At 42.2% G+C, this 115,343-nt stretch carries 107 protein-coding genes and 7 tRNA genes (1 of these 114 running past the window's edge); 47 read left to right on the top strand and 67 right to left on the bottom strand.

All coding sequences use genetic code 11. The features are described 5' to 3' along the window. The first annotated feature begins 385 nt into the window (after nt 1-385). The 4 genes from thrS to rplT all read left to right on the top strand — a co-directional run bounded on the left by thrS (nt 386) and on the right by rplT (nt 3,597). On the top strand, nt 386-2,326 hold the full coding sequence (gene thrS, locus ACFOWS_RS18065) for a threonine--tRNA ligase (RefSeq protein ID WP_366590223.1): 1,941 nt from the start codon (nt 386-388) through the stop codon (nt 2,324-2,326). A gap of 36 nt (nt 2,327-2,362) precedes the next feature. Continuing rightward, nucleotides 2,363-2,914, top strand: a complete 552-nt coding sequence (infC, locus tag ACFOWS_RS18070) for a translation initiation factor IF-3 (protein ID WP_379768122.1) — start codon at nt 2,363-2,365, stop codon at nt 2,912-2,914. 50 nt (nt 2,915-2,964) lie between these two features. Continuing rightward, entirely contained in the window at nt 2,965-3,162 is a 198-nt protein-coding gene (gene rpmI, locus ACFOWS_RS18075; RefSeq protein ID WP_015754448.1) for a 50S ribosomal protein L35, read from the top strand. Between the two features lie 90 nt (nt 3,163-3,252). After that, entirely contained in the window at nt 3,253-3,597 is a 345-nt protein-coding gene (gene rplT / locus ACFOWS_RS18080; protein WP_036383285.1) for a 50S ribosomal protein L20, read from the top strand. 219 nt (nt 3,598-3,816) lie between these two features. Here rplT and ACFOWS_RS18085 read toward each other — a convergent pair whose 3' ends face one another. Beyond that, complete coding sequence (locus tag ACFOWS_RS18085) at nt 3,817-4,239, bottom strand: secondary thiamine-phosphate synthase enzyme YjbQ (RefSeq protein WP_379767736.1); 423 nt, start codon at nt 4,237-4,239, stop codon at nt 3,817-3,819. A 99-nt stretch (nt 4,240-4,338) separates the two neighbouring features. On the opposite strand from ACFOWS_RS18085, the gene ACFOWS_RS18090 reads away from it, so the two are divergent. Together ACFOWS_RS18090 and ACFOWS_RS18095 are read left to right on the top strand one after the other, a co-directional pair. Continuing rightward, nucleotides 4,339-5,130 (top strand): HAD family hydrolase, encoded by a 792-nt coding sequence (locus ACFOWS_RS18090; protein ID WP_379767739.1) that lies wholly within the window; start codon nt 4,339-4,341, stop codon nt 5,128-5,130. Between the two features lie 91 nt (nt 5,131-5,221). Beyond that, nucleotides 5,222-5,731, top strand: coding sequence for a YybH family protein (locus tag ACFOWS_RS18095; RefSeq protein WP_379767742.1), 510 nt, complete (start codon nt 5,222-5,224; stop codon nt 5,729-5,731). Nucleotides 5,732-5,736: 5 nt separating this feature from the next. Here the strand turns inward: ACFOWS_RS18095 and ACFOWS_RS18100 are convergent, their stop codons facing one another. The 5 genes from ACFOWS_RS18100 to tgt all read right to left on the bottom strand — a co-directional run bounded on the left by ACFOWS_RS18100 (nt 5,737) and on the right by tgt (nt 12,025). Next, nucleotides 5,737-7,014 (bottom strand): asparagine synthetase B, encoded by a 1,278-nt coding sequence (locus ACFOWS_RS18100; RefSeq protein WP_379767745.1) that lies wholly within the window; start codon nt 7,012-7,014, stop codon nt 5,737-5,739. 13 nt (nt 7,015-7,027) lie between these two features. Next, nucleotides 7,028-8,578 carry a replicative DNA helicase gene (dnaB, locus tag ACFOWS_RS18105; protein WP_379767748.1) on the bottom strand — a complete coding sequence of 517 codons (1,551 nt, stop codon included), beginning with the start codon at nt 8,576-8,578 and terminating at the stop codon, nt 7,028-7,030. A gap of 167 nt (nt 8,579-8,745) precedes the next feature. Then, the gene (locus tag ACFOWS_RS18110; protein WP_366590236.1) at nt 8,746-9,699 is read right to left on the bottom strand and encodes an acetyl-CoA carboxylase carboxyltransferase subunit alpha; all 954 of its coding nucleotides are present in this window, start codon (nt 9,697-9,699) and stop codon (nt 8,746-8,748) included. 113 nt (nt 9,700-9,812) lie between these two features. Continuing rightward, entirely contained in the window at nt 9,813-10,895 is a 1,083-nt protein-coding gene (locus ACFOWS_RS18115) for an LptF/LptG family permease (protein ID WP_379767752.1), read from the bottom strand. Further along, nucleotides 10,895-12,025 (bottom strand): tRNA guanosine(34) transglycosylase Tgt, encoded by a 1,131-nt coding sequence (tgt, locus tag ACFOWS_RS18120; protein ID WP_379767755.1) that lies wholly within the window; start codon nt 12,023-12,025, stop codon nt 10,895-10,897. Before tgt ends, ACFOWS_RS18115 begins: the two co-directional genes overlap by 1 nt. Nucleotides 12,026-12,182: 157 nt before the next feature. Here tgt and ACFOWS_RS18125 point away from each other — a divergent pair, with 157 nt between their 5' ends. From ACFOWS_RS18125 to ACFOWS_RS18135, 3 genes are read left to right on the top strand one after another with little or no spacing between them, the layout of a single operon-like run. After that, entirely contained in the window at nt 12,183-13,028 is an 846-nt protein-coding gene (locus tag ACFOWS_RS18125) for a transketolase (protein WP_379767758.1), read from the top strand. A gap of 18 nt (nt 13,029-13,046) precedes the next feature. Beyond that, nucleotides 13,047-14,000, top strand: a complete 954-nt coding sequence (locus tag ACFOWS_RS18130) for a transketolase family protein (RefSeq protein ID WP_366590245.1) — start codon at nt 13,047-13,049, stop codon at nt 13,998-14,000. A gap of 53 nt (nt 14,001-14,053) precedes the next feature. Continuing rightward, on the top strand, nt 14,054-14,665 hold the full coding sequence (locus tag ACFOWS_RS18135; RefSeq protein ID WP_379767762.1) for an outer membrane beta-barrel protein: 612 nt from the start codon (nt 14,054-14,056) through the stop codon (nt 14,663-14,665). A 71-nt stretch (nt 14,666-14,736) separates the two neighbouring features. Here the strand turns inward: ACFOWS_RS18135 and ACFOWS_RS18140 are convergent, their stop codons facing one another. Further along, nucleotides 14,737-15,741, bottom strand: coding sequence for an FKBP-type peptidyl-prolyl cis-trans isomerase (locus tag ACFOWS_RS18140; protein ID WP_379767765.1), 1,005 nt, complete (start codon nt 15,739-15,741; stop codon nt 14,737-14,739). Nucleotides 15,742-15,819: 78 nt separating this feature from the next. Between ACFOWS_RS18140 and ACFOWS_RS18145 the strand changes: the two genes are divergently transcribed. Together ACFOWS_RS18145 and ACFOWS_RS18150 are read left to right on the top strand one after the other, a co-directional pair. Next, nucleotides 15,820-16,191, top strand: a complete 372-nt coding sequence (locus ACFOWS_RS18145) for an RNA-binding S4 domain-containing protein (protein WP_379767768.1) — start codon at nt 15,820-15,822, stop codon at nt 16,189-16,191. A gap of 34 nt (nt 16,192-16,225) precedes the next feature. Beyond that, on the top strand, nt 16,226-16,723 hold the full coding sequence (locus ACFOWS_RS18150) for a phosphoribosyltransferase family protein (RefSeq protein ID WP_379767771.1): 498 nt from the start codon (nt 16,226-16,228) through the stop codon (nt 16,721-16,723). Here the strand turns inward: ACFOWS_RS18150 and ACFOWS_RS18155 are convergent. After that, entirely contained in the window at nt 16,715-17,230 is a 516-nt protein-coding gene (locus tag ACFOWS_RS18155) for a shikimate kinase (RefSeq protein WP_379767774.1), read from the bottom strand. The two genes, ACFOWS_RS18150 and ACFOWS_RS18155, sit on opposite strands and share 9 nt — an antisense overlap. A 117-nt stretch (nt 17,231-17,347) precedes the next feature. Here ACFOWS_RS18155 and ACFOWS_RS18160 point away from each other — a divergent pair. The 9 genes from ACFOWS_RS18160 to ACFOWS_RS18200 all read left to right on the top strand — a co-directional run bounded on the left by ACFOWS_RS18160 (nt 17,348) and on the right by ACFOWS_RS18200 (nt 25,918). Next, a tRNA-Lys gene (locus ACFOWS_RS18160) sits at nt 17,348-17,420 on the top strand. Between the two features lie 368 nt (nt 17,421-17,788). Further along, nucleotides 17,789-18,817, top strand: a complete 1,029-nt coding sequence (locus tag ACFOWS_RS18165) for an AI-2E family transporter (RefSeq protein WP_379767778.1) — start codon at nt 17,789-17,791, stop codon at nt 18,815-18,817. A gap of 150 nt (nt 18,818-18,967) precedes the next feature. Next, nucleotides 18,968-19,051, top strand: a tRNA-Leu gene (locus ACFOWS_RS18170). Nucleotides 19,052-19,236: 185 nt separating this feature from the next. Beyond that, nucleotides 19,237-20,319: a hypothetical protein gene (locus ACFOWS_RS18175; protein WP_379767781.1), complete on the top strand. Its 1,083-nt coding sequence runs from the start codon at nt 19,237-19,239 to the stop codon at nt 20,317-20,319. Nucleotides 20,320-20,425: 106 nt separating this feature from the next. Then, nucleotides 20,426-22,048, top strand: coding sequence for an alanine/glycine:cation symporter family protein (locus ACFOWS_RS18180; protein ID WP_379767784.1), 1,623 nt, complete (start codon nt 20,426-20,428; stop codon nt 22,046-22,048). A gap of 212 nt (nt 22,049-22,260) precedes the next feature. Beyond that, nucleotides 22,261-23,160, top strand: coding sequence for a MerR family transcriptional regulator (locus ACFOWS_RS18185; RefSeq protein ID WP_379767787.1), 900 nt, complete (start codon nt 22,261-22,263; stop codon nt 23,158-23,160). Between the two features lie 12 nt (nt 23,161-23,172). Next, on the top strand, nt 23,173-24,633 hold the full coding sequence (locus ACFOWS_RS18190; protein WP_379767790.1) for a phytoene desaturase family protein: 1,461 nt from the start codon (nt 23,173-23,175) through the stop codon (nt 24,631-24,633). Next, nucleotides 24,630-25,469, top strand: a complete 840-nt coding sequence (locus ACFOWS_RS18195) for a phytoene/squalene synthase family protein (RefSeq protein WP_366590596.1) — start codon at nt 24,630-24,632, stop codon at nt 25,467-25,469. Before ACFOWS_RS18190 ends, ACFOWS_RS18195 begins: the two co-directional genes overlap by 4 nt. Next, a complete protein-coding gene (locus ACFOWS_RS18200) occupies nt 25,469-25,918 on the top strand; it encodes a beta-carotene hydroxylase (RefSeq protein ID WP_379767793.1) in 450 nt (149 codons plus the stop codon). The genes ACFOWS_RS18195 and ACFOWS_RS18200 overlap by 1 nt, the downstream gene beginning before the upstream one ends. Nucleotides 25,919-25,920: 2 nt before the next feature. Here ACFOWS_RS18200 and ACFOWS_RS18205 read toward each other — a convergent pair whose 3' ends face one another. The 6 genes from ACFOWS_RS18205 to ACFOWS_RS18230 all read right to left on the bottom strand — a co-directional run bounded on the left by ACFOWS_RS18205 (nt 25,921) and on the right by ACFOWS_RS18230 (nt 32,719). Further along, nucleotides 25,921-26,481, bottom strand: a complete 561-nt coding sequence (locus ACFOWS_RS18205) for a TlpA family protein disulfide reductase (RefSeq protein ID WP_379767796.1) — start codon at nt 26,479-26,481, stop codon at nt 25,921-25,923. A 3-nt stretch (nt 26,482-26,484) separates the two neighbouring features. Beyond that, on the bottom strand, nt 26,485-27,045 hold the full coding sequence (locus ACFOWS_RS18210) for a TlpA family protein disulfide reductase (RefSeq protein WP_379767799.1): 561 nt from the start codon (nt 27,043-27,045) through the stop codon (nt 26,485-26,487). 80 nt (nt 27,046-27,125) lie between these two features. Then, a complete protein-coding gene (locus tag ACFOWS_RS18215) occupies nt 27,126-29,393 on the bottom strand; it encodes an aconitate hydratase (RefSeq protein ID WP_366590603.1) in 2,268 nt (755 codons plus the stop codon). 99 nt (nt 29,394-29,492) lie between these two features. After that, on the bottom strand, nt 29,493-30,446 hold the full coding sequence (locus ACFOWS_RS18220) for an AAA family ATPase (protein ID WP_366590605.1): 954 nt from the start codon (nt 30,444-30,446) through the stop codon (nt 29,493-29,495). 4 nt (nt 30,447-30,450) lie between these two features. Continuing rightward, a complete protein-coding gene (locus ACFOWS_RS18225) occupies nt 30,451-31,854 on the bottom strand; it encodes a peptidylprolyl isomerase (protein ID WP_366590610.1) in 1,404 nt (467 codons plus the stop codon). Then, nucleotides 31,844-32,719, bottom strand: coding sequence for a peptidyl-prolyl cis-trans isomerase (locus tag ACFOWS_RS18230; RefSeq protein ID WP_379767805.1), 876 nt, complete (start codon nt 32,717-32,719; stop codon nt 31,844-31,846). The genes ACFOWS_RS18225 and ACFOWS_RS18230 overlap by 11 nt, the downstream gene beginning before the upstream one ends. A gap of 116 nt (nt 32,720-32,835) precedes the next feature. On the opposite strand from ACFOWS_RS18230, the gene ACFOWS_RS18235 reads away from it, so the two are divergent. The 5 genes from ACFOWS_RS18235 to ACFOWS_RS18255 are packed head-to-tail and all read left to right on the top strand — an operon-like array spanning nt 32,836 to nt 36,123. Continuing rightward, a complete protein-coding gene (locus ACFOWS_RS18235) occupies nt 32,836-33,288 on the top strand; it encodes an SRPBCC family protein (RefSeq protein WP_379767808.1) in 453 nt (150 codons plus the stop codon). Nucleotides 33,289-33,292: 4 nt separating this feature from the next. Beyond that, a complete protein-coding gene (locus tag ACFOWS_RS18240; RefSeq protein ID WP_366590617.1) occupies nt 33,293-33,550 on the top strand; it encodes a hypothetical protein in 258 nt (85 codons plus the stop codon). A 10-nt stretch (nt 33,551-33,560) separates the two neighbouring features. Beyond that, nucleotides 33,561-34,694 (top strand): serine hydrolase, encoded by a 1,134-nt coding sequence (locus ACFOWS_RS18245; RefSeq protein ID WP_379767811.1) that lies wholly within the window; start codon nt 33,561-33,563, stop codon nt 34,692-34,694. Next, complete coding sequence (locus tag ACFOWS_RS18250; protein WP_379767814.1) at nt 34,691-35,200, top strand: SRPBCC family protein; 510 nt, start codon at nt 34,691-34,693, stop codon at nt 35,198-35,200. The genes ACFOWS_RS18245 and ACFOWS_RS18250 overlap by 4 nt, the downstream gene beginning before the upstream one ends. A 17-nt stretch (nt 35,201-35,217) precedes the next feature. Then, nucleotides 35,218-36,123 (top strand): SMP-30/gluconolactonase/LRE family protein, encoded by a 906-nt coding sequence (locus ACFOWS_RS18255; protein WP_379767817.1) that lies wholly within the window; start codon nt 35,218-35,220, stop codon nt 36,121-36,123. A gap of 21 nt (nt 36,124-36,144) precedes the next feature. Here ACFOWS_RS18255 and rimO read toward each other — a convergent pair whose 3' ends face one another. Next, complete coding sequence (gene rimO / locus ACFOWS_RS18260) at nt 36,145-37,458, bottom strand: 30S ribosomal protein S12 methylthiotransferase RimO (protein ID WP_379767820.1); 1,314 nt, start codon at nt 37,456-37,458, stop codon at nt 36,145-36,147. A 109-nt stretch (nt 37,459-37,567) separates the two neighbouring features. On the opposite strand from rimO, the gene ACFOWS_RS18265 reads away from it, so the two are divergent. The 4 genes from ACFOWS_RS18265 (at nt 37,568) to ACFOWS_RS18280 (ending at nt 40,321) form a co-directional block, all read left to right on the top strand. Beyond that, nucleotides 37,568-38,674, top strand: coding sequence for a hypothetical protein (locus tag ACFOWS_RS18265; protein ID WP_379767823.1), 1,107 nt, complete (start codon nt 37,568-37,570; stop codon nt 38,672-38,674). A gap of 154 nt (nt 38,675-38,828) precedes the next feature. Next, nucleotides 38,829-39,158, top strand: a complete 330-nt coding sequence (locus ACFOWS_RS18270; protein ID WP_379767826.1) for a hypothetical protein — start codon at nt 38,829-38,831, stop codon at nt 39,156-39,158. Between the two features lie 189 nt (nt 39,159-39,347). Continuing rightward, complete coding sequence (locus ACFOWS_RS18275; protein ID WP_379767828.1) at nt 39,348-39,845, top strand: hypothetical protein; 498 nt, start codon at nt 39,348-39,350, stop codon at nt 39,843-39,845. After that, nucleotides 39,842-40,321, top strand: a complete 480-nt coding sequence (locus ACFOWS_RS18280; RefSeq protein ID WP_379767831.1) for a hypothetical protein — start codon at nt 39,842-39,844, stop codon at nt 40,319-40,321. The genes ACFOWS_RS18275 and ACFOWS_RS18280 overlap by 4 nt, the downstream gene beginning before the upstream one ends. Before the next feature lie 29 nt (nt 40,322-40,350). Here ACFOWS_RS18280 and ftsY read toward each other — a convergent pair whose 3' ends face one another. The 10 genes from ftsY to recR form a co-directional block, all read right to left on the bottom strand. After that, entirely contained in the window at nt 40,351-41,310 is a 960-nt protein-coding gene (gene ftsY, locus ACFOWS_RS18285) for a signal recognition particle-docking protein FtsY (RefSeq protein ID WP_379767834.1), read from the bottom strand. Between the two features lie 144 nt (nt 41,311-41,454). After that, nucleotides 41,455-41,607 (bottom strand): DUF4295 domain-containing protein, encoded by a 153-nt coding sequence (locus ACFOWS_RS18290; RefSeq protein ID WP_379767837.1) that lies wholly within the window; start codon nt 41,605-41,607, stop codon nt 41,455-41,457. A gap of 35 nt (nt 41,608-41,642) precedes the next feature. Next, complete coding sequence (gene rpmG, locus ACFOWS_RS18295) at nt 41,643-41,825, bottom strand: 50S ribosomal protein L33 (RefSeq protein ID WP_036383212.1); 183 nt, start codon at nt 41,823-41,825, stop codon at nt 41,643-41,645. A gap of 27 nt (nt 41,826-41,852) precedes the next feature. Further along, nucleotides 41,853-42,080 carry a 50S ribosomal protein L28 gene (gene rpmB, locus ACFOWS_RS18300; protein WP_366590634.1) on the bottom strand — a complete coding sequence of 76 codons (228 nt, stop codon included), beginning with the start codon at nt 42,078-42,080 and terminating at the stop codon, nt 41,853-41,855. A gap of 74 nt (nt 42,081-42,154) precedes the next feature. Beyond that, nucleotides 42,155-43,402 (bottom strand): competence/damage-inducible protein A, encoded by a 1,248-nt coding sequence (locus ACFOWS_RS18305; RefSeq protein ID WP_379767841.1) that lies wholly within the window; start codon nt 43,400-43,402, stop codon nt 42,155-42,157. Further along, on the bottom strand, nt 43,403-43,741 hold the full coding sequence (locus ACFOWS_RS18310; protein WP_379767844.1) for an Hpt domain-containing protein: 339 nt from the start codon (nt 43,739-43,741) through the stop codon (nt 43,403-43,405). Then, nucleotides 43,741-44,352, bottom strand: coding sequence for a fumarylacetoacetate hydrolase family protein (locus ACFOWS_RS18315; protein ID WP_379767847.1), 612 nt, complete (start codon nt 44,350-44,352; stop codon nt 43,741-43,743). The genes ACFOWS_RS18310 and ACFOWS_RS18315 overlap by 1 nt, the downstream gene beginning before the upstream one ends. A 15-nt stretch (nt 44,353-44,367) precedes the next feature. Beyond that, nucleotides 44,368-45,144, bottom strand: a complete 777-nt coding sequence (locus ACFOWS_RS18320) for an exonuclease domain-containing protein (protein WP_379767850.1) — start codon at nt 45,142-45,144, stop codon at nt 44,368-44,370. 75 nt (nt 45,145-45,219) lie between these two features. Continuing rightward, complete coding sequence (locus ACFOWS_RS18325; RefSeq protein WP_379767853.1) at nt 45,220-46,581, bottom strand: dihydrolipoamide acetyltransferase family protein; 1,362 nt, start codon at nt 46,579-46,581, stop codon at nt 45,220-45,222. Nucleotides 46,582-46,675: 94 nt separating this feature from the next. Beyond that, nucleotides 46,676-47,296 (bottom strand): recombination mediator RecR, encoded by a 621-nt coding sequence (recR, locus tag ACFOWS_RS18330; RefSeq protein WP_379767856.1) that lies wholly within the window; start codon nt 47,294-47,296, stop codon nt 46,676-46,678. A gap of 76 nt (nt 47,297-47,372) precedes the next feature. On the opposite strand from recR, the gene ACFOWS_RS18335 reads away from it, so the two are divergent. Next, nucleotides 47,373-48,860, top strand: coding sequence for a sodium:solute symporter (locus ACFOWS_RS18335; RefSeq protein WP_379767859.1), 1,488 nt, complete (start codon nt 47,373-47,375; stop codon nt 48,858-48,860). On the opposite strand, the gene ACFOWS_RS18340 is transcribed toward ACFOWS_RS18335, so the two are convergent. Then, the gene (locus tag ACFOWS_RS18340) at nt 48,844-49,203 is read right to left on the bottom strand and encodes a CoA-binding protein (RefSeq protein WP_366590653.1); all 360 of its coding nucleotides are present in this window, start codon (nt 49,201-49,203) and stop codon (nt 48,844-48,846) included. The two genes, ACFOWS_RS18335 and ACFOWS_RS18340, sit on opposite strands and share 17 nt — an antisense overlap. A gap of 317 nt (nt 49,204-49,520) precedes the next feature. Between ACFOWS_RS18340 and ACFOWS_RS18345 the strand changes: the two genes are divergently transcribed. Beyond that, nucleotides 49,521-51,971 carry a TonB-dependent receptor domain-containing protein gene (locus ACFOWS_RS18345; RefSeq protein ID WP_379767862.1) on the top strand — a complete coding sequence of 817 codons (2,451 nt, stop codon included), beginning with the start codon at nt 49,521-49,523 and terminating at the stop codon, nt 51,969-51,971. 107 nt (nt 51,972-52,078) lie between these two features. On the opposite strand, the gene ACFOWS_RS18350 is transcribed toward ACFOWS_RS18345, so the two are convergent. Continuing rightward, nucleotides 52,079-53,092, bottom strand: coding sequence for a 3-oxoacyl-ACP synthase III family protein (locus ACFOWS_RS18350; RefSeq protein WP_379767865.1), 1,014 nt, complete (start codon nt 53,090-53,092; stop codon nt 52,079-52,081). Nucleotides 53,093-53,495: 403 nt separating this feature from the next. Between ACFOWS_RS18350 and htpG the strand changes: the two genes are divergently transcribed. From htpG to ACFOWS_RS18365, 3 genes are all read left to right on the top strand, one after another. Next, on the top strand, nt 53,496-55,382 hold the full coding sequence (htpG, locus tag ACFOWS_RS18355; RefSeq protein WP_379767868.1) for a molecular chaperone HtpG: 1,887 nt from the start codon (nt 53,496-53,498) through the stop codon (nt 55,380-55,382). A 63-nt stretch (nt 55,383-55,445) separates the two neighbouring features. Further along, a complete protein-coding gene (locus ACFOWS_RS18360) occupies nt 55,446-55,802 on the top strand; it encodes a DoxX family protein (protein WP_379767871.1) in 357 nt (118 codons plus the stop codon). A gap of 5 nt (nt 55,803-55,807) precedes the next feature. Next, complete coding sequence (locus tag ACFOWS_RS18365; RefSeq protein WP_379767874.1) at nt 55,808-56,440, top strand: MOSC domain-containing protein; 633 nt, start codon at nt 55,808-55,810, stop codon at nt 56,438-56,440. A 50-nt stretch (nt 56,441-56,490) separates the two neighbouring features. Here ACFOWS_RS18365 and ACFOWS_RS18370 read toward each other — a convergent pair whose 3' ends face one another. Continuing rightward, nucleotides 56,491-56,844, bottom strand: coding sequence for a hypothetical protein (locus tag ACFOWS_RS18370; RefSeq protein ID WP_366590665.1), 354 nt, complete (start codon nt 56,842-56,844; stop codon nt 56,491-56,493). A gap of 211 nt (nt 56,845-57,055) precedes the next feature. Here ACFOWS_RS18370 and ACFOWS_RS18375 point away from each other — a divergent pair, with 211 nt between their 5' ends. Then, the gene (locus ACFOWS_RS18375) at nt 57,056-57,925 is read left to right on the top strand and encodes an AraC family transcriptional regulator (protein WP_366590667.1); all 870 of its coding nucleotides are present in this window, start codon (nt 57,056-57,058) and stop codon (nt 57,923-57,925) included. Nucleotides 57,926-57,935: 10 nt separating this feature from the next. Here the strand turns inward: ACFOWS_RS18375 and ACFOWS_RS18380 are convergent, their stop codons facing one another. Further along, the gene (locus ACFOWS_RS18380; protein WP_379767878.1) at nt 57,936-58,703 is read right to left on the bottom strand and encodes a S1/P1 nuclease; all 768 of its coding nucleotides are present in this window, start codon (nt 58,701-58,703) and stop codon (nt 57,936-57,938) included. Between the two features lie 164 nt (nt 58,704-58,867). Here ACFOWS_RS18380 and ACFOWS_RS18385 point away from each other — a divergent pair, with 164 nt between their 5' ends. From ACFOWS_RS18385 to ACFOWS_RS18395, 3 genes are read left to right on the top strand one after another with little or no spacing between them, the layout of a single operon-like run. Further along, entirely contained in the window at nt 58,868-61,066 is a 2,199-nt protein-coding gene (locus tag ACFOWS_RS18385) for a DUF5916 domain-containing protein (RefSeq protein WP_379767881.1), read from the top strand. 59 nt (nt 61,067-61,125) lie between these two features. After that, nucleotides 61,126-62,388 (top strand): DUF819 family protein, encoded by a 1,263-nt coding sequence (locus ACFOWS_RS18390; RefSeq protein WP_379767884.1) that lies wholly within the window; start codon nt 61,126-61,128, stop codon nt 62,386-62,388. A 44-nt stretch (nt 62,389-62,432) separates the two neighbouring features. Beyond that, complete coding sequence (locus ACFOWS_RS18395) at nt 62,433-63,131, top strand: DUF4369 domain-containing protein (RefSeq protein ID WP_379767887.1); 699 nt, start codon at nt 62,433-62,435, stop codon at nt 63,129-63,131. On the opposite strand, the gene ACFOWS_RS18400 is transcribed toward ACFOWS_RS18395, so the two are convergent. From ACFOWS_RS18400 to ACFOWS_RS18445, 10 genes are all read right to left on the bottom strand, one after another. Beyond that, entirely contained in the window at nt 63,132-63,404 is a 273-nt protein-coding gene (locus ACFOWS_RS18400) for a hypothetical protein (protein ID WP_366590673.1), read from the bottom strand. Between the two features lie 25 nt (nt 63,405-63,429). Next, nucleotides 63,430-64,398, bottom strand: a complete 969-nt coding sequence (locus ACFOWS_RS18405; RefSeq protein WP_379767890.1) for a type I phosphomannose isomerase catalytic subunit — start codon at nt 64,396-64,398, stop codon at nt 63,430-63,432. A gap of 2 nt (nt 64,399-64,400) precedes the next feature. Next, nucleotides 64,401-64,808 (bottom strand): 6-pyruvoyl trahydropterin synthase family protein, encoded by a 408-nt coding sequence (locus ACFOWS_RS18410; RefSeq protein ID WP_379767893.1) that lies wholly within the window; start codon nt 64,806-64,808, stop codon nt 64,401-64,403. Further along, nucleotides 64,808-65,338, bottom strand: a complete 531-nt coding sequence (gene idi / locus ACFOWS_RS18415; protein ID WP_379767896.1) for an isopentenyl-diphosphate Delta-isomerase — start codon at nt 65,336-65,338, stop codon at nt 64,808-64,810. The genes ACFOWS_RS18410 and idi overlap by 1 nt, the downstream gene beginning before the upstream one ends. Nucleotides 65,339-65,395: 57 nt before the next feature. After that, the gene (locus ACFOWS_RS18420; protein WP_379767899.1) at nt 65,396-66,352 is read right to left on the bottom strand and encodes a PorP/SprF family type IX secretion system membrane protein; all 957 of its coding nucleotides are present in this window, start codon (nt 66,350-66,352) and stop codon (nt 65,396-65,398) included. A gap of 4 nt (nt 66,353-66,356) precedes the next feature. Next, a complete protein-coding gene (locus ACFOWS_RS18425) occupies nt 66,357-68,318 on the bottom strand; it encodes a T9SS type B sorting domain-containing protein (RefSeq protein WP_379767902.1) in 1,962 nt (653 codons plus the stop codon). Between the two features lie 83 nt (nt 68,319-68,401). Further along, nucleotides 68,402-76,006: a hypothetical protein gene (locus ACFOWS_RS18430; RefSeq protein ID WP_379767905.1), complete on the bottom strand. Its 7,605-nt coding sequence runs from the start codon at nt 76,004-76,006 to the stop codon at nt 68,402-68,404. Between the two features lie 508 nt (nt 76,007-76,514). Next, nucleotides 76,515-78,461 (bottom strand): OmpA family protein, encoded by a 1,947-nt coding sequence (locus tag ACFOWS_RS18435; protein ID WP_379767908.1) that lies wholly within the window; start codon nt 78,459-78,461, stop codon nt 76,515-76,517. Between the two features lie 11 nt (nt 78,462-78,472). Next, a complete protein-coding gene (locus ACFOWS_RS18440; protein WP_366588085.1) occupies nt 78,473-79,423 on the bottom strand; it encodes a PorP/SprF family type IX secretion system membrane protein in 951 nt (316 codons plus the stop codon). A 14-nt stretch (nt 79,424-79,437) separates the two neighbouring features. Then, nucleotides 79,438-82,878: a T9SS type B sorting domain-containing protein gene (locus ACFOWS_RS18445; protein WP_379767911.1), complete on the bottom strand. Its 3,441-nt coding sequence runs from the start codon at nt 82,876-82,878 to the stop codon at nt 79,438-79,440. A 398-nt stretch (nt 82,879-83,276) separates the two neighbouring features. On the opposite strand from ACFOWS_RS18445, the gene ACFOWS_RS18450 reads away from it, so the two are divergent. Beyond that, nucleotides 83,277-84,866 carry a peptide chain release factor 3 gene (locus ACFOWS_RS18450; protein WP_366585223.1) on the top strand — a complete coding sequence of 530 codons (1,590 nt, stop codon included), beginning with the start codon at nt 83,277-83,279 and terminating at the stop codon, nt 84,864-84,866. 151 nt (nt 84,867-85,017) lie between these two features. Next, nucleotides 85,018-85,449 (top strand): hypothetical protein, encoded by a 432-nt coding sequence (locus tag ACFOWS_RS18455; RefSeq protein WP_379767915.1) that lies wholly within the window; start codon nt 85,018-85,020, stop codon nt 85,447-85,449. Between the two features lie 40 nt (nt 85,450-85,489). On the opposite strand, the gene ACFOWS_RS18460 is transcribed toward ACFOWS_RS18455, so the two are convergent. The 28 genes from ACFOWS_RS18460 to ACFOWS_RS18595 form a co-directional block, all read right to left on the bottom strand. Then, the gene (locus ACFOWS_RS18460) at nt 85,490-85,801 is read right to left on the bottom strand and encodes a DUF3467 domain-containing protein (protein WP_379767918.1); all 312 of its coding nucleotides are present in this window, start codon (nt 85,799-85,801) and stop codon (nt 85,490-85,492) included. Between the two features lie 53 nt (nt 85,802-85,854). Then, complete coding sequence (gene rpoC / locus ACFOWS_RS18465) at nt 85,855-90,153, bottom strand: DNA-directed RNA polymerase subunit beta' (protein WP_379767921.1); 4,299 nt, start codon at nt 90,151-90,153, stop codon at nt 85,855-85,857. A 38-nt stretch (nt 90,154-90,191) separates the two neighbouring features. Beyond that, nucleotides 90,192-94,001, bottom strand: a complete 3,810-nt coding sequence (rpoB, locus tag ACFOWS_RS18470) for a DNA-directed RNA polymerase subunit beta (RefSeq protein ID WP_366584365.1) — start codon at nt 93,999-94,001, stop codon at nt 90,192-90,194. A gap of 130 nt (nt 94,002-94,131) precedes the next feature. Beyond that, nucleotides 94,132-94,515, bottom strand: a complete 384-nt coding sequence (rplL, locus tag ACFOWS_RS18475) for a 50S ribosomal protein L7/L12 (protein ID WP_116185641.1) — start codon at nt 94,513-94,515, stop codon at nt 94,132-94,134. Nucleotides 94,516-94,570: 55 nt separating this feature from the next. Then, entirely contained in the window at nt 94,571-95,089 is a 519-nt protein-coding gene (gene rplJ, locus ACFOWS_RS18480; RefSeq protein WP_366584367.1) for a 50S ribosomal protein L10, read from the bottom strand. Between the two features lie 25 nt (nt 95,090-95,114). Further along, on the bottom strand, nt 95,115-95,804 hold the full coding sequence (rplA, locus tag ACFOWS_RS18485) for a 50S ribosomal protein L1 (protein ID WP_379767926.1): 690 nt from the start codon (nt 95,802-95,804) through the stop codon (nt 95,115-95,117). A gap of 20 nt (nt 95,805-95,824) precedes the next feature. After that, nucleotides 95,825-96,262, bottom strand: coding sequence for a 50S ribosomal protein L11 (rplK, locus tag ACFOWS_RS18490; protein ID WP_366584371.1), 438 nt, complete (start codon nt 96,260-96,262; stop codon nt 95,825-95,827). A 138-nt stretch (nt 96,263-96,400) separates the two neighbouring features. Next, nucleotides 96,401-96,952, bottom strand: coding sequence for a transcription termination/antitermination protein NusG (gene nusG / locus ACFOWS_RS18495; protein WP_366584373.1), 552 nt, complete (start codon nt 96,950-96,952; stop codon nt 96,401-96,403). A gap of 7 nt (nt 96,953-96,959) precedes the next feature. Further along, a complete protein-coding gene (gene secE, locus ACFOWS_RS18500) occupies nt 96,960-97,148 on the bottom strand; it encodes a preprotein translocase subunit SecE (protein ID WP_366584375.1) in 189 nt (62 codons plus the stop codon). An 18-nt stretch (nt 97,149-97,166) separates the two neighbouring features. Further along, a tRNA-Trp gene (locus ACFOWS_RS18505) sits at nt 97,167-97,239 on the bottom strand. Between the two features lie 68 nt (nt 97,240-97,307). Continuing rightward, nucleotides 97,308-98,495, bottom strand: coding sequence for an elongation factor Tu (tuf, locus tag ACFOWS_RS18510; RefSeq protein ID WP_366584377.1), 1,188 nt, complete (start codon nt 98,493-98,495; stop codon nt 97,308-97,310). Between the two features lie 48 nt (nt 98,496-98,543). Then, nucleotides 98,544-98,615, bottom strand: a tRNA-Thr gene (locus tag ACFOWS_RS18515). A gap of 87 nt (nt 98,616-98,702) precedes the next feature. Continuing rightward, nucleotides 98,703-98,775, bottom strand: a tRNA-Gly gene (locus tag ACFOWS_RS18520). A 79-nt stretch (nt 98,776-98,854) separates the two neighbouring features. Beyond that, nucleotides 98,855-98,937: transfer RNA gene (locus tag ACFOWS_RS18525), tRNA-Tyr, on the bottom strand. 22 nt (nt 98,938-98,959) lie between these two features. Continuing rightward, nucleotides 98,960-99,033: transfer RNA gene (locus ACFOWS_RS18530), tRNA-Thr, on the bottom strand. A 101-nt stretch (nt 99,034-99,134) separates the two neighbouring features. Then, nucleotides 99,135-99,437 (bottom strand): ribosome hibernation-promoting factor, HPF/YfiA family, encoded by a 303-nt coding sequence (hpf, locus tag ACFOWS_RS18535; protein ID WP_366584379.1) that lies wholly within the window; start codon nt 99,435-99,437, stop codon nt 99,135-99,137. Between the two features lie 56 nt (nt 99,438-99,493). Further along, nucleotides 99,494-100,384: a tyrosine-type recombinase/integrase gene (locus ACFOWS_RS18540; RefSeq protein ID WP_379767933.1), complete on the bottom strand. Its 891-nt coding sequence runs from the start codon at nt 100,382-100,384 to the stop codon at nt 99,494-99,496. Nucleotides 100,385-100,484: 100 nt separating this feature from the next. Further along, the gene (gene rpsU / locus ACFOWS_RS18545) at nt 100,485-100,679 is read right to left on the bottom strand and encodes a 30S ribosomal protein S21 (protein ID WP_366584383.1); all 195 of its coding nucleotides are present in this window, start codon (nt 100,677-100,679) and stop codon (nt 100,485-100,487) included. 68 nt (nt 100,680-100,747) lie between these two features. After that, nucleotides 100,748-101,887: an acyl-CoA dehydrogenase family protein gene (locus tag ACFOWS_RS18550; RefSeq protein ID WP_379768125.1), complete on the bottom strand. Its 1,140-nt coding sequence runs from the start codon at nt 101,885-101,887 to the stop codon at nt 100,748-100,750. 35 nt (nt 101,888-101,922) lie between these two features. Continuing rightward, nucleotides 101,923-102,789: a ComEA family DNA-binding protein gene (locus ACFOWS_RS18555; RefSeq protein ID WP_379767936.1), complete on the bottom strand. Its 867-nt coding sequence runs from the start codon at nt 102,787-102,789 to the stop codon at nt 101,923-101,925. An 11-nt stretch (nt 102,790-102,800) separates the two neighbouring features. Next, nucleotides 102,801-104,873, bottom strand: coding sequence for an amino acid carrier protein (locus ACFOWS_RS18560; RefSeq protein ID WP_379767939.1), 2,073 nt, complete (start codon nt 104,871-104,873; stop codon nt 102,801-102,803). A gap of 77 nt (nt 104,874-104,950) precedes the next feature. Further along, complete coding sequence (locus ACFOWS_RS18565; RefSeq protein ID WP_366584389.1) at nt 104,951-105,958, bottom strand: potassium channel family protein; 1,008 nt, start codon at nt 105,956-105,958, stop codon at nt 104,951-104,953. Nucleotides 105,959-105,960: 2 nt separating this feature from the next. Further along, nucleotides 105,961-106,188: a PspC domain-containing protein gene (locus tag ACFOWS_RS18570; RefSeq protein WP_379767942.1), complete on the bottom strand. Its 228-nt coding sequence runs from the start codon at nt 106,186-106,188 to the stop codon at nt 105,961-105,963. Nucleotides 106,189-106,196: 8 nt separating this feature from the next. Continuing rightward, entirely contained in the window at nt 106,197-107,477 is a 1,281-nt protein-coding gene (locus tag ACFOWS_RS18575; RefSeq protein WP_379767945.1) for a DUF2851 family protein, read from the bottom strand. A gap of 21 nt (nt 107,478-107,498) precedes the next feature. Further along, nucleotides 107,499-108,008 (bottom strand): DinB family protein, encoded by a 510-nt coding sequence (locus ACFOWS_RS18580; RefSeq protein ID WP_379767948.1) that lies wholly within the window; start codon nt 108,006-108,008, stop codon nt 107,499-107,501. Nucleotides 108,009-108,011: 3 nt separating this feature from the next. Continuing rightward, the gene (locus tag ACFOWS_RS18585; protein ID WP_379767951.1) at nt 108,012-108,323 is read right to left on the bottom strand and encodes a rhodanese-like domain-containing protein; all 312 of its coding nucleotides are present in this window, start codon (nt 108,321-108,323) and stop codon (nt 108,012-108,014) included. 79 nt (nt 108,324-108,402) lie between these two features. Next, nucleotides 108,403-109,020 (bottom strand): thioredoxin family protein, encoded by a 618-nt coding sequence (locus ACFOWS_RS18590; RefSeq protein ID WP_379767954.1) that lies wholly within the window; start codon nt 109,018-109,020, stop codon nt 108,403-108,405. Between the two features lie 6 nt (nt 109,021-109,026). Beyond that, nucleotides 109,027-109,581: a redoxin domain-containing protein gene (locus ACFOWS_RS18595; RefSeq protein WP_379767957.1), complete on the bottom strand. Its 555-nt coding sequence runs from the start codon at nt 109,579-109,581 to the stop codon at nt 109,027-109,029. Between the two features lie 133 nt (nt 109,582-109,714). Between ACFOWS_RS18595 and ACFOWS_RS18600 the strand changes: the two genes are divergently transcribed. The 7 genes from ACFOWS_RS18600 to trpC all read left to right on the top strand — a co-directional run. Further along, complete coding sequence (locus ACFOWS_RS18600) at nt 109,715-110,161, top strand: MarR family winged helix-turn-helix transcriptional regulator (protein WP_366584401.1); 447 nt, start codon at nt 109,715-109,717, stop codon at nt 110,159-110,161. Nucleotides 110,162-110,168: 7 nt separating this feature from the next. Further along, nucleotides 110,169-110,801 carry an NAD(P)H-dependent oxidoreductase gene (locus ACFOWS_RS18605; protein WP_379767960.1) on the top strand — a complete coding sequence of 211 codons (633 nt, stop codon included), beginning with the start codon at nt 110,169-110,171 and terminating at the stop codon, nt 110,799-110,801. Between the two features lie 37 nt (nt 110,802-110,838). Beyond that, on the top strand, nt 110,839-111,411 hold the full coding sequence (locus ACFOWS_RS18610) for a YceI family protein (protein ID WP_366584405.1): 573 nt from the start codon (nt 110,839-110,841) through the stop codon (nt 111,409-111,411). Nucleotides 111,412-111,654: 243 nt separating this feature from the next. Further along, the gene (locus ACFOWS_RS18615; RefSeq protein ID WP_379767965.1) at nt 111,655-113,052 is read left to right on the top strand and encodes an anthranilate synthase component I family protein; all 1,398 of its coding nucleotides are present in this window, start codon (nt 111,655-111,657) and stop codon (nt 113,050-113,052) included. A gap of 2 nt (nt 113,053-113,054) precedes the next feature. Continuing rightward, complete coding sequence (locus ACFOWS_RS18620) at nt 113,055-113,624, top strand: anthranilate synthase component II (RefSeq protein ID WP_379767968.1); 570 nt, start codon at nt 113,055-113,057, stop codon at nt 113,622-113,624. Between the two features lie 70 nt (nt 113,625-113,694). After that, a complete protein-coding gene (gene trpD / locus ACFOWS_RS18625; protein WP_379767971.1) occupies nt 113,695-114,690 on the top strand; it encodes an anthranilate phosphoribosyltransferase in 996 nt (331 codons plus the stop codon). A gap of 84 nt (nt 114,691-114,774) precedes the next feature. After that, on the top strand, nt 114,775-115,343 hold the 5' portion of the coding sequence (gene trpC, locus ACFOWS_RS18630; protein ID WP_379767974.1) for an indole-3-glycerol phosphate synthase TrpC. 217 nt of this gene lie beyond the right edge of the window; the window shows 569 of its 786 coding nt (coding positions 1-569); it begins with the start codon at nt 114,775-114,777; the stop codon falls past the right edge of the window.

Genomic DNA, 115,343 nt, shown 5'->3' on the forward strand with positions numbered 1-115,343 from the left:
TTCTTCTCTTTAATAATTACGCTGTCTATTGCAATATGTATATGAACTTCTTCCTTAAATCCCCCAGAAAAAAAATTGGCCCTAAGACCAAAATCACTCCCGGAAAACACCCAGCCTTATCAGCTAAGCGGGTGCAAATATAGAGAGGTTTAAATGATACCGCAAAACAATTTTGAAAAAAAATTCAAAAAAAATACATTTTACTGATAATCAATGTTTTAAATATAATGAATACTATCATTTTATCAAAATCCAATCCAACAATTAATTCCTACTATTTGTAAACCGTTGATTAAAGCTTTCTTATCCAATTGAATCCTATATATATTGTAAGCATCAATTCAAGATACTATCTTTGCGCACCATTCAAAATTAAGGAGTGTACATGATTGATATCACATTGCCAGACGGCGCGGTAAAGAAAGTTTCTGAGGGAACTACACCAATTGAGATTGCAAAAAGTATAAGTGAAGGATTAGCCCGAAATGTAATTTCGGCCAAATTCAATGATACCACTGTGGAAACTGTAACACCCCTGACCGAAAATGGTACACTTACCTTATATACATGGAATGATAATGAGGGCAAAAAGGCATTTTGGCACTCCACATCGCACGTAGTGGCTCAAGCCTTGGAGGAATTGTATCCTGGAATTAAGCTTACCATAGGGCCCGCCATTGAAAACGGATTTTATTATGATGTGGATTTTGGCGAGCACACGGTATCGGAAAAAGATTTTCCTACGATTGAGAAAAAAGCATTGGAAATTGCCCGTGGCAAGCACGACTATAAAATGCGAAGTGTTTCCAAAGCGGATGCTCTTCAATATTATAAGGAACAACATAATCCATATAAGGTAGAGCTTATTGAAAATCTCGAAGACGGTACCATTACCTTTTGTGACCACAGTACTTTTACTGACTTGTGTCGTGGTGGGCATATTCCAAATACAGGTATCATAAAGGCCATTAAAATTCTCAGTGTGGCCGGAGCCTATTGGAGAGGCGATGAAAACAACAAACAATTGACCCGTGTCTATGGCATTTCTTTTCCTAAACAGAAAGAGCTTACCGAGTATCTTGAACTTTTGGAAGAGGCCAAGAAACGTGACCACAGAAAATTGGGCAAAGAACTGGAACTATTCACTTTTTCACAAAAAGTGGGTCAGGGTTTACCCTTATGGCTACCTAATGGAGCCGCGTTGCGTGAACGATTGGAGCAATTTTTAAAGAAAGCCCAAAAGAAGGCTGGTTATGAAATGGTGGTTACACCTCATATCGGCCAGAAAGAACTCTATGTAACTTCCGGGCATTATGCCAAATATGGAGAGGATAGCTTTCAACCAATACATACCCCAAAAGAGGATGAGGAGTTTTTGTTGAAACCAATGAACTGTCCGCACCACTGCGAAATTTATAATAGCCAACCGTTCAGCTATAAAGATCTACCGAAAAGGTATGCTGAATTTGGTACCGTATATCGCTATGAACAAAGTGGAGAGCTACATGGTTTGACGAGAGTTCGTGGTTTTACCCAAGATGATGCCCACATTTTCTGCACTACAGAGCAGTTGAACGATGAGTTTAAAAATGTAATTGACCTTACCTTATATGTACTCAATTCTCTGGGCTTCAACAATTTTACAGCTCAAGTCTCTGTTCGAGATCTTGAAAATCCTGAAAAATACATCGGCAACACGGATGATTGGGAAAAAGCGGAGCAGGCCATCATTAATGCAGCAGATGAAAAAGGGTTGAATTATGTGATTGAAACTGGTGAGGCAGCTTTTTATGGCCCTAAATTGGACTTTATGGTTAAGGATGCCCTTGGCCGTAACTGGCAATTGGGAACCATTCAGGTAGATTATAACCTACCAAAACGTTTTGACCTTACTTACAAAGGAAGTGATAACGAGCTTCACCGACCCGTAATGATTCACCGTGCCCCTTTTGGAAGTATGGAGCGCTTTGTGGCTTTATTGCTGGAGCATACAGGGGGGAACTTCCCTTTATGGTTGATTCCAACACAGGCTATTGTACTGCCCGTCAGTGAGAAACATGAAAAATATGCGGAAAAAGTTTTGAATTCACTGGAAAATCACGAAATTCGCGCGCTCATTGATAATAGGAATGAAACGGTTGGGAAAAAAATCCGTGAGGCTGAACTTAAAAAAATCCCATTCATGCTCATTGTTGGAGAGCAAGAAGAAGCATCGGAAACCATTTCAGTAAGACGACATGGTGGCGAGGATTTGGGCAGTTTACGCACAGAAGCTTTTTCCGACTTGGTATCTACTGAAATAAATAGTACCTTAAAGTCGTTCTAAAAAATTAAGTTTAATTAAAAAGTATACGTCATAGCAATACGAAGAAGATTTAAGCCCCAACCAAGGAGGGAAAATAAAAACCCTCACAATATCAATGAGAATATTAAAGCCCCTGAGGTAAGGCTGGTAGGGGACAATGTGGAAATGGGAGTTTATCCAATTTCCAAAGCCCGGGAAAAAGCCAGTGAACTGGAACTGGATTTGGTTGAAATTTCACCAAATGCAAGTCCACCTGTTTGTAAAATCATAGATTACAAAAAGTTTCTCTATGAACAAAAGAAACGGGACAAGGCATTAAAGGCCAAAGCAACCAAGGTTGTGGTAAAGGAAATACGGTTTGGACCGCAGACCGACGACCACGATTATGAGTTTAAAAAGCGCCATGCGGAAAAATTCTTGAAGGATGGTGCCAAACTCAAAGCCTATGTATTCTTTAAAGGACGATCTATCGTCTATAAAGACCAAGGTGAAATTTTGTTGCTGCGATTGGCCCAAGAATTGGAAGAGCTCGGGAAAGTTGAGCAAATGCCAAAATTGGAAGGGAAACGAATGACCATGTTCATCGCTCCCAAAACGAGCAAGAAATAAAAGATACTGAACGTTGTTCAGCATAATAAGCGGAGATAAATACTAGGAAAATGCCTAAGATGAAAACAAAATCCAGTGCCAAAAAGCGTTTTAAGCTTACAGGAACTGGTAAAATCAAGAGAAAGCACGCTTTTAAGAGTCACATTTTGACCAAGAAATCTAAAAAGCGTAAGCTTAAGTTGACCCATTCCACTTTGGTTCATCCAGCGGATGAGGACAACATCAAAGAACAATTACGTTTAAAATAATTGTTCAACCGGTACATTAATTATTAACCATGGAGTCGGGCCCAATAAAGTTCTCAATAATTGAGACGCCTGCTACAAAAAAATGACATTATGCCAAGATCAGTAAATTCAGTTGCTTCACGCGCTAGAAGAAAAAAAGTGATGAAGCAAGCCAAAGGTTACTTTGGAAGACGTAAAAACGTTTGGACAGTAGCCAAAAATGCGGTTGAAAAAGCAATGCTTTATGCTTACCGCGACAGAAGAAACAAAAAACGTACGTTCCGCTCACTTTGGATTACCCGTATCAACGCCGGTGCCAGAATGCACGGAATGTCTTACTCTCAATTTATGGGGAAAGTAAAATCCAATGGAATAGAATTGAACAGAAAAGTTCTTGCGGATTTGGCCATGAACCATCCCGATGCCTTTAAGGCCATCGTTGAGAAAGTAAAGTAAAAAATCAATATAAACTTACCCCGCTTATTTAGTTCCCGCCTTGTGCGGGATCTTTTATTTTAAAAATGAGCCAACCAAACTCTGACACGCCTGCCTGCCGCAGGGAGGAATTTCTCTAATAATCCCAAATTGACTGCTTTGTCATTTTGAGTGAAGCGAAAAATCTCAATCTTAACTCTTTCGTGTTCTCGACTGCGCTCGAACTGACAGATTAAAACATCATTGACCAAAGGCAGTAACTACCAGCTTTCTCCCCGAGGCGTGGTTTCTGTGCTCACAAAGATAAATGCCCTGCCATATGCCCAAGTTCAATCTTCCATTGGTAATTGGAATCTGGACCGAAGCGCCCATTAATGATGCCTTAATATGGGCTGGCATATCATCCGGACCTTCATAATTATGAATATAATACGGTGCATTTTCGGGCACCATTTTGTTAATATGACTTTCAAAATCGGTACGCACCGTTGGGTCGGCATTTTCATTGATGGTTAAACTGGCAGACGTATGTTTGATAAACACCTGCAGCATCCCGGTATTTATTTTTCGGATTTCAGGAAGAGCGTCCAAAATGGTATCTGTTATTAAATGAAATCCCCTGGAATAGGACCGTAATTGCAATTCTTTTTGGTAAAAATCCATATCGAAGTAAATCGTTGCGCTAAATTAATATAAACTTTACCAAAAGGGATTCTTCCATTCTCCGAATAAGAAATACCTTTGCAGCTTAATTTCTTGAAAATGGATTTATCACAGATCAAAATGGTGGTGACCGACATGGATGGGACCTTGTTAAATTCCAACCACGAGGTGAGCCCACGCTTTTTTGAAATTTTTGAAGAACTCAAGAAAAGGAATATCATTTTTGTGGCCGCCAGTGGAAGGCAATACAATAGCATGGTGGACAAATTGGATTCCATCAAGGATGACATTATTGTTATTGCCGAGAATGGCGCCTTAATCAAAAAACAAGACGATGTTCTGTTGACCACCCCAATTACCAAACAAGAGGTAGGTCGTATTCTAGAGGTGGTAAAGCCCCTCAAAAATGTGCATCCTGTTCTTTGTGGACAATACAATGCCTATGCCAATGATTCTTCTGATGAGTTTTTGACCATGCTTGCTGAATATTATTCAGAGTTTGATATTGTTAAAGACCAAACCTCTGTGGAGGCTGACGTCCTTAAAATAGCCATTTATCATTTTGAAGATTCCGAAAAGTATATCTACCCTTCTGTTAGGCATTTGGAGGATAATCTCAAAGTGAAGGTGTCCGGAGCCAATTGGGTGGATGTTTCCCACATAAATGCACATAAGGGCTATGCACTGCAAAAAGTCATGGACCAGTATCAAATTGCTGCAAATGAAGTTATGGTGTTTGGCGACTATAACAACGATTTGGAAATGATGCAACTCTCCAACTACAGTTTTGCCATGGCCAATGCACACCCCAACGTGAAAAAAGTGGCCAAATATGAAACCGTGAGCAATAACGATTTTGGTGTGGAACGGGTTTTGGAGAAACTTATCTGACCTTCTTTACGAATTGATTTTTTGTTTATTTTTAGGAATCAAGCACTTAGATAAAGTGTAGTCTTCCCCCATTAACTTTAAAATCAATCTTATGAAACGTTTAGGATGCTCCTTGGCAACTCTTTACCTTTTTATCAGCTGTAACACACAGAAAGCAGAAACCCCATTCAATTCTGAAGAAGCCAAAAGTAAAATCAATGAAAGTATTGCGGCTTGGGATAAGGGCTGGGAAACCAAAGATGTGGACCTTTCCGTAAAATATTATGCGGATGATACTGACTGGACCAATGCCTTTGGGGACAGGGTTCAGAGTAAGGAGGAATTACAACAACTGCTGGAAACCATCTTCGGACTCGATTTTGTTATGGCTGGGGAAAACGATTATGGTGAAAATGAAATAACCTTTCTGAACGACTCTATTGCTACGGCCAGATCATTGAACATCAGAAAAAATCAAAAGTGGCCGGATGGCTCCGAAATGGATGACCGACATATCAACCATCTGAGGTTATATAAAAATATAGATGGTGAATGGCTAATTATCAATCACATGATTAGCCAGGCCTGGCCCAAAAGAGGGGTCAAGGACACGGTGGAATAAAAAATCTAGGTCTTCTGTTTTTTCTTCCGCGCTGCAGGAAACAAAACATTGTTCAAAATCAAGCGATACCCGGGTGAAGTTGGATGAAGCTCCAACTCGGTTTTGGGGTCTCCTACCCTATGCTGATAGTCTTCAGGGTCATGGCCCCCGTAAAAGGTAAAGAACCCTTTTCCTTTGATTCCGTGAATATATCGCGCTTCTCCATTGATCTTATTTTCGCCCAAGACCATTACAGTGGGCTTCACCTCATTTCGTGTAAACGCTGTGGTCTGCCCCATAAACCCTTTTACCAAAGAAGTATGGTTTTGGGTCAACATGGTAGGTACAGGGTCCCATTTGGCCGAAAACTCCATCAACGAAAAATAATCGGATTCCTTAGGCACGTTACCACGTTTGTTGGTCATATCGATGGATGAAAACTCGTAGCGAAGGGGATTCCGGTCCAAGACGAAATTGGTAAATGCAAACGTATTTCCATAGTTCAGTTTACCTTGATAATTGGCATCGGAGGGATCACCATCGAACATAGGCTCACAGATATCTACATTCTCAGCTGCCAAAGCAATATCAAAACTATCGGTGGCCGAGCACATAGCAAACATAAAACCTCCTCCCACCACATAATTTCGGATTTTTAAGGCAACGGCCAGTTTTTCATCAGAAACTTTGGCGTAACCCAATTCTTGGGCCAAGTTTTCCGCCTGTTCTTTGGCTTCAATATACCAAGGCGCTGCACGGTAAGCACCGTAAAATCGTCCAAACTGACCTGTGAAATCTTCATGGTGCAAATGCAACCAATCATATAACGCCAGTTTATCACCCAACACCTCTTCGTCATAAACGGTGGTATAGGGAATCTCAGCATAGGTAAGCACCATAGTAACCGCATCATCCCACGGTGGGTTGTCTTTTGGTGAATACACAGCAATCTTTGGTGCTTTTTCCAAAATAACGGCATCTTGGTTTTGGGATGGACTGCTGATTTCATCCAAAATCTGCTCGGCTTTACTATCCGATAGTACTTCAAAAGAAACGCCACGAATTTGGCATTCTTTTCGGATAGCTTCGCCATCGGGCAACAAAAAGGAACCTCCCCGATAGTTCAACAGCCATTGTACTTTTTGTTGCTTGGTAAGAACCCAATAGGTAATTCCATACGCTTTTAAATGGTTTTCCTGACTTTCGGCATCCATGGGAATTAAGATGACAGAGGCGAAAGAGGAAAGAGAAAAGAGTAAGGAAATAAAAAACAAGAAACTTCTCGACTGTGCTCGAAGTGACATGAAGGTCGTTGCTTTAGAAAGGTACGTCGCTATCATCTGGGTCATCGTCATCACTGTTCATTGCGCTCCCAAAAGCTTCATCCGCATTGGGAAGATTTGGGGTTGCAAAGGGATTTTCTTCGTCCGCATTCATCTTCGATTGGAATTCGAATGGGGAGTCAAAGTCATCCAAGTTATCAAATTTACCCAGAGCGCCAACAAATTTTAACCTAATATTATCCAAACCACCATTACGGTGCTTGGCCACAATAAACTCGGCCTGACCTTGGGTGGGGGTGCGCTCTTCATCATCCCACTCGTCAATTTTGTAGTATTCCGGCCTGTAAATAAAGGAAACAATATCCGCATCTTGCTCAATAGCCCCAGATTCCCGCAAATCGGAAAGAATGGGACGCTTACTGCCTCCACGGGTCTCCACCGCCCTTGACAACTGGGACAGTGCTATTACGGGAACGTTCAATTCCTTGGCCAATGCCTTTAAGTTTCGGGATATGGTGGATATCTCTTGTTCACGGTTTCCGCCTTTTTGACTTCCGCCAGCGGTCATCAACTGTAAATAGTCAATGACAATGAGTTTTATTTTATGCTGCGACGCCAATCTCCTTGCCTTGGCCCTTAAATCGAAAATGGAAAGGGAAGGTGTATCATCAATGAACAAAGGTGCTTTCTCCAAAGCCTTTACTTTAACGTTCAACTGTTCCCATTCATGTTTTTCGAGCTTTCCAGTACGTAATTTTTCAGAGGAAAGGCCTGTTTCCGAAGAAATCAAACGCGTAATCAACTGAACGGAGGACATCTCCAAAGAGAAAAATGCCACCGGAATATCCGAGTTCACCGCAATATTCCGCGCCATGGAAAGGGTAAGGGCCGTTTTACCCATACCGGGACGGGCTGCCACGATGACCAAATCACTGGGCTGCCAGCCGGAGGTCAATTTATCCAACTTGTCAAAACCGGAAGGAATTCCACTCAACCCTTCCTTATTGGAAATTTCCTCAATCTTTTTCTTGGCTTGAATCACCAAATTTTGGGCGGTTTCTGCAGAACGTTTCAGATTTCCCTGCGTAACCTCGTACAATTTCGCTTCGGCATTATCCAAAAGGTCAAACACATCGGTGGAATCACTGTAGGCATCTTCAATAATCTCATTTGAAATCTTGATTAGACTACGTTGGATATATTTCTGGAGAATGATACGTGCATGGAACTCAATATGGGCCGAAGAGGCCACTTTTTGGGTGAGTTTTATCAAGTAAAAGTCCCCTCCTACGGCTTCTAGCCTTCCATCTTTCTTTAGTTGTGAGGAAACGGTTAATAAATCCACCGGCTCGGAGGATTCAAACAATTTAAAGATGGCTTCATAAATATATCGATGCGCATCTTTGTAAAAAACATCAGGATGTAGGATATCTATTACTTCATCCACACCTTTCTTATCAATCATCATCGCGCCTAGCACAACCTCCTCTAAATCAACTGATTGAGGTGGTATTTTTCCTTTCTCAAGGCTAATGAGGGTAGATTTCTCCACTCTATGACCGATGACTGGGCTAGGTTTGTCCATGAGTACGAAAGTAGCTAATTAACCTTTAGTTAACTTGAATAATAAAAGATGCGATTTCCACAGGTCTTCAACAATTAAAATGTTGACAACTTCAAATACCTGTTAATAACATAAAAAAAAGTGAGGATAAAACCTAATAAAAAAAGTTAACCTCTGAAAAACAAGAACTATCCGTTGAAAACACCCATATCGGAGTATTTATCCATGCGCGTTTTAACGAGTTCTTTTGGTGATAACTTTTTGAGCTCTTCGTAATGTGATGAAATTTTATTCTTGACGGTCTCGAACGTTTTTTCTCGGTTGGAATGCGCTCCTCCAAGAGGCTCCTTAACAATCTCGTCCACCAACTTTTGCTTTTTCATATCGGCTGCAGTCAGTTTAAGGGCTTCAGCTGCTTGCTCTTTATATTCCCAACTTCTCCACAATATGGACGAGCAGGATTCGGGTGAAATAACGGAATACCATGTATTTTCCAACATCAATACTTTATCTCCAACACCTATGCCTAAAGCACCGCCTGATGCACCTTCTCCAATAATCACAACAATGATAGGTACTTTTAAGCGGGTCATTTCCATAATATTCCTAGCAATGGCCTCACCTTGGCCTCTTTCTTCGGCTTCAATCCCAGGATATGCTCCGGGCGTGTCGATGAAACATACAACGGGAATTCCGAATTTCTCTGCAGACTTCATCAAGCGAAGGGCTTTCCGATATCCCTCAGGATTGGCCATACCAAAGTTTCGGTACTGACGGGTTTTGGTGTTGTAGCCTTTTTGCTGACCGATGAACATATAGCTCTGGTCTCCAATTTTGCCCAAGCCACCCACCATGGCCTTGTCATCTTTTACATTTCGGTCCCCGTGAAGCTCCAAAAATGTATCTCCGCAAATGGCCTTAATATAGTCCATGGTATACGGCCTATTGGGGTGCCTTGATAGTTGCACCCGCTGCCAAGCGGTCAAATTTTTATAGATATCCTTTCGGGTTTCTTCCAGCTTTTTTTCAATCTGGGAACAGGTTTCAGTGACATCAACATCACTTTCTTCCCCAATTACCATACATTTTTGAAGTTGGTCTTCAAGTTCTTTAATGGGAAGTTCAAATTCTAAATATTCCATTGGAAAATTGTTGTTTTCAAGAAATACAATGGGGACAAATATATGACATTATGTATTATTCACAGAAAATGCACAAGCCATTTAACATCAACAAGATAACAGTTTTAGGTGGGTTAACGTTTGGCTTTCATCAACATGTAGACGGCAAATACCCCGAAAATAAGATTGGGGATTATCACGGCCAACAAAGGTGAAAATCCAGATTGCTCCGCCAAGGTTCCAAAAACCTTATCAAAAAAGATATATACAAATGCAACGCCAATACCAAACGCCAAGTTGAGTCCCATACCTCCCCTTCGTTTTACCGAGGAAACCGCTACCGCAATTATGGTAAGAATAAAGGCAGCAATCGGTAGGGCCCATCTTTTGTATTTTACTAAAATATAGGCATTGATGTTGGAGGCCCCTTTTCGTTTTTGATCCTCAATAAAATCGTTCAGTTCGAACAGGTTTTTGGTCTCCGCCACATAGGAAACCGGGGTGAGATCTTCCAACTTAAAGGTGAACAGCGTATCCAGCCTGCGTTGGGTCTCAATTATCTCCACATTATTTTTAAGTTTCCGTTTGGAATAATTGGTCAATCGGTATATGCTATCCTTATCAATCCATCGAATATTACTCGCTGAAATTTTATAATCCAACTGCTTGATGGAATCAAAATGCTCATAGGTAAAGTTGTATCCTATCTTTCTATTGGGGTCAAAACTACTCACATAGAGATAATCATTTTCATTCAATTGATTGAATATGTTGTCCGTGACCCGGTCTTGTTTTCCCCGCTTAAAGTATTTGTATTCAAATTCATTGAATCCGATGCTGGCATGTGGAACGATGAACATTCCCATCATAAAAATAAGAATGGCCACCATAGTTGCTCCTATTAAATAAGGCCTCAAAAATCGTCCATAGGATACCCCTGAACTCAAAATGGCCACAATCTCAGTATTACTTGCCAATTTGGAGGTAAAAAATATGATGGATAAAAACAGGAAAACGGGAAGCAGTAAATTTCCAATGACCAATGTAAAATTACCGTAGAACACGATTACTTCGGCCAATGGGGCCTCATTGTCTATGATTTTCCCAATCTTTTCAGCCAAATTGGCCATAATCCCAATAGGTACAAAGAGCATGAGCATCCCCAAAAAGGTGACCAGATAGCGTTTTAAGATGTACTTATCAAGTATGGTCAGCATTACAATCGTTTATCCATTTGTTGCACCATTTGGGTTTTCCATTCCAAGAAATCCCCAGCTAAAATACGCTCTCTTGCCGTCCGAACCAACCAGAGGTAAAAACCGAGATTGTGAATGGTGGCAATTTGTTTGCCCAAATATTCGTTGGCAGCGAACAAATGCCTCAGATAAGCCTTGGAATATTCGGTATCCACAAAAGTGATTCCCATTTCATCAATGGGCGAAAAATCATCTTCCCACTTTTTGTTCTTTATATTGATGGTGCCGTGGGCGGTGAAAAGCATTCCATTTCGGGCGTTTCGGGTGGGCATTACGCAATCGAACATATCCACGCCCAATGCAATATTTTCCAATATATTAATAGGTGTACCCACACCCATGAGGTAACGGGGCTTGTCCTCTGGTAGAACATCACAGACCAACTCAGCCATTTCATACATTTCTTCGGCAGGTTCTCCTACGGAGAGACCGCCAATGGCATTACCTTCCGCACCAACGGAAGCAATATACTCCGCGGATTGTTTCCGTAAATCTTTATACGTGGAGCCTTGAACTATTGGGAAAAAGCTTTGGGAATACCCATATTTAAAAGGGAGGTCCTCCAAATGCGAAATACACCTATCCAACCACCTATGCGTTAAGTGCATGGAACGTTTGGCATAGTTGTAATCACAGGGATAGGGTGTGCATTCATCAAAGGCCATGATAATATCCGCGCCAATGGTACGCTGAATCTCCATAACGTTCTCTGGCGTAAAAAAGTGATGCGAACCATCAATATGCGACTTGAACTTGACCCCCTCCTCTTTGATTTTTCTATTGTTGGAAAGCGAATACACTTGATATCCCCCACTATCTGTCAATATATTGCGATCCCAACCCATAAACTTGTGCAGACCTCCGGCTTCTTCCAAAATGGAGGTTTTGGGCCGCAAGTACAAATGGTAGGTATTTCCCAAAATAATATCTGGGTCAATTTCATCCTTCAATTCGCGCTGATGCACCCCTTTTACAGAGGCCACAGTCCCCACGGGCATAAAAATTGGGGTTTGAATTGTACCATGGTCTGTAGTGATTTCCCCTGCCCTGGCCTTGCTCTTATTATCCTTTTGTAGTAAGCTAAACTTCAATGCTTCTATTTAAAACCGCAAATATAGCCAACTCAGCCCCGCTTTCCCTTAACAAAAAAATAAAGTTTAATCGGGGAAGTATTTTGTGAAAAATACATTTCTTCCTTGTTTACCCGACCTAATGCCTGTATTTTTGGTACCTCAAAATTAAATACTAATGCCAAACACAAAAGAATTACAAGACCTGGTCGTTCAGGTGAGAAGGGACATTTTACGAATGGTCCACAAGGTAAATTCAGGACATCCCGGAGGCTCTTTGGGATGTACCGAGTTTTTTGTCGCCCTATACAATGAAATCATGGATCTTAAGGAAGGATTTGACATGGATGGAAAAGGAGAAGACCTCTTTTTCTTGTCCAATGGACATATCTCACCCGTATTTTATAGTGTTTTGGCGCGAAGAGGATATTTCCCTATTGAGGAGCTCAACACCTTTAGATTGATTGACTCCCGTTTACAAGGACACCCTACCACCCATGAAGGTTTGCCCGGAGTGCGCGTGGCCTCTGGGTCTTTAGGACAAGGAATGTCGGTTGCCATTGGTGCCGCCTTGGCCAAAAAATTGAATGGGGATCATCACTTGGTGTTCAGTCTTCATGGTGATGGTGAACTTCAGGAAGGTCAGAACTGGGAGGCCATTATGTACGCCGCTGGAAACAAAGTGGACAATTTGATTGCCACAGTGGACCGCAACGGACAGCAAATTGATGGTGCAACAGAAGACGTACTTCCTTTGGGGGATGTAGCGGAAAAATTCAAGGCATTCGGATGGGATGTTATGGAAATTGAAGATGGAAATGATCTGGAACAGGTCATTGCTGGTCTTAAGGAAGCCAAAAGCAGAACTGGAAAAGGAAAGCCGGTCTGCATTGTTATGACTACTATGATGGGGAATGGTGTTGACTTTATGATGCACACCCATGCATGGCACGGTAAAGCACCCAACGACGAGCAGTTGGCCAACGCATTGGGCCAAAACCCAGAGACCTTAGGTGATTATTAATTCTAGAAGCAAAACAAAATGACAAAATATACTGATCAAGGAAAAAATGATACCCGAAGCGGTTACGGGGCCGGAATGACGGAATTGGGAAGAACCAACCCCAACGTGGTAGCACTTTGTGCCGATTTGGTAGGCTCTTTAAAAATTGAAACGTTTATTGAAGAAAATCCTGAGCGATTCTTTCAAACTGGGATTGCAGAGGCCAACATGATGGGTATAGCTGCAGGTTTAACGATTGGCGGAAAGATTCCTTTTGCCTCTACCTTCGCCAACTTTGCTACGGGAAGGGTATATGACCAAATTCGTCAGTCCATCGCCTATTCAGATAAAAATGTAAAAATCTGTGCTTCGCACGCTGGTCTTACTTTGGGTGAAGATGGGGCCACCCATCAGATTTTGGAAGATATCGGTTTAATGAAAATGCTTCCGGGCATGACCGTGATTAATCCTTGTGATTATAATCAGACCAAGGCTGCCACCATTGCCATTGCTGAACACCATGGTCCAGTTTATTTGCGTTTTGGTCGACCAAAAGTGGCCAACTTCACTCCTGTTGACCAAGAATTTGAGATTGGAAAGGCCTTAATGCTCAATGAAGGAACTGACGTAACCATTCTTGCCACCGGACATTTGGTATGGCAAGCACTGTTGGCTGCTGAAAGCTTGGAGAACCAAGGAATTTCAGCGGAAGTCATCAATATCCACACCATTAAACCTTTGGATGATAAAGCGATTTTGGATTCCGTGAAGAAAACAGGATGCGTGGTTACTGCCGAAGAGCACAATTATTTGGGAGGTCTTGGTGAGAGTGTTGCCCGGGTATTGGCAACCCATCATCCTACACCTCAAGAATTTGTGGCAACACAAGATACTTTTGGTGAAAGTGGTACTCCAGAACAGTTGATGGAGAAATACGGACTGAACAATAAAGCCATAGAAGCCGCCGTTTTAAAAGTGTTGAAACGAAAATAATTTTCGGTATCACTTTTGTGATATTCTTCATCAACCTTTTAAAATGAACACTTATGAAAAAAACACTTCTAGTTGCAGTGTTGGCCCTAATAGGGTCTGCTGCTATGGCCCAAAGCGGTTCTGGTTTTGGGATTAAAGCAGGTTTAAATTACAATAAGAACGGAGACCTTATTGGTTCTGTTGGAGACTCGGGCCAAGACATCGTTGAAGGCGCCGATGGCAAAACTGGATACCATGTTGGTTTTTGGGGAAAATTGGATTTTCCAAAAATTTACCTAAGACCTGAATTGGTCTACACCAAGACCAAGAGTTCCTATGATGTGGATGGAGACTCCCAAGATTATGATGTATCCAAGTTGGACCTGCCCGTCTTGTTAGGTGTAAAAATCGTGGGGCCTCTACATTTGTTTGCTGGTCCTGCTTTTCAATACACCTTAAAGAACGACCTTGAAAATGTGGAAATAGAGGACGTTGAAAATGAATTTACGGTAGGATTGAACGCTGGTGCGGGAGTAAACATCGGTAGACTTGGTTTTGACATTCGCTATGAGCGTGGATTCTCAGAAAACGAAGCCAACTTCATTGGAAACAATATTACCGATGTTTCAGGTAGGGTTGATTCCAGACCTTCCCAGGTCATCTTTTCATTGTCGTTAAAGCTATAATCAGAAATATAGTATAATAAAAAGGCCCGCTTGGATGAGCGGGCCTTTTTTATATTTTAAGACTACCTATTTTAATTATCTGGGTCTAGATAGTTAGGAATACCATCACCATCCGAATCGGGATATGGGAAAATAATTTCACCAGATTCATTGGTAATCTCACTGCGGGTAGAAATACCATCACCATCATCATCACCATCCTGAAAGTTAGCAAAACGTGTTGTCCTTAGCCTATCCTCCTCATCTTGATCCGTATTATCGTCATAGAGGTAGCCATTCCCATTGACATCTTCTTCAATGGATGGAATGCCATCATTATCATGATCAGTACGGTTCAAGGTAAATAAATCAATATTGAATAACAACGGACTATAGGAAGGAATCTGACCCTGAACAGAATTAAAATATCCCAAACCAGAAGGAAATAGTATCATACCCACGCCATATTCATCAACGCTAACAGTGCCATCACCATTTTCAATGGGCTCACCACCTGTTTTCAAGAAAGGGATTCCTTCGGCAAAGCCTCTAGCTCCTTGTGATAAATCCTGTAATCGAGCTAAATCGAACCAAACAGGGTTAAAAAAGGACCCATCAAATGTGGTGCCATCCAACAATCGCCCTTCATACCTAACATAAACGGAATCGGCTACCGTAGGGTAGGCTCCAATTGGAGGATTTGCTCCCATTTCATCCAACTCAGCAAAAGTGGGCCGTGCAGAAAGGTAATATAACACATGGGGTACATCTTCCTCTCTATCTATATTTAGTCCATGTTCACTGGTAGACACGGGAATGGTCACACTCCTTACCATATCAATGAGTGGTGTTTTTCCAGCATTGTCGCCCGCTATGGTATCTATTTTAATTTTGTAGTCAAAATCGGCTGGTGGCGATTGAAACTCTTCGTAATTATAGAAATGGGTCTGCAAAAATTCTTTTATTTCAGCATCATCTTCCGGACTTACTTCTGATAATGCCCTTGGCGGTGTACTGTCCACCCCGCCGTTGTCATCATTACTGCATGAAAAGAATATCAATGTTAAAAACAAAGAAACAATAATCCCGTACCTCATCAAGTGTGTCTTTTAGCTGCGCAAGATACAATTTTCCGTTATTTTTGCTCGGTGCATTAACAAAGATTTGCAGAGCTTATGCGGATAGACAAGTACCTTTGGTGTATTAGATATTACAAAACCCGAAACGTTGCTTCCACAGCCGTAAAAAAAGGACAGGTGAAGGTCAATGGAAGTGTTGTAAAGCCTTCTCGGGAAGTTTATCCTATGGATAAGGTGGTACTTCGGAAAAACCAGATTGAGTATGAGCTAACGGTTTTGGACCTTCCAGAAAGTAGGGTCGGTGCAAAATTGGTTGATATCTACCGAAAGGACACCACTCCAAAAGAAGCCTTTGAGCACAACGAGTTACTCAGCTTTGCCAAAACCCATTATAGAAAGAAAGGATTGGGGCGTCCCACCAAAAAAGACCGAAGGGACATTGATGATTATTTGGACGAATCTGAATGATCTGTTTTATATCTTTGATTCAATTATCCATTCCATGATGAACCGTATATTGACCCACAGCCAAATTCAACATATTGTTAGACGAATCGCCTATCAGATTTATGAGAGCAATGTTGACGGAAAAGAAATCATTGTAGCGGGTATAAATGGGGGCGGAATGAACTTCGCGAAAAAAATAGCGAATGTCTTAAAAGACATTACAGATGCAGACATTGTTCTTTGTAAAGTGGAAATGAACAAAAAGAACCCGTTGGAAAGTGGGGTCAGCACCTCTATCCCTGAAGAGGAATATATGGACAAGTCGGTAGTACTGGTAGACGATGTGCTCAACTCGGGCACTACGTTGATATATGGGGTACACCACTTTTTAAAGACTCCTATAAAGCAGTTGAAAACGGCAGTATTGGTCAACAGGAACCACAAAAAATTTCCGGTTAAAGCTGATTTCAAAGGGATTTCTCTTTCCACCTCGCTAAATGAGCATATAAAAGTTGAGTTTCAGCCCAAAAATGATGCAGTTTATTTAGAATAGCAATTGCTTTACCTCGGACACCACTGTTTCTAAATCCTTACCGTCACATTCCAACACATGTTTTGCCTCCACGTAGTACTGGCTTCGCTCAAAAAGATGTTTACCAATAAACTCGGGCAGGTCTTCGTTCTTGATGTTTTTCACCAAGGGACGATTCTCTTTTTCACCCTTAATCCGTTCCACCAAGGCAGGGATGGACAATTGCAAATAGATGGAGTGGTCGGATTTTTGCAAAATGGTCTCCATATTGTTCCCGTAACAGGGCGTTCCCCCTCCTGTGGAAAGCACCAAATCTTGGTATTTATCCAAAACTTCGGATAACATTTCATGCTCCAACTTTCGGAAAAAGATTTCCCCTTTTTCCGAAAAAATAGTTTTTATGGATTTTTTTTGTTGCTCCTCAATATATTCGTCCAAATCTAGAAACTGAAATCCTAACTCCCTGGCCAACAACTTCCCCACAGACGACTTTCCACTTGCCATATATCCTACCAAAACTACTCTCATATATTGATTTTAAAAGCGAATTTAAAAAAAGTCAAATTTATCATTAATTCACCTTGTAAAATAGATTATTGATGTTATATTTGCACCCGCTTAGCGCAACGCGCCGGCATTGAAAAAGACCTGGTAGCTCAGCTGGTAGAGCATCTCCCTTTTAAGGAGAGGGTCCTGGGTTCGAGCCCCAGCCAGGTCACATTTCTTAGCACAAAAACCCTGCAAAATTGCAGGGTTTTTCTTTTTACCATTCCCTTTTTGACGACTTGATGTAAAAAATAGAGGCCCTAATTAATGGGCCTCAGTACAATCAACTCATTCAAACAATCAAATCATAAAATTGAATTAAAGCTATTTTTCAAAGATTTTATCCCTTTAGATGGAATCCTGCATATGTATTTCCCAAACTCGTCAAACCAGCGAATATATTTCGTAAATGAATTCTTTTTTAAGTGGATAGGAGCAATACAATCGGTTCTGACTACCTATATTTCTTTTAAAATTTTCCATACCAAAAAAATTCATGTGGTACCCGACCATGGTCTACAAAACAAACAACAAACCGCAATGAAATCTATTCATCCCAATATCATAAGACAACTGTTTGTTCTTAGTATCATTGTATTGCTATTTACCTTAATATTCAAAGAGATAGCAGCCTATCTCCCCGGGGTACTCGGTGCACTTACATTTTACGTCATTTTTAAAAAACCTATGGCATGGCTCATCTCTCGTAATTGGCGATCATCTTTGGCAGCTGGAGCTTTAATGCTCACTTCATTCATAGTGATTCTTTTGCCAGTAATCGCAGTGATACTCATGTTGGGGTCAAAAATTAAGAAGGCCGTTGAGGGTCCACCCAAAATAATGGATGTCCTAAAAGGATACTTGCAAAAGATAAATGACTATACTGGTTTTGACCTCAGGTCCCGGTTTGACTTTCAAGCTGTATCAGAATGGGCTTCCAAAAACCTTGAAGGCTTTGCTGGAGGAACTTTTGCAACCGCCATTTCCATTGGAATTATGTATTTCTTGCTTTACTACATGCTTACCAACCGCAATAAAATAAAAGAATCCCTTTATGAATACCTTCCCATTGCCAATGAAAATCTTAAACAGATCGGACGTGAGGTCAAAGAAATGGTTTTGGCCAATGCTTTGGGAATACCCTTGGTTGCCTTGGCCCAAGGCTTGGTTGCTCTTATTGGTTTTTTCATCTTCGGGGTGAACAACCCTGTTTTTTGGGCCGTTATCGTGGCAGTAGGTTCTATGATCCCATTTGTTGGGAGTGCTTTGGGTACTATTCCCGTTTTTTTGATCATGCTCTCCCAAGGAAACACCTTTGCCGCATGGGGAGTTTTAATTTATGGTTTTGTAATCGTTGGGGCTACGGACAACCTTATACGCATGTACATATTGCAGCGTCTAGATAACGTACATCCGCTCATCACCCTTATCGGAATTTTAGTAGGTATACCGCTGTTTGGATTTATCGGGCTAATATTTGGTCCACTGCTGATAAGTCTTTTTCTATTGATTGTTAAAATCTATAAAAATGAATACGGAAATAAACTAAAATCTGATAGTACGCTGTAATAGCAATTAGAAAATCTTGGAAACCCAGTCCACATTTACAAAATGGAAACCCATTCTGAATACTAATTTTACCCATGCAATATTTGGACAAAACCCCTATATTTGTCGCCCCAAAGATTTTTGGCCGCTGTAGGTCAAAAAAATCATTAGGCCCACGTGGTGGAATTGGTAGACACGCTACCTTGAGGGGGTAGTGTTCGTAAGGACGTGCTGGTTCGACTCCAGTCGTGGGCACTCGAATCTCTTTTAACGTAATGTTTTAAGAGATTTTTTTTGTTTAAAAAGAGACCTTTTTTTTCTTTTCAAAGTTCCATAATCTCCCCTTTTTCGAAGTAGGAAGTATAATTTTCCAGCTTTTCCTATTTTTAACAATAATCAGACAATCTGGCGCATCAATGCTTGACCCAAAATACCAGAGTTTGCCAATTGCATCTTCCACCGAAATTTCAATGTTTTACGGTTGGTGGCAATTTTCGGTATGTCTTTTCGCATTTTTCTGCTTAATGGCCATCTGGTATCATATTGGAAAAAGGCAAAATGATTATGGTCCTGTATGGTTGGCAATTTCCATACTCTGCTGGGCCTTTTCTGGATTAGTGGAAATCGTATTTCTCGATAATGGTGAAGTCGGAGCACACTTTAAAGAAGGATTGCGGAGCATTCTTTCTTTAATGAACAGTCTTTTTATCCTAATGGCTTTACCTTGCTTCAAGTATTTGCCAAAACACTTTGACCCTGTCATAAAATCAAAGTTTTGGGCTTACATCGTAGGTATTCCATTTCTATTTGCCCTGTTGCCAACACTCCACAAAATGTTTTTAGCTCGCGAAGCATCGGTAATAAATGAACTGGATGTGTTCTACGCCTTGCTCACATTAATTTTTTTGGGATTTGTTCTTTGGGAATCCTTTAAAAAACGTAGGTTGCCATTACTGGGGTGGTTATCAACACTAACGGTAATCATTACTTTAATTGCTCAGATTTACAAGTTGTTGGATAACACCATCAACCTTTTGTTGTTCTCCGCCATTTTTAAAACTTCCTTGATCATGCTCTTTTTTGCTCTGGCACTTAGCTGGGTAAAAGAGCTCACGGAAACGCTAATACCCGAATCGCACAACCTCAAATTAACATTCCCATATGGCAAACAAGCTGTTAACATAAAAGGTTTTCCCGGATATGAGTCTAGAGTGGTTGAATTGACCCCAGCACTATACAAACTTTTAAGAACCTTTGCTGAGCGAAAACTTCATACTTCAGAAGGCTGGCTAGAAATTAAACCCAAGAATTTTGAAGCCTCCAAAAATTATGACATCAACGACCATAATGAGCTAAAGCGGCTGATAATAGCCCTGCTGGATGGGCTTTTTGGAAAAAGAAACTGGACCAAAGACAAACACCTCACACCCCTAAAAAACACCTTGTTCCAAATGTCGGAAAATAGAGAACGAAAAATTAGACTACTAATTCCAAAGTCAAACATATCTATTGATAATGAGTAAGTTAACCTAAATTTGTCAGTTTTCGGATTACTGACATTTTAAGATTTATTCCGACAATCACCAAAAAATCAAATCCTAAGATTGAAATTCCACATAAATTTTGATCATGGAGCAGCCACCATCATTCTTACAATCTTTTGTATCAAACCCACCTACATTGAACGCAGAAACTGCTAAAATGGGCTTGGATGAAAAAATCAATGATTTTTTTATGCCCTTTGCCGTTTGGTGGGAAAGTCTGATCCTATCAGAAATACCCATATTTGGCCATGGTATCCCTTTGGTTCTCATTATTCTCATATCAGGTGCACTCTTTTTCACCCTTTATTTTGGTTTTGTGAATGTTCGTCACTTTCCAACGGCCATACAAGTGGTTCGCGGTAAATATGACGATCTTGAAAGGCATGCCGCAAAGCTAAAACCTCAGGCATTTGAGGTTGATGGAGACCTTGTGGATACCATTAAAGATGAAGCCCATTTGGGCGAGGTCAACCATTTTCAGGCATTGGCCACCGCGGTATCGGGAACTGTGGGCTTGGGCAACATTGCCATGGTGGCCGTGGCCATTTCCATTGGCGGTCCAGGGGCCACGTTTTGGATGATTCTGGCTGGACTTCTGGGGATGTCCTCCAAATTTGTGGAATGCACCCTAGGTGTAAAATATCGCGATATTGACAAAGATGGGAATGTGTTTGGTGGTCCTATGTATTACTTGTCCAAGGGCCTAAAAGAGCAAGGGTTTGTTCGTCTGGGTAAATTTCTGGCATCTCTTTTTGCTATACTATGCGTAGGCGCTTCCTTTGGTGGGGGCAATGCGTTCCAGAGCAATCAAGCTGCAGCGCAAATCATCGAGCGTTTCGGACTTACCGGAGAGGCCTCAGGAAGCATCATCGGCCTAAGTTTTGCAATTTTGGCAGGCATTGTAATCATCGGAGGCATAAAACGTATCGCCAAAGTAACTGAAAAAGTAGTGCCATTTATGGCCATCCTATATGTGGGAGCCTCACTTTTCATCATCTTTTCCAAGCTTGAGTTTGTAGATGAAGCGCTAGCCCTAATAGTAAAAGAAGCCTTTACACCAAAAGCCACCATTGCAGGGGGCTTTGTTGGGGTGATTATTCAAGGATTTCGGAGAGCCGCCTTTTCCAATGAAGCAGGCGCTGGTTCGGCTGCCATAGCCCACTCCGCTGTAAATACAGCCTTTCCCGCTTCCGAAGGATTAGTTGGATTGTTGGAACCCTTTATTGATACTGTACTTGTATGCACCATGACCGCCATTGTGATTATTCTTTTTAATATGGATGGCGTTTTTATCTACGGCAATGTTGTTGACGGTCAAGCATTGATGAATGATGGAAGTCGAATTGGCGGTGTTAATATAACTTCACTCGCTTTTGAAAATTCAATCAGTGGCTCCTCCTATGTTTTAATGGCAGCTGTTTGCCTCTTCGCCTTTTCCACAATTTTATCTTGGTCCTACTACGGTCTACAGGCATGGAAATACCTTTTTGGACGCGGAAAGATGATTGACCTCGTTTACAAGATAATTTTTCTTCTGTTCACGGTCTTGGGAGCTGCCATTACTTTGGATGCGGTGATAAAATTCTCAGATGCGATGATTCTGGCCTTGGTGTTCCCCAATATGATTGGACTATTGCTGCTGTTTCCAAAGGTGAAAACAGAGTTTAGAACTTATATGGCGCTTATTTCAAAAAACGCAGCTAACTGAAAACTTGGGGGTCAAATCTTAAACAAGAACATATCAAGAGGCATGAAAAAAACAGTAAGAAGAATTTCAACTTTCAACTCTTTTCTTTCAAAATTGTTCATCTTTTCGGTTAAAAACACTAATTTTTCAAACGATACGTCCCAAATTTTATGCTAAAAAAATAGGTTCGTATGGTTTAAATCGTAAATTTGTTTAATCTTTACCCTTAAAAGATGAACAATGTAAAAAAATCATTCAGTATCCGAGACATGGAAAACCTTTCTGGAATAAAGGCCCATACTATTCGGATTTGGGAAAAACGCTACAATCTCTTCAGCCCAGAAAGGACAAGTACCAATATCAGAAATTATTCCATTGGGAGTTTACAGAAACTGCTGAACATTACGCTCCTATACAATAATGGCTACAAAATTTCAAAAATTGCCAAGTTGGATGAATCCCAAATTCCAGTGATGGTGAAGGAAATTGTGGCCCAAAACAGTAAAAAGAGCCATGCGCTGAATGCTTTCAAACTGGCCATGCTCAATTTTGATCAGTCCCTTTTTCAGCGAACATACAGCAGTCTTTTAGCGGAACGATCGTTCAGGGATGTTTTTTATGAAGTGTTCATTCCTTTGCTCAACGAGCTTGGACTTCTTTGGCAGACGGATACCATAAGTCCGGCCCACGAACATTTTATTTCCAATCTCATCAAACAAAAGATATACATTCAAACAGAAAAGCTACAAAATGGAGAACCCACTAAACATGATAAGGTTTTTGTGCTTTTCTTACCTGAGAATGAAATTCACGATATAGGATTACTGTATATCAATTATGAAATTACATTACGGGGATACAAGTCCATTTATTTGGGACAGACCATGCCCATGGAAAATCTCGCTGACTTGCTCAAATACTACAACAATATCCATTTTGTCTCTTATTTTACAGTGGCCCCTACTCCCAATGAACTAAACGACTATTTAGAGCGTTTCTCCAATCTTTTGGAACTTGCACCAGACTCCAAGCTCTATGTTCTCGGCCACCAAATACGCCATGCTGCGCCAGATATGTTCCCCGAGTCTGTAAATGCGTTCAATTCCATTGAACAATTGTTGGAATTCCTCTAATTGACCCTTCCGATGGAAAAAGTCATTGTCATTGGTTCCGGTTTTTCTTCGTTATCAGCCTCTTGTTATTTGGCCAAGGCTGGCTATGAGGTTGAAATCTTTGAAAAAAACAGTACCGTTGGTGGCAGGGCCCGACAGTTGACCAAGAATGGATTCACTTTTGATATTGGACCCAGTTGGTATTGGATGCCCGATATTTTTGACAAATTTTTTGCAGATTTTGGTAAAAAAACATCAGACTATTACCAGTTGGATAAGTTGAGCCCCGCCTACAAAATATTTTTTGAGGATGATGTGCTGACCGTTGGTGATTGCATGGATAAAATCTGCGACGAGTTTGAACGACTGGAAAAAGGTAGTGGCATACATCTAAAGCGGTTTATTGCACAAGCGCAAGAAAACTATGATATTGCCATCAACAAAGTGGTCTTACGCCCAGGTCTATCTCCTTTAGAGTTGGTGACCAAAGAAACTGTACTTCGGGTAGATCAATTTTTCAAGACCATTAGTCAGGAAGTCCGTAAGCGTTTTAAAAATCCAAAATTGGTTTCAACTTTGGAGTTTCCAGTACTCTTTTTGGGTGCAAAACCGAGCAACACCCCATCATTCTACAGTTTCATGAATTTTGCCGATTTTGGTTTGGGCACATGGCATCCCAAAGGTGGTATGTATGAAATCATCAAGGCCATGAAAAATTTGGCCGAGGAATTAGGGGTTAAAATTCATGTAGACAGCCCGATCACCAAGATTATTGTATCGGACAAAGAAGTGTTGGGCGTTCGCAGCCAAGGCAAAAACCATTTGGCCGATTATGTGGTAAGCGGGGCGGATTATCATCATTCCGAGACGCTCCTGGACGAAAAAGACAGACAATACTCAGAAGAATATTGGGAGAAAAAGACCTATGCACCCTCTTCCCTCCTTTTTTATGTCGGTTTTGACAAGAAATTGGAGAATATAGAGCACCACAATCTCTTTTTTGATACGGATTTTGAAAAACATGCCCGTGAAATCTATGATGAACCTCAGTGGCCTTCAGAACCCTTGTTCTATGCAAATTTTCCATCCATTACCGATGCTTCGATGGCACCAAAAGCATGTGAAACGGGTTTTTTCTTGGTTCCCATTGCCCCTGGATTGGAAGACACGCCACAGTTGCGTCAACAATATTTTGATGTTGTAATGGACCGGTTTGAAAAAAGAACCCAACAACTTGTAAAAGAATCTATTATATTTAAAGAAAGTTTCTGTGTAAACGATTTTGTTGAACAGTACAATTCCTATAAAGGAAATGCCTATGGTTTGGCCAATACATTGCGACAAACCGCTTTTTTACGACCCAACCTCAAAAGTAGCAAGGTAAAGAACTTGTTTTTTACCGGTCAGCTTACCGTTCCCGGCCCAGGGGTGCCGCCAGCCCTAATCTCTGGGAAATTGGTTTCTGATTTAATAACCAAAAACTCGAAAAGATGAAAACTATTTTTGATGACGTATCGTACCACTGTAGCAAAATCGTTACGAAATCTTACAGTACCTCATTCGCCCTGGCCACAAAAATGTTGGCGCCATCCATCAGGGCAGACATTTATAATATTTACGGATTCGTTCGTTTTGCGGATGAAATTGTGGATACTTTCCATGACTACAACAAGGAAAAGCTTTTCAATGATTTTGAAAGTGACATGGAACAGGCCATTGCTGACAAAATTAGTTTGAATCCAATATTGAATTCGTTTCAACACACCTATCACAGATATGATATTCCCCATCATTTGGTAGAATCTTTCATGAAAAGTATGCGAATGGATTTGACCAAAAAGAAATATGAAACCTTTGATGAGTATCGGCAATATATTTATGGTTCTGCGGATGTGGTTGGGTTGATGTGTCTCTGTGTATTTGTGAATGGAAACAAAGAAAAATATGAGGAATTGAAGGAATCTGCCATGGCTTTGGGCTCCGCTTTTCAGAAAGTGAATTTTTTAAGGGATTTGAAAGCGGACTATGAGGACCTTAACCGTACTTATTTCCCCAATACCAATTTGATGGAACTGGACGAAGTTTCAAAAAAACGTATTGTAAATGAGATAAAAGCGGATTTCGCCGTTGGCTATTCTGGTATTATAAAACTACCCGAACAAGCCAAATTTGGGGTTTATACAGCGTATCGCTACTATAAAAAATTGCTCTACAAACTTCAGAATACACCCCCGCTAGAAATTAAGAACGCCCGTATTCGCGTACCCAACTACCAAAAATTTGGACTCCTGGCCCAATCCTATGTAAATTATAAACTACAACTGGTATAATGAAGATAGCACTTTGGATAGTAATTTTTATGGCAACTTTCTGTTTCATGGAATTTATGGCTTGGTTTACCCATAAATACGTGATGCATGGATTGTTATGGAGCCTTCATAAAGATCACCACAAAAAAGACCATGACTCCTGGTTTGAACGGAACGATGCCTTTTTCCTGTTCTATGCTGTGGTGAGTATGATTCTATTCTTTTTGGGCAATTACACCTCATTTTGGTATGGGTGGCCTTTGGGATTTGGTATTTTAGCTTATGGAATTGCCTATTTTTTGGTACATGATATTTTCATTCACCAGCGCTTTAAGATGTTCAGAAATGCCAACAACTGGTATGCCCGAGGCGTTCGACGTGCGCACAAAATGCACCATAAGCATTTGGGCAAGGAAGATGGGGAATGCTTCGGGATGCTTTTTGTCCCGTTTAAATACTTCAAAAAATAGGATTATTCCAAAAGAAGGCTATCCAGCAAAGCTCTGGTACTTTCCGAATTCCAGTTGGCCGCACCTTTCTCATCCACTACAATTTTTCCAGACTTGCTAATAATATAAGTGGCCGGAATACTTTTGGACATCAATTCATCTGGGGTTTGTGAAGCTTCAAAAAATACCGGGAGTTGATATCCTTTCTTTTCAAGAAAAGCTGATACTTTATCACGCTCATCACTGGCCACGAAAGCAAAATCTACCTTATCTCCATAATCTTCATGCAATTCCACCAAACTGGGTAATTCTGCCACGCAAGGTGGACACCAGGTGGCCCAAAAATTGACCAATACCACTTTGCCCCTATTGGATTCAAAGTTCATTGGTTTTCCATCCGTGGACACTAAACTCCAATGATAATTCTTAAGAGTATCTTGTTCGTTCACCTCAACCACATCTGCACTAGCGGCCACAAGCTTGCTCACCAATACCCGAAGGTGAAAACCAACAGGCGTAAAGACAATCAAAATGATGGCCAAAATCCAAACGCCATTACTTATTTGTTCCTTGGAAAGTTTCAAAGTCTATTCGGCAATAAGTTTATCCAACAATGCATAGATTTTTTGATTGTTCCAATCTGCAATACCTTCTTTATGGATAACAATATTCCCAGATTTATCTATAAGATAAGATGAAGGTACTTTTTCAGGGTTGATGGGCATCTTTTCACCAATTATCAGATAGGTGACCGGAAACGTAAATCCGTGCTCTTCCATAAAAGCTTCAACAGGTGGCCTTTCTTCATTGGTAATGATATAGAAATCCACTTTGTCCTTGTATTTGTCGTAAAGGTCCTGAACACTTGACAATTCTGCTTCAGAAGGTAATCGCCAAGAGGCCCATAAATTGATAAAAACCACGTTTCCTTGGGATTTCTCAAAGTTGAAAAAATCCCAATTTTCGTCTTTTAACCGCCAATCATAATCTGTGATGGTTTTCCGTTGCGATTCCTCAATAACTGGTGGTGGAAAAGCGAACAAGCGATTTAAAAATAGCTTACCATAATGGCCCAATGGGGTTACAAAAAAAGAGAGCACAAAAAGAATCAATACAATATTGAGTACGGTCTTTTTACTGATTTTCATGTATTGGCGGTAGGTTAAAAATTAAAAACTCCTGATATTTTATCAATATCAGGAGTTTTATTGAATAATCTTAATAAAATTTAGGCATTCTCCTTTTTGATAAGATTCAAGGCAGAGCCTTCATTAAACCATTTTATCTGCGCAAGATTATACGAATGGTTTGCTTTTATGGTATCCTTACTACCATCGGCATGAACAATCTCAATGGTCAATGGTTTGTCTGGAGCAAACGCATCGATATCCACAAAATTGAAGGTATCATCCTCTTGTATTAGGTCGTAATCGTTTTCATTGGCAAAAGTCAACGCCAGCATTCCCTGCTTTTTCAAGTTGGTCTCGTGGATTCTTGCGAATGATTTCACTAACACAGCCGCAACACCCAAATGTCTGGGCTGCATGGCCGCATGCTCACGTGAAGATCCTTCACCGTAATTATGGTCTCCCACAACAATGGTTTTAATGCCTGCTTTTTTGTAGGCTCGTTGCGCATCAGGAACACCTTCGTACTGGCCTGTCAACTGATTCTTCACAAAGTTGGTCTTTTGGTTGAATGCATTCACAGCACCAATCAAGGTGTTGTTGGCGATATTGTCCAAATGTCCTCTAAAACGCAACCAAGGTCCCGCCATGGAAATGTGATCCGTAGTACATTTTCCAAAGGCCTTAATCAACAATTTCATGCCTTGAAGGCTCTCAGGGGTCATGGGCTCAAAAGGCTCCAACAATTGTAGACGTTCAGAGTCTGGAGCTACAATTACTTCCACTCCGCTACCATCTTCAACGGGGTCCACATATCCATTTTCCTTGACTTCAAATCCCTTTGGAGGCAATTCCCATCCTGTTGGCTCATCCAACATCACTTCTTCACCATCTTCATTGATCAATTTGTCGGTCAATGGATTAAAGTCCAAACGACCCGCAATGGCAATGGCAGCTGTCATTTCTGGGGAGGCAACAAACGCATGGGTATTGGGGTTTCCATCCGCACGTTTGGCGAAGTTTCGGTTAAAGGAATGCACAATACTGTTTTTTGGCGCATTCTTTGGGTCTTTATACCGTGCCCATTGACCTATGCAAGGTCCACATGCATTGGTAAAGATGGTGGCATCCAGTTTTTCGAATATCTCAAGGATACCATCACGCTCTGTTGTGTATCGTACTTGTTCCGAACCTGGGTTGATTCCAAACTCGGCTTTTGTTTTTAATTTTTTGTCCAAAGCCTGTTGGGCAATGGAAGATGCTCTCGACAAATCTTCGTAGGAAGAGTTGGTACAAGATCCTATCAATCCCCACTCTACTGCCAATGGCCATCCATTTTCGTTGGCCTTGTCGGTCATGGTTCCCACTTCTGTTGCCAAGTCTGGCGTAAAAGGACCATTCAACAACGGCTTCAACTCTGTCAAGTTGATTTCAATGACTTGGTCAAAATAGTCTTCTGGGTTGGCATAAACTTCTGGGTCCGCCGTTAAGTGCTCTTTTACTTTATTGGCTGCATCCGCCACATCTTCCCTATCGGTAGCTCTTAGGTAGCGCTCCATGGATTCATCATACCCAAAGGTTGATGTTGTAGCGCCAATTTCGGCACCCATGTTACAGATGGTTCCTTTTCCTGTACAGGACATTGAGGTGGCTCCAGGGCCAAAATATTCCACAATGGCTCCTGTTCCCCCTTTTACTGTAAGAATTTCAGCCACTTTTAAGATTACATCCTTGGGGGCTGTCCAACCGGATAGTTTACCTGTTAATTTAACCCCAATCAATTTTGGAAACTTCAATTCCCACGCCATTCCGGCCATAACATCCACTGCATCGGCTCCACCCACACCAATGGCCACCATTCCCAATCCGCCAGCATTAACGGTGTGTGAATCGGTACCGATCATCATTCCGCCTGGGAACGCATAGTTTTCCAATACCACTTGGTGAATGATACCTGCTCCGGGTTTCCAGAACCCTATTCCATATTTATTGGATACGGACCCAAGGAAATCAAATACTTCCTTACTGGTCTCGTTGGCATGTTTTAAATCTGACGCAGCGCCATCCTTGGCCTGAATCAAGTGGTCGCAATGCACAGTTGTGGGCACGGCCACTTTATCTTTACCAGCTTGCATAAACTGCAACAAGGCCATCTGGGCCGTTGCATCCTGACAAGCTATTCTATCTGGGGCAAAATCAACATAATCCTTTCCTCGAATAAATTCCTTGGTGGGCATTCCATCCCATAAATGCGAATACAATATTTTTTCAGAAAGGGTAAGGGGTTTTCCTACCAACTCCCGGGCCTTGTCCACACGTTCCCCCATGGAAGCGTAGACGCCCTTAATCATGTCAATATCAAATGCCATTCTATAATCGTGTTTAAGATTTAGTAATTTGGTAAATTTACTAAAATACCTACGATTTCTGAATTAGAATTGCCTTAAATAGTAGAGAAGATTTGATATTTACAACAATTCGGAGATAATCCTTTCTTCTGAAATTCCTTCGGCCTCCGCTTTGTAGTTTTTTAGGATTCTATGTCGAAGTATGCCCAAAGACACTGCTTTTACATCTTCAATGTCTGGAGAAAATTTTCCGTGAACAGCAGCATGGGCCTTGGCGGCAAGCACAAGATTTTGTGATGCACGTGGTCCTGCTCCCCAATCCACATAATTGTTGACGAAATTGGAGGCACCCTCAAGACCGGGCCGTGTACTGTTGACCAATCTCACAGTATAATCCACAACATTGTCTGGGACCGGAATCCTTCGCACCAAATGCTGTACTTCAATAATCTCATCGGCATTGAACAGGGTGTCCAATTTAACCTCATCATCGGTTGTGGTGGATTTTACCACCTGTATTTCCTCTTCAATGGATGGGTAGGTTAGCTCAATAGCGAACATAAATCGGTCCAACTGCGCCTCAGGCAATGGATAGGTTCCTTCTTGTTCAATGGGGTTTTGGGTAGCCAATACAAAATAGGGTCTGTTGAGCTTGTATTGTTTTCCGGCAATGGTCACAGCGCGTTCCTGCATAGCCTCCAAAAGGGCAGCTTGAGTCTTTGGGGGTGTCCTATTGATTTCATCTGCTAGGATGATGTTTCCAAAAACAGGGCCCATGATAAACTTAAAGTTCCGGTTTTGGTCCAATACCTCGCTCCCCAGAATATCGCTTGGCATTAAATCTGGAGTAAATTGAATTCTTTTAAAATCGAGCCCCAAGGTTTGTGCAATGGTATTGACCATCAAGGTCTTCGCCAATCCGGGAACACCGATCAGCAGGGAGTGTCCACCGGTATAAATGGAAAGTAAAATCTGGTCAATCACCTTTTCTTGGCCCACAATGACCTTGGCAATTTCCTTTTTTAAAGCTTGATGTTTTTTTACAAGATTTTCAACCGCTGTAACGTCTGACATGTATTTACTCCTTTACCCAGTTGTTTGCAAAATCGCAGTCCTTGCTTTCTGTGTCCACGTGGATATAGGTGTCCTCTATATGCTCATCCATCCATTCCTTAATGGCCTCCAACTGTTTTTTCCTGAGAGCCAATTCTTGGATTTTTATGTAATCCTTGGCAAAATCCGCCTTATGCTCATCATAGCGATTGGAAATTTTCATGATTTTGAACTTGGGCGCCCCTCCCCTTGGGTCATCTTCACGAATGGGCTTGGAAATTTCACCATCCTTTATGTTCCTTACTTGGTTATACAGCGTAGGGTCCATATTGGTGAGTTCAAAACGGGAATCAAAATTGATGGGATTCCGTAAAAGCCCACCGTCAAACTTGGTTTCCTTCTCATCCGAAAAATTCAAGGCCGCTTCGGCAAAAGTATATTTTCCGTCCAAAATGTGCTGGCGGATAGTATCCAGTTCTTGCGTAGCTTTTTCAATGGCACTTTTAGGAATCTCAGGAATCAAAAGAATATGGCGAAGGTCCACTTCTTGCCCCCTAATTTTTTCGATATAAATGATATGGTATCCGAACTCAGTTTTAAATGGCTCTGAAATCTCCCCTTCGCGAAGACTAAAAGCCACATCCTTAAATTCTTTCACAAAAGGAGTTTCCCGGGTCATGCTGTAAAACCCTCCCTTTGACTTGGACCCCGGGTCTTGGGAATACAAGATGGCTTTTACATTAAAACTTGCATCATTTTCCAGAACATCCTGTCTAATTTCCTTTAATTGATTGATGACTTTCTGCTTTTCCTCTTCGGTGGCTTCGGGTTGCTTCACAATCTGGGCAATTTCCAGTTCCGCACCAAAAACAGGTCTTTCATCCTCAGGAATATTATTGAAAAATTGGCGGACTTCTTCGGGAGTCACTTCAATTTCCTCAACAATCTTGCCCTGCATTTTTTCAGAAAGCATGCGTAGTTTATTGATTTCAAAAAGCTCTTGCCTAAAGCTTTCCATATCTGGCTTATTGTAGTATTTCAGCATTTTTTCAACGCTTCCAATCTGCTGGCTAAGTTGCTGTATCTGTCCATCACTGGCGGCATTGACCTGGTCATCTGAAACCAACAAACTGTCTTGCACGGCTTGGTGCGCATACAAACGGTCTTCCATCAATTTTCCCAAAAGACTGCAACGGGTGATATCTTGTGTAGATGCACCTTGTGTTTTTAAATCGATCAAGGTTTTATCGATATCAGATTCCAAAATCACATAGTCACCAATAACCGCTGCTATTCCATCCAACTTTACTTTTTTTGATGTTCTGGTGGTATCATTTACCGCCATGGATTCATCTGCTTCTTGCGCTTGTAGTAGACCTATGGCAACAAAAAATGCCACCATCAATGTTATTCCGCTTTTATTTATCATAAACCTCAAATTCATTCTTCTTAATAGCTTCATCTATAATTTCGGTTTCAAGTTTTTTTACATAATCCATCCTTCGCCGGTTCAAGATCAATTGTCGAATATCCGGAGAAATGTATTCAAAAGGTGCCGTGTCGTTGACTTCCAACACATTGGTCACCATTCCCAAATATACCTCTAACGAGTCTTGTAGCTCAAAAAATTGTGATTTTTTTAAGTGCTTCTCTTCATTTACCGGTGTTAATGGAGGAATTTCTTCAATAACCCTGGAAGCACTTACCCAAATGGAATCATTAAAATGCATCTTCTTGAACTGAACGGCAATGGAATCCAAATACTTCTTGTCACTTTCTTTCCAATCCCTAATTTTTGCCTTGACCTGATCTTTGTCCAAAAACTGTTCGGACATCCCCACAAAACGCAATTGGACCAGTTTTTCGTTGAGCTTAAAGTTTTCCTTCTCCCGTTCATAGTATTGTTGGAGTTGGGAATTGGACACAGATGTGTCTTGCGCTTGAAGCACCAATGCCTCAATATAGGCTCTCGTATACAAGTCGGATCGGTAATTGGAGACCAAACGGTCAAATTCGGCCAATTTTTCCTCAGGTAAATTAATTTTTGATTTGGACAACAACAGTTGCTTGGACGCCCAATTGTTAATGTAATTGGTTACAAACAAAGTGCTGTCCGCTGCGGACATATCATCTTGAATAAGAGAAGCAATATCTTCCTTGTACAAATACGTATCCCCAACCCTGGCCAGTGGTTCCCGATCTTCTTCCTTATTAAAGAGGCCTTCACATGATGAAACCAACAGAGCACCAAGGGTGCCAAGTAGGAAAAGACTATTTTTTTGGAGCTTAAGCATTCCGCAAAAATAACAATTACAAAATCCCTTACAAGTAGGTTCTATTCTCATTAACAGATTTTTAGTAGAGCATTCCTTCACAGAAATTGTTACATTAGTACCAAACCAGTCAAAGAATGAAGTATACTACAGAGATTGTTGTTGACCTTCCGCGGGATGAATTCATACAAAAACTGGACAATCCAGATAATATGAAACACTGGCAGCGGGGACTTGTAGGTTACGAGCAGCTATCAAAAAACCCAGGTCAGGAAGGCGCCCAAATGGCCTTGAGCTTTAAAATGGGCAACCGTAAAATGGATATGATCGAAACCATCATAAAACGCAATCTTCCCGAAGAAATGCATACCACTTATGATACCAAGGGGGTGCACAACATTCAAAAGAACTATTTTAAGGAAGAAGATGGAAAAACCCGATGGATCTCTGAAAGTGAATTTCAATTTTCAGGTTTTGGGATGAAAATGATGGGACTTTTAATGCCTGGTGCGTTCAAAAAGCAATCCAAAAAATATATGGAAGATTTTAAGGCTTTTGCCGAGAATGGAACCTCTGTTGAACATCTCTGATCCTATGGAAAAAGTTTTAGATAAGAAAATCAAGATCATTTGGGATTTTAGAGGTCCTGGGGCTGCCAAGATTGCAGAACATTACCAAAAACACCTCGAAGAGTTTGTTACAATCGAAGAGTTAAAATTCGATATTACCGGTTTTGAACATTTTAGTCCAACGCACAGCAGTGCTTTTTTGGTCGTTGCCGAGTTTGAATTAAAAGAGGTAAGAGAACTATTAAAGCCGCATAGGGGCGAAATCTATTTGGGAGAGCAATAAACAATCCAATATGTGGGGCAGATTTTTACTATTGGGGTTGATCGTTAGCACTGCTTCTTGCAGCAACGTCGATTATAAAGACCCCTTGGAGAACGCACTCAGTTCCAAAAGTCCGTTGATTACACGGGTAATGGACAACCTAAAGGCACATGAACTCCAGGTTCGATACACCCAGATAGACCGAAGGAACGACAGCATCGTTTTTACCGATTTTGATTTTCAGGTGGATGCCGCTAACTACTTTTACCCGGCCAGTACGGCGAAATTCCCTGCGGCGGTGGCGGCACTTGAAAAACTGAATGCACTTGATTCACTTTCCATCAACACCCGATTTTATGTGGAGGGCGATTCGGTTGAAACTACCTTTGCCAAAGCCATTTCAGAAATCTTTGCCGTATCGGACAATGCCGCCAACAACCGACTAATTGAGTTTTTGGGGCAAAACGACCTCAACCAACGGATGCGCAATAGGGGTGTGGAACCCATCCGGATTGCCCATAGATTATCCGCCCCAAATGGGGATGATGTCACCACCAAACCCTTGGTCATTTATTTGAACGATTCTACCACGGTGCTTAGCAAACCCATCATTAACACTGCTGCGAAGCCCCTGAAATTGCATAAAATAAAAAAAGGAAAAGGGTATTATGAAGACGATTTGCTCCAGCAGGCGCCCTTTGATTTTTCCTTGAAAAACTACTTTCCCATCCAATCCCAAAATGCCCTTTTGAAACGCGTCATTTTTCCTGAGGCATTCCCAAAGGAACAGCGGTTTGATCTTAGTGATGAGCAGCGTAGCTTTTTGTTGGAGACCATGCACACTCTTCCCGCCAAATTAGGGTACGACCCAGAGGAATATTACGATAGCTATGTAAAGTTTTTCATGTTTGGGGACAATTACGACCCCATGCCAGAGCATATCAAAATCTACAATAAGGTGGGCTACGCCTATGGAACCCTAACCGATTGCGCCTATATCCAAGACACCAAAAACAACATCGATTTTATCATCAATGCTACCATTTTGGTGAATAGCAATGGAATTTTCAATGACGATGATTATGATTATGACGAAGTGGGCATTCCATTTTTGGCGCAACTGGGTCGTGAGTTGTATGAACACGAATTAAAACGAAAACGATGAGCCAATTAACTTTTGACCAGTTTACCAAAAAAATTTTCATAAAGGCCCCTAAAGAAAAGCTCTATTGGTGTTGGGGCACTTCAGAAGGAATTACCTCTTGGTTTTTAAGCGAGGCCATTTATACCGCCAACGGAAAGCAGCGGGAAGCCAATGAAAAAATTCAGGCTGGGGATGAATATAGCTGGAGGTGGCACAATTGGGACGGACAGGAAACAGGAAAGGTGCTTGCTGCCAATGGAACGGATTTTTTGGAAGTCACTTTTACCAGCAGCAAGGTTTCAGTAACGCTGGAGGACCATGACAAAGCCGTGCTCCTTATTTTAAAGCAACATGAGATTCCAACGGATGAGGAGAATAAATTGAACATACACCATGGCTGTAGCAACGGATGGACGTTTTGGTTGGCCAATCTCAAGGCGTATTTGGAACATGGGATACTACTCAACGAAACGGAGTTCGACCTAAGAAACATTCCACTCTCCGGGTTTGAGTTTGTGAATATGTAAAACGGAGTTCACTACCCATGAAAGCGCTACCATTTGTTTTAGTTGCATCACTTGCCGTGGTTTCCTGTAGAACTGATTCTAAAAAATCAGTGGAACTGGAAACAAAACCAAAGGTCAGCAAAGAGGTTAGAAAATCTGATTCTTTGCAACAAAGGTGGGTTCCAGGCGTAGAACTCCAAAATGTGGAAAGCGTGGTCTATGATTCTGAAAACGATGTTTATTATGCTTCGTGCGGAAAGGAATATAGGTCGGGCACTGAGGGATTTATCTCAAAGCTATCCTCATCAGGAAATCTATTGGAATTAAAATGGGTAAAAGACCTTAATCGCCCAACCGGAATGGCCATCCACAATGGTTTGCTCTACGTGGCAGACTTCAATCGCCTTTTGGTCATAGACCTCAAAACTGCTAAAATCATAAAAACCATACCAGAGCATCTGCCAAATTCGGGATTAAATGATGTGGCTGTAAATGAAAATGGTGAAGTGTTTGTAACCGGTTCATTTGCCCACTCAGTTTTTCAACTCCAAGAAAACCATCTTGAGACTTTTGCAAGGGACGATGAAAGATTAAAATGGGCCAATGGAATTGCATTTAGTGGAGACAATCTTATTGTAGGAGGTACGCATTTGAATAGAATAAATAAGAATTCAGCGGAGATAATCCTTTTTGAAACCAATCCCCCCGTAGTGGACATTGATGGAATTGTTATTGATGATACTGGAAACTTTTATGCAACCACTGTTGATAACAGCAGTCTGTGGTATATTGACATGAAAGGCTTGGCCACAAAAATTGCATCCGACAGCATGTATTATTATGGTGATTTGGACTTCAATCCAAATCAAAAGAAACTGGTAGTAGCCCGAGGAAGCCAGAAAACCAATACTTTTTTCATTGAGTCTCTACCTACCATTAGGTGATAGAAATTTTCTGTATTCAGTCTATTTATTTCCACTTGTAGGAACCCCGTACAAATCAAAATCAGAAGCTTCCGTAATTTCTATTTCGGTGAAATCCCCAATCTTCACGTAGTGCTTGGCGGCGTCAATAAGCACTTCGTTGTCCACATCCGGGGAATCGTGCTCGGTTCGACCCACAAAATAATTCCCTTCTTTTCTATCGATGATGCAGCGGAATGTCTTCCCTATTTTCTCCTGATTGAGCTCCCACGAAATCTGCGACTGAATCTCCATAATCTCATTGGCCCGTTGTTGTTTTACGTCTTCGGGCACATCATCTTCCAACGAATAGGCATGGGTATTTTCCTCATGACTGTAGGTGAAACAGCCCAAACGTTCAAATCGCATTTCTTTTACCCAATCTTTTAAGGTTTGGAAATCTTCCTCAGTCTCACCAGGATAGCCCACAATCAAGGTGGTACGGATGGTCATCTCGGGAACAGCTGCCCTAAAATCCCGTAATAATTTGGTGGTCTTGGCCTGTGTTGTCCCTCTTCGCATACTCTTTAGAATAGGGTCGGCTATATGTTGAAGCGGAATATCAATGTAATTGCAAACTTTGGGTTCGTTTCGCATGACATCCAAAACATCCATCGGGAATCCCGTAGGGAATGCATAGTGCAAGCGAATCCATTCTATCCCCTCCACCTTTACCAATTTTTGAAGCAACTCGGCCAAGTTTCGTTTTTTGTAGAGGTCCAGACCATAATAGGTAAGGTCTTGCGCAATCAAAATTAATTCCTTTACGCCTTTGGCAGCCAATTTTTCAGATTCTGAAACCAATTCCTCAATAGGCTTGCTTTTGTGCTTGCCCCGCATCAACGGAATGGCGCAAAACGAGCAAGGACGGTCACAACCTTCGGCAATTTTTAAATACGCATAGTTTTTGGGCGTGGTCGTTAAACGTTCCCCCAACAATTCATGTTTGTAATCGGCGCCAAGGGCCTTCAACAAATTCGGCAAATCGCTTGTGCCAAAATATTCATCAACATTGGGAATTTCTTGTTGCAAATCGGGTTTGTAGCGCTCACTGAGGCATCCGGTCACAAAAACCTTGTCCACTTCCCCAGCTTCCTTCTTTTGAACATATTCCAAAATGGTATTGACACTCTCCTCCTTGGCATTGGCAATAAAACCACAGGTGTTGATCACCACTACATTGCCTTCCTCCTCATGGACCACTTCTTTGTTGTTGGCACGCAATTGGCCCATCAACACTTCAGAATCGTAGACATTTTTGCTACAACCCAAGGTCACCACGTTGATTTTGTTCTTCTTTAGCGATTTTGTCCGCATAGTTGCTTTAAATGGTCTGCAAAAATACAATTTGGTTGGGCATTCGGTGGAGTTATAGGAATATATTTATCCTATTGCAGCGCCATAAAACGGTTGCAACGTATAAAAGATGATCCTTTACATCGGTTTTATTCCTATTTTGGGGGGATATAGCTATATTTTACATCTATACAAAAAAGTTACCTGCAAGGCGAAAAACGATATGCGAAAAATAATTTTTACTTCGATAATATTTTTATCATTTCAGGTCATTTTTGGACAAAATGGACTGAAAAATGGAAACCTGTTCTTATTGCAAGAGAATAGAAAAACATATTCAATAAACTCATTCAGGAATGACCAAATCAATAAACTAAAATCATTTGCTGTATCTGAAAAGTCAATTATCGCAACTGACCAAAAAGAAAGAGTTGCTGTTTTGGATACTATGCAAAATAAAATTCAACTTTTTGATATCCACACTACAATAGAGACAAATCTTTTAATTCCCTTTGACATTAAACCCAAGACCATATTAATTAACCAACATAACCTTTTTGTTGGTGGTGAAATGGGAAAGGAATTACTTATACAATATCATTTTAAAAGTAAAAAATGGTTTAAGTTACACATCCCAAAAGAAGTAATGTCTTATGGTAAAGCCGTTGACGATTTAGTAGTGAATGATAGTTTACTTATAGCAGTTGACAATATCATAATACCGAAATACATTTTATACTATAAACTAAATTTAACTGACGAACTTGAATATTCTCATTTTGAAAAACTTAAATCAAATAGCAGTTATGAAAGCATACATAAAGCCAGAATTACGGAAAACTTTTTAGGACTATTATCGACAACAATGAATTGGGGCACTCAAAGCGAACATATTACTCTATATTCAGATTTGAAATTATTAAAAAGTTTTGCTATTTCAACAGAGTATAAAGGAAAATGGAGTTTCAATGATATTCTTATTATTGATAACAAATTGTTTATAGCGAGCAGTTTCAGAGGCTTTGGAGTTTTAGAAATCAAAGAGGATTACTTTCAAGAAAGTAAACACGAGCACGATATATTTAATGCAGATGTTGATGAAAAACTGATTGAGTATAAAAGGTATCGTAACAGAGAAATTATAAGATTGACAAAAATACCAAATGAACCCAAAATTGTTTTGACAATAAAACAAAAAGGTGGTAAAATCGAAAATGAAATTATAGAAATAGAATAAAGCCCTGCAGGTAACAATGGCTATAAACAATTGCTATTACAGGCTTATCCTGAAAATTCCTGCGGTATTTTCAGGTTATATTTTACTTGCAATAGTATGTACTAAACCACGCAACCACTCATAGCCGAGACCGTTGTTGTAAAACATTTGCTAAATGAAAATAGGATACAAAAAGAAACACTTAAATGTGAATTTAATTTTAGGACTCGTTTGGTTAATTTGGTTCTTTGTCGGTGTTTTTGGAAAAGAAGAACCGAATTGGACCGACTACGGATGGATTGTAATTTCGATAATGTATTTAGGACTTTACGTCTACCAAAAAAAATACAACTATTTGACCATTGAAAACGGAATTATTAATGTGAGTGGACCATTTGGAAAAAAGCTAAATCTGACTGAAATAAAACGGATAAAAAAGTTTGCGGGAGATTATATCCTTAAAACTGAAAAAAAAAAAATTGACTATCAATACACAAATAATTGACCCGAATTCACTCGCTGAATTGAATGCAGAGTTGGAAAAACTGAATGTGGAATGGAATTAAAAAAACGTTTTACAACAATGTATAACCGCAATTCTTAACCGAAAATCACTATCTTAAAATCACTTAACTTACAGTTATTGGGACCATTAGTCGTAAACAAAATTGAAGGTCAACAAGAAAAATAACAAATGCATCGCAACAAAACCGTTTGGGTCTTAGGACTGTTTTTAGCCCTATTAAGCTGTAAAAACAGCAAAAAAGAACCGCAAGAAGCACCAAAAACAGAAATTGATAAACCGCTTGCCCTTTCTGGCCATTATGTTACCGATGGCTATGAAAAACGAAATGAAGGATACGATTGGGTAGGTGTAATGGTTTCCGAACTTGACCCGGATAATTTGGAAATTAAGGTGCGCTCTAGGGCCGACCAAAAAAGACCAACCTGTACCTTTGATGCCACAGTCACTAAAGTGAATGACAGCACGTACCAAACCCAAATTGAAAGTAAACCCGTGCTGTTCCAATTTTCGGATAATTCGCTTGCTATTTCCGCCAAAAATCAAGAGGATTCGGGATTATTGAACTTTTACTGTTCCGGTGGGGCAAGTTTCGCAGGAACCTATGAAAAAATTAATGCTCCCCCGATGAAAGTCAAGTTGACCCCACGCAGTTCAGCAAAGTGTTGAATCTACAAGGTGTCGGATTTAACGTCTCATCCATTAAAAAAGAGGGTAAAACCCAATTGACGGTTTTTACTTTTGGCTTACCGAACGAGTACAACGAAACTTTTGAATTGACCAATGAAAGCGTTATCAATGCTGAAGTGGAGGATTTAAACTCAGACGGTTCCCCGGAATTGGTGGTGTTCACACAAAATGAGGGTGACCAAAGCCACGGAAATATCTATGCCTTTTCCGTCAACAACCAAAAATCCATGAGTCAAGTCTATTTTCAACCCACCGAAGAAAATAAGCAAATCAGTTCCGGTTATAACGGTAATGACCAGTTTGCTTTGGTTGAAACGTATTTGGTACAACGTTTTCCCATTTATGAAAATGGTGTTGACACGAAAAAGATACGGCAAATACAATATGAGCTTATTGATGGAGAGGCTTCAAGAAGGTTTGTGGTAAAAAGTCAAACCGAATTTGATGCACAATAACCATACTATTACCAAGTGTTACCCTTTGACTAGTTCAGGTTAAAAAACGAATCCACAAACTCGTATTTGTTAAACACCTGAAGGTCATCAATGCCCTCGCCTACCCCAATATATTTTACGGGAATCTGAAATTGGTCCGAGATACCAATCACCACCCCGCCTTTGGCGGTACCATCCAATTTGGTCACGGCCAAGCTGGTCACTTCGGTGGCTTTGGTAAATTGTTTGGCCTGTTCAAAAGCGTTTTGTCCGGTGGAGCCGTCCAACACCAAAAGTACCTCGTGGGGTGCATCGGGTACTACCTTTTGCATCACCCGTTTTACCTTGGAAAGTTCGTTCATCAGGTTGACCTTGTTGTGCAGCCGACCTGCAGTGTCCACCAAAACTACGTCGGCATTTTCAGCCACGGCTGAGTTTAGCGTATCAAAGGCCACGGAAGCAGGGTCGCTTCCCATTTTTTGTTTCACGATGGGAACATCTACCCGATCTGCCCACACCTGTAACTGGTCAATGGCCGCCGCCCGAAATGTATCCGCAGCGCCTAAAACCACTTTTAATCCCTTTTTCTTGAATTGGCTTGCCAGCTTTCCAATAGTCGTGGTCTTTCCTACCCCATTTACACCGACCACCATGATCACGTAGGGCTTTTTATCTTTTGGGACGGTAAACTCAGTTTCTTCCCCCACATGGGTTTCGGAAAGGAGTCCGGCAATCTCTTCCCGTAAAATGGTGTTGAGTTCATCGGTTCCCATGTATTTATCGCGGGAAACCCGTTCCTCAATTCGATCTATGATTTTTAGGGTGGTGTTTACGCCCACATCCGAAGTAACCAAAACCTCTTCCAGATTATCCAATACCTCATCGTCCACTTTGGATTTTCCGGCCACGGCCTTTCCCAACTTCCCAAAAAAACTGGACTTGGACTTTTCCAGCCCCTTGTCCAAAGTCTCTTTTTTGTCCTTTGAAAATATATTCTTGAATAAACTCATGATGTACAGTTAGTGAATCTCCAAAGATAGGAAAGTACGGGGAGTTTTTTTAACATAAAATGTCTGGCGCACAGTGCACTTGCCACGGTCACAAATAAAAAAAGCCACTTAAAAAGTGGCCTAATTTTTTGTAAGGGGCAACCCTTATTGCTTGTTCAACCAATCATTGACCACTTCAGGTGCCATAACGGATTCCACAAAAGTGTATGCTCCGGTTTTTGGAGATTTTACCATTTTTATGGCCTTGGTCAATCTTTTTGAAGATGATTGAAGTGTTGCTACTGTTTTCTTTGCCATGGCTTATATTTTTGGCCTTTACGCTGTAAAAGCTATTACTTAATTTCTTTATGAACGGTCATACGCTTAAGGATGGGATTGTATTTTTTGATTTCCATCCTATCTGGCGTGTTCTTTTTATTTTTGGTGGTAACATATCTGGAAGTACCTGGTTGACCAGATTCCTTATGCTCTGTGCACTCCAAAATTACCTGAATCCTATTTCCTTTCTTTGCCATTGTATTGTTCTTAAACGCTTAGACTACTTACTTTTTGGAATTGATTTCCTTCAATACAGCAGAGATTCCTTTTTTGTTGATGATCTTCAATCCTCTGGATGAAACATTCAAGGTCACCCAACGATCTTCTTCTGGAATGTAAAATTTCTTTTTGGAAACATTTACATCAAATCTCCTTTTGGTCTTATTGATGGAAAAGGAAACGTTGTTTCCAAACATCACCTTTTTTCCTGTAACTTCACAAACTTTAGACATCTCCCTAACTATTTGAGTGATTTTATTGAGGCTGCAAATTTATACCATTTTAGTGGGACGTACAAAATTCTTTTTCAGAATTTTAAAATTTCTTTGAAGAGCAGCTCAAATGCCTTGTTCACCGACTTCTCCACTACTCTTTCCCGAAGGTTTCCCATATTGAATTGCTGTGCAAATGTATGTTCTGGAGTGCTAATGGCGATATAGACGGTTCCCACATCAGAATCCGAGTCACCTTTTGTGGGCCCTGCATTGCCCGTAGTGGCAATGGCAAAGTCCGTTTGCATGATGGTTTTAACGTTTTGGGCCATGGAAATGGCCACTTCTTCACTGACCACGGAATGCTGCTGAATCAATTCTTCAGGAACATTCAGCAGTTTCACCTTCATTTCAGTGGCGTAGCTGACCACACTTCCTTTAAAATACTTGGACGCCCCGGCTATAGATGTAATGTGCTCGGCTATTTTACCTCCGGTAAAGCTCTCCGCGGTGGACAATGTGAGCTGTTTGTCTGTAAGCAACTTGCCTATCTGGTATTCTATGGATTCATCCTCCTCTTCCCCAACAATAATGTCACCAATAAGGGGGTGCAGTTTTTTCGCTTCATCCGTAATGGCGGCCATTAGAAAATCCTTATCGGTTCCCTTTGCCGAAAGTCGAAGCCGCACCCTTCCCAAACTGGGCAAATATGCAAATTTAATAAAGCTCGGTAGGTTGTTTTCCCAATCCTCAATTTTATCGGCAATGGCACTTTCCCCAAGTCCATAGGTCATTATGGTTTTATGCAGAATGTAGGGCCGCTCATAATCTTCCACAATCTTGGGCAGAACAGAACGGGTCATAAGATTTTTCATCTCATACGGCACCCCCGGAAGCGAAACAAAGGCCGTATTGCCCTTTTTCATCCAAAGTCCGGGGGCAGTACCAAAGGCATTGTGCAATACTGTGGCTTTGGTCGGCACCAAAGCCTGTTGCCTGTTTAAATCGGAAATGGGTGTATTGATGTATTTTTTGAAAAGCTCCTCAATGTGATTCAGAACGGTTTTATCCTGAACCAATTCGTCTTCAAAAAATTCGCAGAGGGTATGTTTGGTGACGTCGTCTTTGGTAGGTCCCAACCCACCGGTGATAATGACCACGGATGAACGCTCGCCGGCCTCTTTGAGCGACTGCAAAATATGGTCCCTATCATCCTGCACCGATGTGATTTGATACACAGAAACACCAATTTTGTTCAGTTCCTTGGCAATAAAGGCGGAGTTGGTGTCCACTATCTGCCCAATGAGAATTTCATCCCCAATGGTGATGATCTCGGCCTGCATCTATAAATCGAAGTCTTTTTTCAATTCGGCCACCACTTGCAGCACGTCTTTTTTTAGCATTGGGAATTTCTCCTGAATCTCATCAATGCTGGCTGTGTTTTTACCCATGGTCTCAATTTCAAGGGCTCTGGCTCGGGTCTGTTCCATGCCCAATATATCCACATTGGGTTTAATTTTGTGTGCCAATTTGTACACATTTTCATAATCTCTTTCCGCAATGGCCTTTTCCAAACCATCCAAGTCCGCAGGAACTTCTTCCAGAAAGACCGAAACTACAGAGGTTACGAAATCCTCGTCCCCTTCCGCCATTTCATTTATCTTATCGAGGCTGTAAATCATTATCTTACATTAATTTCAAATAGCTGCTCTCCTTCAAGCATACCTGAAAGGTAGTCATTTGGGCTTACTTTACCAACACCTGCTGGCGTTCCCGTGAAGAGTATATCTCCTTTTTTAAGCATAAAATAGGTGGAAACATGCGCAATGAGTTCATCTATCTTCCACAACATCAAGGATGTGTTTCCATCTTGCACCTTTTCTCCATTTTTATGTAATGAAAAGCTTATATCATCAACATTTTTAAATTTGTTTTTGGAAACCCATTTACCAACGACCGCTGCACCGTCAAAACCCTTTGCTTTTTCCCAAGGAAGGCCTTTTTCCTTTAGTTTGGATTGAAGGTCCCGAGCGGTGAAATCTATTCCAAGACCGATTTCATCATAATATTTATGTGCAAATTGCTTCGCAACATGCTTCCCTACTTTTTTGATTTTTACCAAAACCTCCACCTCGTAGTGCACATCGTTGGAAAATTCGGGAATATAAAAATCCTGCTCCTTGGGCAAAACGGCCGAATCCGGTTTGATGAAGACCACAGGCTCTTCGGGCCTTTCATTTTTCAACTCATCAATATGGGCGGCATAGTTTCTGCCAATACATATCAACTTCATGGGGTTCTGAATTATTTAGGACAACTTGTTGTTGAGTTTGCTCAACTTGATTTGGGTAAGTACTTTTTTGGTATACAATGGAAAATCCGCATTTAAAATCCAGCCAAAATAACCGGGTTCTGTTTCCATGATTTCGTCCACCGTCTTCCCTTTATGCTTTCCAAAGGCAAAAATAGGTTGATCGTTTTCATCTATCCCAATAAATCCGGCAAAATCCAACGATTGTTTTCGGGTGGTGAACTCGGACAGCTTTTTTATATTATTTTCCAATTCTGGATAACGCTCTAATTGCGCCAACAATACTTCATAGGTGGCCAAAGTATCCGCCTCGGCGCTGTGCGCATCATCCAAACTCTTATCGCAATAAAACTTGTAGGCAGCTTCCAAGGTGCGCTTTTCCATTTTATGGAAGATGGTCTGCACATCCACAGATACCATGTTCTTCATATCAAAATCTACATCGGCCCGCAGCATTTCCTCCACCAAAAGCGGAATATCGAACCGATCAGAATTGAAACCGGCCAAATCACTGTCCTTGATCATTTTATAAATTTCTTTGGACAATTGTTTGAAGGTGGGCTCATTGGCAACCTTTTCATCCGATATACCATGAATGGCTTCCGATTCTGGAGGAATGGGCATTTCTGGATTCACCAACCAGGTTCGACTTTCTTTGTTCCCGTTGGGGTAAACCTTTAATATGGAAATCTCTACGATTCTGTCTTTAACCACATTGGTTCCGGTGGTTTCCAAATCAAAAAAACAGATCGGTTTTGTTAATTGTAATTGCATGTGGGGCTTTTAAACGATGAAACTGGGCTTCATCGGTCTAAATTAAGGATTGTAATAGGAATATGCTATTTTCTTCTAGATTTCCCGGTTTATGTCCCATGCTTCCAAATAATCGGCCACGGCTTTTACGAACATTCCGCCCAAAGCGCCGTTGACTACCCTATGGTCATAGCTATGGGAAAGGAACATTTTACTACGTATACCAATGTACTCCCCTTGGTCTGTTTCGATGACCGATGGCATTTTACGAATAGCACCTAGAGCCAAAATACCTACTTGAGGTTGATTGATGATGGGCGTTCCAAAAACACTGCCAAACGACCCAACGTTGGTTACGGTGTAGGTCCCATCTTTCACCTCATCGGGCTTTAACTGATTGTTTCTGGCCCTGCTGGCCAAATCGTTCACGGTCTTTGCCATGCCCACCAAATTTAATTGGTCTGCATTTTTAATGACCGGAACAATAAGGTTGCCATCTGGAAGGGCCGCAGCCATTCCCAGATTGATATGCTTCTTTTTAATGACCTTGTCCCCATCCAATGAAATGTTCATCATGGGATATTTTTTCAGGGCCATGGCCACGGCTTCCATAAAAATTGGGGTAAAGGTGAGTTTTTCGCCTTCACGCTCCTCAAAAGCCTTCTTTACCTTGTTTCTCCAGTTGACCACGTTGGTGACATCGACCTCCACAAAACTTTGTACATGGGCCGATGTGGACACACTTTCTACCATGTGATGGGCAATCAGCTTGCCCATTCGGGTCAATGGGATTACCTCATCATCCCTGCCCACTTGAACAGGGGCGGTTTTGGGTTTCTCCGTGGCTTCTTTTTGTGCTTTGGGTTCCGTTGTGGCCACTTTTTCTTCAACGGTGGTAGTTGTAGTGGTTTCCGCTGGTTTGCTGCCATTTGTGGAGCGTTGCTCCAGAAAAGCCATGATGTCGTTTTTGGTGACACGACCTTCCAAACCAGTACCCTCAATCGCCTCCAATTCCTCCATGGAAACCCCTTCTTCCTTAGCTATATTTTTGACCAGTGGAGAATAAAACCGCTCCGAGCTTGAAAAATCATGTGCTGGGGCTGAAACGGATTCCTTTACTTGGGTCATTTGGTTTTCCAGGACTGCAACTGGTTCTTCAACCGTATCCTTGACCTCATCAACAGTTTGGGTTCCATTTGATGAACTTTCAACTTCCCCTTCGGTTTGAATAACCGCAACCACATCACCCACTTGGATGACATCATCTACATTAAATCGTTTTTCCAATAATATACCATCGACCTCACTGGGCACTTCAGAATCTACCTTGTCCGTTGCTATCTCAAAAACGGCCTCATCCATCTCAATGGTATCACCTACTTCCTTCAACCAACTGGTTAAGGTGGCTTCGGCGACACTTTCTCCCATTTGCGGTAATTTTAATTCGAATTTTGACATATTCTTAGTTAGCGATATAATATTGACTTCTGTTTTGCAAAAATACTAAAGAAATCGACTTATTATTGATTTATGTTCATTTTTTAATCTTGAATCAATTGGCTTTCATGGAGCTTTCGAACGGAACCCGGTTGAGAATACTCCTGCCCAAAGTGACTTCATCAGCATATTCCAGCTCATCTCCCACTGAAATACCACGCGCAATGGTCGAGGTGGTGATTTCCATCCCTTCCAATTGCCGATAGATATAAAAATTAGTGGTATCGCCTTCCATTGTGGAACTCAAGGCAAAAATGAGCTCTTTGACGGTTCCTTGCCTGACGCGGTCCACCAATGAAGTAATGTTTAAATCTTGTGGGCCCACACCTTCCATGGGTGATATTTTTCCGCCTAAAACATGGTACAGTCCGTTGTACTGCGAGGTATTCTCAATGGCCATTACGTCGCGTATGTCCTCAACCACACAGACCAAGCTTTCATCACGCTTTGGATTGGCGCAGATTTCGCAAATCTCCGTGTCTGAAATGTTATGGCACTTTTTGCAAAAATTGATCTCGCTTTTAAGCGTCATCAATGCATTGGATAGGTGCTGGGTACGCTCCTCGGGCTGTTTCAACAAATGAAGCACCAAGCGCAACGCCGTTCGTTTGCCTATCCCTGGCAATTGCGACATCTCATAAACCGCATTTTCCAAAAGCTTCGATGAAAATTCCATATTCTAAATTCTCCCACAAAATTACGATTTTAGACTTACCAATTTACTTTCGTACTTTGCAAATCAAATTATATATATGTCGGCGACGCAAATCCTCCTGCTTATTGGCGCCTATTTTTTGGTGCTGATTCTTATCTCCTATTTTACGGGCAAAAACGATTCCAACATAGACTTTTTTAAAGCCGGCAGGCAATCACCTTGGTATGTGGTTGCTTTTGGTATGGTGGGGGCCTCACTATCTGGGGTCACCTTCATTTCAGTTCCTGGTTGGGTTGAGGATACCCAGTTCAACTATATGCAAGTAGTCATCGGCTACCTTTTTGGCTATATGGTGGTCGCCTTTTTGTTACTGCCACTGTATTATAGGTTAAATGTTACTTCCATTTATGAGTACCTCTTGGAGCGATTTGGTAGTACCAGTCACAAGACAGGGGCATTTTTCTTTTTCCTTTCACGGGTTTTGGGGGCGGCCTTCCGTTTGTATTTAGTGGCCATTGTGTTGCAACAGTTTGTTTTTGATGACCTTGGCTTTCGGTTTGAGTTTACGGTGGTAATTTCCATATTGTTGATTTGGATTTATACCAATCGAGGGGGCATCAAAACCATTGTTTGGACCGATACACTTCAGACCCTTTTTATGATAGTGGCCGTGATTCTATCCATTGTTTTGATCAATAAAGAATTAGGTTGGAGCTTTGGGGAGTTTTTGGCTTCGGATGAGCTAAAAGACTATAATGCCTTTTTAAATACGGAGAGCTTTTTAGACCGTAATTACTTTATTAAATCTTTTGTGGGAGGGATGTTCGTGACCATTTGCATGACGGGACTTGATCAAGACATGATGCAGAAAAACCTTACCTGTAAATCGTTGAAAGATGCTCAAAAGAATATGGTTTCCTTTAGCATTGTATTGGTAGCGGTCACTTTTATGTTTATGCTATTGGGTGTTCTGTTGTTCATTTATGCCAAACGAAATGGAATAGGCATCCCATTGATGGATGGCTCACCGAAAACCGACCTACTTTTCCCCGAGATTGCATTGAACGGGGGTCTGGGACTCACATTGGCCATTACGTTCATGCTTGGCCTTATTGCGGCAGCATACAGTAGTGCAGACAGTGCCCTTACCTCACTGACCACTTCTTTTTGTGTGGATTTTTTGGCTGTTGAGAAGAAAAGCGATGCAGAGCAAAAGAGAATTCGAAAAACCACGCACATTGTTATGAGCATTATGTTGGTACTGGTCATCATAGCCTTTAAATACATTCTTAGCAGCAATGTGATTGACAGTCTATTAACCGTTGCGGGGTATACGTATGGGCCGTTGTTGGGCCTATTTGCTTTTGGCATTTTCACCAAATACCAAATCTGGGATCGCTATGTTTGGGTGATATCGCTACTTTCCGTGGGCATCATTGTTCTTGTGGCCAATATTCCGGCGTCCTACCTTGGTGGCTATGTCATGGGGTATGAACTTTTACCCTTAAACGGCTTATTGACCTTTTTTGGCCTTTGGTTGATACGAAAGGGAAAGCGTACTGAGCAATCTAATACTGCCCCGTAGCCAAAAGCACCAGGGTACAGGCAACTTCTACCTCTATACCTGCATTTTTGAGAAGTTTGTAGAACTCAGGGTTTTCCGTGCCGGGGTTAAAAATCACCCGTTTTGGTTTAAGGTCTATTATTTTTTGATAGTATTCTTTCTGATTTTTTGGATTGAGGTACAACGTTATAGTGTTAATATTTTGAAATTCAGCCAAGTTGTCTTTAATTTGCACTCCGGATACAGTTCCCCCACTTACTCCGAACGCGATTGTATCAATATCGTTTTCAACCAATCTACGAATTGCCAAATTACTGTATCTCCCCGGGTTTGAAGAAGCCCCAAAAACAAGTGTTGTATTCATTTGTTAATTTATGTGTTAAACTGATTCAAAGATTGTAACTATTTGAAAAATTAGTCGTCTTTTATCTATAAAATATCATTCATTGGTAAGACTGTATTTTTTATAGTTAATGGTTAGTGTTTAGTATAGCTTATCAATGTAAAACCCTGGCATTCTGAATGTCAGGGTTTCTTTTTTCCACCAAACCATTTCTTGGCCCCTAGCCTCCCTATAACCTTGCAGCGGTTTACAAATGTTAAAATCAATAAAGCCTGTAACATTTTTACATTAAACCCGTCTTGTAGTTATCATCAATCAAATCAAAAAACGAACAACTCATGAAGAAGCTATTCTTAGTTGTTGCACTCTTCTTGTGCAGCATTCAAATCAATTTTGCAAATAACAACGAACCAGAAACCGCCTTGGGCTCAATCTCTGGAACCGTTGTTGACAATACCTTGCAGCAGCCTGTGGCTTATGCAGCCATCGTTATTAAATCTGAAAATGGTGCTGAAACCATAACAGGTGGAATTACCGAGGATGATGGAAGTTTTGAAATCAAAAAACTACCCGATGGTTCCTTTATTCTTGAAGTTCAATTTATTGGTTACAAGACCTATTCCCAAGAATTGGTCATCAATAAGAACAACAGAAACCAAGATTTGGGGACCATCACCCTAGAAGAGGAAACACGGGAACTGGACGAAGTGGAAGTGGTGGCCGAACGTACCACCATTGAACAACGGGTGGACCGAAAAGTCATCAACGTGGGAAAGGACCTCACAACCGCTGGCGCCACCGCTTCAGACATTATGAACAACATCCCCTCTGTTAACGTGGATGCCCAAACGGGCGATCTTACCTTGCGCGGAAACTCAAATGTTAGGGTAATGGTGGATGGAAAACTATCTAACGTTCCGGTGGCTCAATTGCTCCGTCAAATACCTTCAACCTCCATTAAATCCATTGAGCTCATCACCAATCCGTCTGCCAAATACAATCCAGAGGGCATGAGCGGTATCATCAATATTGTACTACACAAAAATGCCAACATTGGTTTCAATGGGAATGTGAATCTCGGGTTAACAAAAGGTATCGAGGCCAAGTTCAACAGCTCCATCGATTTAAACTACCGTAACGGAAAATTCAATTTTTATGGTAATTATGGCAATAACATTGGCAAATATGTCAATGATGGAACCATATTCCGTACCGATGAAAACTCACTCCAAGAGTTTGATTTCTTCAACAATAACAAATCACATCTTTACAAATTGGGAGTGGACTTTTATCTCAATGAAAAGAACACCATTTCTTTTTTCACCAACCAAAATATTTTTGACGGGTCTGGAATTGGGGTAACTGAAGTCACTTATAATACGGATACATCCCGGAATGTAACCCAATTTTTTGACGACATTTCAGACAACCGCAGCGAACAATATAATTTTGACTACAAACTGGACTTCAACAAGGAAGGACACAACATAGAATTGGAGGTGGATTTTAACTGTTTTGAAAGTGGTCAAGATGCTAATTTTAGGTCAGTTGGTGCAAGTCTATACCCCAATTACATGGATTTTGTGGATACGGAACGCACCCAGACCATTGCCAATTTGGATTATGTGAATCCTTTGGACAGCATTTCAAAACTTGAGATTGGACTGGAATCCCGGAATTTTGAAACAGATGTCGACTATTCATCCACGGGATTTTCCTTTAACTCTGGTGGTAATTTGGTACCTACCCCAAACACCAATTTTGTATATGGAATGGACATTTATTCTGCTTACGCCACGTTCAGCCAGTCTTATCAAAAATGGTCCTATCAAATGGGGGTTCGTGTAGAAGATGTAGAAGTTACTGCGGACACCAACAATGTCAGGTCCTTTACCGATAAGTATACGGAGATTTATCCATCAGCCTTTGTAACCTACAATGTCAATGAGAAAAATCAAATGCAGCTGAGCTATAGCAGACGTGTGGACAGACCTGGACTTGAGCAGGTAAATCCAATTAGGGAATTTGCCACCCCCTTGATTTCTTCCTTCGGAAATCCAAATTTAGTACCCCAGTTCACCAATTCCTATGAAGCCAACTATACACGGCGCATTAAAGATGGTAGCATTACAGCAGGTGTTTTTTACCGAAGCATCAAGGATGAAATCAACCGTGCGGTTTATATAGACCGTTTGGATTTTAATAAGATCATATTGACGTTCGACAACTTTGCTAAGACTTCTGCCTATGGTTTGGAACTCTCTGGAAGCTATCGCCCAACCAAATGGTGGAACATTAACGGTAGTTTTGATATGTTCTCCCAGACCAATCGTGGAATTACGGAAACTGTACCTGGAAATGTCCCCAATCCTACCGAGGATGACATTGTTGAGGAAAGCGTAAAAGTGGACAACACCGCTTGGAACTTACGTATGAACAACAGTTTTACGGTGACTAAGCAGCTGACACTTCAGGCTTTTGGATTTTACCGTGGAAAGAACCGTACCATTCAATTCAATGCCGAGCCCATGTATTTTGTGAATTTGGGAGCTCGCTACAATTTTGCTGAAGGCAATGGAACTATCAGCTTTAACTACAATGATATTTTCAATACCATGCGTTTCGCCTTCAAAGGAGAAAGACCGTATGAACAAGCTGGAGGGTTCAATTGGGAGAGCAATAATGTCTACGTAGGCCTATCCTATCGTTTTGGAAGTGGAAAAAATCGTGCTAAACAACGTAAGCGAAGAGATGACCGCACCAAACAGTCCAGCGGAGGAATTTTATAACGACGCATTAGTGCAGAATGCCGAAGTGTTGGTTGGTAAGTAGGCAGGTGCATTAATAAAGAGCCCCGATCTTTTAATAAGGTCGGGGCTTTGTTTTTTATTTGGAATTACCACCGGATAATAACACTCCCCCATGTAAAACCACTACCAAAAGCGGCAAGGACCACCAAATCGCCCTCTTTCACCTTTCCCTGTTCCCATGCCTCAGTCAAAGCAATTGGAATAGAAGCTGCTGTAGTATTTCCGTAACTCATGATGTTGTTGAACACTTGATCATCAGACAATCCAAATTTCTTCTGAATGAATTGGGAAATACGCAAATTGGCTTGGTGCGGAATCAACATATCAATATCCTGCGGACCTAAATTATTGGTCTGTAATCCTTCCATAATTACCTGGCTAAAGCGCACTACCGCATTCTTGAACACAAACTGACCATTCATATAAGGAAAATAGGACGTATCCTCGGTACCAGAATCCACATCTTCGATAATATCGGTCACCCATCTTTTTCCCATTCCGGGGGCAATCAATGATAGTTCTTCAGCGTGTTCACCCTCAGAATGAAGGTGTGAGGATAAAATACCCTTGGAGGTATCTTCTTCTCGCGTTACTACCGCAGCTCCAGCACCATCCCCAAAAATAACGGAGACACCCCTTCCCCTTGTGGTCATATCCAGCCCATGCGAATGCAGTTCAGAACCAATGACGAGCACATTTTTATACATGCCACTTTTAATGTATTGGTCTGCTACCGAAATACCATACACAAAACCGGAACACTGGTTGCGAATATCCAATGCCCCAACGGTTTTAAGGCCCAAATCACGCTGTACTAAAACACCAGGACCCGGAAAATAATAATCGGGACTGAGCGTGGCAAAGACAATAAAATCAATGTCATTTTTATCAACACCAGCTCGTTCAATGGCCTTTTGTGCTGCCTTTACCCCCATACTGGTAGTAGTATCAGTACCTTTCACTACATGGCGTCGCTCTTTGATTCCTGTACGCTCCTGAATCCATTCATCATTAGTGTCCATTACTTTGGACAAGTCATCATTGGTGACCACATTTTCAGGAACATAGAATCCCAAACCTGATATTCTTGAGTTGTACATTGCTTTCTGATTAAATACTAATTATTTAAAAAACGATATGTTTTTAAAGGGAAAAGTAAAAAATATATCCAAAGTACTGCACATTTATTAACAAAATAAACGGCCATACCCTTTAGTTCAGCAAAATTGATTGTGAAAAGAAAATGCACTTTCGGGCGAAAGTGCATTTTCAACAACCTAACCAATAAATAAACAAACTTGTTATAGTTCACTATTTCATAGCAATTTTTTCCTATAACGAGGTAAAGATACATATTTTGTTTATCATTTTACAAAAAAGAATAAACAAAAATGTGTTAAAGTTTATATTTCAATGTTAAAAGTACCGAGCTGTGTCAGTTTGTCAGCTTTATCAAAGTGGTATTTTTTTTGTCGTGATGGGATTAAAAAAATTACATACACCATGGCAACAGGTAAAATCAATGTTTCAGTAGAGAACATTTTCCCCTTGATCAAAAAGTTTTTATATAGCGATCATGAGATATTTTTGAGGGAATTGATATCAAATGCTACAGATGCAACCTTAAAACTAAAACACCTTACCTCCATTGGAGAGGCCAAAGTTGAATATGGCAAACCCATAATTGAGGTGAAGGTCAACAAGGACAAAAAACGTATCCATATTATAGACCAAGGTATCGGGATGACCGAAGAAGAAGTGAAAAAGTACATTAATGAAGTGGCTTTTTCCGGAGCGGAGGAATTCTTGGACAAATACAAAGATGCCGGGAAGGACGCGGGAATCATTGGGCATTTTGGTCTTGGTTTCTACTCTGCCTTTATGGTTGCAGAGAAAGTGGAAATCATCACCAAGAGTTTTAAGGATGAGCCAGCAGTGCACTGGATATGCGACGGTTCACCGGAATTCACGTTGAAAGAAGCGAAGAAAAAGGACAGGGGTACCGAGATTGTTCTTCACGTGGCTGAAGATTCCACCGAGTTTTTGGAAGACTCCAAAATCCGTGAACTGTTGACCAAATACAACAAGTTCATGCCCATTCCCATCAAATTTGGAACCCGCACCGAAACGCTTCCCAAGCCCGAAGGTGCCAAAGAGGATGACCCGGCACCAACCAAAGAGGTTGATGACATCATCAACAACCCCAACCCAGCTTGGACCAAGCAACCCACTGATTTAGAGAACGACGATTACAAACAATTTTATAGGGAACTCTATCCCTTGCAGTTTGAAGAGCCCTTGTTCCACATCCATCTTAATGTGGACTATCCCTTCAACTTAACTGGTATTTTGTATTTCCCCAAGTTGACCAATGACCTCAACATTCAAAAAGATAGAATACAGCTGTACCAAAACCAGGTATTTGTCACCGATAATGTAGAGGGTATTGTTCCCGAGTTCTTAACCATGCTTCGCGGGGTTATTGATTCGCCGGATATTCCTTTGAACGTATCAAGATCTTATCTACAGGCGGATGGTGCAGTAAAAAAGATTTCATCCTACATTACCCGAAAAGTGGCGGATAAGTTAAATTCACTTTTCAAAAATAATCGGGAAGATTTTGAACAAAAGTGGAACGACATCAAAGTAGTGATAGAGTACGGTATGCTTTCCGAAGAAAAGTTCTTTGAAAAAGCTGACAAGTTCGCACTTTACCCAACGGTTGATGACAAATATTTCACTTTTGAAGAGTTGGAAGCTAAAATTAAGGATAACCAAACTGACAAGGATGACAAATTGGTGGTCTTGTATGCTTCGGACCGAGAAGCGCAACACAGCTATATTGAAGCTGCCAAAGCCAAAGGCTACGAGATTTTATTGATGGACTCGCCCATTGTACCGCACTTGCTTCAAAAAATGGAGACTTCAAAAGAAAATCTATCCTTTGTACGTGTAGATTCAGACCATATTGATAACCTTATCAAAAAAGAGGACACGGCCATTTCCAAACTTTCTGATGAGGAAAAGGAAAAACTCAAAGGTGAGATTGAGGAGGTTGTAAAGGAAAAAGGCTATACTATTCAAATGGAGGCCATGGAGAGCAGTGCATCGCCCTTTATTATTACAGAGCCGGAATTTATGCGACGAATGAAGGAAATGCAACGTACCGGTGGAGGCGGTATGTTCGGAATGGGCAATATGCCTGACATGTACAACCTTATTGTGAACACCAATCACGAATTGGTGAGTGAAATCTTGAACACCAAAACCGCCAAAAAACGGGAACGCTTGATCAATCAGTCCTTGGATTTGGCGCGTTTGTCCAAAGGACTGCTGAAAGGTGAGGAATTGACCAAGTTCATTGCCCGTAGTTATGATATGATTAAATAAGGTCACAGTAAAATAGGATTGAAAAGGCAGGTCAATTTGGTCTGCCTTTCTTATTTTTAGTCCATGGTAGCACCCTGGCATTTGTATCTGATGGCTGGCATGTACGTAGTTGCTGGCTTGATGCATTTTATTTTTCCGAAAGCGTATCTACGGATTATGCCCCGTTACCTTCCCTATCATAAGTTTTTGGTGTTTTTGAGCGGTGTAGCAGAAATTGTTTTGGGGATTGGACTATGCTTTGCAGAAACTAGAAACCTTAGCATTTACGGAATCATTTTAATGCTGATTGTTTTTCTACTGGTACATTTTTATATGCTTTCAGGGGAAAAAGCCTCAGCTGGAATCCCCAAATGGATTCTTGTTCTTAGAATTCCTTTACAATTTGGACTAATGTATTGGGCTTACTTTTATTTAATTTAAAAAATATGAAAGTTATATCAACAAACATAGGCAACCCTACCCCAATAGTTTGGAACGGGAAACAAACCACAACAGGGATATTTAAATATCCTGTTAAAGAACCATTGCGGTTGGAAACAGAAAGTGTTGCAAATGATACTATTGCCGATAGAAAAGTGCATGGAGGAGTTTTCAAGGCCTGCTATCTTTTTTCATCGAACCACTATCCCTATTGGAAAGAAAAATATCCACATTTGGATTGGGACTGGGGTATGTTTGGGGAAAACTTGACGATTGAAGGTTTGGATGAGACCAAATTAAAGATTGGAAGTATTTATAAATTGGGAAGTGCCTTGGTACAAATAACCCAACCTAGGGAGCCCTGCTTCAAATTGGGAATCCGGTTTCAATCCCAAGAAATCTTAAAAGAATTCATTGATCATGGTTTTCCCGGCACCTATATCCGTATTTTGGAAGTAGGACAAGTCACTACAGGTGATATGATGGAGTTGGTGGAAGAATCTAAAAGTTCATTGACCACCCAAGCATTCTATAAGTTACTTTTTTCCAAGGAAAAGATCGCAGAACATCTAAAACTTGCCATTGCAAATGATGCCCTACCCTCAGGGAAAAGGGAACGTCTTGAAAAATGGTTATAAAAAAAGGGCCCTTGAAAGGGCCCCATGCACATAAAAATTAACTAAACAAACTATCTTACCGCCATAGTTTCCTTGTAAGTACCAAACTTATCAACAACAACTATGGTATATTCGTCTTCAAAGGCTCTTTCAAAGTTGAACGCTTTTTCAACAACAAGTTTTCCATCGATTGACTCATTGTAAACAAGTCTGTCCTTGCTGTCATACACCTTAAGGATTACTGTTCCTTGAGAGATGTTCAAAAGGTTCATCATCAATTTTTCGCCTTTTTTAACGAAAACTGGGTCAAGCTCAACATTGACCAATTTCTTTTCAACTTCGCTTTTTGCTGGACCGTTGGCTACACCTACTGTTGATACTAGTAAGAAAGCTCCGGCTACTACATAATTTACTACTGACTTCATAACATTTCGTTTTTTTAAGATTACAGTACAAATGTATGGCGCAACTATAGCCCAGAATACCACCATCTTTTCCAGTTTCTATGCAATTTTAACATGGTAAATATGTTAACTTTGTGCTAAGGTTAAAATAGCATAGATTTTGGTTAATTTTGTAGAGACGCCCTACACAACATGACAGTAACTTTACACTACCAAATTTAAAATGGCAAAAATGATTCAAAAACCTGCTTTTGAGGCAATTGCGCCTAGTTTTGGACACTCGTTTACGTATCAAAAGTTCAATGAGAACAACGAGAATAAGAACAATGGCTGGCATTATCACCCCGAACTGGAACTGGTCTATATTAACGGAGGTTCCGGAAAACGGCAAATAGGCAGTCATGTCTCCTATTTTAGAAACGGAGACCTTATCCTTATTGGGTCCAACCTGCCGCATTGTGGATTTACCGATAAATTAACGGGAAACAAAAGTGAGACCCTTGTTCAGATGAAAGCTGATTTTTTGGGGAGTGATTTCTTCAATATCCCCGAAATGAAGAACATTCAAAAACTCTTTGAAGTTGCCAAGGGTGGAATCGCATTTTCAGGTATGACCAAGGTAAAGGTTGGTGAAAAAATGGAAATCTTGGAGTACCAAACCGATTTCCAACGACTTTTATCCATCCTTAATATATTGAACATACTGGCTACTTCGGATGAAATCAAAGTATTGAACGGCGAAGGCTTTTCCATAGAGACCGAGGTAAAAGACAATGACCGAATCAATATTGTCTTCAATCACGTGAAGACCAACTTTAAAGAAGACATCAGCTTGGATGAAATTGCGGATATGGTGAGCATGACCGTACCCTCATTCTGTAGGTACTTCAAAAAAATCACCAATAAGACCTTTACACAGTTTGTAAACGAATATCGTTTGGTGCACGCTTCTAAACTATTGGCCGAGCAGCCTATGAGTATTACCCAAGTGTGTTATGAAAGTGGATTCAACAACTTTTCGCATTTCAACAAATCGTTTAAAGCATTCACTGGTCAAAATCCATCAGAGTACAGAAACCAATTAAAGGCTGTATTGCAATAAGCATAATGGCCTAGGCAAACAAGTCGTTAAGGACTTTGGCCAGTCGTAATCCCCCTCTTTGCAGTTGTTGGAACAGTACATCGTTATATTTGTAGGCGTATTGGTAACCCAGCTTTTCACCTACCTCAACAGATTCGTATAACTCGGCACAAATTTCATGGGATTCATCCACCCAATCGTAAATGGTACCTTCCTGAATCTTTTTACGTTCTTTTCGAGACACCTGATCGAGTTCATTGGCTAATTCCGTATAGGTCATACCATACGAAACAATTAAATTTTTGTCCCATACCCGGTGTAAATTACTTCCTTCGCCAAACCATTGTACCTGTATATCATTACCCCCTTTGTCCTCTGCCCTACTGGCGTGCATGGGCTGGTGTAAATCTCCAATAAGGTGAACCAACATCTTAAGGTGAAAAATACGATTTTCCCTACTTCTATTTTTATCCAGTACTACTCGCTTGCACTCTTCAATGGCTGTGATAATATCACCGTATTCACTCTTTTCAGAATCTGCATATTTTATCCCTAAGGGATAATTCACATAATGCCAAGCCGAATATTTGGAATACTTTCGGTCCGCTTTTATTTCATCAGCATACGTGGAAACAAAAGCAAGGCTATGTCCATCCAGCAAATCGTTCAAAGCCCGCTTTGCCTTCCCAGATAAGTGGTTTTGTGCAATATGCCCTGTTACACGATGTCCTGTTTTCCCCCAAAAGTTACTGAAGGCCAGTACGGGGGCCAATAAAAATAAAATTATGGTCTTTTTCATGATTGATGAGGTATTCAAAAATAGAAGCAAGATTTACAATCCATTAACAAAATTTATGAGTCCCAATTTTCACCATCTTTTTTGAAACACAATGCTCTAAAGCAAACTTTGGGATTTTTTTAACGAAGCTAAATCTTAAATTTGTGAACCAACTAACTCAGCTAATGTTTTATTTTCGTTTTGTACTCAGTACGCTGTTATTCCCATTTCTATTTTTTGCGCAAACCACTCCCAAGCAATTCACAGTAAAATACATTGAAGAACCCATGCAAATTGATGGGATTTTGGATGAATCGGTTTGGGATATTGCAGAAAGTGCCAACAATTTTCAACAATATTTCCCTTCAGATTCCATTTTGGCCCTGCAGCAAACCGAGATAAAAATGTTGTACAGTGCCACTACGCTCTACATTGGTATTAAGCTCAACACGGAAGGTAGTGATTATGTGATTCCTTCCTTGGAGCGGGATTACAGAGCTGGTGGAAATGATAATATTAGCCTACTTTTTGACACCTTCAATGATGGAACCAATGCCTTTCTGTTTGGAATGAATCCCTATGGGGTTCGCAGGGAGGCCTTAATTTCAAATGGAGGTATCGGATTGAGTGGTTTCACTACCTCTTGGGATGTAAAATGGCAGGGCGAAGCAAAAATATACGACGGCTATTACGTTTGTGAGATGGCCATTCCCCTAACCTCGTTCAAGTTTAAACAAGGGGAGACCAAATGGCGTTTTAACAGCTACCGTTTTGATATGCAAACCAACGAAACCAGCACATGGGCTGAAATTCCACAGAATCAGTTCGTTTTTGGGCTCGCCTTCATGGGAGATATGGTATTTGAAAAACCTCTTGGAAAATCAAGGACTCCTATGGCCATTATCCCCTACATCAACGGAATTGCCGGAAAGGATTATGAAACTAATGAGGATAGAAGTAATCTGAATTTTGGGGGAGACGCCAAGGTCTCCATTGGCAATGGAATGAATCTGGATATTACCGTAAACCCCGATTTTTCCAACGTAGAGGTGGACAATTTGGTCACCAATCTTACCCGATTTGAAATTTCCCTTCCAGAGCGTAGGCAGTTTTTTATTGACAATAGTGACCTTTTTGGTTCTTTTGGAAATGAACGGGATTCCAATCCCTTCTTTTCAAGAAGAATTGGTATTGCCGAAAATCTGGATGGTGAGACCATTGAAAATGGCATCATTGGCGGTGTTCGCCTCAGTGGAAAATTAAACGAGAACTGGAGACTGGGTTTTCTCAACATCCAAACGGAGGAAGATGAGGCCAATGAAATTGCCAGTAACAACAATACCGTGTTTGCCCTTCAAAAAAAGATGTTCTCCCGTTCCAACCTTAGCTTTATTTTGGTGAACCGCCAAACCTTTGAGGATTATGACTTCCTAGCTGAGGAAGATCGCTACAACCGAGTGGTAGGGCTGGATTACAATTTGGCATCGGCAGACAATACCTGGACAGGAAAGTTTTTTTATCACAAGTCTTTTGCCCATGCCCTAGGCGATCGCGATGCTGCTGGGGGAGTGGACCTGCAATATAACTCCAGATATCTCAATTTTGGACTTCGCGGGAACTTTGTGGGTAATGACTTTCGTTCCGATCTTGGCTTCATACGTCGCCAAGACATTGTGGCCGCCAGACCTTTTGTTGAAGTAAATTTCTGGCCCAAAAAGGGAAATATGAATTTTCACGGGTTTCGCTTTAACCCCAATGCAATTTGGAGGCCAACTTTAGATTACCAGAATACGGACTATACCATTTTTACCGAGTGGCAATCTCAGTTCAAGACCCAAGAGGAACTATCCGCCCGCATGTTCAACCGATATACTTTTTTAACGGAGTCCTTTGACCCCACTGATACTGATGGTGGTGTTGAACTTCCGGCCGATCAAGGCTATTATTATACCAGTTTTGAAGTTGAGTTTCAGAGTGATCGAAGAAAGGTTCTTTCGTATTCCCTTGAACCTGGGTATGGTGAATTTTATAATGGCACCCAGTTTGCTCTTGAAGGGGATGTAAGCCTTCGCCTCCAACCTACGGTTTTCCTTTCCCTGGGGTTAAACTACAACAGCATTCAACTGCCCGAACCTTATGAAAGTGCTGATTTATGGCTGGTGAGTCCGCGAATCAACATCACCTTCAATAAATCCGTTTTTTGGTCCACTTTGGTACAATACAGCAACCAGTTGGACAATTTAGGAATCAACTCGCGCTTGCAATGGCGTTTTGCCCCCTTATCTGATCTATTCTTGGTGTACAACGATAACTACTTCGTAAATACGATTATGCCCAGAAGTAGGTCCATTAACCTAAAACTCACGTATTGGTTGAACATATAGTCATATAAAATGGCTTTTTTTGATTTTCCTATATTTGGAGCCATCACTATTTAACTGCTATGAATCAACTACCTTTTACAGATGACACCGTTATCTTTGGACTTCTCTGCCTTTGTCTGGGCTTTGTTTTCTATACTTCATCCCTAAAAACGGGATTTTGGAGCAAGTTTTACGGTGTAGTGCCCACTGTACTTATGTGCTACCTATTGCCCGCAATTTTAGCAAGTTTGGGCATAGTGGACGAATCGTCCTCCCAGACCTATTTCGTTGCGAGTAGATATTTGCTGCCAGCCGCACTGATCTTAATGACCCTGAGCATAGACCTTAAAGCCATCATGAACTTAGGCTCCAAAGCCTTGATCATGTTTTTGACCGGTACGGTTGGTGTCATCATAGGGGGACCTTTGGCCATTTTGATTGTTTCCCTTTTTTCACCCGAAACTGTGGGCGGAAGTGGTTTTGATGCCGTTTGGCGCGGATTGGCCACTATTGCCGGAAGTTGGATAGGTGGAGGCGCCAATCAGGCCGCTATGCTTGAAGTGTTCAAATACAATCAGGAAAATTATGGAGGAATGGTCTTGATTGACATCGTAGTGGCCAATCTTTGGATGGCTGTGCTCTTACTTGGTATTGGAAAATCCAAAAGAATTGATGCTTGGCTAAAAGCTGATACCTCCTCTATTGAACAACTCAAACAAAAGGTTTCCACGTATACTGAAAAAATTGCCCGCGTTACCTCTTTGCCCGATTTTATGATGATGCTTTTCTATGCCTTTGCCGGGGTTGGTATTGCCCATTTTTTGGGATATCATTTTGCTGGATTCTTGGAGAACAATTTTGAAGTCATCCGCAACAAACAGAAAATACTCTCTTCCCTAGGTTCCCAATTTTTGTGGATGGTGGTCTTTGCAACTGCTATCGGAATTGGTTTATCTTTTACCAAGGCTAAAGCATATGAAGGGGCCGGGGCAAGCAAAATAGGTGGTGTTTTCATCTACATATTGGTGGCTACAATTGGAATGAAGATGGACTTGGGTAAAGTTTTGGAAAACCCAGGCCTCATTGCTATTGGGTTGGTTTGGATCAGTATTCATGCCGGGCTTTTGATTTTGGTGGCCAAATTGATCAAAGCCCCCTACTTTTTTCTTGCTGTGGGCAGCCAGGCCAATGTAGGCGGAGCTGCTTCAGCACCCGTTGTGGCAGCCGAATTTCATCCTTCCTTGACCTCCGTTGGTATTCTTTTGGCCGTTTTTGGGTATGTTGTGGGCACGGCCGGCGCCTATATTTGTGCTTTATTGATGGAAGTGGCCTCCAAAGTTTAAAAAGTTCAGAAGTTTATGCATATTTGCCGAGCAAAATTTGAATAATGAAGAGAATCCTAACGATAGTAGTTTTGATATTGGCCATTGCCTCGTGTGAAAAGGAAACGGAAAACACCATGTTGGTTTCCGGAAACATAAAAGGACTGAAAAAAGGCACCCTTTTTCTACAACAGTTCAAAGATTCTTCATTGGTGGTATTGGATTCCCTCAAAATTGAAGGCGATGGGAATTTCAGTTTTTCACAAGAGGTTGAAAACCCTGATATTTTTTATCTCTATCTGGAAAAAGAGGACCAAAATGAGGTCAATGACCGAATCTTGTTTTTTGGTGAGCCCGGACAAATTACAATCAATACCTCTTGGAACACGTTTGACCTGAATCCAGAAATTATGGGTTCTAAGTCCCATGAAACACTTTCAGAATTCAATGAGATGCTCTCAAAATTCAACTTGAAGGATTTAACCTTGATGCAAGAAGCCACCCAACCCAAATATCAAGAAAACACAGAGGCGTTGGATTCACTTCAAAGACTGGCGGACCAAAATCTTTTGAATCGGTACAGATATGTATTGAATTTTGGTTTGAACAATGGAGATTCCTATGCCACTCCTTATATAATGATTATGGAAGCCCAAGAAGCCAACCCCAAGTATTTGGATTCGGTGTACAGGAAACTATCGCCTGAAGTGGCTGCATCAAAATATGGGAAAGCGCTTCAAGATTTCTTGAAGAAGCAGGATTAATCAACTGGCAAGATTGTTCAGTTCTTCCACAAGTTCTGTGGCTTTTTCTTCCAGTTGCACCCGTATTTCCTTAAAATGGGCTTTGGTATCTTTTACTTCTTTCTGATGGATTTTACCCATTAATTCATCGAACACCGCTATGGCTTTGTCAATGATTACGGTTCCCTCTTCAGATTCTTTGTTTCCCGAACCGGCTTCCCAAATATAAACCGCTTCAATAATGTCCCCTAGCACATAGTTGACATCTTTTTTTAAATCACGAACACTTGGCATGGTAAGTATTTTTTCAAATGTACTACTAAATCGTAACTTCTAAAAGTTTGGCTCCGTGGGTGTTAATATTCACAGTACTGCTGCATGCGGGTACCAAAATGGTCTCCCCCTTCTTAATGGAAACATTGCCCCAATCGTTGTCAATGGTGGCCTCCCCCCCTACGCACATATATATTGTAAAGGAATCCCTAGTGGATAAATCTTGGTGCATTGAACTGTTCAAATCCAAAAAGTTGGTCTTAAAATAAGGACAATCGACCATGGTATTTACGGCATCCTTTTTATGGGGGTAATCCACTTTAAAATCGTCCTTTTGCTCATAATCAATGGCATCAACGGCCAGACCTGTATGCAATTCCCGAAGATTTCCATTTTTGTCCTTGCGGTCAAAATCGTACACTCTATAGGTGATGTCAGAAGTCTGTTGGATTTCGGCCAACATGACCCCTGCACCAATGGCATGTATTTTTCCGGTATTAATGAAAAAAGTGTCCCCTTCTGAAACTTCTTCGTAGTTCATCAAATCCAACAAAGTGCCTTCTTCCAAACTTTGTATGTACTCGGCTTTTTCAACATTCCTGTTAAATCCTACGATCAACTTGGCCCCAGGGTCGGCATTCATTATGTACCACATTTCCGTTTTCCCAAAGGAATTGTGCCTTTCTTTTGCCAAATCGTCATTGGGATGCAGCTGAATGGAAAGATCTTGCTTGGCATCTATGAATTTTATAAGGATAGGAAACTCATTTCCAAAACGTGCCACAACACTTTTTCCCAATAGTTTCTCACCATGCTTGGTAATGAGTTGATTTAATGACGTTCCTGCCAAATCTCCATTGCACACTTCTGAAATATCGCCTTGCACACCAGAAAGTTCCCAACTCTCCCCAGTAATATCACTTTCTATGGGTTTGTTAAGTACGTCTTTCAGCTTGGTGCCTCCCCAAAGTCGTTCCTTTAGGATGGGTTTGAATTTTAAAGGGTATAGGTCCATTTTTATCCTGAGTAAGTTACAAAATTTCGGGAGGTTTCATATAGCACAACTTCCAAGTCCTTGGTCTTGTTTATATGAGGTCGGAGTTTATTCCAGATGACCACGGCTATATTTTCTGCCGTTGGGTTTAGATTTTTAAACTCAGGTACATCTGCATTGAGGTTTTTATGATCCAGGGCTTCTTCAACGTGTTCTTTTATCAAATCCTTGAGCACCTTTAAATCCATCACAAAGCCTGTTTCTTGGTCAATTTCACCGGTAACACTAACAATCAGCTCATAGTTATGCCCATGGTACCGTGGGTTGTTACACTTGCCAAAAACAGCGTTATTTTTCGCTTCATCCCAATCTGGCCGGTACAACCTGTGTGCTGCATTAAAAATGGCCTTTCTGCTTACTTTCACCTTCATTATGATGGGATATTTTTCATAAGATGTTCATAGAAACGTTCAAAAATAATCTTGAACCAGGCCGTATAGTGATCAGGGTTCTTGGAAATATCCTTTTTGATGTCTTCTGGGTGCATCCATTTCCAATCTGCCACTTCTTTTGGATTAATGTTTGGTGCACTATTGAATGAACCGATCATTACATGGTCATACTCATGTTCGGTAAGTCCATTATCAAAAGGAGCTTTGTAAATGAATGAAAATAATTCTTTGAGCTCCGTGCTGAAGCCCATTTCTTCCATAAGTCTTCGCTTACCAGCTTCAATATTGGATTCTCCATTCCTTTGGTGGCTGCAACAGGTGTTGGTCCATAGCAAGGGAGAATGATATTTATCTTTGGCACGCTGTTGAAGCATGGTCTCCCCCTTATCGTTCATCACAAAAACAGAAAAAGCCCGATGTAGCAATGCCTTCTCGTGGGCCTCCATTTTGGGCATCAAGCCAATGGGCTCGTCGGCCTCATTCACCAAAATCACATTTTCCTCTTCCATGCGGTAAAAATATGACCTTTGGCGGAATTTACCCGAAGTAGGAGTTTTAAATTGTCCTTAAAAGAAGCGTGGCGATTTAAGATTTCCAAGATTTCTGATGAAATCGTAACGAAGAATGACCTCAAAAGAACCATCGTTGAAGGTGGCTGCTCCCAACTCGGTAATTTCACGGTCATAGGCCAGACCTATCATAAGTTGGTCGGATACCATAAAGCCAAACAAGCCACTGAAAGCAGCATCCCACCGATAGGCAACACCTCCAATGAAGCGTTCATTCAACATAAAGTTGGCTGAAAGATCAACCTGCAATGGAGCTCCTTGCACCACTTTGGTTAAAAGTGTTGGCTTAAATTTGAGAAAAGGGTTCAAATCCCAAACATACCCTGTAATGGCATACAGATTTATCTGCTCTTTGGCCGTGGAAACCGAAGACGTATCAAAATGGGTAGTTTCCAAGATTCGTGGGGCGGATAGTCCGGCATAGAATCTATCGGTATGGTAGTACACCCCAGCACCAACATTGGGTGAAAACTTATTCTGTATATCTTGTTGTGACTGTAATTGCGGATCAATTTCAAATTCATCCAGTTCAGAATAACGAATATCGAGCATATGGGCACTCGCCTTTAGACCGAAACTCAATCGCCCCTCCCAAGAAGTTTGAATGGTATAAGAAAAGTCCACATCAAAATAGGTTTCTGAGGTAGGGCCTATCTTATCATTTACTATGGAAACACCCAAACCAACACCTCTGTATCCCACTGGGGTATGGATGTTGAGCGTTTGTGTCTCTGGTGCACCATCCAATCCGAGCCATTGGTTACGATAAAGTGCAGCTATGCTCAAATGACCACGGGAACCGGCATAAGCAGGGTTGACACTTACCGTATTGTACATATATTGGGTGTACTGAGCATCTTGTTGTGCATGTACCATCCCCATTGCCCCAAGTAGCAACACGGTAAGCAGTCCCTTAATTCTATTTCTTAAAGCCTTTTTATCCTCAGCGACCATTTCTTTATCGGTTTATATATAGATACCCTGTAAGTTGTTTCATGTTTCCTGTCCCATCTTGATATTCTATGATGTAGAAATATGTACCCACGGGAAGCTTATTATCTTGGTCCACAGTAACCCTACCTTGCGAAGTGCCATCAAAAACATTTCCAGCAGTATTGTAGGCTCTGGTTTGATATACCATAACACCCCATCGGTTATAAATTTTGACGGTGTTGTTCGGATAATTTTCAAGACCGTTTATGGCCAACACATCGTGCACACCATCTCCATTAGGCGTGATAACATTGATGACATCCACCGTTTCCACTGTAGTTTCACCCAAGTCTGGATCTAGATAATTAGGGATTCCATTTTCGTTGGAATCGTCATTGGCATAGTCTCCGTCTTGGTCTAAGTCCTCATCAATGGTTTCTATACCATCATCGTCATCATCGGAATCCCTGAAATCTGGAATTCCATCAGAATCTGTATCGGGCATGTCTAAGCTTGGGTCATCAATTTCATCATTGACATCGATATCAATAACGGTTTCGCCCTCGTAGCCATCGTCCAACCCATCATTGTCTTTATCGGAACCGATCAGTGTTACATCGGCTATACCATCATGGTCACGGTCATGACCTTCAATAGCATCGGGTACATTGTCATCATCACTATCGGTATCCACATAATCTGGAATGCCATCATTATCGGAATCCACAGGAATCAATCCAACATTACCATCGTTTTCATAGGCATCATCCAATCCATTTCCATTGGCGTCCGCCAAACTTGGTGCAATGTATCCCAGAGCGGGTTGTGCTTCAATGTTGTCAGGAATTCCATCATCATCACTATCTATATCCAAATAATCAGGAATGCCGTCTCCATCGGTATCCGTTGGATTTGTTGATGGGTCGTTGTCATTATCGGCATTAAGGTCTTCAAAACTGTCCACAATGCCATCCCCATCAGCATCCAAATCAATTCCAAGGGTATTTACGATAATCGTGATCGTTGCAGTATCACAGTTTCCGTTGGTATCACAAACGGTATATTCAAATGTATCCGTTCCGGTAAAATCTGGGTTGGGCACATAGGTAATGTCGTCATCCGATGGATCATTGGGAGTGCTGTTGTTGTTCAGCGTAACCGTTCCATTGGATGGAGTTGTAGCAGAAATTGTTCCTACGGTAGGAATATCATTATCGTTGCCTCTCCATAGCACAACAATGTCTGTGTTAATGTCTGTGGAAACTGAATCATCATTAGTGTCAAGAATAGGTAAGACATCTACGGTAACAGTCGCCGTGCTACAATCTCCCAGAGCGTTACAAATGGTGTAATCAAAGGAATCGCTTCCATTATAATCAGGATTCGGGGTATACGTAACTATATCATCTGTGGGATCATTGGCTGTTCCATTGTCATTTATAGCAACCGAACCATTGGATGGAGTTGTGGCCGTGAGCGTACCTGTTGTTGGCAAGTCAGAATCGTTATCGAAAATGGGAACCACAATAGATTCATCTTCGTTCACCGTGATTAAATCATCCACCAAATTGGCAGCTTGACTCATACATACTACAGTAAATCTTGGTAATTCTGAATTATTTCCTGCTTTGGTAATGGTAGCTGTGTAGCGCATCACACTTTGTGTGCTAGTAACCATTGGGCGGGTTTGGTCTCCACTTAAAGCTGGGGTCCAACTTACTGTTGCTCCCGTAGGCACACTTGCTGAAATGTCAAGTGTCACTTCATTATTTGGTGCACCACATTCGGTCAAAATAAAATAGCCCGTAGCATTTGATCCACAGAGTGTCCCATCATAAGTAGCAAAGTAAACGCCAGGTTGGGTAGCCTCATAAAAGGAGTTTGTTCCCAGAACAGTTCCCAGGTTAGAAGCTTCAAACCATTGGTAGTTGCTTTCATCACCTGTATTTGGGGCCTGAAGCAAAAATTGCGCATTTGCAAAGTTCATTCCCAGAAACAGAATGAACAATCCAATGAATAAAGACTTATGTAGGTTATTTGAGTTCAAATCGATTAGTCTTTATATCATTTTTACTTTACAACAAACACCACATTGATCAAAGCATTGTAATCTGCCGGTTGTCCAATAATATCATAGGTTAATTCACCATTGGCGTCAATACTCATGTTCGCAAAAACCGTAGGATCAGCGTAGGTAATATAATAATACAGGTCAGTAGCCGCATACGTTGGTATAGCCGCAGGTGCACCCGCACTTGCAACGGCCGGAGTACCATACTGAGCAACATATTGAGCGTATAAATCCACGGTTCGTCCAGTTCCATTTGTGGAAGCATCTATAGCTATTGATGGTGGATAAAATATTCGTGCTGCTTTGGAAGTAATCGGTGCTATATCTTGAATTACATCTTCCACTGTAGCTTCTGTATTACCATCACCATCTACATCAACAGGACTGTCTGAGTTAACTTCGGATGCATCTTGATTGTCTGTGTTAATTCCACTAATATCAATAGTATTTCCTTCTGAAATGGTTAAATCATTACCAGAAAGGCTCAATGTCTGGTCATCGGTATCGGTATCTATGGAACTGATGTCAATGGTGTTCCCACCACTTATCGATAGGTCGGAACCGCTCAATGAGAGGGTCTGACCATCAGTGTTGTCAAGATATGGGGTCAAATCGACAGTGCCGCCGTCCTCAAGGGTCAATATGTTGCCCGCCGCCAAGCTGAGGGCCTGATCGTCGGTGTTGTCAAGGTAGCCGCTCAAATCAACGTTGTTCCCGTCCTCTATCGAAAGGCTGTTGCCCGACAGGGTCAACGTCTGGTCATCCGAACCGCTGTTGTCCAATGCCGATAGGTCAACAGAGTTACCATCCGCTATTGAGAGTGTATTTCCCGAAAGGGTCAATGTCTGGTCATCGGTATCCGTATCTATGGAACTGATGTCAATGGTGTTACCACCACTTATCGATAGATCGGAACCGCTCAATGAGAGGGTCTGACCATCAGTGTTATCAAGGTAGCCGCTCAAATCAACGTTGTTCCCGTCCTCTATCGAAAGGCTGTTGCCAGAGAGGGTCAGTGTCTGGTCGTCCGAACCGCTGTTGTCCAAGGCCGATAGGTCAACAGAGTTACCGTCCGCTATCGAGAGTGTATTTCCCGAAAGGGTCAATGTCTGGTCATCGGTATCCGTATCTATGGAACTGATGTCAATGGTGTTACCACCGCTTATCGATAGGTCGGAACCACTCAATGAGAGTGTCTGACCATCAGTGTTGTCAAGATATGGGGTCAAATCGACAGTACCGCCGTCCTCAAGGGTCAATATGTTGCCCGCCGCCAAGCTGAGGGCCTGATCGTCGGTGTTGTCAAGGTAGCCGCTCAAATCAACGTTGTTCCCGTCCTCTATCGAAAGGCTGTTGCCAGAGAGGGTCAGTGTCTGGTCGTCCGAACCGCTGTTGTCCAGTGTCGATAGGTCGACAGAGTTACCGTCCGCTATTGAGAGTGTATTTCCCGAAAGGGTCAATGTCTGGTCATCGGTATCGGTATCTATGGAACTGATGTCAATGGTGTTACCACCGCTTATCGATAGGTCGGAACCACTCAATGAGAGTGTCTGACCATCAGTGTTGTCAAGATATGGGGTCAAATCGACAGTACCGCCGTCCTCAAGGGTCAATATGTTGCCCGCCGCCAAGCTGAGGGCCTGATCGTCGGTGTTGTCAAGGTAGCCGCTCAAATCCACGTTGTTCCCGTCCTCTATCGAAAGGCTGTTGCCAGAGAGGGTCAACGTCTGGTCGTCCGAACCGCTGTTGTCCAGTGCCGACAGGTCAACCGTCTGCGTGCCGCCGTCCTCAAGGGTCAGCGTCAATATGTTCGTGGCATTGTCAAGGCTGAAGGCCGTGATCGCCTGATCGTCCGTGTTGTCCAGGTATGGGGTCAAATCGACAGTGCCGCCGTCCTCCAAGGTCAATATGTTGCCAGCGGCCAAACTAAGGGCCTGGTCATCGGTGTTGTCAAGGTAGCCGCTCAAATCAACGTTGTTCCCGTCCTCTATCGAAAGGCTGTTGCCCGACAGGGTGAGCGTCTGGTCGTCCGAACCACTGTTGTCCAGTGCCGACAGGTCAACCGTCTGCGTGCCGCCGTCCTCAAGGGTCAGCGTCAACACGTTCGTGGCATTGTCAAGGCTGAAGGCCGTGATCGCCTGGTCGTCCGTGTTGTCCAGGTATGGGGTCAGGTCGACAGTGCCGCCGTCCTCCAAGGTCAATATGTTGCCGGCCGCCAAGCTGAGGGCCTGGTCATCGGTTCCAGCCGCTGCAAGCACAGTGCTGAAGTCAACGGTCTGGGTCCCGCCGTCCTCAAGGGTCAGTGTCAATATGTTCGTGGCGTTGTCAAGGCTGAAGGCCGTGATCGCCTGGTCGTCGGTATTGTCAAGATATCCGCTCAGGTCAACGTTGTTCCCGTCCTCTATCGAAAGGCTGTTGCCCGATAGGGTCAGTGTCTGGTCGTCCGAACCACTGTTGTCCAGTGCCGACAGGTCGACCGTCTGTGTGCCGCCGTCCTCAAGGGTCAGCGTCAACACGTTCGTGGCGTTGTCAAGGCTGAAGGCCGTGATCGCCTGGTCGTCCGTATTGTCCAAGTATGGGGTCAGGTCGACAGTGCCGCCGTCCTCCAAGGTCAATATGTTGCCAGCGGCCAAACTGAGGGCCTGGTCGTCGGTGTTGTCCAGATAAGCGCTCAGATCAACGTTGTTGCCGTCCTCTATCGAAAGGCTGTTGCCCGACAGGGTGAGCGTCTGGTCATCCGAACCGCTGTTGTCCAATGCCGATAGGTCGACAGAGTTACCGTCCGCTATCGAGAGTGTATTTCCCGAAAGGGTCAATGTCTGGTCATCGGTATCCGTATCTATGGAACTGATGTCAATGGTGTTACCACCGCTTATCGATAGGTCGGAACCGCTCAATGAGAGGGTCTGACCATCAGTGTTATCAAGGTAACCACTCAGGTCCACGTTGTTCCCGTCCTCTATCGAAAGGCTGTTGCCCGATAGGGTCAACGTCTGGTCGTCCGAACCACTGTTGTCCAGTGCCGACAGGTCCACCGTCTGGGTGCCGCCGTCCTCAAGGGTCAGCGTCAATATGTTCGTGGCATTGTCAAGGCTGAAGGCCGTGATCGCCTGGTCGTCCGTGTTGTCCAGGTATGGGGTCAAATCGACAGTGCCGCCGTCCTCCAAGGTCAATATGTTGCCAGCGGCCAAACTAAGTGCCTGGTCATCGGTGTTGTCAAGGTAGCCGCTCAAATCAACGTTGTTGCCGTCCTCTATCGAAAGGCTGTTGCCCGAGAGGGTGAGCGTCTGGTCGTCCGAACCGCTGTTGTCCAGTGCCGACAGGTCAACCGTCTGCGTGCCGCCGTCCTCCAAGGTCAGTGTCAATATGTTCGTGGCATTGTCAAGGCTGAAGGCCGTGATTGCCTGGTCATCCGTATTGTCCAAGTATGGGGTCAGGTCGACCGTGCCACCGTCCTCCAAGGTCAATATGTTGCCCGCGGCCAAGCTGAGGGCCTGGTCATCCGTGTTGTCCAGGTATGGGGTCAGATTGACAGTGCCGCCGTCCTCCAGGGTCAATATGTTGCCAGCGGCCAAACTAAGGGCCTGGTCATCGGTGTTGTCAAGGTAGCCGCTCAGGTCAACGTTGTTCCCATCCTCTATCGAAAGGCTGTTGCCCGACAGGGTGAGCGTCTGGTCATCGGTTCCAGCCGCTGCAAGCACGGTGCTGAAGTCCACTGTCTGGGTGCCGCCGTCCTCAAGGGTCAGCGTCAATACGTTCGTGGCGTTGTCAAGGCTGAAGGCCGTGATCGCCTGATCATCCGTGTTGTCAAGGTATGGGGTCAGGTCGACAGTGCCGCCGTCCTCCAGGGTCAATATGTTGCCAGCGGCCAAGCTGAGGGCCTGGTCATCGGTTCCAGCCGCTGCAAGCACCGTGCTGAAGTCCACGGTCTGGGTGCCGCCGTCCTCCAAGGTCAGCGTCAATACGTTCGTGGCATTGTCAAGGCTGAAGGCCGTGATAGCCTGGTCATCGGTGTTGTCAAGGTAGCCGCTCAAATCAACGTTGTTCCCGTCCTCTATCGAAAGGCTGTTGCCCGACAGGGTCAGTGTCTGGTCGTCCGAACCGCTGTTGTCCAGTGCCGACAGGTCAACCGTCTGCGTGCCGCCGTCCTCCAAGGTCAGCGTCAGTATGTTCGTGGCATTGTCAAGGCTGAAGGCCGTGATAGCCTGGTCGTCCGTGTTGTCCAGGTATGGGGTCAGGTCGACAGTGCCGCCGTCCTCAAGGGTCAATATGTTGCCCACCGCCAAGCTGAGGGCCTGGTCGTCGGTGTTGTCAAGGTAGCCGCTCAAATCAACGTTGTTCCCGTCCTCTATCGAAAGGCTGTTGCCCGACAAAGTCAGTGTCTGATCGTCCGAACCACTGTTGTCCAGTGCCGATAGGTCGACAGAGTTACCGTCCGCTATCGAGAGTGTATTTCCTGAAAGGGTCAAAGTCTGGTCATCTGTATCAACCGTATGGGTCAAATCAGTGATTTGGCTTTCCGTAATCCTGAGGTTTGCCTCATTAATGTCAATATCAACCTCATCGTTGCCTGCATCATTGGATATCACAACTATGTTCGATCCAGCATTTATATTCTTGAACTCAAGGTTTGCTCCGGTCTTCCTTGCAAACAAACCAACTCCTCCAGCTCCAACATTAGATGCGGTATTTGTCTGCCCAGACGTTGCCGCAAAGGCATCCACGTCCGCCTTTAGCTCATCAATAGCAGCTTGGGTGTTCGTGGAACTCAAACCAGATGTAGTATTGTCATAGTTTACCTCCAACGCAGTTTGATCGTCAGTTCCGCTGTTGTCCAGTGCGGATAGGTCGACCGTCTGCGTGCCGCCGTCCTCAAGGGTCAGCGTCAATATGTTCGTGGCATTGTCAAGGCTGAAGGCCGTGATCGCCTGGTCGTCCGTGTTGTCCAGGTATGGGGTCAAATCGACAGTGCCGCCGTCCTCCAAGGTCAATATGTTGCCAGCGGCCAAACTAAGGGCCTGGTCGTCGGTGTTGTCCAGGTAACCACTCAGGTCCACGTTGTTTCCGTCCTCTATCGAAAGGCTGTTGCCCGACAGGGCCAGTGTCTGGTCGTCCGAACCACTGTTGTCCAGTGCCGATAGGTCAACCGTCTGCGTGCCGCCGTCCTCCAAGGTCAGTGTCAATATGTTCGTGGCGTTGTCAAGGCTGAAGGCCGTGATCGCCTGGTCGTCCGTATTGTCCAGGTATGGGGTCAGGTCGACAGTGCCGCCGTCCTCCAAGGTCAATATGTTGCCAGCGGCCAAGCTGAGGGCCTGGTCGTCGGTATTGTCAAGGTAGCCGCTCAAATCAACGTTGTTCCCGTCCTCTATCGAAAGGCTGTTGCCCAACAGGGTCAGTGTCTGGTCATCGGTTCCAGCCGCTGCAAGCACAGTGCTGAAATCAACGGTCTGGGTGCCGCCGTCCTCCAAGGTCAGCGTCAGTATGTTCGTGGCATTGTCAAGGCTGAAGGCCGTGATCGCCTGGTCATCCGTGTTGTCCAGATATGGGGTCAAATCGACAGTGCCGCCGTCCTCCAAGGTCAATATGTTGCCAGCGGCCAAGCTGAGGGCCTGGTCATCGGTGTTGTCAAGGTAGCCGCTCAGGTCAACGTTGTTCCCATCCTCTATCGAAAGGCTGTTGCCCGACAGGGCCAGTGTCTGGTCATCGGTTCCAGCCGCTGCAAGCACCGTGCTGAAGTCCACCGTCTGCGTGCCGCCGTCCTCAAGGGTCAGCGTCAACACGTTCGTGGCGTTGTCAAGGCTGAAGGCCGTGATAGCCTGGTCGTCCGTGTTGTCCAGATATGGGGTCAGATCGACAGTGCCGCCGTCCTCCAAGGTCAATATGTTGCCCGCCGCCAAGCTGAGAGCCTGGTCATCGGTGTTGTCAAGGTAGCCGCTCAAATCAACGTTGTTTCCGTCCTCTATCGAAAGGCTGTTGCCAGAGAGGGTCAACGTCTGGTCGTCCGAACCACTGTTGTCCAGTGCCGACAGGTCAACCGTCTGCGTGCCGCCGTCCTCAAGGGTCAGTGTCAATACGTTCGTGGCATTGTCCAAACTGAAGGCCGTGATCGCCTGGTCGTCCGTGTTGTCCAGATATGGGGTCAGGTCGACAGTGCCTCCGTCCTCCAAGGTCAATATGTTGCCAGCGGCCAAGCTGAGGGTCTGGTCATCGGTGTTGTCAAGGTAGCCGCTCAAATCAACGTTGTTGCCATCTTCGATGGAAAGGCTGTTGCCCGAGAGGGTCAGTGTCTGGTCGTCCGAACCACTGTTGTCCAGTGCCGACAGGTCCACCGTCTGCGTGCCGCCGTCCTCCAAGGTCAGTGTCAATATGTTCGTGGCATTGTCAAGGCTGAAGGCCGTGATCGCCTGGTCGTCCGTGTTGTCCAAGTATGGGGTCAGGTCGACAGTGCCACCGTCCTCCAAGGTCAATATGTTACCGGCCGCCAAGCTGAGGGCCTGGTCATCGGTTCCGGCCGCTGCAAGCACCGTGCTGAAGTCCACCGTCTGCGTGCCGCCGTCCTCCAAGGTCAGTGTCAATATGTTCGTGGCATTGTCAAGGCTGAAGGCCGTGATCGCCTGGTCATCCGTATTGTCCAAGTATGGGGTCAGGTCGACAGTACCGCCGTCCTCCAAGGTCAATATGTTACCGGCCGCCAAGCTGAGGGCCTGGTCATCGGTTCCAGCCGCTGCAAGCACCGTGCTGAAGTCAACGGTCTGGGTGCCGCCGTCCTCAAGGGTCAGTGTCAATACGTTCGTGGCATTGTCAAGGCTGAAGGCCGTGATCGCCTGGTCGTCCGTATTGTCCAGATATGGGGTCAGGTCGACAGTGCCGCCGTCCTCAAGGGTCAATATGTTGCCGGCCGCCAAGCTGAGGGCCTGGTCGTCGGTTCCGGCCGCTGCAAGCACAGTGCTGAAGTCCACTGTCTGGGTGCCGCCGTCCTCAAGGGTCAGCGTCAGTATGTTCGTGGCGTTGTCAAGGCTGAAGGCCGTGATCGCCTGGTCGTCCGTATTGTCCAGATATGGGGTCAGGTCGACCGTGCCACCGTCCTCCAAGGTTAATATGTTGCCGGCCGCCAAGCTGAGGGCTTGGTCGTCTGTATCAATAAGCGCAGCAATATCCGCTAATGCTACCGCATACGTATTTGTATCTGAGTCTGTTATTACAAGATTAGTATTTGTTCCATCAATCCCAAAAGATGTAATTGTAGTATTTGTGTCCGCAAGAGTGTCACTTAAACTGCTTAGATCAACATTTACACTGCCTCCATTCTCTAAGGTCAAGGTTAATGTATTTGTTGCCCCATCAAAATTAAATCCTGTTAATTGTTGATTGTCAGAAGATGTAAGTTCCCAGGAATCTCCATCCCAAAAGTAAATTGTACCTGTATTCGTATTGACATAGATATCTCCCGTATCAACGCCATTTGGGGTAACGGCTCCTGGACTGGAAACGGCCGTTCCTTTTAAGACTTCGCAATTGCACTGGTCTTGAAGGGTAACCGTGGTTTGAGAAAAGGCAATTCCTGTTGAGAGAAGTAGGATAAGGGCTATTATGCTCTTTTTCATGGGGTTAATTGTTTGTTGAGGATCGTATTTGTTATGCTTTTTAATTCCAAATAGCTTAGTTTTTATGCGATATTTTCCTCTAATGCACACTTCGTATTCTATTACACGTTACAAAATTACCTTTACTTATAGGGGTAAGAAATATTTGTTGTGTATGCCCAAAATCATACTGTATAGCATCCATATTCTGAGGTGATGACCCAAAATATTTATGTTATTTTTAAGACCATTGGTCGATGAAATCACTATTATCAATGGTTAACGGAATGCCTATTGCCCGAAAAAGACTACACCTTATTCTAGAAATATGATATGCAATTGAAAACAGGTCTCCTTAGGAAAACTTTTTTATAGATTGTAATGGAAAAGGTCTGGGTTAAATCAATATCCAAAAACAAAACACAGAAAATCCTTGTTTTTAGGTCATGGAATTGTATAAAAAGAATATGAATAAAGGACACAGTAGTTCATGTATCCTTCCAAGTTGTTCATGATGATGCATGAAACATCACTCAAATATGATAAACTCAGATCTACGGTTTAATTGATGTTCCTCTTCGGTGCAACGCACTCCATTGAAACATTCATTTACCAATCTTGTTTCTCCAAAGCCTTCTCCTTGAAGTCTGTCTGAAGAAATTCCTTTGGAAATCATATAGTTAACTGTGGATTCTGCCCGCATTTGAGATAACCAAAGGTTGTAGGCATCGTTGCCGCGGCTATCTGTATGCGAGTTTACCTTTATTTTTAAGCTGGGATATTTTTCCATTGCCACGATAACCTTTTGAATCTCGATTTCAGCATCGGGGCGAATGTTGTACTTGTTCAAATCGAAATAAATGGTACTTAATTGAAGTAATTTTGCTAAATCGTCCCCAAATCCACCGGTAATTACATCTCTTTCTAAGTAGAAATCTATAATTCGTGGCTTCCCATAGGATTTGTTAAGGTACTCTTCTGCTGGAACATAACCATCACGGGATGCCCTCACAAAATTGCCTTTGGAGCAATCCAACTGAAGTGTATAGTTCCCTTGAGAATCTGTAATTGTGGAAGAAATCTCCTTATTTTCCTCATCGATAACCTTCACAGTGGCCCCTGGTAAAACTTCATTGGATATGCGATCCCTTACCGTACCAGTCACCTCTTGGATGCAGTCCAATACCAAAGGTTCATTCTCCACAAATTTGTAAATATCATCTTCTCCCATGCCTCCTTCCCTATTGGAAGAGAAATAGCCTGTCTTTTCTTCTGGGTCAAAAATATAGGAAAAATCATCCAAGGGACTGTTTATAGGCCTTCCTACATTAACCACGGGTTGTGTATAATCATCAAATGCTATTTTAGTAGCAAAAACGTCCAAGCCTCCCAAGCCTTGATGGCCATCGGAAGAAAAATATAGCACCCCATCTTTTGTGATGGACGGAAACGTTTCACGCGCAATGGTATTAATGTTTCCGCCTAGGTTGATAATGGGACCGTAGGTTCCATCACCAATGATTTCGGTCATAAAAATATCAGACTCGCCATAACTTCCCGGCATGTCAGAAACAAAATACAGTCTCTTTTCATCTGGGCTCAAAACCGGATGTGCCACAGAATACGAATCATTGTTGAATGGTAACTCAATCACATTAGTCCACTCCCCATTGATATTTTCCGCACTATAAATCTTCAAACGAATAATTCCATTGGCATCTTTGTACTTCTTCCCGTCCAAGAAATTGTTCCGGGTAAAATACATGGTGGTTCCATCTTTGGTGACCACGGAAGTGGATTCATGCAATCTGGTGTTCACATCACCTTGCAGCTTTACGACTCGATCATTTGAAACGCTATCTGCATTGACTTTATAGAGATCCAAAAAATCTTTTGAGTTCCAGGTATGACGATATCGGGCTAAATTACCGGTATCTCTATCTGAAGCAAAAATGAGCCCTTTCTCATAATATGATGCGGCAAAATCGGAATACCTACTGTTGTATTTAAAAGGTTCTACGGTATATCGACCTGAATTGGCCTCAATCTTATCCAGATAATCCTCATCAAATTCTCCCTCAGTCTCTGTAATCTCCCTGAATTTTTCCATCATTCGGGTAGCCTCATCATAATTGCCCAAGGTTTTTAAGCTCTGGGCATATCTGAAGATATAATCTGGACTTATCTTATCTGGATACTCTTCTTGGAGTCTTTTATAGATGTTGGCTGCTTCTTCATATTGGGCATTGAAATAATAGGAATTTCCCAGACGTTTTAACAAATCTGAGGAGACATAGCCTTTGTCCAAAACCTTTTTATAAATATCGATGGCCGGTCTAAAAGAATATTCCTCATATCGCTCATCGGCTTTTGCCTTAACCCTAGCCTGCTGCCGATCTGGAATACTGTCTTGAGCCAGAATATGTGACACGCTACCTGAAAAAACTATAAGAAATATGAGTATTCTTCTTAACATTCTATATTATATTAAAAGAATCTGGGTGATACTGTTCTTTGAAATGATTTTAATAACTCCAGCCTTAGAAATATCTCAAAGGAACCGTCATTGAATTGGGTGCCGCCCAGTTCAGTGGTCTCTCTGTCATACGCCAATCCCAACATAATTTGATCGGTTATCTGGAATCCTGCCAAGGCACTTACCGCTGCATCCCACCTATACGCTGCACCAAAACTGAATCTGTCCGCAAACAAAAAGTTAGCTGATAAATCAACTTGCAATGGTGCACCACCCACAGCCTTTGTTAGTAAGGCCGGTTTAAATTTTAAATCAGCTCCTATATCAAAAACATACCCTGTAATTAAGTATAGGTTGATTTGCTGTGCCGACAGGAAGTTTACGGAGTTGGCGTCTCCCCCACTATTGTCAAAATATTCGGTTTCCAAAATATTTGGCGCCGAAACCCCTGCATAAAACCGGTCTGTATGGTAATAGAGTCCCAATCCAAAATTAGGATTAAACTGATTATCGATATTGTCTTGTTGTACGACTTCTTGATCAAAATTTCGCAGTCCGTTAAAGTCCAGACTTATCATGTTTCCTCCCATTTTTAATCCAAAAGAAAGCTTTGCTTCCCTAGCAAATTCAATGGTATAGGAAACCACAGCATCCAAATAGGTCTGTTGCACCACTCCATCACCAATATTATCGTTTACGATGGATACGCCATATCCCAATCTGCTGTTCCGTATGGGGGAATGGAGGTTAAGGGTAAAAGTTTCTGGAGCTCCATCCAAACCAACCCATTGTGACCTATACAGTCCAGCAAAGCTCAATTGACCTCTAGAACCAGCGTAAGCGGGGTTAACACTCAAGGTGTTGAACATGTATTGGGTATACTGCGCATCTTGCTGGGCCACCAGCCCCTGAAATACAAATCCTATAAATAAAATTGGAATTAAAATGTGCTTTTTAATCATCCTACATCAATGTATTACCTGCTTATATATATGTATTCGGAGTCTGTAAACCTGCCTCTATCCGTAACGTATTCAAAAATATAAAAATATACCCCTGCTGGTAGGTAATTGTTGTTCCCCACAGCAGATTTTGTCCTTGACCGACCATCAAATACATTATTGATATTATTGTAGTCTTTTCCTTCATAAACCGCGGTGCCCCATCGGTTAAAAATTTTGAGGGTACTGGATTTAATTCTGTCCGTTCCTCGAATGAATAGGAAATCGTTCTTTAAATCTCCGTTTGGTGTCACCAATTGGTTCACTAAAATGTTTTCTATTGAAACTGTTACGGTGGCCGTATCACAATTCTCTGGATTGGCAGCCTCACAGATTGTGTATTCAATAGTATAGGTCCCCTCTTCCAATCCGGGCGTTATAACAACACTTCCATCTTGTTCTATGCGGAGCTCACCTGTTGGCGTTGACGTCAAAATCACATCAATGGCATCAACAATCTCTTCGTTTAGCGTATCATTTCCCAAAACATTGCTATCTGGAATTGGTCCTCCAAAACTGTCTGAAGTATACCCATCATCCATGGCATCGATAACATTATCCATTCCCAATTCTACAACTACTGTTACCGTTGCCGTATCGCAATTGTCCACATCGGTAATATCGCATATCGTGTAATCCACGGTGTAGGTACCCTCTGGTGTGCCTGGTGTTACGCTAACGCTTCCATCATCATTGACCATTAATTCATCCGTTGCTGTGGAGCTGAGAAGAACATCCTCCAACGTGACTGATTCTCCATTCAGGGTATCATTTGACAAGACATTGCTGTCTGCAATTACACCACCCACTGAGCCATCAGCCGTATAGGAATCATCTACGGCATCAATGTCATCGCTCATTCCGGGGCCGACCTCAACAGTGACAGTTGCCGTATCGCAATTGTCCACGTCGGTAATATCGCATATCGTGTAATCCACGGTGTAGGTACCCTCTGGTGTGCCTGGGGTCACGCTAACGCTTCCATCATCATTGACCGTTAATTCATCCGTTGATGTGGAGTTGAGAAGAACGTCTTCCAATGTGATTGATTCTCCATTCAAGGTATCATTTGACAAGACATTGCCGTCCGCAATCACACCACCCACTGAACCATCAGCCATGTAGGAATCATCAACTGCGTCAATGACATTGCCCATACCTGATTCTACTTCAACCGTTACCGTGGCCGTATCGCAATTGGATGGATTCGCGGCTTCGCAAATGGTATATTCTATGGTATAAGTTCCATCAGACGTACCTGGGGCAACACTTATGGTCCCATCGGAGTTGATGGTCAATTCGTCAGTGGCCGTTGATGAAAGAATCGCATCCTCCAAGGCAATGGGACCTCCATTCAAGGTATCGTTGGACAGTACATTGCTGTCCACAATCACACCGCCCACTGAGCTATCAGCTGTGTAGGAATCATCTACGGCATCAATTGTATTTGCTCCTACTTCAATGGTAACTGTAGCCGAGGCACAAACCGCTGGATTTGGAACCACGTTACACACCTCATAAACAATGGTGACCGAGGAATTGGACTCTTCCAAAGTCGGTGTATAGGTCATTAAACCTGTTTCGGCGTCAAAAGAGACTGTTCCGACAGCATTTCCCCCTATTCTTGAAAGGCTTGTTATTCCCAAATTGTTCTCGTCGCTATTCGGCAAAAAGTCATCATTCTCTAAAATGTTTATTGCCACTTCAGTCAATGCTGGTGTTGCCCCAGAATCATCCACTGCTGTTGCAGCCAAAGGATTTGGGTCTGTTCCATTTGGGTTCCCATCATCGTCACAATCCAACAACTCCCAATCTTCGGACGGGGTCAAGGTTATGCTGTCTGGATTATAGTCGCATGGATCCAACGGGTCGGTCCCATCCTCCTTTTCATCACCATTGGTTACACCATCGCCATCGCAGTCCTCTCCGTTCCACGTGGATGAAGGGTCTACGGTTTGGCTGCTCAATACAAAGTCACATGAATCGTTAGGGTCCGTGCCATCCTCTATCTCGTCCTCATTGGTGACACCGTCGCCATCGCAATCCGCTTCCAGGTAATCACCGCTCTGTGGCAAGGTTATGCTGTCTGGATTATAGTCGCATGGATCCAACGGGTCGGTCCCGTCCTCTTTTTCATCACCATTGGTTACACCATCGCCATCACAGTCCTCTCCGTTCCAAGTGGATGAAGGGTCTACGGTCTGGCTGTTCAGCAAAAAGTCGCATGAATCGTTAGGGTCCGTACCATCCTCTATCTCATCCTCGTTGGTGACCCCGTCGCCATCGCAATCCGCTTCAAGGTAATCGCCGCTCTGTGGCAAGGTTATGCTGTCTGGATTATAGTCACATGGATCCAACGGGTCGGTGCCGTCCTCTTTTTCATCACCATTGGTTACACCATCGCCATCGCAGTCCTCTCCGTTCCAAGTGGATGAAGGGTCCACCGTTTGGCTACCAAGCAAAAAGTCGCATGAATCGTTAGGGTCCGTACCATCCTCTATCTCATCCTCGTTGGTGACCCCGTCGCCATCGCAATCCGCTTCAAGATAATCACCGTTCTGTGGCAAGGTTATGCTGTCTGGATTATAGTCACATGGATCCAACGGGTCGGTCCCGTCTTCTTTTTCATCCTCATTAGTGACCCCATCTCCATCGCAATCATCTTTTTTCCAAGCTTCCGATGGGGTGCAATCTTGATGATCCAATATAAAATCACATGGGTCCAAAGGGTCGGTCCCATCCTCTTTTTCCTTTCCATTGGTCACTCCATCACCATCGCAATCATCTTTTTTCCATTTATATGAAGGGGTACAATCTTGATGCGCCAATATAAAATCACATGGGTCCAAAGGGTCTGTACCATCCTCTTTTTCCTTGCCGTTGGTCACACCATCGCCATCGCAATCATCTTTTTTCCATTTATATGAAGGGGTACAATCTTGATGCGCCAATATAAAATCACATGGGTCCAAAGGGTCGGTCCCATCCTCTTTTTCCTTTCCATTGGTCACTCCATCACCATCACAATCATCTTTTTTCCAAGCTTCAGATGGGGTACAATCTTGATGGGCCAAAATAAAACTACAAGCGTCATGAGGATCCGTTCCATCCGCATCCTCCTTTCCATCGGTTACCCCATCACCGTCTGAATCTTTGGAGGCTTCTAAACCAAAGCCCAGTTTGAAATCAAACGAACGGTCCATATTGAAGACACCAATGTCCAATGCATTGCCATCAATTGTATGCGAAATACCATCATCCGGCACATCCGCTCCATGAACTCTTCCGTCGCTATAAGCTTCCCGGTCCGGGGATACTTTGAAGGAGGTAACCAGCCCTAAAATAAGTAGAAGGGCCATATGTGAAATATAGCGACTTGCTTTGCTGCTAAGTCCCACAAAAGTAAAATTCTCCATAAATGAAAAGTTTTGGTCAACTATTCACCATGGCTAGTAGTTCTCGTAAGTGTAAGAAAATTGGGGCTTTTCTTATAAAATGGTGTCCAATTACGCTATAAGACACCTTTCAAACAATGTAGTCACATAATTAATGCTTTTAAGGGTAATCGCCTATTTTAATCGACAAAAAGCGCATTACTCGTTATTAGTTACCACATACATTGTATTGCTTGGTTCAATGGAAAATAACATCACGTAATTGTCCAAAAACCTAAACGAGGCGAAAATTAGTTTACTTTTTTGTTTCGCACAGGATGATAACCCTATTTTTTTCCAATGATATCAACAATTCCCATTCTATTAACAAATCGATGTCAAAAGTTAGAATTACCCTATTTTTGCCGAAATTTTTGTTGATGGATTTTGAAAGGGAAATAGCGAGAAGAAGGACTTTCGGCATTATCTCACACCCAGATGCCGGTAAAACCACCTTGACCGAGAAGCTTTTATTGTTTGGAGGGGCCATTCAGGAAGCGGGCGCCGTAAAGAGTAACAAAATAAAAAAATCGGCCACAAGTGACTTTATGGAGATTGAGCGCCAACGGGGCATCTCGGTTGCTACTTCCGTTCTGGCCTTTATCTATAAGGACAAGAAAATCAATATTCTAGATACTCCCGGGCACAAAGATTTTGCTGAAGACACTTTTAGAACACTTACCGCCGTAGACAGTGTCATTGTGGTTATTGACGTGGCCAAAGGTGTGGAGGAGCAGACGGAAAAATTAGTGGAAGTCTGCCGAATGCGAAACATTCCCATGATAGTGTTCATCAACAAATTGGACCGCGAGGGAAAGGATGCATTTGACCTTTTGGACGAGGTTGAGCAAAAATTAGGGTTAACCGTGACCCCATTGAGTTTTCCGATAGGTATGGGCTATGATTTTAAAGGAATCTACAATATCTATGAAAAAAATATCAACCTATTTAGTGGAAACAGCAAAAAGAACATTGAAGAAACCATCGCCTTTGACAATATAGATAGTCCAGAACTTGAAAAAATCATCGGGACCAATGCCGCCGAAAACCTTCGGGACAATCTAGAACTGGTTCACGGTGTTTATCCTGATTTCGATAAGGAAGCCTATCTGAAAGGTGAACTACAACCGGTATTCTTTGGTTCAGCATTGAACAATTTTGGGGTACGGGAGCTTTTGGACTGTTTTGTAGAAATTGCCCCTCCCCCAAGATCTAAAATGTCCGAAGAGCGTTTGGTCAAGGCCAATGAGAAGGATTTTTCAGGGTTTGTATTCAAGATTCACGCCAACATGGACCCCAAGCACCGTGATCGGTTGGCCTTTATAAAAGTGGTATCAGGTACGTTTGAACGAAACACCCCCTATTTGCATGTTCGGCAGGACAAAAAATTAAAATTTTCAAGTCCAAATGCCTTTTTTGCTGAAAAGAAAGAGATTGTGGATATTTCCTATCCCGGTGATATTGTTGGGCTTCATGATACTGGAAATTTTAAGATTGGTGATACCCTAACCAGTGGTGAAGTACTCCATTATAAAGGCATACCCAGTTTTTCTCCTGAACATTTTCGGTATATCAACAATGCAGACCCCATGAAAGCCAAGCAATTGTACAAAGGAATTGACCAATTGATGGATGAAGGGGTGGCTCAGCTTTTTACGTTGGAATTGAATGGTAGAAAAATCATCGGAACTGTGGGAGCATTACAATATGAAGTCATACAGTACCGACTGGAGCATGAATACGGCGCAAAATGTACCTATGAAAATTTCCCGGTGCATAAAGCGTGTTGGGTAGACCCAGACGACAAGAATAATGAAGAATTCAAAGAGTTTGTACGGGTTAAGCAGAAGTTTTTAGCCAAAGATAAAAGAGGCCAGTTGGTCTTTTTGGCCGATTCCCCATTTTCCCTACAAATGACCCAACAAAAATATCCTTCGGTGAAACTTCATTTCACATCGGAGTTCGAGTAGGGTTTCTACCAAAAGTGCCAAAGAAATAAGGTTTCATTTGGTAAAAATCAAGTGGGTCAAAATGTATAGTTTATTGAGATATAGACATTTACCTGATTCGTGATAGCTTTTTTTGTATTTTGTAGTTCATAACCAATAAAAACGAACGATTATGACAACTACAGTCAAACCTCCCGTTTGGTTCTGGATTATGAGCGTTATTGCGCTTCTATGGAACTTAATGGGCGTATTCAACTATTTGAACCAAGCCTTTAATCAGATAGCGATTTTAGAAAGCTTAGACCAAGCACAACGTGAGGCTTTTGAAGGTATCCCAGCATGGGCCACAGCTGCTTTTGCCATTGCAGTTTTTGCCGGGTTGGCGGGTTCCATTGGACTTCTACTTCGCAAAAAATGGGCAAGACCACTTTTTGTCATTTCTTTGATAGCGGCAGTGGCACAGTTTATCCATTGGCTTTTTATTTCAAATGCTGTGGAAGCTTTTGGACCATCCACCTACACCATGCCCATTATTGTGGTGATTATAGGCCTTTACCTGATTTTCTTTTCAAAGCAGGGTATTCAGAAAGGTTGGTTGAAATAAACACTAAAAAAAGGCCCTGATTAAAAATCAGGGCCTTTTTTTATGCTTCTCCCGTAGGTCCAAAATTTAAAGGAATGGGAGGTTGTTCATAATCTTGAATGGGCCCATGCGCCTGTTCAAAACGAGCTACATTGTCACTCAACGCTTTCAAAAACTTTTTGGCATGCTGCGGTGTCAAAACAATTCTACTCTTCACCTTTGCTTTGGGAGCTCCTGGCATCATACTAATAAAATCAACCACAAACTCAGATGCGGAGTGATTAATAATCGCCAAATTGGAATAGATGCCCTCTGCGGTCTTCTCATCCAATTCTATATTGATTTGCTTTTGCTTTTGGTCTTTTTCAGCCATATTTAATCTTAAAAAAAGAAAACCCTGACGGTGAGGCCAGGGTTTTGTTCATATTAGAATTTGAATTCCTCTTTCCGGGCCATGATCTCATCGTACTCCTCTTTGGAGCCAACAATGATGCTATCATAATCCCTCATACCTGTACCGGCAGGAATCTTATGTCCAACAATTACGTTTTCCTTCAATCCTTCCAAAGTATCCACTTTACCGCTTACCGCAGCTTCGTTCAGTACTTTGGTAGTCTCTTGGAACGATGCAGCCGAGATAAACGATTTGGTCTGCAACGACGCTCTTGTAATACCCTGTAGGATTGGTGTAGCCGTAGCTGCAACCGCATCCCTAGCAGTAACCAAGGTCTTGTCCTCTCTTCTAAGAATAGAGTTTTCATCCCTCAATTCTCGGGCCGTTATGATTTGGCCTGGCTTCAATCTTTCAGAATCCCCGGCATCCTCGACAACTTTTTTACCATAGATCTCATCATTCTCATTGATAAAATCGTCTTTGTGCACCAACTGGTTTTCCAAGAAGGTAGTATCTCCGGAATCTTCGATCTTTACCTTACGCATCATTTGGCGTACCACAACCTCAAAGTGTTTATCATTGATCTTCACACCTTGTAAGCGATATACCTCCTGAACCTCGTTCACCAAGTATTGCTGAACTGCAGATGGTCCTTTAATGGCCAAAATATCCTCTGGCGTAATGGAGCCATCAGACAATGGCATACCGGCACGAACGTAGTCATTCTCCTGAACCAAAATCTGGTTAGATAGTTTCACCAAGTATTTCTTCACCTCACCCGTTTTGGATTCGATGATGATTTCTCGGTTACCACGCTTGATCTTACCAAAGGAAACCACACCATCAATCTCAGAAACAACCGCTGGGTTGGATGGGTTACGAGCCTCGAACAACTCGGTCACCCTTGGAAGACCACCTGTAATATCCCCTGCTTTTGCAGACTTACGTGGAATCTTCACCAAGATTTTACCTTCTTTGATTTTCTCACCATCATCCACCATTATGTGGGAACCAACAGGCAAGTTGTACGAACGCAAGGTCTCTCCTTTGCCATCCTTAATCAATAAGGTTGGTATCAGTTTTTTGTTCCTTGATTCAGAAATTACCTTTTCTTGGAAACCGGTTTGTTCATCGATTTCAACCTGATAGGTAACCCCTTGTTCAATATTCTCATAGGCAATCTGGCCTGGGAACTCAGAAACGATAACACCGTTGTAAGGATCCCATTGGCAAACCAAGGTTCCTTTGGTAATTTTTTCGCCATCCTTCACAAACAATTGCGAACCGTAAGGAATGTTATTGGTACTCAAGGTAATGCCTGTTTTGGCATCCACTATCTTGATTTCAGATGTTCTAGAGATTACTATATTGGTTTTTGCACCTTCACTGTTCTCTCCTTCAACAACACGTAAATCCTCAATTTCAGCGATACCATCAAACTTGGACTCCAATTTGTTGTCCTCGGAAATGTTACCTGCAATACCACCCACGTGGAAGGTACGCAACGTCAACTGGGTACCGGGCTCACCAATGGATTGTGCCGCAACAACACCAACAGCTTCCCCTCGTTGCACCATTTTATTGGTCGCCAAGTTTCTACCGTAGCATTTTGCACAGATTCCTTGAGGTGCCTCACAAGTCAAGGCAGAACGTACTTCAATCTTTTCAATTGGAGCAGCTTCAACGCGTTTTACATCAGCCTCAGAGATTTCCTGACCTGCTTTAAGCACCAATTCCTCTGTCAACGGATTGTATACATCATGCAAGGAAACCCTACCTAGGATTCTTTCCCCTAGCGACTCAACGATTTCCTCATTCTTCTTCAATGGCTCTACTTCAATGCCTCGAAGTGTTCCACAATCCTCGATATTGATAATCACATCTTGGGAAACATCTACCAAACGACGGGTCAAGTATCCAGCATCCGCAGTTTTCAAAGCGGTATCCGCAAGACCTTTACGCGCACCGTGGGTAGAGATAAAGTATTCCAAAATCGATAGACCTTCCTTAAAGTTGGAAAGAATCGGGTTTTCAATAATTTCTCCACCACCAGCTGTTGATTTTTTCGGCTTGGCCATCAAACCACGCATACCGGTCAACTGACGAATCTGCTCTTTGGAACCCCTTGCACCAGAATCCAACATCATATATACAGAGTTGAATCCTTGTTTGTCCTCACGAATTCGCTTCATCGCCAATTCGGTCAACATGGCGTTAGTGGAAGTCCAAACATCAATAACCTGGTTATATCGCTCGTTATTGGTGATAAGACCCATGTTATAGTTCATCATGATACCATCAACCTGCTCATTGGCATCATTGATCATATCTTGTTTTTCCGCTGGAATGATGATATCTCCCAAACTGAAGGACAACCCTCCTTTGAAGGCGAAATCATAACCCATGGACTTTATCTTATCCAAGAAATCAGCCGTGGTAGGAACATCAGTAACGGCAAGAATATCCCCGATAATGTTTCGAAGTGCTTTCTTGTTCAATACCTGGTTGATGAATCCTGCTTGTTCTGGCACAACGGTGTTGAACAATACACGACCAACTGTGGTCTCAATAATTTGATTGACCAATTCACCAGCTTCATTGAAGTCCTTGGTTCTTACCTTAATGCCAGCGTTCAACGCCACTTTCTTCTCATTAAAGGCAATCTCCACTTCCTCAGAAGAATAGAAGGTCAATCCTTCACCCAATACGGGTTCTTCTTTGGTAGACTTCTTCTCTTTGGTCATATAATACAATCCCAAAACCATATCCTGGGAAGGCACGGTAATCGGAGAACCGTTGGCTGGGTTAAGGATGTTCTGTGAAGCCAACATCAACAACTGTGCTTCCAAAATAGCCTCTGGCCCCAATGGCAAGTGAACTGCCATCTGGTCCCCATCAAAATCCGCGTTAAATGCGGTACATGCCAATGGGTGCAAACGAATCGCCTTACCTTCGATCAGTTTAGGCTGGAACGCTTGAATACCCAATCGGTGCAATGTGGGGGCCCGGTTCAACAATACAGGGTGTCCTTTAAGGACGTTTTCAAGGATATCCCAAACTACAGGCTCCTTTTTGTCGATAATCTTTTTGGCAGATTTTACCGTCTTTACAATACCTCTTTCAATCAACTTACGGATGATGAAAGGCTTGTACAACTCGGCTGCCATATCTTTTGGAAGACCACATTCGTACAATTTCATTTCCGGTCCAACAACGATTACGGAACGAGCGGAGTAATCCACACGTTTTCCCAACAAGTTTTGACGGAAACGACCTTGTTTCCCTTTCAAGGAATCAGAGAGGGATTTCAATGGTCTGTTCGATTCTGTCTTAACCGCAGAGGCTTTTCTGGTGTTATCGAAAAGGGAATCCACCGCTTCCTGAAGCATACGTTTTTCGTTCCTCAAGATCACCTCTGGTGCCTTGATTTCCATCAAACGCTTCAAACGGTTATTACGGATGATTACTCTACGATACAAGTCGTTCAAATCCGAAGTGGCGAAACGACCACCATCCAATGGCACCAAAGGACGCAATTCTGGTGGAATAACCGGAATCACCTTCATGATCATCCACTCAGGGTTGTTCTCACGATTGTCTTGCGACTCACGCAAAGCTTCCACAACCTGAAGACGCTTCAACGCTTCGGTCTTACGTTGCTTTGAAGTCTCTGTGTTGGCTTTGTGACGAAGTTCGTATGACAATTGCTCCAAATCGATTCGGGACAATAGGTCGATCAAACATTCGGCACCCATTTTGGCGATGAACTTATTGGGGTCGGTATCCTCCAAATATTGGTTTTCGGAAGGAAGCGACTCCAAAATGTTCAAATATTCCTCTTCGGTCAAGAAATCCAGCTTTTGAATTTCTTCTCCTTCTGGACCTTTGGCATTACCCGGCTGGATGACCACATACCTTTCGTAGTAAATGATCATATCCAACTTTTTGGAAGGCAGTCCCAAAAGGTATCCTATTTTGTTTGGCAACGAACGGAAGTACCAGATGTGCGCTACAGGAACCACCAAATTAATGTGTCCCACACGGTCTCTACGTACTTTTTTCTCCGTTACTTCAACACCACAACGGTCACAAACAATACCGCGATAACGGATACGCTTATACTTTCCGCAAGCACATTCGTAATCCTTTACAGGACCGAAGATACGCTCGCAGAACAATCCATCACGCTCTGGTTTGTGCGTTCTATAGTTAATAGTTTCAGGCTTCAATACCTCGCCACGGGACTCGGCCAAGATTGACTCTGGAGAGGCCAATCCTATGGAAATTTTATTGAACCTTTTTGGTGCGTTATTATCTTTTATTCTAGCCATAACAATATGGTGATGATATAATTAATGTAAATAGTGTTCTACTCTTCCAATCTGATATCCAAGCCCAAACCTTTTAGTTCGTGCATCAATACGTTGAAAGATTCTGGTAATCCAGGTTCTGGCATGGTCTCGCCTTTTACAATGGATTCATAGGTCTTGGCTCTTCCGATAACGTCATCCGACTTCACAGTCAAGATTTCACGTAGGGTGGATGAAGCACCGTAGGCTTCCAATGCCCATACCTCCATCTCACCAAAACGCTGACCACCAAACTGGGCTTTACCACCCAATGGTTGTTGTGTGATCAATGAGTATGGTCCAATGGAACGTGCGTGCATCTTATCGTCTACCATGTGACCCAATTTCAACATATAGATCACCCCAACGGTAGCAGCTTGGTCAAAACGCTGACCTGTTCCACCGTCATAAAGGTGGGTATGTCCAAATCTTGGTACACCAGCTTTATCTGTAAGCTCATTGATTTCGTCCAAAGTAGCACCATCGAAAATTGGAGTCGCATATTTCTGACCCAATTTCTGTCCGGCCCAACCCAAAACGGTTTCGTAGATCTGACCAATGTTCATTCGTGAAGGTACACCCAGTGGGTTCAATACGATATCCACAGGAGTTCCATCTTCCAAGAATGGCATATCCTCTTGACGAACGATTCGGGCAACGATACCCTTGTTACCGTGACGACCCGCCATTTTATCACCTACTTTCAACTTACGTTTTTTGGCGATATAGACTTTAGCCAACTTCATGATACCTGCAGGAAGTTCATCTCCAACAGAGATGGTAAACTTGTCCCTTCTTAGGTTACCTTGAATGTCGTTCAACTTGATTTTGTAGTTGTGCAACAAATCGGCCACCAATGCATTGGTATCGTCATCCGTTGTCCAGCTTCCGCCTACCAAGTGAGCGAAATCATCAACAGCGTTCAACATTTTAATGGTGTATTTCTTTCCTTTTGGAAGTACTTCTTCACCCAAATCGTTGATAACACCTTGTGATGTTTTACCGTTGATCAATCCAAACAATTTCTCGATCAATACATCTTTCAATTGTTGGAACTTCACTTCGTAGTCCATCTCCAATCTTGAGATAGCCTCTTTATCTTCGGAACGTTTTCTTTTGTCCTTAATGGAACGCGAGAACAGTTTCTTATCGATAACCACACCACTCAATGATGGAGAGGCTTTCAAGGAAGCATCTTTTACGTCACCGGCTTTGTCACCAAAGATGGCACGCAACAGTTTTTCCTCTGGAGTTGGGTCAGATTCACCTTTAGGTGTGATCTTACCGATCAAAATATCACCAGGCTTCACTTCGGCACCGATACGAATCATACCGTACTCGTCCAAATCCTTGGTAGCTTCTTCGGAAACGTTTGGAATATCGTTGGTCAACTCTTCAGCACCCAGCTTGGTATCCCTAACTTCCAACGCGTACTCATCAATGTGGATGGAGGTAAAGATATCCTCACGTACCACTTTTTCAGAGATTACGATCGCATCCTCAAAGTTGTATCCTTTCCAAGGCATGAAGGCTACCTTCATGTTTCTACCTAAGGCCAATTCACCTTTTTCAGTGGCATAACCTTCACAAAGTACCTGACCTCTTTTTACCTTGTCACCTTTTCTTACGATAGGCTTCAAGTTGATGCTGGTACCCTGGTTGGTTTTTCTAAACTTCACCAAATCATAGGTCTTGGAATCTTCTTCGAAGCTTACCAAGCGTTCTTCTTCGCTACGATCGTACTTGATGGTGATTTTTTGAGCATCTACATATTCAACGGTTCCATCACCTTCAGCATTAATCAACACTCGAGAATCGGTAGCTACTTGTCTTTCCAAACCAGTACCAACGATTGGTGAATCAGGACGCAACAATGGTACAGCCTGACGCATCATGTTGGAGCCCATCAACGCGCGGTTCGCATCATCATGCTCCAAGAATGGAATCAAAGAAGCAGAGATGGATGCAATCTGGTTAGGGGCAACATCGGTATACTGGATTTCAGCAGGATCTACTACAGGGAAATCACCTTCTTCACGAGCAATTACTTTTTCCCTGTCAATGGTTCCATCGTCTTTCAAAGGAATGTTCGCCTGAGCAATTTTCATTCCCTCTTCTTCCTCAGCACTAAGGTAAATGTGGTTTTTCGTATCCACTTTTCCATCGGCTACCTTGCGATAAGGTGTTTCCAAGAAGCCCATATTGTTCACCTTGGCAAATACGGAAAGTGAAGAGATCAAACCAATGTTCGGTCCTTCAGGTGTCTCAATAGGACACAATCTTCCGTAGTGGGTATAGTGAACGTCACGCACCTCAAATCCAGCCCTTTCCCTAGAAAGACCTCCTGGTCCTAGTGCGGATAATCTTCTTTTATGTGTAATCTCGGCCAACGGGTTGGTCTGGTCCATGAATTGGGACAACTGGTTGGTTCCGAAGAACGAGTTGATCACAGAAGACAGCGTCTTCGCATTGATCAAGTCAATCGGGGTAAATACCTCGTTGTCACGAACGTTCATACGCTCACGGATGGTACGTGCCATACGCGCCAAACCTACACCAAATTGGGAAGACAATTGCTCACCAACGGTACGTACACGACGGTTGGACAAGTGATCGATATCATCAATCTCTGCTTTGGAGTTAATCAACTCAATCAAATACTTGATGATGGTGATGATATCTTCTTTGGTAAGGACTTCTTTGTCCATACCAATGTCCAAGCCCAATTTCTTGTTCATTCTGTAACGACCAACTTCACCCAAAGAATAACGTTGATCGGAGAAGAACAATTTATCGATAATACCACGAGCGGTCTCCTCATCTGGCGGCTCGGCATTACGCAATTGTCTGTAGATATGTTCTACCGCTTCTTTTTCAGAGTTGGTAGGGTCTTTTTGTAATGTGTTGTGGATGATGGCATAGTCTGACTGTGCATTGTTCTCCTTGTGAAGTAGAATGGTCTTCACGTCGGCATCAATGATCTCGTCGATATGCTCTTTTTCCAAAACGGTATCACGATCGAGGATGATTTCGTTTCGTTCGATGGAAACCACTTCACCGGTATCCTCGTCCACGAAATCCTCATGCCATGTGTTCAACACCCTGGCGGCCAATTTACGGCCCAATACTTTTTTAAGTCCGGCTTTGGAAACTTTTACTTCTTCGGATAGATCGAAGATTTCCAAGATATCCTTATCCCTTTCAAAGCCAATGGCACGGAAAAGGGTGGTTACCGGCAACTTTTTCTTTCTATCAATGTAAGCGTACATAACGCCATTGATATCAGTAGCAAATTCAATCCAAGATCCTTTAAAAGGAATTACCCTGGCCGAATACAATTTTGTACCGTTCGCGTGAAACGATTGTCCAAAGAAAACCCCTGGAGATCTGTGCAACTGGGAAACCACAACTCTTTCGGCACCGTTGATCACGAAGGTTCCGCTCGGAGTCATGTATGGAATTGTTCCTAAGTATACATCCTGCACGATGGTTTCAAAGTCTTCGTGCTCTGGATCGGTACAGTATAATTTTAAACGTGCCTTTAAGGGAACGCTATAGGTAAGTCCACGCTCAATACATTCTTGGATGGAATATCTGGGTGGATCTATGAAGTAATCCAAAAACTCAAGTACAAATTGGTTTCTGGTATCAGTAATTGGAAAATTCTCCATGAAGGTGTTGTAGAGACCTTCGTTTCCTCTTTCATCAGATTTTGTTTCAAGCTGAAAAAAGTCTTGGAACGATTTTATCTGAATGTCCAAGAAATCCGGATAATCCGGTATGTTCTTAGCAGATGCGAAATTTACTCTTTCAGTAGTGTTTGTGAACATCAATGGACAAATTTTGATCGTGAATATTATGTGGGTTGGTGTATGGCTTTATACACTCCTTATAAAAATAGGCTAAGGTCTAACCAAAAAATGGAAAGACCTTAACCAAACTTTCTATGGTAAAAGCGAATTATTTAAGCTCAACTTCTGCTCCTGCTTCTTCCAATGATTTTTTGATGCCTTCTGCTTCGTCTTTAGCAACACCTTCTTTAACAGCTTTAGGTGCACTATCAACGATATCTTTAGCGTCTTTAAGTCCAAGACCGGTCAATTCCTTAACCAATTTTACGACTGCCAATTTAGAACCACCGGCAGCTTTAAGGATTACATCAAATTCTGATTTCTCCTCAGCAGCTTCACCTTCTCCACCACCAGCGGCGGCACCACCAGCAACGGCTACTGCAGCAGCAGCAGGCTCAATACCGTATTCTTCTTTTAAAATGTCGGCCAACTCATTTACCTCTTTTACTGTTAGGTTAACCAACTGTTCTGCAAAATCTTTTAAATCTGCCATTTTTCTATCGTTTAATAAAAATGTTTAAAAATATACTTAGTTTATTGTGCGCGAATTATTCTTTCTCGGATAATGTCTTAAGGATTCCGGCCAGTTTACCACCACCAGATTTAAGTCCAGAAATAACATTTTTGGCTGGTGATTGTAGCAATCCGATAATATCTCCGATTACTTCTTCTTTGGACTTGATGTTTACAAGTGCCTCCAAGTTTTCATCACCGATATAGATAGCCTCTTCAATAAAGGCTCCTTTCAACAAAGGTTTGTCCGATTTTTTTCTAAAGTCCTTGATAAGTTTCGCAGGCCCATTTCCCGTTTCGGAGAACATCATGGATGTATTTCCTTTCAACACGCCGGGAAGTTCACCGAATTCCTTATCAGAAGCTTCCATTGCCTTTGCAAGCAAGGTGTTCTTAACAACCGCAAGTTTAATATTGGCCTTAAAACATGCCCTTCTTAAGTTAGAAGTGGCAACGGCATCCAATCCTGAAATATCAGCCAAATAAATATTGGCGTTTTCAGCTAACTGTGCAGTCAAATCTTCTATTACTGTTGCTTTTTCTTCTCTTGTCATAGTTAAAATATTGAACTACCAGTTATTAAACTGCTTTAGGATCTAATTGAACACTGGGACTCATGGTAGTAGACATGTAAATACTTTTCATGTAAACTCCTTTTGCTGCAGCTGGCTTCAATTTATTCAAGGTATCAATCAATTCCTTGGCATTTCCTGCGATCTTGTCAGCAGAGAATGAAGCTTTACCGATTGCGGCATGCACAATTCCAGTCTTGTCTACTTTAAAGTCAATTTTACCGGCCTTAACATCGGATACTGCCTTAGCAACGTCCATGGTTACGGTTCCGGTCTTTGGATTTGGCATTAGTCCTCGTGGTCCCAAAACGCGACCTAACGGACCTAATTTACCCATGACGCTTGGCATGGTGATGATGACATCAACATCTGTCCAACCGCCTTTGATCTTATCCAAATATTCATCCAACCCAACATAATCAGCACCGGCTTCTGTAGCCTCTGCCTCTTTATCTGGGGTCACCAATGCCAAAACTTTTACGTCTTTACCTGTTCCATGTGGAAGGGTAACCACGCCACGCACCATTTGATTTGCCTTTCGTGGATCTACACCCAAACGAACTGCAATATCAACAGAAGCGTCAAATTTTACATTGGTTATTTCTTTTACTAAAGCAGAAGCTTCTTCCAATGAATAGAGTTTGTTCTTCTCTATTTTAGCTTGGGCTTCTTTTTGCTTTTTAGTCAATCTTGCCATTTCTTAATTGCTTTCAGATTTTAAAAAGGTCTTTGTCCTGCTATTTTCAGACCCATAGATCGTGCAGTCCCTGCAACCATACTCATTGCAGATTCTACGGTAAAAGCATTTAAATCCACCATCTTATCTTCGGCGATTTGTTTTACCTGATCCCATGTTACTGAACCATTTTTTACCCTGTTAGGTTCTCCCGATCCTTTTTTAATCTTAGCCGCTTCCAACAATTGAACTGCCGCAGGTGGTGTTTTTACAACAAACTCGAACGATTTGTCTTTGTAAACGGTGATAACAACGGGCAATACTTTGCCTGGTTTGTCCTGTGTACGAGCATTAAACTGCTTACAGAACTCCATGATGTTAACACCAGCAGCACCTAAGGCGGGTCCAACCGGTGGCGATGGATTCGCAGCACCTCCCCTAACTTGTAATTTAACTACCTTATCTACTTCTTTTGCCATTGTTTCTAATTAAATTTAAAGTGTGTCAATTGGAAGCAACACAGCTTTATATATGTAACAGCTCTATTATTCTTACAGATTTCAGAACTCAGACATCTGACATCTGACATCTGACATCTGACATCTGACATCTGATTATTATACTTTTTCTACTTGCATATAGCTTAGTTCCAATGGTGTTTTTCTTCCGAAAATCTTTACCATTACCTCCAGCTTACGCTTTTCTTCATTGATTTTTTCAACAGTTCCATTGAATCCATTGAAAGGCCCATCAATAACCTTGACCGTTTCTCCCAACACAAATGGAATAGCCACATTGTCTGTATTTACAGCCAACTCGTCCACTTTCCCCAGCATACGGTTTACCTCCGATTTGCGTAACGGAACGGGATCCCCTCCTTTAACTTCTCCTAAAAAGCCTATTACATTGGTAATGGAACGGATAATGTGTACCATTTCACCACCAAGGTTGGCCTTTATCATGATATATCCAGGAAAGTAAACTCGTTCTTTGTTGATTTTCTTTCCGTTTCTGATCTGTACAACTTTTTCGGTAGGCACAAGAACCTCGTCAAGATAGTCACCAAAACCAGCACGCTCCACTTCACTTTCAATGTAGCCTTTGATCTTGTTCTCTTGACCGCTAACGGCCCTCACCACATACCATTTTTTCTCCAGAACCTCAGACATACCTCTCTTAACCTATTAATTTATCAAAATACAAGCCTATCAACTTACTAAAAAGCGTATCCACGCCCCATGTTGCCAAAGCAAAAATGATGGAGAAAACTGCTACAATAACCATGAGGTTAGAGGCCTTATCCCTGTCCAACCAGGTAACGTTGTTCTTTAATTCCTCAAATGATTCTTTTACGTAAGTCAACATAGTACTTGTATTTTCTTGCACGGGAGGAGAGACTCGAACTCCCGACACCTGGTTTTGGAGACCAGTGCTCTACCAACTGAGCTACACCCGTTTAATTACGCCGAAAGGTATCCCGAGTAAATCGGAACACCCTTTGGCGTACAATTTTATTGTAAATGATTAATCTAGAATCTCAGTAACCTGACCAGCACCTACTGTTCTACCCCCTTCACGGATGGCAAAACGTAGACCTACGTTCAACGCGATTGGCTGAATCAAATCTACAGTAATTGTCAAGTTATCACCAGGCATAACCATTTCTACTCCATCAGGAAGAACAATATTTCCTGTTACGTCAGTTGTACGAACGTAGAACTGAGGACGGTAGTTGTTGTGGAATGGAGTGTGACGTCCACCTTCTTCTTTTTTAAGGATATATACCTCAGCTTTGAATTTAGCGTGCGGCTTAACAGAACCTGGCTTACAGATAACCATACCTCTTTTGATATCGGATTTTTCAATACCTCTCAAAAGAAGACCAACGTTATCCCCAGCTTCACCTCTATCCAAAATCTTACGGAACATCTCAACACCAGTGATGGTAGAAGTCAATTTCTCAGCACCCATACCAATGATTTCAACAGGGTCACCTGTGTTGGCAACACCAGTTTCAATACGACCTGTGGCAACAGTACCACGACCTGTAATGGTAAATACATCTTCGATTGGCATCAAGAATGGCTTGTCAACATCTCTTTCAGGAAGTTCAATCCAGCTATCAACAGCTTCCATCAATTCCATAACGGTATCAACCCATTTCTGCTCTCCGTTCAATGCACCAAGTGCAGAGCCAGCGATAACGGGTCCGTTGTCACCATCATACTCATAGAAAGAAAGCAATTCTCTTACTTCCATTTCAACAAGCTCCAAAAGCTCTTCATCATCAACCATATCCACTTTGTTCAAGAAAACAACGATACGTGGAATACCTACCTGACGACCCAAAAGGATGTGCTCACGAGTCTGTGGCATAGGACCATCAGTAGCAGCAACAACCAAAATAGCACCGTCCATCTGGGCAGCACCAGTAACCATGTTCTTTACGTAATCCGCGTGACCAGGACAGTCAACGTGGGCGTAGTGACGGTTAGCAGTTTGATATTCAACGTGTGAAGTGTTGATAGTAATACCTCTTTCTTTCTCCTCTGGCGCATTGTCAATGGAATCAAAGCTCCTAATTTCAGAAAGACCAGCGTTTGCCAAAACAGTTGTAATAGCAGCAGTCAATGTAGTTTTACCGTGATCCACGTGTCCAATGGTACCAATATTTAAGTGGGGTTTGGAACGATCAAAAGTTTCCTTTGCCATTTTAAAATAATTTAATTCTTAGTTTATATTAGTGTACAAATCGTTTTGAGCCAATGAGGGGATTTGAACCCCTGACCTCTTCCTTACCAAGGAAACGCTCTACCCCTGAGCTACACCGGCGTAAAGTGTTGAATCGACTTCCTTTTAAGTTACATTTTTTCAAGGAAGAGATTCCTGCCTTCGCAGGAATGACAATCTTGTCTTTAGAGCGGGAGACCGGGTTCGAACCGGCGACATTCAGCTTGGAAGGCTGACGCTCTACCAACTGAGCTACTCCCGCATTTTTATGGGCCAAGCCCAAAAAGTTATCAACATTTCAAAAAACCTTCGTTTCCACGTTGTCTTGCCAACAACTCTTGTGGGGAGAGCAGGATTCGAACCTGCGAAGGTGAAAACCAACAGATTTACAGTCTGTCCTCGTTGGCCGCTTGAGTATCTCCCCGCCTTATTTTCAGTAACTTACGAGCCGATGGAGGGACTCGAACCCACGACCTGCTGATTACAAATCAGCTGCTCTAGCCAGCTGAGCTACATCGGCAATTTACCGGCTTTTCCACATAAAAAAAGTCCGCTATTTCTAACGGACTGCAAATGTATAGATTTATTTTTTTAATCAAAATAAATTTTCAAAAATTTTGATTAAACCTTGGCCCTCAATTTTTCCTTCTTTTTCACCAATTGTCTTTCTAATGAACTGCAGGCCGAATCAACTGCTTCCTCAAATGACTTACACTGTTTTTTAACTACAATTTTATCTCTTGGAATCGACACCATAATTTCCACAATCTTATTCTCTTTGGCACTAGTGTTTTCCACTTTTAAATAAACATCAGAATCAATGACCTTGTCATAGAACAATTCCAGCTTATCCATTCGTTTCTGAACAAAATCCAAAAGCTTACCATCAGCTACAAAATTTACCGATTGTGTGTTTACTTTCATAAGATGTAGTTTTTAGTGCTGCCTGACGACAGCGAAGTTAAACAATACAAGAAATACTATTCCTTGTTTCTAGGATGGGCCTTCTGGTGAACTTTCTTTAGTTCGGCAATGCTGTTATGTGTGTATACTTGGGTAGATGCCAAACTCGAATGACCCAATAATTCCTTTACTGAATTTAAATCTGCCCCCCTGTTCAGTAAGTGTGTTGCAAAGGTGTGCCTTAAAATATGTGGGCTCTTTTTTACCTTGGGAGACACTAAACTAAAATACTTATTTATAGTACGATAAACAAGTGTTTCGTAAATTTTAAGACCACTTTGGGTCAACAGAAGAACGCCTGGGTCCTGCACCTTTTCCAGATTGGAACGGTGCTTTAAATAGGTTTTTATTAGGCTGGCCGTGGCAGGGAGCAATGGTATAATCCGTTCTTTGTTGCGTTTGCCCAATACCTTCAGGGTATTTTGGGAAAAATCAATATTGTTCAACCTTAGGTTCACCAATTCTGCCCTACGCATTCCCGTAGCATAGAGCAATTCGATAATGAGCTTATCCCGAGTTCCTTCAAAGTCATCATCAAAAGGAATGGCCTTTAGCATTTCTTCCATTTCATGTTCAGAAAAGGGAACCTCAACCTTTTTATCGGTTTTTAAGGATTTGTGCTTTGTTAAAGGTGAAGCTGAAATATCCCCTATCTTCAAAAGAAATTTATAATAAGCCCGTAGGGAAGATATTTTTCTGTTGATACTCCTATTGGAAACTTCATTGCTGGATAAATGCACTATCCAGTTCCGAACCATGGGATACCCAATATCAATTAGGGATGAAACATCATGGTGCTCTTCGCAAAAACTTGAAAACTCCCGAATATCCCGCTCGTACGCCTGAATGGTATGCTTGGAGTAGTTTTTCTCCAATTGCAGATAGGATATGAACGCATCTACGGACATATTCCAAAGGTAGCCAAATACAACTATCAGATATGTCCTTAAACAAAAAATCCCGTTTCCTAAACGAAAACGGGATATAGTATATGGTGTAAAAAGTCAGTTACACTTCCTCTTGATCTCTCAAGCTCTGGATGTACTGTGCTTTTTGAATTTCAGCTCTACGCTGCACAGAAGGCTTGGTAAACTGCTGTCTGCTTCGCAACTGACGCATGGTACCGGTCTTGTCGAACTTACGTTTGAAACGTTTTAAAGCTCTATCTATGTTCTCTCCTTCTTTTACTGGTATTATCAACATGGGCTACAACCTCCTTTCTTTTATATTTTGGTCGGCAAATATACGCTTAAAAGTATTTAGTAAACAAATTACTTTAGAATATTTCTGGAAATCACCAATTTCTGGATTTCGGTAGTACCCTCCCCTATGGTGCAAAGCTTAGCATCACGATAGAATTTCTCTACTGGAAAATCCTTGGTATAGCCATAGCCGCCATGAATCTGAACCGCATCATTGGCTATCTTAACGCACACTTCCGATGCGTACATTTTGCACATGGCGCTCAATTTGGTCATGGGCCTTTTTTCATTCTTTAGAAAAGCAGCCTTGTGCAATAAAAGTTCCGATGCTTCAATCTCCGTGGCCATGTCTGCCAATTTAAAGGATACCCCTTGAAACTCACTGATAGGCTTCCCAAACTGAACTCGTTCCTTGGAATATTTCAATGCTGCTTCGTATGCTCCTTTTGACACACCAAGGGACAAAGCACCAATAGAAATCCGCCCCCCATCCAAAATCTTCATGGATTGAATGAACCCATCTCCTACTTGACCCAAACGGTTGACATCGGGAATCCTACAATCTGAAAATATCAGTTCTGCCGTTTCACTGGCCCGCATACCCAATTTATCTTCCTTTTTTCCGCTGGTAAACCCTGGTGTACCTTTTTCAATGGCAAAAGCGGTCATTCCATGGCTATCACCCTTTTCACCTGTTCTGGCTATCACCACAGCTATATCGCCACTGATTCCATGTGTTATAAAGTTCTTGGCGCCATTCAAAACCCAATGATCACCATCTTTTACGGCAGTGGTGTTCATACCCCCCGCATCAGAACCTGTGTTGTGCTCGGTAAGGCCCCAAGCCCCAATCCACTCAGCTGTGGCCAATTTTGGAATCCAACGTTGTTTTTGTTCTTCGTTTCCAAACGATAAAATATGATTGGTGCAAAGTGAGTTGTGCGCCGCAACCGAAAGTCCAATGGAAGGGTCCACTTTTGATATCTCTTCCAAAATGGCAATATATTCATGGTAGCCCAAGCCAGAACCTCCCAGTTCTTCGGGAACTAAAACTCCCATAAAACCAAATTCCCCCGCTTTTTTGAAAACCTCAACAGGAAATGTCTGGGATTCATCCCATTCCATAACATGGGGTAAAATGTACTGCTGCGCAAACTCCCGCGCAGATTCGGCGACCATCTTTTGGGTCTCCGAATAATCAAAGTTCATTGTGTACAAGGTATCCGTAACCATTCAAGCAATTTTTATAAGGTCAAATATAACTTAATTCTCTCAATCCTATCGGTTGGAAACGACTTGAGGTTCTTTAATTCGTCCAGTGTTGTGTAAGCACCATTGGTTTCTCTGTAAGCGACAATTTCCTGAGCCAGATTATAGTCAATATAAATTAAACTCGCCAACTGCTCTACCGTGGCAGTGTTTATATTGATTTTCTCGACTTTTGGCACTTCAACCACTTTAAATTGTTCCAATGTTCTTTTTACGACCTCTGGTTCCAATCCGTAGACATCGTATAATTGCTCATTTACCAAAAATCCACCCAATCTATCCCTAAATTTTATGATTCGGTTGGACAACGTTTGCCCAATCCCCCTTACGGTCTGAAGTTCCTCTACTGTTGCAGCATTCAAGTCCTTGGAAGCTTTTCGGTTTTCCGTTTGGTTTGATTTAAAGGTGTTGGGATTGTTATTTTGCCGATTTTGATTTGCCCATTTCGGAAACTTAAAATAAGGAGCAATTGCAGTAAGAAGTGAATCTGATACTTGTGTTACTTCCTGAAACTCTTCTTTTGAGTTGACATACTTGTCGGCTGCTCGATGTGCCAATAACCGGTCTATTTCAATAGTGGACATTCCCAATGTATACCCTTTGTAATCTGTTATATAATTTGGGTTGAAGGGAAAGAGCCTCAACGTATCTTTTGCAGAATCACGCTTTAGACTGTCCAAATGGGCTTGGACAATTGTATTGAGCTCCACTTTTGGACTTCCGTTAAAAGGTTGCGCTTTTACGTAAAAATATATGCCTTGAAGCGCAAAAATAATAAGCAATAAAAAGAAAATCCCACTTCGTTCTTGCTTGTTGAACCTGAAGTGGGATTCTCCTTTCATTCGTGTTTTTTTTATTTTTTATCGACCACTACTTTTTTAAAAAGCTGGTTGGCCTTCAATTTTTTGAGATAATTGTTCAAGTCGCCCCGAACCTCTCCAGACATAATGTACAGACCTATTATATTAGGGAATGACATCGCCAAAATCATCATATCGGAAAAATCAAGTACGGCCCCCAAACTTACCGATGCTCCAACCACAACGAATATCAGAAACAGCATCTTGTATAGCATTTCGGAGCGCTTGCTCTTTCCAAACAAATACGTCCACGCCCTCATTCCGTAATACGACCATGAGATCATGGTGGAAAATGCGAAAAGGAACACGGCTACTGCCAACACATAAGGGAACCAAGATATTTGACTTCCAAATGCATCAGAGGTCAGTTGCGCCCCTGCCATACCTTCAACTTCGTGCATTCCTGTAAAAATTAGCACCAAAGCTGTTAGGGTACATACTACAACGGTATCAATAAAAGGCTCTAACAATGCCACAAATCCTTCAGATGGGGGATGGTTTGTTTTTGCAGTACTGTGGGCAATGGCCGCCGAACCAACTCCTGCTTCATTTGAAAATGCCGCACGCTGAAATCCAATGACCAAAACTCCTAAAATACCCCCTTTTAATGCGGAAGGACTAAAAGCTCCGTCAACAATTGCCGAAAATGCAGGTCCTATGTTCTGTATGTTCATAATGATTACGGCCAACGCTGCTAAAATATAAATGGAAGCCATAATGGGCACTACTTTTCCGGTTACCCTTGCAATACTATTTATTCCTCCAATAATAACAACCCCTACAAGAATTGCGGTAACCACCCCAAACCAAAAACCGTTACCCGCCAGCGCTGGAAATTGTCCTGCCAATTGCTCAAAAGATTGATTGGCCTGGAACATGTTCCCACCACCAAAAGAAGCGCCAATGGCAAGTACGGCAAAAAGACCGGCCAACACCTTTCCAAAACCTTTCAGGTTACGTTTTTCAAGTCCGTAACGGAGATAGTTCATAGGACCTCCAAATACTCTACCGTCTGGTAATATATCACGATATTTTACGCCCAGAGTACACTCAACAAATTTTGAAGACATACCTAACAATCCACATACAATCATCCAAAAAGTAGCTCCTGCCCCACCCAAGGAAACGGCTACGGCCACACCTGCTATATTTCCAAGTCCAACAGTACCAGAAACCGCTGTTGCCAAAGCTTGAAAGTGGGTTACCTGACCTGGTGCATTTGGGTCATCGTATTTCCCTTTTGCCAAATCAAGGGAGTGCTTAAACCCTCTAATGTTGATAAAGCCCATTCTAAGGGTAAAAAACAGCGCACCAAAAACCAACCAAATCACTATGAAAGGAATTCCCTTAACAATGGGGTCACCGTTGGGGTGAATCATAGCTATAGGCTCATCATATTTTATTTCAGCAAAATAATGGGCCCCTTGTTCTATAACATGTTCTGGGTTTTCAGAGTTGAAGATTACTTTTCCTTCATCTGTCTTATGTATCAATTTACCTTTGGCATTAGCCTTGATGGTAATATCTCCTCCTTTGTCACTGGTAATGATAGCAATGTCATCTCCGACAGCCACACTTTGTCCTTCTCCCTTTAACCATTGTTTTACCACAAACCGGTCTTGGGTTTCATTGCTCCAATCAGGAATGCCAATAAGTTTGACATCTGCATAGGCCACAGGGTCATAAATACCGATTGCTGCAAAAGGATCCCAAAACAAAACAGCCCCCAAAGCGCTTACAGCGGGGGTCATTGTTCCATTGAATACTTCTGTAATGGACTCTGTTTCAACCTCAAACTCTTTGGTAACAGAATTTCCGGCCGCATCAGTGACCACAACGCTGTACGGAATTCCCTCAACCAAACCTTGGGCCCTTTTGGAAGTAAGGGGAGTACTTTGATTGCTCCACTTATAGGAATAGGGCTCTACTCCACCTTCCACGGAAAGCTCAATAGCTCCATCATTGATATTATTGGATACATTATACGTTTTGCCCTCTACAGTCAATTCCTGTGCATAACCCAAAGTCAGTGATACAAAGGCCAAAAAGGAAAGAAAATATTTCATATATCGGTATTAGTTAGTTATGGAAGTCGGCAATATCCAAAAAAAAAATAACGCTATCAAATTTTACAATTTTTTAACTAGCCTATTTGGAACATTTCATTGAGTTTACGTATTTGTTCCGGTCTGCCCAAAACAATGACCTTCCCCTTGGGTTCCAGTTTGAGGTCTGCCTCTGGGTTGATGATGTATGTACCATCGGGATCAATATAACCGATTATGGTGCATCCTGTTTTTCTTCGAAGGTCCAAATCACGAATTGAATTACAGTCCATCTGATTGGAAAAATCCTCAATTTCCACCTCTTCCAAATTGGTTGTATGTTCTCCTTCCACAGAAAGCTTGTCCATAAACGTGATCAAATCGGGCATGACCACCAAGGATGCCATATGGTCCCCACCAATCTTATCGGGCATAATCACTTTGTTGGCTCCCGCAAACTGGAGTTTTTTCAAGGAAGTAACCTGGGATGCCCTACTTATAATGAATAGGTCTCTGTTCAACTGGCGTGCAGAAAGTACAATAAACAGGTTGGCTGCATCATCGGGCACGGCCGTGATCAAATATTGGGCACGCTCAATACCAGCCTCTAACAATACATCATCCTCATTGGCATCCCCTTCCACAAACAATACCTCCTCTGCATATCGCTCAATAATTTCTTTATCCTTTTCTATGACGACAAAGGGTTTTTTATAGGCCATTAATTTATCCGCGGCCTGCATGCCATTTCTACCAAAACCACAGACCACCACATGATTTGTTAGGTTATCTATCTCTTTTTTCACTCTCTTCTTTTTTAATGCTTCAATTGAGTTTCTCGCTAAAATGTACTCCGTAACCACAGATATGGCAAAACCAAAGATGAACACACTGGTTACTATTAAAAATACGGTAAATATCTTTGCTTCGGCATCTAAGGGCCTTACTTCGGAAAAACCAACGGTAGTAACCGTGATAATGGTCATATAGAAGGCTTCAATCCATGTGTAATCCGCCAGTAGTTTATATCCTATCACCCCAAATGAAAGTACCAACACCATCAAGGAAAGAGCCAGCACTATTTTGGAACGAAAGAGTCTGATCATAATTAAAGGTCAAATACAGAAGTTCGTTTGGTGTAGATCAAATCCTTGATCCGCAACCAAAATGCGATAAAAAGATAAAGGGCGAATCCAAAGCCGAGGGTAACAAAAGTCAAATAGATGAATGTAATACGAACCACCCTGGCGCGTATACCCAAACGTTCTGCAATACGCCTACAGACCTCAAAGCCCCTCTTTTGGAAATAATATAAGGTGTCGTAGAACAAAGCCATGCCTAAAATTATGTATTTCTATTCAATAAATGCGTACCCAAGGCACAGCGCAAACATTTATTTTTAGAACAATATTGGGTATGGAGTTGAATTTTGGCCTGACTTTCCATGGCATTCTTGGTTTTGGACCCCAAATTTTCAAAGCCTTTAATAATCGAATTCTGCTCTTTCTTTATTTCCGATATCAAGGAAATTAAATCATCGTTCCAGTCTAAACCCACACGTCTTGAATAGCAAAATTTTAAGGGAACAATGGTATTGATGACCAATAAATCCATAAAACTTTTAGAGAGTTTCTTTTTGCTTTTTTTTGACTTCTTACCAAAGGTAAAATGGTCGTTCCAATAGAAACTTGAAGCGATGTCAAAAATTGAATAGATTTCCTCAAGAACATCAACTTCCATCAATTGGGCAAAAAGGCTCTGCTTTTTTCTATACAACTGGGCCAGTTGTGAAATCCTGATTGTGGGAAAATTGGGTGGTCGAAGTCCAAAAAACTCAGGCTTGGATAAAGCTGGCAACAAATCGAACTTTCTACTGAGATATTGGTATTCTTTTTGAAGCCTTAAAAAATAATGATCGGTGCAATCGTCCACCTCCAATAGCCCAAAATGACCGAACAATAGGCTTTCCAAATCTTCTAGTGAACCGCTTACCTTTCGGATAATGGAATATTCCAATTGCAAGGCCCTGTCCAAAAAGAAATCGCCATTGACCTTAGAACCAAAATTTTTCGCCAGAAGTGCGAACAGCACCCCCTCCCAATCGTTCTTCGACTTTTTGAGCAACACTTCTATACGTTTGCTCTTTTCTTCCAACCGTTCAATGTACAGCCTGTGCAACCAGTGTTCCACCAAAAAAGAATCCATTTGGGCAAAATCTTTTTCACAGTTGATGAACTTGGGTTTGGACTTTTCAAATAAATTTTGGTAGCGCTCCAACAATTCTTTGGAAACATAATCTTTAAGTTCCAGCGTGGGTATCAACGACCCATCCTTACGGAAAACGGCAATATCATCTTCCCAGACCACATGTAGAATTACATTATCATAATTGGAATCGGTCTGATGATGGTGTGCATACCAATCCGATGATTTCAGATGAATTTCCACATTGCCCACCCAGATTTGAGCATCAATTGCTATTTGGGCATTGAAAAAATCTGGACCTGAATACTGATTTGGGACTCCCGGGGCCTTAATGGTTATGGCTTCGTTGGCAGTTGAGGTAAGTTGTCTTCCATGAAGCTTTTTTTGCCCCCAAATAAAATGGAGCAAGTCTTCCTTCATAGGGCCAATATAGGAAATTGACTACCAATTTCCAGCATAGGTTAGCGAATCTCCCGAACTTTCCTTCAAAAAATTATATTTAATACGGTTGATTTGCCTAATGTGGAGGTAATCGTGCGCCAACCAATTGAATAAAAAGGAGCGAGCAGACATGGTACCTAACTCGGGATGGTATAACGAATTTTCCCAAGCGAGGTCTGCAGTGGTCTTCAACCAAGCTATGGAGATTTGCCTTTCCTTATCAAATTGTTCTACTTTTTTCTCAAAATCCTGACCATTGTAATCCCGTTTTTTCACCCAACCAACGGGATCAATGGAGGCAAGGGGTGTCTCAGGATGCTGAAGTGTATGGCCCACCCTGGTTCTAAAATCTTCTTTTTCCTCATCCACCAAATGGCAGATAATTTCCAACAAGGACCAGTCTTTTGGATTGGCTTTCCAATGAATAAGGTTTTGGGGCATATCGGTCAAAGTTTCCGTAAAAACCTTTCGGTTTCGTTCCAATTCTGCTATGACCGATTCCAATTCCATGTCTTATTCAGCAATTTCCCCTTCCCAGTTCATAAAGCCACCTTCAAGATTATAGGCATTTTCAATACCGATGCTGTTCATGATGGCACACGCCTGTCCACTTCGATTGCCGGAACGGCAATACACATAGTAATTTTTGGACTTATCCAACTTTTCCAGTTCATCAACGAACTCCTGTCCTAAATAGATATCGATGTTGATGGCTCCCGGAATGTATCCTTCCTCAACTTCATCTTCAGTGCGCACGTCTAAAATGACAGCGTTGTCATCGTTTTCCAGTTGTTCTGCCCACTCTTCTTGTGATAAATCTGACATTTTATAACATTTAAGTCTTGCAAAAATAAAAATCCGGGAGATTACCCCGGATTTTTAATCAATTAATTTGTGATATTCTTTATACCTTAATGTTGCATCCAATGGCCCGGGTGGTCTTCACCTCAATTTCTTGTCCTGCCAACATGGCATCAACGGCATCTTCAACAAAAGTGTCCTCAACCTTTGAGGCATCTTGATAATTATCGTCTATAGCTCCTATATACTTTACAATATTGCCCTCTGCGGTTTTCTCCAACAAATACACATGAGGTGTTCTTGTAGCTCCATATTGCGGAAATATTTTCTGACCTTCATCCAAAAGATAAGGGAACGTAAATCCTTTTTCCGCTGCGCGTTGTTTCATTTTTTCAAAACTGTCCCCAGCCTGTATATCTGAGTTATTGGGGTTGATAGCGATAACAGGCACGCCTTTGGGCTTGTACGTTTTATCCAAGGCAATGATCCTATCTTCATAGGCTACAGCATACGGGCAAGTATTACAGGTAAAAATGATCAAAAAGCCCTTTGCATCTTTATAGTCTGTAAGCGAGACCATTTTCCCATCAATGTTCTTAAGGGAAAAGTCTGTGGCGGTGTCGCCAATTTTGTAACCATCAACCATTGGGTCCGGTGTTAAGGTAAAAGCACCCAAGGAAAGTATCAAAACAAGTAGTCCAAAAATTTTCAGTGTTTTCATTTGGTGTCAGTTTAAAAATTTGTTCAACTCGGTGTTCAATTCTTCGTAGGTAAATCCGCGTTCGTAAAAGCTTCGCTTATTTTTATTATATATTAAGGTAGCAGGTATGCCCCCACTCCATTCTTGGTCCACCTTGGGAATCCAGTCATTTTGTTTGGGATCGTCCAAAATGACTACCTCAGATTTTATCCCCTTATTATCCACAAAAGGTTCCAATCGAGATTTCCACATGCTTGGCATATCCAAACTCACCAAAATAACCTCCACATTATCTTTCCGTTCTGCATTTACTTTTTCAAAATAGGGAAGCTCGGCAATGCAAGGCTTGCACCAGGTGGCCCAAAAATTAATGATGTAGGTTTTATTGCCTTCTTTATGCAGCAACGGCTCTAAACCCGCAAAATCATATACAGGGAATTTAACTTCCTCTTCAATTGCAGATTCATTCTGAGCTACCTGCGTTTCATCGGAGAGTTCTTCAGTTGTTTTTTTCTTTTCCTTGTTCCCACAACCAAACACCAAAAAAAGGGCTATCATCCCAAGAGAAAGTAAGTTCTTCATTTTCTGAATTTTACTCTTTAAAAATACGCAATGGGGATGGCTTCATTTTCCTTTTAACAAAATTTTATCTGTTAAAAATTAGGATTCTTGGTCATAAAAATAATACATTTGTATATACAAATATTGTTTATACATGAATGTCGAGGAAATTATAAAGACTTCAAAGAAGATACCGTTGGAAAGCAGGACCCTGATTCATATTACTTTGGTACACAATATGATTTATGAAATGGCCGGAAATGCGCTAAAACCATTTGAAGTTTCTATGCAACAGTTCAATGTACTTCGCATTCTACGGGGACAAAAAGGGAAACCTGCAAATCTGTCTACATTAAACGAACGGATGGTCACAAAAATGAGTAACACCACCCGATTGGTAGACAAACTTTTGGCGAAGGGATATGTTGACCGCAGTGTATGCCCATCAAACCGACGCAAAGTGGAAATCGTAATCACAGAAAAAGGCTCAGAAGCCTTGGCCAAAATGGACAAGGTAGTTGCCGAAACCGAGAATAATATCGTTAGAAATTTTAGCCTAAAAGAACTAGAAAATCTAAACCAGTTACTGGATAAATTTTAAAAGAAGAATGAACAACGTATTAGAAAATAGAACCTGGCGTTATGCCACCAAAAAATTCGATAGCACCAAAAAGGTGTCAGATGAAGATTTGGAAACCTTGCTGGAGGCGACGCGATTAAGTGCTTCATCCTACGGATTGCAACCTTATCATTTAATGGTGATATCGGACCAAAAAGTAAAAGAACAGCTTAAACCCGTATCATGGAACCAGTCGCAAATTACAGATGCTTCACACATCATAGTTTTTGCAAATACCACCAATTTTGGTGAGGAACTGGTCGACGGTTTCCTTAAAAACACCAGCAAAACTCGAAATATTCCTACCGAAACACTCAAGGGATATGGCGATTTTATGAAATCGAAATTATTGGGCCTTCCCGTTGAAACCAAGAGCAATTGGGCAGCAAGACAAGTTTACATTGCCTTTGGGAACATGATGCAAGCCGCCGCAGAATTAAAAATAGACTCTTGCCCCATGGAAGGGTTTGAATCGGAAGAATACAATAAAATACTTGGGTTACCGGAAAAAAACCTTACCGCCACGGTAGTGCTGGCCATAGGATATAGATCTGAAGAAGATGCTACGCAACACCTGCCCAAGGTTAGAAAATCAACAGAAGAATTAATTACATATATATAAAGTAATCATTAACCCTAAAAACAGAAATTAACAAATTATGAAAAAGAGAGTTTTAAGTTTGGTATTGACCACCGTAGTAGGTGCATCATCAATCGCTAACACAGCCGAAAAAGAGACCAAGGAAGTAAAGGCCGAAGAAAGTCAAGTAACTTGGAAAGCCTATAAATTTGGTGGTTCACACACTGGAACCGTAACATTGAAATCCGGGGCATTGGAATTTGACGGGGAAAAATTGATTGGTGGCGAGTTTGTAGTGGACATGTCTTCCATAAACACCACTGATTTGGAAGGCGATTACAAAAACAAACTGGATGGCCACCTCAATTCAGAGGATTTCTTCGCAACGGAGGCCAACCCAACATCAACCTTGGTTTTCACCAAAGTAAAGTCCACCGGCAAAAATAGCTATGAAGTAACTGGAGACCTTACCATTAAAGGGATTACCAAGCCCGTAACTTTTGATGTTTCCGTTTATGGAAACAAAGCCACCGCAACTTTGAAAGTTGACCGAACTAAATACGACATAAAGTATAGTTCTGGTATCATCGGTACGGCCAAAGACAAATTGATTTATGATGAATTTGATTTGGTAGTTGACTTGCAGATGTAATCAGGCTCATGTTAAGTGTTTGGAAATCCCGTTCGAGAAATTCTTGGACGGGATTTCTAATTTTAAAACAAATGTTTGTTTGCTGGTTAAATTTTCCTTTCTATATTTGACACAATGAATAACAGAACAGTAAATACTTGGTGGTGGAACAACTTACTTCGAAAGTCGTGAGCTAAGTCCCCATTATAACCATACAAGAGGCTTGTCATCACGACAAGCCTTTTTTAATTTATAGCATTAAAAATGAGTTATACACTAAATACGTATTACAAAAAAATCCTTGCAGACACCATCACTCCGGTGAGTGTTTATCTAAAGATAAGGGACCAATTTCCCAACAGCATCCTTTTGGAAAGCAGTGATTACCACGCCAACGATAACAGCTTTTCGTATATCTGCTGCAACCCCATTGCCTATATTAAAGTCGAGAACGAAATCATCACCCAACGATTTCCTGATGGTAAAAAAGAAGTGACTGAAATTACCCCAGAAACTGATGTCACTGATGTCATCCATAACTTCGGAAAGCAGTTTTCAGTGAGCCAAAATGGATTCAAATTCATTTACAATGGCCTTTTTGGGTATATGGCCTACGATGCGGTCCGCTACTTTGAGGATGTGGAGATTTCAAAAAAAGACAATTCCGTTAGCGTCCCAGATATTTATTACGCAGTGTATCAGAACATCATCGCCATCAACCACTTTAAGAACGAAGCTTATTTGTTTGCCCATTGTTACAATTCTGAAAGTAATGTGGATGAAATTGAGCAACTGTTCAACGTTCGAAATTTTGCTTCCTACAATTTTTCAAGGGAAGGCAAACCGCAATCCAATTTAAAGGATGAGGATTACAAAGAGCATGTGGAACTGGCCAAAAAACATTGCAAAAGAGGTGATGTTTTTCAATTGGTATTATCCCGAAGATTCACCCAAAAATTCAAAGGGGATGAATTTAATGTGTATCGCGCACTGCGTTCCATTAACCCCTCCCCGTACCTCTTCTATTTTGATTATGGAAACTTTAAAATATTTGGTAGCTCACCCGAAGCTCAACTCATTGTAAAAGAAGGCAAGGCTGAAATCCACCCCATTGCCGGCACCTACAAACGAACCGGAAATGATGAAAAAGATGCAGAACTGGCCAAAAAACTGGCCCAGGACGATAAAGAGAACAGCGAGCATGTGATGTTGGTGGACCTGGCCCGAAATGACCTTAGCAGAAATGGAAATACCGTCAATGTGGAAACCTATCGAGAAGTGCAGTATTTCTCACATGTCATTCACTTGGTTTCCAAGGTAACCGGACAAAAGAAAAAGGACATCACCACCATGAAGGTCGTGGCCGATACCTTCCCTGCGGGAACTTTGAGCGGCGCTCCAAAGCACATGGCCATGCAACTCATTGAAAAGTATGAAAAAACAAGTCGTTCCTATTACGGTGGAGCCATTGGGTTTATGGATTTTGAGGGCAACTTTAATCACGCTATTATGATCCGCACCTTTTTGAGCAAAAACCATGAACTATATTACCAAGCCGGTGCAGGATTGGTGTCTGCCTCCAATCCAGAAGACGAATTACAGGAAACCTATAACAAACTCGGCGCATTGAACAAAGCCTTGGAAATTGCTGAAACAATCTAACCATGGGAAGAAAGATTTTAATGATAGACAATTACGATAGTTTCACCTACAACTTGGTGCATTATCTGGAGGATTTGGATTGTGAGGTCACCGTAAAGCGAAACGACCAACTCACACTGGACGAAGTTGAGCCGTTTGAAAATATTGTGCTTTCTCCAGGGCCAGGAATTCCTGATGAAGCGGGATTGCTCAAGGAAATCATCAAGAAATATGCACCCACCAAACGTATTTTTGGTGTGTGTTTGGGATTACAGGCCATCGGTGAGGTGTTTGGTGGCACATTGGTAAACCTAGACCAAGTGTACCATGGCGTGGATACCGAAATTACGGTGACCAAGGAAGACCCTATTTTCAAAGGATTGTCCAAAACACTTCAAGTGGGAAGGTACCATTCTTGGGTCGTGGATACCGATGTACCTGAGGAGTTGGAAGTCACTTCGGTGGATGAAAATGGACAAATCATGTCACTTCGGCACAAAACCTACGATGTGACCGCGGTTCAATTTCACCCAGAATCTGTGCTGACACCCGAAGGAAAACAAATGTTGAAGAATTGGTTGGATAGCAAATAGATTTGAGATATGAGGTTTCAGTAGTGAGAAACTTCTCAATACTCACTACTAACATCTAAATACTATAAGAATGAAAGACACATTAAATAAACTTATAAATCACGAGATACTGCCCAAGGAAGAGGCCAAGCAGATTTTGGTGAACATTGCCAAAGGCGATTACAATCCCTCACAAATTGCGGCTTTCCTAACCGTATACATGATGCGTAGCATTACCATTGAGGAACTGGAAGGGTTTAGGGATGCATTGTTGGAACTCTGTCTTGCAGTAGACTTGTCCGAATATGACCCCATAGACCTGTGCGGAACTGGTGGTGATGGCAAGGACACCTTCAACATTTCAACCTTGGCGTCTTTTGTAACGGCCGGGGCTGGTGTGAAAGTCACCAAGCACGGAAATTATGGGGTTTCCTCCAAATGTGGAAGTAGCAATGTGATGGAATTTTTGGGCATCAAATTCAGTAATGAGGCTGATTTTCTGAAAAAGTCAATCGATGAAGCAGGAATCTGTGTGCTGCATGCCCCTTTATTCCACCCTGCCATGAAGAATGTGGGGCCCATCCGAAGAGAACTGGCCGTAAAGACCTTTTTCAATATGCTGGGACCTATGGTAAACCCTGCTTTCCCAAAAAACCAGATGGTAGGCGTGTTTAATTTGGAACTAGCCAGAATGTATGGCTACCTCTATCAAAATACCGATAAGAAATTTACTGTATTGCATGCTTTGGATGGCTATGATGAGATTTCGTTGACCGGGGATACCAAGACCATTTCCAACAATTCAGAAAGCATGTTGGCCCCTTCTGATTTTGGGGTTGCCAAGATTTCACAAGACGAAATCACCGGCGGTGAGGATATTGCAGCATCGGCTCAGATATTTTTGGACGTATTGCATGGAAAAGGCACCGAAGCCCAAAACAATGTGGTCTGCGCCAATGCCGGGATTGCCATTGCCACGGTAGAAGGCTTGACCCCAAAAGCAGGTTTTGAAAAGGCTAAGGAGTCTTTGTTGAGGGGAAAAGGATTGGGGGCGTTGAAGAAGTTGCAGGAATTGAGTAAAAACTAGCTGTCATGTCGAACGAATGTGAGACATCTCTACAAAAAAGATTTCTCAATCGCTACGCTCATGTCGAAATGACAAATAAAAGAAATGAATATACTAGACAAAATAGTAGCCGATAAACGCAAAGAGGTTGATTTGAAAAAATCACTCATCACCATACCCCAATTGGAGCAATCTGTGATGATGGAACGTACCTCTATCTCTTTGGCTGAAGAACTAAAAAATAGCACTACCGGAATCATTGCGGAGCATAAACGGCGTTCACCGTCCAAATCGATTATCAACCAAAGCTTGAATGTGCAGGATGTAGCCAAAGGTTATGCAAGGGCAGGCGTTTGTGGTATGTCGGTTTTGACTGATGGTAAATATTTTGGAGGTTCTTTAGATGATTTGATTTTAGCACGTGCCGCGGTAAATATTCCTTTGCTGCGCAAAGAATTTATCATCGACGAATACCAAATTGTGGAGGCGAGAGCCTATGGTGCCGATGTAATTTTGTTAATCGCCGCCATTTTATCTCGAGAAGAAATCAAAACCCTGTCAGAAACCGCCAAGAGTTTGGGATTGGATGTCCTTTTGGAAGTCCATAATGAAGAGGAATTGCAAAAATCCATCATGCCCAGTTTGGATATGCTCGGTGTGAACAATCGCAACTT

This window comes from Flagellimonas marina (assembly GCF_042651185.1).
In the GTDB taxonomy this organism is placed as follows: domain Bacteria; phylum Bacteroidota; class Bacteroidia; order Flavobacteriales; family Flavobacteriaceae; genus Flagellimonas; species Flagellimonas marina.

Coding starts and splice junctions, on each gene's coding strand:
- thrS (WP_366590223.1), top strand. CDS start 386: ATGATTGATATCACATTGCCAGACGGCGCGGTAAAGAAAGTTTCTGAG.
- rpmI (WP_015754448.1), top strand. CDS start 2,965: ATGCCTAAGATGAAAACAAAATCCAGTGCCAAAAAGCGTTTTAAGCTT.
- rplT (WP_036383285.1), top strand. CDS start 3,253: ATGCCAAGATCAGTAAATTCAGTTGCTTCACGCGCTAGAAGAAAAAAA.
- ACFOWS_RS18085 (WP_379767736.1), bottom strand. CDS start 4,239: ATGGATTTTTACCAAAAAGAATTGCAATTACGGTCCTATTCCAGGGGA.
- ACFOWS_RS18090 (WP_379767739.1), top strand. CDS start 4,339: ATGGATTTATCACAGATCAAAATGGTGGTGACCGACATGGATGGGACC.
- ACFOWS_RS18095 (WP_379767742.1), top strand. CDS start 5,222: ATGAAACGTTTAGGATGCTCCTTGGCAACTCTTTACCTTTTTATCAGC.
- ACFOWS_RS18100 (WP_379767745.1), bottom strand. CDS start 7,014: ATGTCACTTCGAGCACAGTCGAGAAGTTTCTTGTTTTTTATTTCCTTA.
- dnaB (WP_379767748.1), bottom strand. CDS start 8,578: ATGGACAAACCTAGCCCAGTCATCGGTCATAGAGTGGAGAAATCTACC.
- ACFOWS_RS18110 (WP_366590236.1), bottom strand. CDS start 9,699: ATGGAATATTTAGAATTTGAACTTCCCATTAAAGAACTTGAAGACCAA.
- ACFOWS_RS18115 (WP_379767752.1), bottom strand. CDS start 10,895: ATGCTGACCATACTTGATAAGTACATCTTAAAACGCTATCTGGTCACC.
- ACFOWS_RS18125 (WP_379767758.1), top strand. CDS start 12,183: ATGCCAAACACAAAAGAATTACAAGACCTGGTCGTTCAGGTGAGAAGG.
- ACFOWS_RS18130 (WP_366590245.1), top strand. CDS start 13,047: ATGACAAAATATACTGATCAAGGAAAAAATGATACCCGAAGCGGTTAC.
- ACFOWS_RS18135 (WP_379767762.1), top strand. CDS start 14,054: ATGAAAAAAACACTTCTAGTTGCAGTGTTGGCCCTAATAGGGTCTGCT.
- ACFOWS_RS18140 (WP_379767765.1), bottom strand. CDS start 15,741: ATGAGGTACGGGATTATTGTTTCTTTGTTTTTAACATTGATATTCTTT.
- ACFOWS_RS18145 (WP_379767768.1), top strand. CDS start 15,820: ATGCGGATAGACAAGTACCTTTGGTGTATTAGATATTACAAAACCCGA.
- ACFOWS_RS18150 (WP_379767771.1), top strand. CDS start 16,226: ATGATGAACCGTATATTGACCCACAGCCAAATTCAACATATTGTTAGA.
- ACFOWS_RS18155 (WP_379767774.1), bottom strand. CDS start 17,230: ATGAGAGTAGTTTTGGTAGGATATATGGCAAGTGGAAAGTCGTCTGTG.
- ACFOWS_RS18165 (WP_379767778.1), top strand. CDS start 17,789: ATGAAATCTATTCATCCCAATATCATAAGACAACTGTTTGTTCTTAGT.
- ACFOWS_RS18180 (WP_379767784.1), top strand. CDS start 20,426: ATGGAGCAGCCACCATCATTCTTACAATCTTTTGTATCAAACCCACCT.
- ACFOWS_RS18185 (WP_379767787.1), top strand. CDS start 22,261: ATGAACAATGTAAAAAAATCATTCAGTATCCGAGACATGGAAAACCTT.
- ACFOWS_RS18190 (WP_379767790.1), top strand. CDS start 23,173: ATGGAAAAAGTCATTGTCATTGGTTCCGGTTTTTCTTCGTTATCAGCC.
- ACFOWS_RS18195 (WP_366590596.1), top strand. CDS start 24,630: ATGAAAACTATTTTTGATGACGTATCGTACCACTGTAGCAAAATCGTT.
- ACFOWS_RS18200 (WP_379767793.1), top strand. CDS start 25,469: ATGAAGATAGCACTTTGGATAGTAATTTTTATGGCAACTTTCTGTTTC.
- ACFOWS_RS18210 (WP_379767799.1), bottom strand. CDS start 27,045: ATGAAAATCAGTAAAAAGACCGTACTCAATATTGTATTGATTCTTTTT.
- ACFOWS_RS18215 (WP_366590603.1), bottom strand. CDS start 29,393: ATGGCATTTGATATTGACATGATTAAGGGCGTCTACGCTTCCATGGGG.
- ACFOWS_RS18220 (WP_366590605.1), bottom strand. CDS start 30,446: ATGTCAGACGTTACAGCGGTTGAAAATCTTGTAAAAAAACATCAAGCT.
- ACFOWS_RS18225 (WP_366590610.1), bottom strand. CDS start 31,854: ATGATAAATAAAAGCGGAATAACATTGATGGTGGCATTTTTTGTTGCC.
- ACFOWS_RS18230 (WP_379767805.1), bottom strand. CDS start 32,719: ATGCTTAAGCTCCAAAAAAATAGTCTTTTCCTACTTGGCACCCTTGGT.
- ACFOWS_RS18235 (WP_379767808.1), top strand. CDS start 32,836: ATGAAGTATACTACAGAGATTGTTGTTGACCTTCCGCGGGATGAATTC.
- ACFOWS_RS18240 (WP_366590617.1), top strand. CDS start 33,293: ATGGAAAAAGTTTTAGATAAGAAAATCAAGATCATTTGGGATTTTAGA.
- ACFOWS_RS18245 (WP_379767811.1), top strand. CDS start 33,561: ATGTGGGGCAGATTTTTACTATTGGGGTTGATCGTTAGCACTGCTTCT.
- ACFOWS_RS18250 (WP_379767814.1), top strand. CDS start 34,691: ATGAGCCAATTAACTTTTGACCAGTTTACCAAAAAAATTTTCATAAAG.
- ACFOWS_RS18255 (WP_379767817.1), top strand. CDS start 35,218: ATGAAAGCGCTACCATTTGTTTTAGTTGCATCACTTGCCGTGGTTTCC.
- rimO (WP_379767820.1), bottom strand. CDS start 37,458: ATGCGGACAAAATCGCTAAAGAAGAACAAAATCAACGTGGTGACCTTG.
- ACFOWS_RS18265 (WP_379767823.1), top strand. CDS start 37,568: ATGATCCTTTACATCGGTTTTATTCCTATTTTGGGGGGATATAGCTAT.
- ACFOWS_RS18270 (WP_379767826.1), top strand. CDS start 38,829: ATGAAAATAGGATACAAAAAGAAACACTTAAATGTGAATTTAATTTTA.
- ACFOWS_RS18275 (WP_379767828.1), top strand. CDS start 39,348: ATGCATCGCAACAAAACCGTTTGGGTCTTAGGACTGTTTTTAGCCCTA.
- ftsY (WP_379767834.1), bottom strand. CDS start 41,310: ATGAGTTTATTCAAGAATATATTTTCAAAGGACAAAAAAGAGACTTTG.
- ACFOWS_RS18290 (WP_379767837.1), bottom strand. CDS start 41,607: ATGGCAAAGAAAACAGTAGCAACACTTCAATCATCTTCAAAAAGATTG.
- rpmG (WP_036383212.1), bottom strand. CDS start 41,825: ATGGCAAAGAAAGGAAATAGGATTCAGGTAATTTTGGAGTGCACAGAG.
- rpmB (WP_366590634.1), bottom strand. CDS start 42,080: ATGTCTAAAGTTTGTGAAGTTACAGGAAAAAAGGTGATGTTTGGAAAC.
- ACFOWS_RS18305 (WP_379767841.1), bottom strand. CDS start 43,402: ATGCAGGCCGAGATCATCACCATTGGGGATGAAATTCTCATTGGGCAG.
- ACFOWS_RS18310 (WP_379767844.1), bottom strand. CDS start 43,741: ATGATTTACAGCCTCGATAAGATAAATGAAATGGCGGAAGGGGACGAG.
- ACFOWS_RS18315 (WP_379767847.1), bottom strand. CDS start 44,352: ATGAAGTTGATATGTATTGGCAGAAACTATGCCGCCCATATTGATGAG.
- ACFOWS_RS18320 (WP_379767850.1), bottom strand. CDS start 45,144: ATGCAATTACAATTAACAAAACCGATCTGTTTTTTTGATTTGGAAACC.
- ACFOWS_RS18325 (WP_379767853.1), bottom strand. CDS start 46,581: ATGTCAAAATTCGAATTAAAATTACCGCAAATGGGAGAAAGTGTCGCC.
- recR (WP_379767856.1), bottom strand. CDS start 47,296: ATGGAATTTTCATCGAAGCTTTTGGAAAATGCGGTTTATGAGATGTCG.
- ACFOWS_RS18335 (WP_379767859.1), top strand. CDS start 47,373: ATGTCGGCGACGCAAATCCTCCTGCTTATTGGCGCCTATTTTTTGGTG.
- ACFOWS_RS18340 (WP_366590653.1), bottom strand. CDS start 49,203: ATGAATACAACACTTGTTTTTGGGGCTTCTTCAAACCCGGGGAGATAC.
- ACFOWS_RS18345 (WP_379767862.1), top strand. CDS start 49,521: ATGAAGAAGCTATTCTTAGTTGTTGCACTCTTCTTGTGCAGCATTCAA.
- ACFOWS_RS18350 (WP_379767865.1), bottom strand. CDS start 53,092: ATGTACAACTCAAGAATATCAGGTTTGGGATTCTATGTTCCTGAAAAT.
- htpG (WP_379767868.1), top strand. CDS start 53,496: ATGGCAACAGGTAAAATCAATGTTTCAGTAGAGAACATTTTCCCCTTG.
- ACFOWS_RS18360 (WP_379767871.1), top strand. CDS start 55,446: ATGGTAGCACCCTGGCATTTGTATCTGATGGCTGGCATGTACGTAGTT.
- ACFOWS_RS18365 (WP_379767874.1), top strand. CDS start 55,808: ATGAAAGTTATATCAACAAACATAGGCAACCCTACCCCAATAGTTTGG.
- ACFOWS_RS18370 (WP_366590665.1), bottom strand. CDS start 56,844: ATGAAGTCAGTAGTAAATTATGTAGTAGCCGGAGCTTTCTTACTAGTA.
- ACFOWS_RS18375 (WP_366590667.1), top strand. CDS start 57,056: ATGATTCAAAAACCTGCTTTTGAGGCAATTGCGCCTAGTTTTGGACAC.
- ACFOWS_RS18380 (WP_379767878.1), bottom strand. CDS start 58,703: ATGAAAAAGACCATAATTTTATTTTTATTGGCCCCCGTACTGGCCTTC.
- ACFOWS_RS18385 (WP_379767881.1), top strand. CDS start 58,868: ATGTTTTATTTTCGTTTTGTACTCAGTACGCTGTTATTCCCATTTCTA.
- ACFOWS_RS18390 (WP_379767884.1), top strand. CDS start 61,126: ATGAATCAACTACCTTTTACAGATGACACCGTTATCTTTGGACTTCTC.
- ACFOWS_RS18395 (WP_379767887.1), top strand. CDS start 62,433: ATGAAGAGAATCCTAACGATAGTAGTTTTGATATTGGCCATTGCCTCG.
- ACFOWS_RS18400 (WP_366590673.1), bottom strand. CDS start 63,404: ATGCCAAGTGTTCGTGATTTAAAAAAAGATGTCAACTATGTGCTAGGG.
- ACFOWS_RS18405 (WP_379767890.1), bottom strand. CDS start 64,398: ATGGACCTATACCCTTTAAAATTCAAACCCATCCTAAAGGAACGACTT.
- ACFOWS_RS18410 (WP_379767893.1), bottom strand. CDS start 64,808: ATGAAGGTGAAAGTAAGCAGAAAGGCCATTTTTAATGCAGCACACAGG.
- idi (WP_379767896.1), bottom strand. CDS start 65,338: ATGGAAGAGGAAAATGTGATTTTGGTGAATGAGGCCGACGAGCCCATT.
- ACFOWS_RS18420 (WP_379767899.1), bottom strand. CDS start 66,352: ATGGTCGCTGAGGATAAAAAGGCTTTAAGAAATAGAATTAAGGGACTG.
- ACFOWS_RS18425 (WP_379767902.1), bottom strand. CDS start 68,318: ATGAACTTTGCAAATGCGCAATTTTTGCTTCAGGCCCCAAATACAGGT.
- ACFOWS_RS18430 (WP_379767905.1), bottom strand. CDS start 76,006: ATGAAAAAGAGCATAATAGCCCTTATCCTACTTCTCTCAACAGGAATT.
- ACFOWS_RS18435 (WP_379767908.1), bottom strand. CDS start 78,461: ATGTTAAGAAGAATACTCATATTTCTTATAGTTTTTTCAGGTAGCGTG.
- ACFOWS_RS18440 (WP_366588085.1), bottom strand. CDS start 79,423: ATGATTAAAAAGCACATTTTAATTCCAATTTTATTTATAGGATTTGTA.
- ACFOWS_RS18445 (WP_379767911.1), bottom strand. CDS start 82,878: ATGGAGAATTTTACTTTTGTGGGACTTAGCAGCAAAGCAAGTCGCTAT.
- ACFOWS_RS18450 (WP_366585223.1), top strand. CDS start 83,277: ATGGATTTTGAAAGGGAAATAGCGAGAAGAAGGACTTTCGGCATTATC.
- ACFOWS_RS18455 (WP_379767915.1), top strand. CDS start 85,018: ATGACAACTACAGTCAAACCTCCCGTTTGGTTCTGGATTATGAGCGTT.
- ACFOWS_RS18460 (WP_379767918.1), bottom strand. CDS start 85,801: ATGGCTGAAAAAGACCAAAAGCAAAAGCAAATCAATATAGAATTGGAT.
- rpoC (WP_379767921.1), bottom strand. CDS start 90,153: ATGGCTAGAATAAAAGATAATAACGCACCAAAAAGGTTCAATAAAATT.
- rpoB (WP_366584365.1), bottom strand. CDS start 94,001: ATGTTCACAAACACTACTGAAAGAGTAAATTTCGCATCTGCTAAGAAC.
- rplL (WP_116185641.1), bottom strand. CDS start 94,515: ATGGCAGATTTAAAAGATTTTGCAGAACAGTTGGTTAACCTAACAGTA.
- rplJ (WP_366584367.1), bottom strand. CDS start 95,089: ATGACAAGAGAAGAAAAAGCAACAGTAATAGAAGATTTGACTGCACAG.
- rplA (WP_379767926.1), bottom strand. CDS start 95,804: ATGGCAAGATTGACTAAAAAGCAAAAAGAAGCCCAAGCTAAAATAGAG.
- rplK (WP_366584371.1), bottom strand. CDS start 96,262: ATGGCAAAAGAAGTAGATAAGGTAGTTAAATTACAAGTTAGGGGAGGT.
- nusG (WP_366584373.1), bottom strand. CDS start 96,952: ATGTCTGAGGTTCTGGAGAAAAAATGGTATGTGGTGAGGGCCGTTAGC.
- secE (WP_366584375.1), bottom strand. CDS start 97,148: ATGTTGACTTACGTAAAAGAATCATTTGAGGAATTAAAGAACAACGTT.
- tuf (WP_366584377.1), bottom strand. CDS start 98,495: ATGGCAAAGGAAACTTTTGATCGTTCCAAACCCCACTTAAATATTGGT.
- hpf (WP_366584379.1), bottom strand. CDS start 99,437: ATGAAAGTAAACACACAATCGGTAAATTTTGTAGCTGATGGTAAGCTT.
- ACFOWS_RS18540 (WP_379767933.1), bottom strand. CDS start 100,384: ATGTCCGTAGATGCGTTCATATCCTATCTGCAATTGGAGAAAAACTAC.
- rpsU (WP_366584383.1), bottom strand. CDS start 100,679: ATGTTGATAATACCAGTAAAAGAAGGAGAGAACATAGATAGAGCTTTA.
- ACFOWS_RS18550 (WP_379768125.1), bottom strand. CDS start 101,887: ATGAACTTTGATTATTCGGAGACCCAAAAGATGGTCGCCGAATCTGCG.
- ACFOWS_RS18555 (WP_379767936.1), bottom strand. CDS start 102,789: ATGAAAGGAGAATCCCACTTCAGGTTCAACAAGCAAGAACGAAGTGGG.
- ACFOWS_RS18560 (WP_379767939.1), bottom strand. CDS start 104,873: ATGAAATATTTTCTTTCCTTTTTGGCCTTTGTATCACTGACTTTGGGT.
- ACFOWS_RS18565 (WP_366584389.1), bottom strand. CDS start 105,958: ATGATCAGACTCTTTCGTTCCAAAATAGTGCTGGCTCTTTCCTTGATG.
- ACFOWS_RS18570 (WP_379767942.1), bottom strand. CDS start 106,188: ATGGCTTTGTTCTACGACACCTTATATTATTTCCAAAAGAGGGGCTTT.
- ACFOWS_RS18575 (WP_379767945.1), bottom strand. CDS start 107,477: ATGAAGGAAGACTTGCTCCATTTTATTTGGGGGCAAAAAAAGCTTCAT.
- ACFOWS_RS18580 (WP_379767948.1), bottom strand. CDS start 108,008: ATGGAATTGGAATCGGTCATAGCAGAATTGGAACGAAACCGAAAGGTT.
- ACFOWS_RS18585 (WP_379767951.1), bottom strand. CDS start 108,323: ATGTCAGATTTATCACAAGAAGAGTGGGCAGAACAACTGGAAAACGAT.
- ACFOWS_RS18590 (WP_379767954.1), bottom strand. CDS start 109,020: ATGAAAACACTGAAAATTTTTGGACTACTTGTTTTGATACTTTCCTTG.
- ACFOWS_RS18595 (WP_379767957.1), bottom strand. CDS start 109,581: ATGAAGAACTTACTTTCTCTTGGGATGATAGCCCTTTTTTTGGTGTTT.
- ACFOWS_RS18600 (WP_366584401.1), top strand. CDS start 109,715: ATGAATGTCGAGGAAATTATAAAGACTTCAAAGAAGATACCGTTGGAA.
- ACFOWS_RS18605 (WP_379767960.1), top strand. CDS start 110,169: ATGAACAACGTATTAGAAAATAGAACCTGGCGTTATGCCACCAAAAAA.
- ACFOWS_RS18610 (WP_366584405.1), top strand. CDS start 110,839: ATGAAAAAGAGAGTTTTAAGTTTGGTATTGACCACCGTAGTAGGTGCA.
- ACFOWS_RS18615 (WP_379767965.1), top strand. CDS start 111,655: ATGAGTTATACACTAAATACGTATTACAAAAAAATCCTTGCAGACACC.
- ACFOWS_RS18620 (WP_379767968.1), top strand. CDS start 113,055: ATGGGAAGAAAGATTTTAATGATAGACAATTACGATAGTTTCACCTAC.
- trpD (WP_379767971.1), top strand. CDS start 113,695: ATGAAAGACACATTAAATAAACTTATAAATCACGAGATACTGCCCAAG.